Genomic DNA, 114,606 nt, shown 5'->3' on the forward strand with positions numbered 1-114,606 from the left:
TAAATTTCTTTTTTCTGTTTTTCTGTCAATTTCATAGAAAAAGTGAACCCTCCTGTTGAACTTCATTTTGTCCAACTTTCTGGGTTCACTACATTAGGCTACATGCCATTTTTTAGGATAGGTAATGATGATTGAAGGTAGCCTATGTAAGCAAGTCTATTAAAATACGAGGATGGGCTACAGTGGAACATCACGAATCCATGCTTGGTTCATTATCAATCTTTTATTTTTTTTCTTGACGGGGAGGGTACTGTTTGATAATGTATCAGTATCAAATACAAATACAAATACAAATGGAGAGGAAATGCAATGAATACAGAATTAATTAGAAAAAGAAAAAGTGTTAGAACATATAAAGCGGAACCCATTCCCATGGAACTTATGAATCAAGTGAAAACATATCTAAAAAAAGATAATGGATTGTTTGATGTGCCTGTTGATTTTACGATATTGCATGAAAAAAAGGATGGAATTGGCAGTCCCGTTATCGTTGGTGCAGATACGTATGTAGCTGGCAAAGTTCGGAAACAAAAAAATGCGGAATTATCTTTTGGTTATGCTTTTGAAAAATTTATTCTTTATGTTACTTCTTTAGGGCTTGGAAGCGTGTGGTTGGCTGGTACAATCGATCGTAAATCATTTGAGAAAGCCATTGATTTAAAAGACGATGAAATAATGCCAGCTGTTACACCTCTTGGTTATGCAGCGGAAAAACGTTCCATTCGGGAGAACTTGATGCGTAAAGGTATGAAGTCCGATAGTCGTCTACCATTTTCATCTTTGTTTTTTCAGGATACCTTTCAAACACCATTGAATGAAACCAATGCTGGAACGTGGCAGTTTCCTTTGGAAATGGTGCGGCTTGCCCCTTCAGCTACAAATAAGCAACCATGGCGAATGATTGTACAAAAAGATCGAGTTCATTTTTATGAAAAGAAAACAGCTGGATATGCGAAGGAATCTTTTGGCGATATTCAAAAAGTGGATTTAGGCATTGCTCTTTGTCATTTTGAAATTGCCGCACAAGAAAGAGGATTGTCAGGAAAGTGGATTCAATCGGATCCAAACATTGCAACATTAGAGAATACAGAATATATGGCTACCTATGAATTGGAGGTATAAACATGGATACAAAATTTTCATCTGCCATACATACATTGATTTTAATATCTGAATCAGAAACACCCATCAATTCGGATCAGCTGGCACAAAGTGTTGGCACAAATGCAAGTTATATTCGTAAATTGACAACCCGACTACGTAAAGCCGGTATCATCGAGGGCCGACGTGGTATCAGTGGATTTCGATTGCTTCGAAAACCAGATGAAATTTCCTTGTTTGACGTATACAAGGCCGTCATGGAAACCGATATGCTTCATCTATTTGATATTCATCAAAATCCGAATGATGCATGTATTGTTGGACATAATATTCGTCCTGTTCTTAGTAATATGTTTCGGGAAACAGAAGAAGAGGTAGAAAAAAAACTTGGAGACATTACTTTAGCGGATTGTATCCAAAACATGCGGATATATATAAAACAAAACCATAAAGAAGAGGAGACATCAAATGAAGGCAGCACTACTTACACAGTATGATAAAAAAGGTACAAAACTAGAAATACGTGACATTCCTATTCCGGTTCCAGCCGATGATGAAGTACTTGTTCAGGTCATGGCTGCTGCTGTGAATCCTTTGGATAATATGATCATTCGAAGTGAGGTAAAACTTATTGTGCCCTATAAAATGCCACTGGTCATGGGAAATGAATTGGCTGGTGTTGTGGTAAAAGTTGGCAAGAAAGCAATGCATTTTAAACCTGGGGACCGTGTATATGGTCGGCTACCATTAAAAAAGATTGGCGCTTTTGCAGAATATGCAGCCATTCAGGAATCGGCACTTGCACCGATACCCGACTATCTGTCTTATGAAGAAGCTGCAACCGTTCCTCTAACGGCGCTTACGGCAATGCAAGCTTTTGAAATGATGCACGCACAAGCGGGAGAATCCATCTTTATTTCGGGAGGTACCGGAAGTCTAGGCGCTATGGCCATTCCAATAGCGCGAAGTCTTGGATTGCATGTGTATACCAATGGCAGCAAAGAAAATGAAAAACGTGTATATGAGTTAGGTGCGGAGAAGTTCATTGACTACAAAAAAGAGAACTATGTGGATGTTTTGTCCAATGTGGACCATGTTCTCGATACACTGGGCGATCGTGAACTCCCTAATGAATTCAAAGTATTGAAGCCAGGTGGAAATTTAGTCTCTTTGCAAGGCTTACCAAACGGCCGATTTGCGAAACGAAGTGGTATGTCATGGGGCAAACGAATACTTTTTCAAGTGGCTGGAAGAAAATACGATAAAATGGCTGCTGCAAAAAATCAAACGTATGATTTCCTTTTTGTTCATGAAAATGGTAAACAATTGGAAAAAGTCAACGACTTATTTGATAAGGAACATCCTTTGCATACTTCGATTGACACTGTTTATTCTTTAGATCAAATCAATCAAGCTTTAGATAAGGTAAAACAGGGCAAATCAAGAGGAAAAACCATTATTAAAATGGAAAAAGCATAAAGAAAATGGGTATCCGATCTGAAACAGCATTCATGAAAAGGAAACTATCTTGTTCGTGTACAGAAATAGCATAGGGCTTTTTATTTTTTACAGTTCATGCCATAATAAATAACTGACATATAGTCAATGCTTTATTTAAAGTAAATTGGATAAGATAAGGGAGTTGAAATACATATGAATCTGATAACGAAAATTTTATCTGTATTGGTTGCAGCTGAGTTTCTTTATATTTTTTATCTAGAAACCATTGCGACAGCGTCTACAAAAACATCAAAAGTTTTTGGCATGACAAAAACGGAACTGCGTCAAAAAAATGTGAACATCTTATTTAAAAATCAAGGTGTTTATAATGGCTTGCTTGCAGTCATGATTTTATTGGCTGTCTTTGTTTTTGCGAGCAAGACAGCGGTTGTATGTTTGATGGGTTATATTGTAGCAGTGGCACTTTATGGCAGTTTGACAAGTAATCCAAAAATTATTCTCATGCAAGGTGGACTGGCAATTTTGACGTTATTGTTTTGTATTTTCTAAGAAATTTACCATTTATAGTGAATCCAAATCTTTTCTTGTTTGCAAGAAAAAACATACAGGAAGAGAATGGAAAAGGAAAAGGGTATGAAAGATAACAAAGACAAGACAACCGATATGTCTGAAAAAATCAAACCAAAGAAAATGAAGGATCGATTGAAACTAAATAGACAATATACCGAAATCTCACTCTATGTGATTGGTACTTGTGTGGTTTTATATGTCCTATATGGTATTCTATCTTATGCGGACAACTTCTTTACCGCTCTTGGCAGTTCGCTTGCATGGATCGTTAGTATTTTAAAACCGGTAGTGATAGGCTTCATTATTTCCTATTTGTTATATCCACTTTGTGAAAAGGTTGAAGCCCAATTTAAAAAACGACCTTTTTTTCAAAATCGACCAAAAACTGCTCATTATTTTGGGGTTGTGATTACGATTGGTGGCATAATTTTAGGAATCATTATTCTGATTAGTTTGTTGATCATTACGATCACACAACAATTTAATTCTCTTCATGATGCCAGTCTCTTTCAGATCATTCAAGCTTTTACGCAAAGTCTCAATCAAATGTATCAAGGTATCTTGACTTGGTTAGAAAAAATGAACGTCAAATCGGAACAAGCCCAACAAATTGTAGATGCAATCCGAAATGGGTTGACTTCAAATTTTGGAACAGGAGTACAGGGGATTGGTCATACGTTGAACAATATCAAATCAGTAGGATCCACAATCTTATTTTCAATCATTTTTTCAGTCTATTTTATGCTCGATTGGCCGAGTCTTCATACCTATTGGGAGAATGTGGCCGAAGTACTGTTTGGTGAAAAGACAGCGCCACATTTGAATCACATATGGAAAGATATTAGTACCGTATTTGCAGGGTATATTCGTGGTCAAATGACCGATGCCATTTTTATGATGATTGCGGTCAGTGTCACTTTTTCCATAGCGCACATTCCTTATGGCATAGTCATTGGTGTATTAACAGGCATTGGTAATATGGTCCCTTATCTCGGTCCAATCGTAGGTTATGGTCTAACGTTGGTATCGGGTATTCTATCGGGAAATATTCAAGTGATCATTGTTGGATTTATCATTCTTTTGGTCATTCAAGGGGTAGATGGTGCCATTGTGAATCCTCGCTTATTGAGTAAAAACGTACAAATTCATCCTATGTTGGTTTTATTGGGTGTAATTGCCGGCAATAAAACAGGTGGATTTGTTGGAATGTTAATTGCAGTCCCTATTACGGCATTATTGAAGACATGGTTTGAACGAGGTATCAACAAGATCAAGGCGCATCGTGAATCGATAAATTCGCAAACAGACAAACAGGCTTAATCATGAATGATTTAGCCTTTTTTCTTTTTAGCCGATTGATTATGATATAAGCAGATAAAGTGAGGTTTTTTATGAAAATTTTATTTATCGGTGATCGTGCCCGAGTTGAAAAATATAAACCCGATACAGAGTATGCGAAAAATACCGAATATCTCGTCATTCCTATAAATGCTTCTGCAGATGAAGTTATTGCCGCAGGAAAAGATGCAGAAGTCGTGGTCGTAGATGCCATTTGTCCATTCACACGATATGAGATTGAACATATACCAAAATTAAAATTAATTCATTCCGAGGGAGTTGCCTTCAATAAAATAGATATACAAGCAGCAAAAGAGAAGGGTATCTATGTTTGCAATCAAAAAGGAGCCAATGCCATTGCGGTAGCCGAGCAGACCATCTTATTGATGTTGGCTCTATTAAGACATCTTTTACACGGTTATGAAAATGTTAAGGCTGGCCATCAGATAGAAACAAAAACCTATCTAATGTCTCATGGGATATATGAACTGAATGAAATGAAAGTGGGATTGATTGGTTTTGGTGATATTGGTAAAGAAGTGGCTAGACTTCTTGTTCCCTTTGCTCCGGAAGTCCATTACTATCAGAGACATCGCCTTTCTAAACAGGAAGAAAAACAATATCACGCTACGTATTTAGCTTTGGATGACCTTCTAAAATCATGCAACATCATCAGTATGCATGTACCCGTTACATCAGAAACGGTTGGCATGTGTGATTCTGTCTTCTTTGAAAAGATGCAAGATCAAGCCTATTTTATCAATACAGCCCGGGGCGAGATCGTTGTCAATCCAGCATTAGTAGAAGCCCTTCAGTCGGGTAAATTGGCGGGTGTCGGCTTAGATACTTTGGCACCTGAACCCGTACAAAAAAATAATCCATTGTTGAATTTGCCTCTTGATCTTCAACAAAAAATTATCGTTTCGCCCCATATTAGCGGTTGTACCAGTGGCTTTTTCCATCGTGCCTATCAAACGATATGGGAGAATACCCAACGCATAGCTAAAGGAGAGAAACCTGTCCATGTTGTCAATGCTTTATAGAAGGATGGAACGATATGAAAGTCGTCTATGAACAAGTTCATGAAATGGAAGAGGAGTCTGCTTATATTCGGGCTGTGGAAAAAACATCAACGATTCAAAGTGCCATTGATCTTTTAAAAAGTGGCGATGGTGTCATTTGGTGTCGTCATCAAAACAAAATCATTCGTATTCCTATGCATCAAATCTACTATGTAGAATCGGTCGATAAACATACATATGTCTATTTGATGAATACATGGTATGAAACCAAGCATCGATTGTATGAGTTAGAAAATGTATTGGATCCTTTATTTGCCCGTTGTTCAAAAGCCATGATCATCAATTTAAGAAAGGTCAAACAAGTACAATATGAAATGGGTGGTCGTATGCGTGCGGAATTATTCAATGGAGAAGAAGTCATCATTTCGAGAAGTTATGTAAAAGAAATCAAGAGGAGGCTGGACCTATGATGGATAGACGTAAAGAAATTTTACTACAAGCCATTTCCATTTCTTTTGGGATCTTATGTCTTGTTGCTTTCCAAGGGGTGATTGAACATCTCCTTGGTGATTCATTTCAATTGTTGTGGTACCATCCTATTTCGTTTGTGCTTTGCGGCTTTTTATGCACCATCCCCTATTTCATTTTGGATATCCTGCAACTTCATCCGATTCTTGGTCTTATTCTTCATATTTTCAGCGTCTATGCGATCGTTATGTTGCTTGGTTCGATATGTGGTTGGTATGCAGACGGGCAAGGCGCTTTCCTTCTTTCCATTGGTTATTTTATGGTTTATATCTTCGTTTGGATTGTCACGATATGGATGGGGAAGAAGGATGCTAAACAAATCAATGAAGCCTTAAAAGAAATTCAAGACCATGAGGCATGATCATGCATCTTGGTCAAGGGTTTGTGTAACTTGGTTGCCAAACTCTTTTTTTGTGAGTATTGATATGTTATTTTCGAAGTAGAAAGAGAGCATACCAATGTCTATTATTGAAGTGAAACATTTAACGAAAAAATATGATCAGCATCTTGCCGTCAATGATATTTCTTTTTCGGTCGAAGAAGGGGAATTATTTGCATTGCTTGGTGAAAATGGCGCTGGTAAATCTACAACGATCCATATTTTATGTACGATCTTGAAAAAAAATCAAGGCGATGTTTGCATTTGTGGATACACCTTAGGAAAAGACGATGATGAAATTCGGAAAAATATTGGGATCGTTTTTCAAAATTCAGTTCTGGATCCTAAGTTGAGCGTCCAAGAAAATTTAATGACTCGAGGTTCTTTTTATGGTATGAAAAAAGTTGAAATCCAAAGACGATTGGCTGAATTTGAAACGTATTTTGAGATGCAATCCTTATGGAAAAAGCCTTATGGAACCTTATCCGGTGGTCAAAAACGACGTGTGGATATTTGTCGCAGCTTGATCCATGACCCTCGTATTTTATTTCTGGATGAACCAACGACAGGTCTGGATCCGAAAAATCGAAGATTAGTTTGGGAATATATCCATTTTTTACGAAAAGAAAAAAAGATGACCATTTTTTTAACGACCCATTATATGGAAGAAACCTCCCATGCGGATCATGTTGTCATTTTGGATCAAGGAAAGATCATGTGTCAGGATACGCCTTCTCGTTTAAAGGATCGTTTTGCCCCAGCTCATTTTCTTTGGTACACCCAACCAAGTCATGAAGCTGAAATAATTGTTTCCAAAATAGGGGATCCTCAATATGAACAAGATCATTATGTAGTAAACATTCAGGGCAATATTACTGCATTTTTATATGCATATCGACATCAAATTATCGATTATGAAATCATTAAAGGAAGCATGGACGATGTTTTCTTAAATTGTACAGGTCATAGTTTAGAATAGCGAGGTGCCGTATGAATGGATATATAGGACTTACAAAACGTAATTTACTTCTATATTTTAAAGATCGACAAGCCATCCTTTTTTCTTTGTTGACACCCATCATTGTATTTGGATTGTACATTTTGTTTTTAAAAGACAATTATGCAGATAGCATGCTTCAAATGGTGGAAGCCATGCATCTTTCGATTTCCACCCAATCCATCGATCAAATCGTATATACTCTATTGTTGAGTGGTATCATGGGATCATCTCTGATCACCATTCCCTATAGTTGTTTAAGTACCATTGTCAAAGATAAAGAAACCAAGGTCGATCAGGATATCGCAACAACCCCCATGAAACGCTATCAAATCGCCTTGGCCTATTATACAAGTGCAACGATTTCAGCTTTTCTGATGACAGCTTTGTTGTTTACAATAGGTTTGTTGTTTCTGCAAGGATTTGGCAATCTATACATGGATGGTCCCACCATTCTTCAACTATATAGCCTGATCTTGTTTGGTTCGATTTCCGCGACCGCATGTATCATGGTCCTCGTTTTGTTTTTTAAGTCTACATCTGCCAGTGATGCTTTTTATGGCTTATTGTCAGCGGGATGTGGTTTTGTGATTGGCGCCTATATACCCTTGTCACAATTTTCCGATTCGATACAAAACGTCTGCAATCTATTACCAGCCACACATAGTACGGTGATGATTCGTAATTTATTGTCAAAAGGGATATTGGATCATATAGAAAATTCCATCATCGGTGGCGATTTGTTTGTGAAAGAGATAAAAAATGTATTTTCTTATCATGCCACCATGTTTGGTCATGACCTTTCAATAATGCATTCTCTTTTATATATAGGAATCCTATTTGTGCTTTCTATTTTTGCGATCATTTTGATCTATGCCAAGACCTATCGAAGAAAGTAATAGAGAAAGAAAAAAGTACATCGACCCAATGTGTGTTATAGTTATGGTTGTATACAAAGGAAGTAAGACCATGATTTATCATACTGTTTTAGAAGCGGTGGGACATACACCAATGATTCGTTTACAACGAATGACCCATGAAGAAGATGCACAAGTATTCGTAAAATTGGAAGGTGTAAATATTGGTGGTTCAATCAAAACGCGAACCGCCCTCATGATGATCGAACAAGCCCAAAAACAAGGAAAAATCCATAAAGATACGATTCTTGTTGAACCCACTTCCGGTAATCAAGGGGTGGGTTTAGCTTTGGTTGGAGCTGTCAAAGGATATAAGACCATCATCATCATGCCAGATTCAGTCAGTGAAGAACGACGGAAAATAGTCAAACAATATGGAGCGGAAGTGATCTTGGTTCATGATGCAGGCAATATTGGTGATTGTATCCAAGCCTGTGTAGCTAAGGCTAAACAAATGGCAAAGGAAGATACACGTGTCTTTGTACCACAACAATTTGAAAATGAAAATAATATCAAGGCACATAAAGAATATACCGCTCAAGAAATTGTAGAACAAGTGAATGGACCTATTGATGGGTTTTGTTCAGGCATTGGGACAGGTGGCACCATTACGGGTGTTGGTCAAGTTCTCAAAGCCAAAAATCCTAAGATAGAGATTTGGGCCGTTGAACCAGAAAAAGCGGCGATCCTATCCGGCCGGCCGGTGGGTACGCATCTACAAATGGGAATTGGTGATGGCTTGATTCCACCCATATTAGATCAAGATATATATTCGCAAATTTGCATCATTTCCGATGAAGAAGCCATTTATACGGCCAAACAATTGGCCTGTCAAGAAGGACTTCTTTGTGGTATTTCCAGTGGCAGTAATGTTGCGGCTGCCCTAAAACTAGCTAAAAAATTAGGTAAAGGCAAAACGGTGGTGACCATACTTCCGGATACGGCTGAAAGATATTATTCAACGCCATTGTTTGATTCGGATTAGAGCGTATTTCGCTCTTTTTTTTATCAAAAAAGAACCTGCACAAAAAACATGTATAAAATTGTGCCCCCGGCTATGCTCAATAGCGTATTTCGCTTCCAAACATAGGATCCCACCACAACCAGTGTGGCCAGACATTCTGGTAGACCATGTGAAGCTTTCATCCATTGTGTATTGCGAAGACAATAAACCACCAACATCCCCATGATCGCATACGGTAAGATCGAAGCTAAATAGGTGATATAGGATGGCGTTTCTTTGTGATTGCTAAAAACAAGAAAAGGTAAAAAACGAAGAAGTATGGTGATTCCGGCAATCACCAGGATCAATAATAAAGTGTGTGTATCAGTCATGGCTTTCCTCGTTCTCTAATTGTTTTTTCAAGACAGTCAATAGGAGTGTGATCAAGATCATGGTCGGAATTAAGAAGCGATCAGGGCCAAATAACCAGAGACAAAGAATTGAACAAAACACGCCAATTAAAGCACTGCAGTGATTTTTGGTGTCTAACCATTGTTGGGTGAAAACAACTAGGAAAAGAGCGGTCATCGCAAAATCAATACCGGTGGTATTAAAGAGGATGATGCTTCCTAGAACAGAACCAAGTAGACTGCCTAAGATCCAATAGATTTGATCAAGTAGGGTTACGTAAAAATAATATTTATTTTGTTCAATGCCTGCAGGAACTTCTCCACTACAAACTAAGGAATAGGTTTCATCGGTCAAACCAAAGATCAGATAGGGTTTATAGGGTTGGGTATTGCGATAACGATCAATCATGGAAAGACCATAAAAAAGATGGCGAGCATTGACCATCAGTGTCATGATTGCTGTTGTTATAAGTGTGGCACCGGATGTAATCAAATCAATGGCTACATATTGCATGGAACCTGCATAAATAAAAAAACTCATCAAAAATGCCCATCCTGGACCATATCCTTTGGATGCAAGTAATACACCAAAACCAGTGCCAAGAACGATATAGCCAGCCATTACGGGCAATGATTGTTTAAATGCATATTTCAATGTCATGTACATTCCTCCCCAATCGCACATATGTGTTATTATACGACAGATAAGAACAAATTGGCGAATAGAAAGAAAATGAAGAATAGAGAAGGCTTTCCATGGTTTTTGGTTGTCTGGCTTGACATTCATACGAGCTAGGGGTATATTTAGCCCATGATTAGCACTTGGCAAACAACAGTGCTAAAAACGGAGGTGTTTATTATGATACTTTTACCGATTTATAACACATTGATTCTTCCCAATACAAGAGTCTATTTTCAAACGGAAGATTTTAAAGAAGTAACCAACCATGAACCGACACAAGGAAGTCGTGTTTTGTTTTTAATGGAAAAGGAAAAGACAGCACCCGAAGATTTGGATGAAAATAGTTTTTATCCAATCGGTGTACGTGGTGAAATTACGGAAGTCAACGATCAAGGATATGTGGCCATTCAAACCAACAATCGGGTACGTTTAAATGATATTTATAAAGTAGCAGATCAAACATTTGATTTTTCATTGACGCGATTGAATGATATCGATGATCTCGATAGTGCTACGGAAGCACAAAAAGTGGAAGGTATTAAAGAAGCTATATTAGAATTTAGTGAAAACACTCCTTGGGGTAGAGATGCAAAAAACTTTATTCAAGGTTTTGATTCTTTAGAACAAATGATTGTTACTGCTTCACCATGGTTAACTATTACCAATGAAGAACGATATCATTTATTGGAAATAGATAGTCGTGCAAAAAGAGCCGAAGCCATTGAAAAGATCATGTATGAATTTAGTGAGACGGCACAAGTTCAGAATGATGCAGCTCGAGCTCAGCAGGAAGATTATCGAAAATTGTATAAAGAACAAGCCATTAAAAAACAATTGGATTATCTGCAAAAAGAATTAGATGATATGCATCCGGAAAATGTAACGGATATTCGTCGTATGGAAATGCGGATAGAAGAATCAGGTATGAATGAAGATGCACGAAAAGAAGCGGAAAAAGCATTGAATCGCTTGAAACAAGAAGGCAACAACAGTCCTGAATATGGCATGCTTTATGACTATTTGGATTTTATGACTTCGCTGGCTTGGCGCAAGGAAGCACCCGAAAAGATTGATTTGAAAGAAGCAGAAGCCGTTTTGGATCGCGAACACTTTGGTTTGGAGAAAATCAAGCGAAGAATCATTCAACAGATTGCGGTCATGAATTTAAAGAAGCAACAATCGGGTTCCATTCTTTTGTTTGTCGGTGCACCAGGAACAGGAAAAACAAGTATTGGAAAAAGTATTGCGGATGCCTTGCATCGAAAATATGTGCGTGTCAGTTTAGGAGGTGTCCGTGATGAAGCGGATATTCGTGGTCATCGTCGAACCTATATTGGTGCGATGCCTGGACGAATCATGGATGGCATCAAAAAAAGTGGCGTATCCAATCCCGTCATGGTCTTAGATGAAGTGGATAAATTATCTTCTTCCTATAATGGTGATCCAGCCAGTGCTTTATTGGAAGTATTGGATCCTGAACAAAATTCTACCTTCACCGATCATTATATGAATGTACCTTATGATTTATCGGATGTCTTATTTGTATGTACGGCCAATACGATGGATACGATTCCTGAGCCATTATTGGATCGTATGGAAGTGATTCGTTTTTCTGGTTATACCGCATCAGATAAGTTACAAATTGCGAAACAACACTTATTGCCAAAAGCGATGGAATCCATGGGCATTACAAAGGATATGTTGGAAGTGCCAGATCCAACCATCGAAGAAATAATTTCTGGTTATACGATGGAAAGTGGCGTTCGTGGTTTAAAGAATCGCTTAGATACACTTTGTCGTTCCGTGGCTGTTCATGTAGAACAAGACGATGATAAAAAAGTTACGGTCTTACCAGAAGATCTATCTGAATTATTGGATATGCAACCGATTCGTCATGGTCGGAAATTAACAGAAACCAAGCCAGGTATCGTAACGGGTCTAGCGTGGACAAGTGCAGGTGGAGAAATCTTATTTATTGAGACATTATTCACCAAAGGCCAAGGCAAGACCATTATTACGGGCCAGTTGGGGGATGTCATGAAGGAATCCGCACAAATTGCGATTAGCATTGTGAAATCCATGTTCCCGGAAAAAGAAGAATTATTTGAGGAAAATGATCTACATATTCATGTCCCAGAAGGTGCTGTGCCAAAAGATGGACCTTCGGCTGGTATCACCCTGACGACTGCCTTAGTTTCCTTAGTCACGGGTAAGAAAGTAGATCCAACGGTTGGTATGACCGGTGAAGTGTCTTTACGGGGTGTTGTGACAGCTATCGGTGGTTTGCCAGAGAAGTTAATGGCAGCGGCACGAGCTGGCTTAAAGACGATTTATATTCCTGAAGAAAATATTCGTGATTTGAAAGATGTACCACAAGAAGTAAAAAATCAGTTACAAATTATTGGTGTCAAAGAAGTATCCGATGTATTAAAAGCCAACAATATCTTGGATGCATAAAGCGAAGAAGCTGTAGCGAAATCGTTACAGCTTTTTTCTAAAGTTTGTAGAAAAGTTTGATAATCATTTTCATTTTGGTTGGCATAGGCATCCGCAAATTGCGCCATCGATTGAATAAAACAATCATTTTTTCCTAAATAACCGGCAATCGCAAATCGATTTCCGGTTTTTGCGTGTGCATGAGCCAATGTCCTTGCACATAAAGTACAATATCCCACAAAATCATTGGCTTCTTTGATTTGTAAGATGAGTGTATCCTGATTGGAACCACCTTCTAGTAAAATGACCCAGCAACGAGTGCCTACACTACCAACACCTACCACTTTGAAAGCAATATCACGAATGGTATATTGATCAATGATAAAGCGACGCTCTTTGGGTATGCTGAGCCGATAGATTTTTATCATCAATTCCAGTTATTTGGATAGCTGTTGAGGAGTAATTGATAGTTTTTTGTTTCAGGATGGTACGCATGGGAAAGATTTCGGGTGGATCTTCTTTGAAACGATAATGATCATCCACACATCCAACGGACTCATCAACGTATATCGATGCATCGAATCTTGATACGTTTTCATAGCTAGTTCACTCATATCCGAAGCTATGATGATGTCGGCACCGCGAAAGAAAACAGATGCTTTTATTCGTTCATGGCAAAGGAAAATAACATCTTGTACATGATTTTTTTCTTGATCAAAGATCAATTGAAATTTATCGGTTCCATTGGTTCGGAACGTCCATTGTCCTTGATTGGGAGCGTGGTAAGGTCTTACGCAAGGATTTTCCATATTTTTTGCCTTGTTTTGAATTTCGCGAAAAAATGCCGTACGAATAGGATCGAGTAAAGGAAATATATTTTCATTATTCATAAATAGGTCCCCATTTTTATATATGGAAAAAATTTTGAATATAATTGACCAAAAAGTCAATAATAATTACAATAGCTTTGGTGATAGAATGCGAAAGGAAATAAAAACCCAAAGAACCAAGGAAAAAATCCTCAAAGCAGGTATTCAAGAATTTGGTCAGAATGGATATGCGGGTAGTTCGATCAATGCAATCTGTGCGACCGGTATCAATAAAGGACTGATTTATCATAATTATAAAGATAAAGATGATCTCTATTTGGCTTGTGTGAAAAGAAGTATGGAAGAGATGGCAACTGATATTGAAACACAAATGAGCAAAGGTGTGGCATACAACACAGCACGTATGCACTTTTTTTCTTCCCATGAAATGGAAGCACGACTTTTTTTGGAAATTATGGTAAATCCACCACAAAAATTAGAATCTAAAATCAAAATACTTCGTGCACCGATTGATGTGCTTAATCGCCAACAATTTGGTCAATTACTCGCAAAACATACCCTTCGAAAGAATGTGAGTGAAGAAATGGCTTATCAATGGATGGAATGGATGCAAACGTTTTATAACATGTGGTTTCAAAGGCAAGAAAACAAAAATGCGAGTTTTATGGATCGTATGGAACAACATGAAAAGGGGGTTGCTCAATGTATTGATTTGATGTTGTATGGCATTGCCCAAAAGAAGGAGGAATGAAAATGTTGATCATCCGATGGCTTTTGACTTTAGTCTGTGCTTTCCTTATTGGTCGTTTGATGACCAAGATCCATATGCCATCTATATTAGGATGGTTGATTGCTGGCATGGCTTTGGGACCTCATGCTTTGGCATGGATGCCACAAACCATATTAGATAGCAATTGGTATAACTGGATCCAAGATATTTTAAGTGTTGGGGTTGGCTTGATGTTAGGTACGGAACTGATTTGGAAAAAGTTAAAAAGGTATGGAAGTGCTTTATTGATCACGACCTTGACTCAATCTTTAGGTACTTTTTTGATTGTATCTTTTGTTTTTAGCATTGTCTTCTCTTTTCAAGGGGTTCCTATCTGGTTAGGGTTTGCGTTTGGTGGTATTGCTTTAGCAACTGCACCGGCACCGGCCTTGTCCATTACGCAGGAATATCATACCAAAGGCCCCGTTACGGATACATTATTGCCCATGGCTGTGTTGGATGATATTGTTGGGATCATTGTTTTCTTTAGTGTCAATGCAGCGATTGCCAAACAAGTCTCAGCAGGATCGATGCCTTGGTACATGGTCCCTGTCATGATCTTCTTGCCCATTCTCATTGGAATCCTTCCTGGGTATATCACAGGAAAATGGTTACAACGAAGGGAACAACCACGATCAATCTTGGCTATTATTTTAGCTATGATCGTTGTGACGACCCTTTTTGGTTGGGTTTGTCAAAGATATATAACACCAAGCATTAATTTGAACTATGTTTTGATTGGTGTTTCTTTTTCAACTGTATTTTCCAACATGGTATCGGATGAGAAGCTCCAAACCATAATTAAGATCTATAATCCATGTCTTTTGGTGGCGCTTCTTACTACCATTGTGAATTTAGGTGCTCCTTTGAACTATCATTTAGTGCTTGGTGCCGGTGGCTATACAGTTATATATATTGTCAGTCGTGCGTTTGGAAAATATTGTGGGGCTCGTTTTGGTGCACATCGCACCGAACTGCCAGAAACGGTACAAAAATATTTGGGGTTGACCTTATTACCGCATAGTGCAATGTCATTAAGTTAAGACAATTCTTAAATTTATGAGTCTTACCTATAAATAGGTAGGGCTCTTTTTTTGTGCAAGAAGTGTAAAAAACACTTGACAAGCCAAAAAGCGGAATTTTAAACATAATCCGAAGGAATTATAGAGGAGGATTTTTACCTATGATTCCNCTTTTTTTGTGCAAGAAGTGTAAAAAACACTTGACAAGCCAAAAAGCGGAATTTTAAACATAATCCGAAGGAATTATAGAGGAGGATTTTTACCTATGATTCCAGATAAGATTTTAAATGTTTTTAATCGTTCTATTAAAATGGTTTGCAGCAACATCGCTTGTTACTGCAATGACCCTGTTAGTGATTTTACTCGTAAGAGAAAACTGCCTGCTGAAACTCTGATACACTTTATTGTTCAGATGCAGTCTAAAAGTCTAAACTCCGAGTTGTGTGAATATTTTACAGACTTGGATTCTTTGCCTACTGCTTCGGCTCTTTGCCAGCAAAGAGACAAGCTTGATATCAGTGCTTTCCAAAGAATTATGCATCTGTTTGTGAATGCATTTGATGACTACAAGACTTGGAAAGGATACCATGTTCTAGCTTGCGATGGTTCGGATGTAAATATTGCCTATGATGAAAAGGATGAAGATACTAAAAGACAGAACGGCAATAATAAACCATTCAGTCAGCTTCATATCAACGGATTATATGACTGTATTAATCATGTTTTCTGGGATACAAGTATTGATACAGCTACTAAGACTAGAGAATGTGCTGCTTTAATGAAAATGATTATGAGACATGATTATCCTGTAAACTCGATTATTACGGCTGATAGAGGTTATGAAAAATACAATCTAATGGCATGTTGTATAGAAAATAATCAGAAATTTGTATTTCGTATTAAAGATATAAATGTATTTGGTTCAATTCTTTCAAATCTGAATTTGCCACATGAAGAATTTGATTTAGATGTTACTAAAATACTGACTCGTAAACAAACAAATGAAACGAAGAATAATAAAGATAAATTTACCATTATGAAAAAAGAATCGGATTTTGATTATTTTGATGATGATGGGTTTTATGAATTGAATCTAAGAGTAGTTCGTTTTAAGATTACAAAGGAAACCTATGAATGTCTGGTAACAAATTTAACGAGAGATGAATTCGATTTAAATGAACTAAAGAAGATGTATCACATGAGATGGAATATAGAAACTGCGTTTAAAATGTTGAAATACATCATCGGAATGATGTCATTTCATTCAAAAAAACGTAATTTCATACAACAGGAAATCTATGCAGCAATTCTATTACATTGTTTAACAAATATCATTACTGAGAGAATCGAAGTAGAACAATCTGACAAAAGGAAACATCATTACAAAGTGAATTTATCTACTGCCGTAACAAATATGAGGCTTTGGTTAAGAAAAATAATCTGTACAAAAGAAATGATAAAAAGAATAAAAAAATATCTGGCCCCGGTAAGACCAGATAGAAAATATCAGCGCAATATGAAACCTAAATCGGCTATACCATTTAATACAAAAGCATCATAGCGCTACACTGATTATATTTCATATATGAGTCACAGGCAAATTTTTTTGAAGTGCAAAAATTTGCCTTTTCGTCATACCTTAAATACCACATTTTTAACTGTAACGTAAGTAAAGACCTGGATATAGAATTGTATCCAGGCTTAACTTAATAAGAATTTATCACTGCCACTATCCCGTTAGCTTAACTTAATGACATTGCCGCATAGTGGCGTCTCTTTGATCTTTACCGGTATTATTTGTGCTACTTTATCCCAAGAACCAAACTTAGTACATATTGTACAGGGGACCATTGCGGCGGCTGCCATCATCAATGAATTTATTGCGGTCTTGGTTGCCAAGAAAGGATTTGAATTAGCAGGGGAAATGAATGCATAGGAAAAAGCGGACCATTTGAATTTTCATAAAAAATCATCCATTAGTATTGATTTTTACAATTTTTACCTATCTTGCTTATGTAGAATAAGGCTATAGATAAAGGCGTCTAGAATGAAAGATTCGTAGGCGCTTTTTCTTTTTTAGAGAGGATGAGTCAAATGGATGCAAGAATTGCAGTACATCCGATTTTAGGAAAACAAGAAAAAGGAAGATTGATCACATTCTATTTTGATGGCAAGCCCATGCAAGGGTATGAGGGTGAACCCATTGCGATGGCTTTAAAAGCGCAAGGTGTCATGGTGCATCGCTATACCAATAAACAACATAAACCTAGAGGTATCTTTTGTGCCATTGGTCGATGTACCGATTGTGTCATGGTCGTTGATGGTAAACCAAATATTCGTACTTGTGTCACTCCATTGAAAGCAGGGATGCAAGTACAAACACAATATGGAGTTCGTGCGATGAAAGAAGGTGACCAAAAATGAAACGATATGATCTTATTGTCGTCGGTGCTGGGCCTTCTGGATTATCCGCTGCGATCGAAGCCGCCAAAAAAGGCCTTCACGTTGTGGTATTTGATGAAAATGAAAAACCAGGCGGTCAGTTATTTAAACAAATTCATAAATTCTTTGGTTCCAAGGAACATAAAGCGAAGATTCGTGGATTTAAGATTGGTGAAAGTTTATTGGCAGAAGCCGATGAAGCGGGTGTGGAAGTTGTATTGAATGCCACTGTTTGTGGTTTGTATCAAGAAAAGGAATTGACCGTTCGTATCCATGATCAGATCCATCATTATAAAGGAGATGCCATCATCATTGCGACCGGGGCTAGTGAAAATATGGTCACATTTGATGGATGGACCCTTCCTGGCGTCATTGGTGCAGGAGCAGCGCAAACGATGATGAATCTGCATGGTGTCAAACCAGGAAACAAAGTATTGATGCTAGGTTCTGGAAATGTAGGTTTGGTTGTTAGTTTCCAATTGTTGCAGTGTGGTTGTGATGTGGTTGCTCTAGTGGATGCTGCACCCAGAATTGGTGGTTATGGTGTACATGCAGCCAAAGTGGCTCGAACCGGAGTTCCATTCTATTTATCCCATACCATTGTCAAAGCAGAAGGCGAAGATCATGTAACCGGGGTCACCATTGCGGAAGTGGATTCGCATTTCCAATTTATTCCCGGAACCGAAAAACATTTTGATGTCGATACCATTTGTTTAGCGGTTGGCTTATCGCCCATGTCGCAATTATTAAAGATGGCTGGATGTGAAATGGAAGACAATCCAAAACGAGGAGGACAAGTTCCTATTTGTGATGAACATGGCCAAACCTCGATTCCAGGTATATATGTAGCAGGGGATGTATCCGGTATTGAAGAGGCCAGCTCAGCCATGATCGAAGGTCGTATGGCCGGTCTTGCAGCCAGTGAATATCTTGGCTTTATCGACAAAATAGAACGAGATACTTCATTGAATGCTTTGGATTTGGCCTTGGATGCTTTACGTCAAGGTATGTTTGCTCCGAAAAATAAAGGAAAGAAAATTGAAAAGACGGATGAAGGTATCGAAATATCACAAAATCTTTTGAAACATGGCTATGTGACCGATGAAGAAATTGAACGATTCCCGGGTGTTACCCATCGTGTGGGTGTACATCCCGTCATGGAATGTACGCAAAATATTCCTTGTAATCCTTGTCAAGATGCGTGTCCTATGCATTGTATCAAAATTGGCGAACACATTACTTCCTTACCAGTGGTAGATGAAGAGAAGCAATGTATTGGTTGTGGTATGTGTGTCGCTTCTTGTTCTGGACAAGCTATCTTCTTGGTCAATGAAACGTATGAAGATGATTATGCATCCATTACCATGCCGTATGAATTTTTACCATTACCAAGTACAGGTGACAAAGGCATGGCTCTATCACGAAGTGGTGCACCAATTTGTGAGGCCGAAGTAATCGATGTGAAATCTTCACCAGCCTTTGATCAAACGCATTTATTAACGATCAAAGTACCAAAAGAATATGCCATGAAAGCAAGATTCTTTCAAGGAGGTTTGGAAAATGCATAGTGTCAATGATAGATCAAGAGATATTGGTGAATTTGTGCCACAACCCGATGATGATTTGATTATTTGTCGGTGTGAAGAAGTCACAAAAGGAGAAATCCGAAAAGCCGTTCATGAAGGGATGTTTACCATGACAGAAGTTCGTCGTTACTTACGTACAGGCATGGGTCTTTGTCAAGGACAGACTTGTGGTCGATTGGTAAAAAGTATCGTGGCTAGAGAATTAGGTGTATCTCCAGCTGAATTAGAACCAGCAACGTCTCGGGCACCGATGCGACCCACCGAAATGCATATTCTTGCGGATGAAGTGAAGGAGGATGCTTGATATGGAAAACAAAGCAGATGTCATCATTATTGGAGCGGGAATCATTGGTTCTTCCATTGCGTATTATCTTTCCAAACGCGGAAAAAGTGTTATTGTCTTAGAAGCGAGTGATCATATTGGTAATGGGGGTTCGAGTCGAAATGGTGGCGGTGTTCGTCAATCTGGCCGAGATCCTCGAGAATTGCCATTGGTAATGTTTGGAATCAAGCATTTATGGCCACATTTATCGGAGGAATTGGAAGTCGATTGTGAATATCATCAAGATGGAAATTTGCGTTTGGGCAAAACCCCAAAACATTTGGAAATCCTCCAAGGTCTAACCGATCGTGCGGTAGCGGTTGGCTTGGATGTTCGTATGATCGATGGCGATGAAGTACGGAAAATCAATCCATATTTATCCGATGAGGTCATTGGTGCGAGTTGGTGTCCAACCGATGGTCATGCCAATCCATTAACGACCACATTAGGCTTTTATAAAACAGCTCGTAAATTGGGTACTCGATTTATTACGGGTGAAAAGGTCGTGGAATTAAGAAAGGTTCGTGGTCGGCTAGCCCAAGTAATTACGGAAAATAATGTATATACAGGGGATACTGTTGTTTTAGCAGCGGGATTAGGTAGTCGTAAATTGGCGGCCAGTGTAGGAATTGATGTGCCGATGCAACCGATCATGTTGGAGGCTTTGGTAACCGAAGCCGAACCACCAATGTTTGATCAAATGTTAGGTACAGCTGAAGCGGATTTTTATGGTCATCAAACCAAGCATGGTTCGTTTGTATTTGGCGGATCTTCTGGATTGGAAGGTTTTACCAAAGATAATGGCATGCAGATGTGCAATAGTTTGACGGCTTCTTGTATTTGCCGAGGTATCATGAAGTATTTTCCGGATTTAGCCGATGCGAAAATTGTTCGTACCTGGGCTGGTTGGATGGATCATATGGTCGATGGTGTGCCGGTTCTTGGTAAAGTAGATGAAGTGCCTGGATTGATCATGGCTTGTGGCTTAAATGGTCATGGTTTTGGGATTGCACCAGCCATTGGTCATCAATTGGCACAATTGATCGATGAGGATCGTACAGAAATCGATATCAGTGCTTTACGATATGATCGTTTTAAAGCTAAAATTTAACTATGACTTGGCAAAAAGAACAGTTTCTAAGGCCGACCCAGCCATATTTTGTCTTAGAAGCTGACCATTTTCAACAAGAAGTGTATTGGACACAGGGCATTTCGCATTTTTATACATTTGGACTTCATGAAGCAAGGGCGTTTGATGTAGTACCCGATGCTTGTATTGATTTGGTGTTTCAATATACCAAACATGCAATGGATGCCTATGCGTGTGGACCGGTTTTATCTTGTCAAAGACAAAATTGGGATGGCAAGCAAGATGTGTTTGGGGTTCGTTTTATTCCAGGGTATCATCCAGCTGGTATTGATATTGAATGGAAGGATTTAATTGGTCATCGAATCCCTTTGAAACAATTGATGAAAGATACGATCTTGATCGATAAAATGGCTACGCAAATGGATTTTTATCAACGAATTCGTATCTTTTTGCAAGAATATGTCAAATTGGAGAAGCAACAAGATAAGCCATATGGCAAGCGTGCCTTGGTGATGGATATCACCAAAAGGGCTTATCTATCCGATGGTTTGATTCGTATTTCATCCATAGCGGAACAAACCGGATATAGTGAAAGTTATATCAATCGGGTATTTCGTGAACAGATTGGCTTTTCGCCCAAAACATTTTGTAAGATCATTCAATTTCAGCGGGCCTTGGAATTTTTAAATTATGGGCAACCAAATAAAATGACGGAGGCAGCCGTCAATTTGGGATATTATGATCAATCGCAATTTATTCGTGATTTCAAGAAATATGCAGGGATTACACCGAAGCAATATTTAAAGCGAATCGAGCAGGAACAGTATAAAAACCGAATTAAAGATACGAATTATTTATCGTTTTGATTTTTACAAGTATTTCGTGTTTTCACTGCATACAATAAATTTATATTTTATATGACAAAGACGTCTATTCTTTTGGGAATAGACGTTTTTGCGTATATAGAAGGAGAGGAATCTATATGAATTTTTCAAAAATTGAAGTGGTAACTTCACGAAGTGATTTGAGTGCTTTAAAGGAAGGATTAAGTAAACAAAAAGTCAGTGGTATGACGGTGTATCAAGTCATTGGATGTGGTGTTGAAAAAGGCACTCGTGAATATGAGCCAGAAATTCATGAAAAAATGGAACTACTTCCGAAACAGATGATCATGGTCATTGTCGAGGTTGACAAAGTGGATGATGTGATCGAATTGATCAAAAAAGAATTGTATACCGGTCATATCGGCGATGGAAAGATCTTTGTTTCACCGGTAAGTCGTGTCATTCGTGTCCGTACGGGTGAAGAAGGAACCGACGCGTTGAGGTAAGGCCTATGGCAGAACGAAAATTAGGATTACCAAGTGCGATAGCGACGGGCGTTGGTTTAATTGTTGCGACCAGTTGTTTGATGTCACTTGGTCAAGGAACAAGTGCTTTAGGAACAGGCTTTATCATTGCGATGATCTTAGCTTGTGCCATCAATATTCTAACCGCTTTATCTATGGCTGAATTAAATGCATTGATGCCAAACTTAACCGGTGGATTGGCCCAATATACATTAGCCGGTATGGGACCCTTTGTGACCATCTTGACCATGGTTGGTGGGTATCTGGTTTGTCAGATGATTGCTGGGTCAGTGGAGAGTGCAATGTTTGGCAATGCCATCATCTCCGTCTTTTCAACGAATATTCCAGCTAGTGCATTTTCGATTGGAATGTTGATCGTATTGATCATAACCAATTTACATGGTGTAGATATTTTTGCGAAAGTGCAAAATGTGGTGGCCTATGTATTGATTGGATCCTTAATGATCATGGGATTTATTGGTGCTTCTGGTTTATCGAGTCATCCCATGGTTTCGCAGCCTGCCAATTTAGCCACTTCATCATCAGATATTCTGGGTTACTTAGGATTGGCTTTCTTCTTATTTATTGGTTGTGAGTTCGTTATTCCTATTGCGAAAAATGTTAAAAACGAAAGAAGAAACGTACCGCTTGGGATGGTATTAAGTTTGGTCATCATCTTGGTGATGCAGATCCTGGTTGTTGTGGGCATGACAAAGTATGTGCCCTATGCCCAGTTAGGAAAAAGTGCTGCACCACATATCTTGTATGGCCATGCCTTATTGGGCATGTTGGGTTCTTATTGGATGATCTTAGTTTCGGCCTTGGCTGTTATTAGCACCGTCAATTCAGCCATCAATGCGTTTTCCTTTATGTGTGCAGGTATGGCCAAGATCAATTTGTTGCCCACCTTCTTTTTAAAAACCAATAAACATGGATCGTACTACATTGGGGTGTTGTTGATTGGAATCTTGGAAATATGTGCCAATTTGTTTGGCTTATCGGAAAGTTCTTCTTTGACATTCATGATTTCCGTTGCCATCGTTTTCTGGATGGTTTCTTATATCGTATCCGATATCAATGTCATCATTTTCCGATTTCGATTGCCCAAGGCACCACGTACGTTCAAAGTGCCAGGCGGTATTCTTCTACCCATCATTTCTGCGATTGGGACAACAATGATGATCTGGAATATTGATGGAAATCCAGCTACACGCAATCTAATTTTTGCGATTGATGGTTTGATCTTTGTACTGTTAGCTATTTATTCGGTGATTTGGTGCAAAGTACGTTTTAAAAGACCTTTATTCAAACCATTAGAAATATCTGAAGTCATGGCAATGGAGCATCCGTTGTATTTGGTTGCTCATCGACAAAAACAACAAAAGGAGGAAGAATGATCATGGCGTATCCGAAAATTGATTTCTTATATTTAAATGAAGAAGATATGGTGAAAGCGGGTGTTAAAGATATGGCATCTTGTGTGGAAACCATGGAAGAGATGTTTAAATTATTGAAGATAGGAAACTATCGAATGGGTGGTGCTAATGGAAATTCGCATGGCTGTATGGTCATGTTCCCGGAAAAATCAAAATTTCCTGAAATGCCGGTGGATGGACCGGATCGTCGATTCATGGCAATGCCAGCTTATTTAGGTGGCAAGTTTGATATGGCCGGAATGAAATGGTATGGATCCAATACGGAAAATAAGAAGAAGGGATTGCCTCGTTCCATCTTGACTTTGATCTTAAATGATAAAGATACCGGAGCGCCAAAGGCTTTCATGTCAGCCAATATTTTATCCGCCTATCGAACAGGGGCTGTACCTGGAGTTGGCTTTAAATATTTTGCGAAAGACGATGCCAAAGTGATCGGTATTGTCGGGCCAGGTGTCATGAGCAAGACGGCATTAGCAGCAGCGATGGCGGTGCGTCCAAGTATTCAAACCGTGAAAGTAAAAGGTCGTGGAAAAGCCTCTTTGAATCGATTTGTGCAACATGTCAAAGACACCTATCCAAATGTGGATGTATATCCTGTCGAAACGATCGAAGAAGCAGTTAAAGATGCGGATATTGTTTCGGTTTCCACTTCCACACCAACAACGGGAGATACATCGATTTATCCATATATTGCGGAAGAATGGATCAAACCAGGCGCGGTGATCGAATCCACTGCAGCGTTACGATTTGATGATGATTTTGTGATTCATCGTGCCCGAACGGTGACCGATAATATTAAATTATATGAAGCCTGGGAAGAAGAGATGAAGCCAGATGCCTATAAGACGGTACCGATTCCGGCCGTGCATGTGATGGATCTAATTGCTGAAGGCAAGATGTCACTGGATCAAGTCGATGATCTGGGTGATGTGATATTGGGAAATATTCCTGTACATCGAAAAGAAAGAGAAGTCATCATTTATTCCGTAGGTGGTATGCCCATTGAGGATATCGCTTGGGGAACGATGGTCTATCGAAATGCATTGAAAAAAGGCATTGGTCAAACTTTAAATCTTTGGGATGTACCACAAATGATCTAATGAAAAGCTCGTTCATTCGAGCTTTTTTTGGGCTTGATAAAACCGCTCACGAGCTTCTTTTATCTTGCGTATATGGCTTGTATCGGTTCGACAACATTCATCGATCGCACAAGCCCCAGCTTCCATCCATGTATAGGCAAGTTTGCCAAATGCACGTGATGGATTTCCGGCTTCTGACCATGTTTTCGTAAGCGGATCAAAGGTTTCACCACTATTAGGATAGACGGCAATGGGCAAGGAAGTGTGCTTTTTCATGCGCGTGATCAATTCTTGGATATAGAGAGGATTTGTACAATTGCCACCCATCATTTTTTAAGTGCGGATGGTCTTTTAAAAGAATTTCTACACAGGTTTCAATGGGGGTTCCTTCACAAGTATGGCTACCATCTTTACATGAAAAACTGATCAATAATCTGCCTTCATCGTTTCGGCAATTTCTGCTTCAATCAATGCCTCATGGAGGGAGGGTTCCGTTTCAAACAAAAGCAGGTCTGCATCGCTTTCCCATAATAATTGGGCTCGTTTGGTATGAAAATCGATTCACGTTTCATCGGAAACATCATAGTGACCACGATATTCACTGCCATCGGCCAAATAGGCTCCATACGGACCACAAGCACCTAAACAAAGAGGGACAACAGCGTGGGGATTGGTTTTGAGCCATTCTTGACGCGTTTCCATAAAGAGTTGTACGGCTTGTTGGATGATTCGCTCTGCTTCGGCCATGGAATATCCGGCTTTCATAAGACCAGGGATGGTGGCTTGATAACTGGCGGTGATACCACAATTGGCACCGGCATTCAAATAATCCAGATGAACCTGTTTGATTTTTTCGGGGTGCGTTGCTAAGAGATTGGCCGTCTAAAGTTTGTCGGAAAGATCATAACCCAAGTTTTCCAGGGCAGTGGCCATCGAGCCATCCATGATCAGGATGCCGCCTACAGCTTTTAACGCATCTTGGAGATCGATTCGTTGCATGTGTTTCCCCTTTTATATTTTGTGGATCTTTGATGCATCGACATCATCGATTGTATGTGGTGGTAGAATTTGTGCTGGCAGACCCAACGATAGAATACCTACAAGACGATATGTTTGGGGTGCACCCACTATTTCTTTAACAACTTCTTCGGCATCTTTTCCAAGTGCATTTGTTCGTTTGCGCATTTGGACCCAGCAAGAACCTACCTGTAATGCGGTAGCCATGAGTTGCATATAACTCATCGCAATGGAACAATCTTCGATCCAAACATCAGAAAGGGAGGCATCGGCCATCACGATGATGGCGGCATTGGCATCACCAATAAATGTGCCTGATGGTTTAATCGTACTCAGTTGTTTGAGGATGTCTTTATCTTGGATGACATAGAATTGACACGGTTTTTTATTTCGGCTCGAAGGTGCGAGTAAACCGGCTTGGAGGATTTTTTGTAGGGTGTCTGGATTCATATCTTCCTTTGTGTATTTGCGAATACTGCGACGTTGAAATAATAGTTCTTCAAAATTCATTTCTTTTCCTTTCGAATGGATGCGATGCCATTCATAAATAATTGATTGGTTAATTCGATGAGTGATTCTAAGGGAACCATTTTCTTATCGGCGACCCATCGACGATAAATATTGACCGATCCCAACGCTAAAAAGGTATTGATGATATTTTGTTCCGGTCGTGAATAGTCTTGATAGGGATTATACCGATTGCGATTATGGGAAAGGGTAGCGAGAAAGAGTTTGTCGGCAAAATCCCGATAACTTGGGTCACATACCATTTTTTCTACATACGGTTCCTGATGAGCCATAAAGGTAAAAAAGACACAATTCACTTCAGTAAAGGGAGCATCGGGAGCAATTTGATCAATGGCTTGATAATAGCTTTCAGAAACTTCTTTTAATACATCTTCATATAAGGCTTCCATGGTCGTGTAATGAAGATAAAAGGTTTTGCGATGAATTTGGGCTCGTTCGGATAATTCTTTGACGGTGATCTTGGATGCATCCATTTCCATGACCATTTCTTTGAAGGCATTTTTGATGGCTTTTTGGGTTTTGATGACGCGAAGATCGGGTTTTCTTTGGGGCATGAGACCTCTTTTCTATCCATATTTTTGAATGTGTGGCATAAACACCAGGATCAAAAATCTGGAGATTGTTTTCTTCTATCAAATAAATAATAATAACCTTGCAAGAAATAATCAACACATGGATAGAAACAGGAGGTGGCCATATGGCAAATAAAATTGTACAAACAGCAGGAAGAGATGCTTTGGGTGCATTTGCACCGGAATTTGCGCATTTTAATGATGATGTATTATTTGGTGAAAACTGGAACAATCCGGATATTGATGTGAAAACACGATGCATTATTACGGTGGTTGCGTTAATGGCTCAAGGAATTACGGATAGTTCTTTGAAATATCATATCAAGAATGCGAAAGATCATGGTGTATCACAAAAGGAAATGGCAGCAATCGTCACCCATGTGGCTTTCTATGCTGGTTGGCCAAAAGCATGGGCAGTATTCAATTTAGCGAAAGAAGTATATGGAGAATAATCGGATATCTATTCATATGGGCGATACGATATTATATGCTCGTTTAAATGATACATTGGCTGCAAAGGATTTTAAAAAGCGATTGCCCTTATGTCTGAGTGGAACAGATTCGGGCATGGATTATTGTTGTATGGCAGCCAATGGTATCTATGATCCTTTAGAAACCCAAGATGGTTGGCACAATGGCGATATTAGTCTTTGTGATGGATGGTTTGCGATATTGTATGGTGGACAAGAAATATCTTCTTCGTATCGAAATATGATGATCATTGGTCATTTAGAAGAAGATGCGTTAGAAAAGGTAAAAGCTTTACCGAATAAAGTGAGTTTAAAAATTCAAATGGAGAAAACAAAATGAAAACTTTAAACAAAGAAGAATTTGAAAAGATGAATATATTTGGAACGGGTGAACCTAATGATGGATTTGCACAATATTTTGTCGGAAATTCATTCTTGAATGTATTGGTGGATCCAAAGACATCGCCTTTATTTTTGGCAAATGTCACATTTGAACCCGGATGTCGAAATCATTGGCATATTCATCATGCTTCGAAAGGTGGTGGACAAATTTTAATTTGTACAGCTGGTGAAGGTTGGTACCAAGAAGAAGGCAAGCCTGCTCAATCATTAACACCAGGAACGGTTGTTGTGATTCCAGCGGAAACGAAACATTGGCATGGTGCAAAAAAAGATAGTTGGTTCTCTCATATTTCTTTGGAAGTACCGGGTGAAAATACTTCGAATGAATGGTTAGAACCTGTCGATGCCGATGCTTATGAAGCACTTTAGGAGGAAACATGGAAAACGAAAAATTGAAGTTAACTGAAGAATGGGATAAAACCTTTCCAAAAAGTGATAAAGTCGATCATAAAAAGATCACATTTCATAATCGATATGGCATTACTTTAGCTGCTGATATGTACATTCCTAAAGAAGGAAAGGAACCCTTTGCGGCATTAGCGGTTGCCGGTCCTTTTGGCGCTGTCAAAGAACAAGCTTCTGGTTTGTATGCCCAAATTATGGCCGAACGCGGTTTCTTAACGATTGCGTTTGATCCTTCTTATACGGGTGAAAGTGGTGGACAACCTCGTTATGTTGCTTCACCAGATATCAATACGGAAGATTTTAGTGCGGCTGTTGATTTCTTATCGGTACAAGATAATGTCGATCCAGAAAAGATTGGTATCATTGGTATTTGTGGTTGGGGCGGTATGGCCTTGAATGTCGCTGCTATGGATACACGTATCAAAGCAACCGTGACATCAACGATGTATGATATGAGTCGAGTGACGGCCAATGGTTATTTTGATGCGATGAGTGAAGATGATCGCTATGCCTTAAGAGAACAATTGAATGCGCAACGTACCATTGACTATAAGACAGGCACGTATGCATTGGTAGGTGGCTTACCGGAAGAAGCGGATGAAGATGCACCATTCTTTGTGAAAGATTATGTGGCATATTATAAACATCGTGCCTATCATCCTCGTTCTTTGAATTCCAATGGTGGATGGAATGTAACATCTTCTTTGTCTTTCTTGAATATGCCTATTCATTGTTATGCAAGTGAGATTCGCAATGCGGTCATGGTCATTCATGGAAAAAAAGCACATTCTTGTTACTTTTCACTAGATGCGTTTAAAAAATTGAAAGGCGACAATAAGGAATTGGTGATCATTCCCAATGCTGTACATACGGATTTGTATGACAATTTGGAAGTGATTCCCTTTGATAAAATGGAAGCTTTTTTCCATCAATATTTAAAATAGGCGGAGGGTAGAAGAATCTATCCTAAATCAGAGGAGCAAGAAAAAATATGAATCAAGTTTTGATTGTTTATTATTCATGGTCCAATTGCAATACGAAACGAATGCGACCTTAGCAACCATTGATACCATTCAACCCTACACAGAATCTTATCAAGATGTGGTAGATTAAGGAAAACGAGAAGTGAATCAAGGATATATGCCACCTATTCAAACGGTGGCAAGGCAAAATATTCATTCTGTTTATAACCCATGCAGGCTGTCCTGAACATGTAATCAAAGATATGAAGAAGGAGTGTAAACAAGCAATCAACTATCAATGGAAATTTACTTTGATGCCAATGGGGGGTGATCATTAGGAAACGGATATCGATGAAATCAATCAATGGATTGAAAAAATCATTGCATAAATATGTTGGCAAGATTTCTGAATAGAAATTTGCCGATTTTTTTTGTAAGCATGAAAAAGATACATTACACTGGAAATGACATAAATATATCAAATACATGAAGAAGTCGTTAAAAGCGATAAAACATAAAAGAAAGGTCATGAAATGGTACATAAAGTTATTAAAAATGCTTTGTGAACGAAACGTCTGATTGCACGCATAATTGAATGGAACATGGATGATTTGTATAATTATATGTATTTAAATGGAAAAGAGGAATGGAAGCATGGCAGATTGGAATGCGCAACAATATAAAAAATTTGAAAGAGAACGGACCCAGCCATCTATTGATTTGATTCATCGTATAGACGGTAAACCAAATTCTATTTTAGATATTGGATGTGGTCCAGGAAACAGTACATATCAATTAAAAAAGTATTTTCCAAAAGCGCATCTTCTGGGTATTGATCAATCGCAAGATATGTTAGCGAAGGCCAAGATGACGTATCCTGATCTTTCTTTTCAGGAAGCTAATATTCCAAATGATCTAGGATCATTGGATTCGTATGATTTGATTTTTTCGAATGCTTGGTTACATTGGATTCCGGATCATTCTACTTTATTGCCAAAATTGATCAATCAATTAAATGACCATGGTGTCTTAGCTGTACAAATGCCAATGGTACAAACAGCTATTTTTTATCGCTGTTTAAATGAAGTATTAACCAGAGAAAAATGGAATAGATTAAGGAATATACATAATTTTCATAATCTCTCACCGAATGAAACATTTGATATTTTAATGCCAATTTCAAATGTGACTATGTGGGAAACAACATATTATCATGTATTAGAAAATCATGACGCAATTATTGAATGGTATAAAGGAAGTGGATTGCGGCCTTATTTGAATTTATTATCAGAAACGAAAAAGGAAGAGTTTATTTCAGATGTAATGCGTATTCTTCAAAAAGAAATACCCATACAAAAAAATGGTTCAGTTTTATTAAAAATGCCAAGATTATTTTTTATTGCGAGAAAATAGCACAATCAATGGAATGAATGATTGCCTGTTGTAGGATATTGGTAATGTGATGCCCTGCAATGGGTTTTTTTGTATGGGCATAAAGTGATTGATAGATGGAATCTTACAATGTTCATTTTTTTCTTTTTTCCAATATCCTAATAAAATATAAGGAAAGACGGAGATAGCATAAAATGTTTTTGTAAACGTTAGAAGTTCCGTTTGCATAAAAAAAGGAAGTCAATCCTTGTAGAAATAATTGTGACCAAACAAATTCAAAAGGAGACTTCCCATGTCTAATTTTAACACAGAACTCTACAAAGCTTTATCCTCAGCTTCATCAATTGATGAAATTGTTCGTTCAGAAATTGAATCCTGTGTCAATTTTCTTCTGAAAACAGAACTAACCAGCTTTCTTGATTATGAACCTTATGACACGGCTGGATAAAATAAATGGCTACTATGCTCGTACGAATACGACCCGCTATGGCGATATCGAGGTTCAGGTACCAAGAGATCGTAACGGTGAATTCAAGCAGCAGACCATCCGACCTTATAAACGAAATACAGATGATCTGGAAACGACGATCCTACAAGCTTTATTCCAAAGGAATCACCACTTCGGAAATCAGTGATCTGATCGAGAAAATGTATGGGCATGCCTATACACCGGCAACGATTTCAAATATGACGAAAGCGGTATATCAATGTAAAACATCAGAAGAAGCTAATAAGGCATTGGCTGATTTTATTGAGACATACAAAGATAGATATCCAAATCGAAGGTTTGAACAAGCAATTGAAACGGAAGATCAAACAGAAAGAACAGTTTCCCAATGAAGCATCATTGGAACGTTTTGTATGAACCTACTTCATGGAATATAACCAACAATTTTCCAATCGTATACATCGTGGATTCAATAAAGTTCAAAAGGAACTGGTTGATATGTTTGGTCAACGATACAAATAACAGCACGCATTATTCTGCAGGGAGGACTGTTTACACAAAATTATTTGAACTATCAAGGCGGATTGCATTTTACAAAAATGGATATTAAAAAGAGATTAAATGAAAATAATAATTCACATCTTATTATATGATGCTAGAATTATAGTATCTAATAAGCCATAAAATTAGTTTTATCGATTGATGCTTATTTTAAGAGAGAAGGAGAGGACTATGAAATCAAAATGGCAGGATATTGCACGACGATTTGCGAGTTTTGTGATTTGTTTTGGTATGGTCTTTAGTAATCTGCAAGTTTCTGCGATTGCTCAAGATACAACACCTACCAATGTGGTTACGGAAGATGCAAATGGTGAAGCAACGAATGAACAGACACCAGTTACAACGGATCAAAACATTACGGAGAATGTATCGAGTGAAAACAGTACTGAAAATGTAACAGCAGAAAAAGATGCATCCGAAAAAACGGATGAAACTACTACGGAAACTGAAGATAAAGAAAAAGAAGATACAAAAACGACGTATGATTATGAAGATGGCTCGGTAAAGGTAACGGCCACATTATCGGATGTTTCTGCCATTCCCGATGATGCAGAGTTTGTTGTTACACCAGTAACAAAAGGTTCAGGCACTTATAATTATCAAGCGTATATGGATGCTTTGAATGCGAATACACAAGAAGACTATTCGGAGAAGAATACGTTATTATATGATATCGCATTCTATCATGTGGATGGAAACCAAAAAAGAGTGGAAGTACAGCCAGCAGATGGCTCGGTAACGATCAATGTATCGTTTAAGAATGCACAATTAGCCGATGACATCAAAGCAAAAGAGGATGCGGATGTCCAAGTAAAACATTTGCCATTAATTCCATCGATCAAGTCAAGTGTGGATTCAACAGCACAAGCAACTGCAATTGGTGCAGGTGATGTGCAAGTAGAAGATGTTGCCGCCAATGCTTCGGTTCGTAATGAAGCCTTAACTTTTAGTCTAAATAGCTTTAGTGTTGTTGCTGTAACAAAAACTGGAGAAACCTTAGATCCGGTTGCTGCCAATGGTTTTAATTTAGAAACCGTATTGGGGGAAGGAAACAATTATGGCGTGATTGCCAATACCTATTCTCAAGATGGTGATACGGAAACAAACCTAATGGTAGGAAGTTATGCATCAAATGCGTTTGATACAGGTGCATCTGCTAACTATGCCAATGCGGGTGGTGATGATTACATCGGTAGTATTGTTTCTGGAACACCATTGCGTTTCAAACTGCCACCAGATCATATTTATTTAGGAGATGATGCATGGGCAAGTTATGAAAAAAATAACGATATTTTTGCGAAAGATCATCTGGATCCAAAAACAGAAATCGTTCATCAGCCAATGGATGTAGGCGGTATCATTAATACCATAGGCAGTAATGTAAGTAGCACCTTACCATCCAATATTCCAACCATCAAGGAAACGGTTGGTAATGACGGTGTTGCCGTTGATATCACAAATAAAGGTCCTGGTACCTATGTACTTCAATTTGATGATTCTTCCTTTTCTAGAAATGGAAATCAAGGATTCAATATCAAAAAGAATGCAGATCAAAATATCATCATTTATTGTACAAGTACGTCTTTGGAAATAGACGATTATCAAATCAACGGGGTTCAAATGGTCAATTATGTTGCGGATACAAACCCTAGTGCAGATGGTATCATCAATTCAGTCATTTTCTATGGACCAAATGCAACATCTGTTAAAATTGGTAGTAGTAATAGTACAGCCGGTGTATTCATTTTTCCAAATGCAACCATAACAAAAGATAAAACTTGTGCAGGAATCTTGGTTGCCAATTCGTATAATTCCAAAGGCGGTGAATGGCATTATCATAATCACCATTTAGTGTCTCCAACCAATCGGCCGAAGACAAAAACAAGTGTATCTGTCAAGAAAGAATGGAACGATTCCAACAACAAAGATGGTAAACGCCCGGATAGCGTTACTGTCCATCTATTTGCGGATGGTGAAGATACAAACAAGACAGTTGAATTGAATGCAGACAATAATTGGAATGGATCCTTTACCGATCTTGATAGTAAAAAGAGTGGTAAAGCCATTACCTATACTGTACAAGAAGACAAGGTAGATGGATATGATACTTCAATCAGTGGTGATGCCAAATCTGGATTTGTATTGACGAATAGTCATAAGACGGAAACAGTAAATATCAGTGGTACGAAGACATGGGCTGACAATGACAACCAAGATGGTGCAAGACCAGACAGTATCACGATCCGATTGATGGCTGATGGCAAAGAAATCCAAAAACAAGAAGTCAAAGCAGATAAAGATGGCAACTGGACATATGCATTTAATGACTTGCCTAAATATGCGAATGGTCAAGAAATCACATATACTGTCAGTGAAGATGCAGTTAAGAATTACNCAATGACAACCAAGATGGTGCAAGACCAGACAGTATCACGATCCGATTGATGGCTGATGGCAAAGAAATCCAAAAACAAGAAGTCAAAGCAGATAAAGATGGCAACTGGACATATGCATTTAATGACTTGCCTAAATATGCGAATGGTCAAGAAATCACATATACTGTCAGTGAAGATGCAGTTAAGAATTACACGACCACCCAAAAGGGTAATGATTTCACAAATACGCATAAAGTTGGTAAGACCAGCGTAAGTGTCAAGAAGATCTGGAAAGATAATAATAACCAAGATGGTATCCGACCAGAAAAGATTACTGTAGAGTTATTAGCAAATGGTGAAAAGACCGACAAGACATTGACTCTGGATGAAAAGAACAACTGGAGTGGATCGTTTACGAATCTAGATGCCAAGAAGAAGGGCAAAGCCATTGCGTACAGTGTTGCGGAAGTATCTGTTCCAAAGGGATATACATCCGAAATCAGTGGCAATGCGACTGAAGGATATATCATCAACAATACGCATAAGACGGAAACGGTAGATATCAGCGGTACGAAGACCTGGAAAGATAACGACAACCAGGATGGCAAACGTCCAGATAAGATCACCGTTACTTTGATGGCTAACGGAGAAGATGTGCAATCCAAAGAAATAGCTGGGGACTGGACATATGCATTTAATAACTTGCCAAAATATGACAACGGCAAAGAAATAAAATATACCATTAAAGAAGATAAAGTAGCTGGATATACTTCAGAAGTCAAAGGCTATGATCTGATCAATACACATAAGATTGAGAAAACAAGTGTATCTGTCAAGAAAGAATGGGATGATACAAAGAACCAGGATGGTAAACGACCAACAGAAGTTACCGTACATCTTTATGCAGATGGTAAAGATACTGGCAAGACTGTTACATTAAGTGCAAAGAATGACTGGAAAGCAAGCTTCAATGATTTGGATGTCAATAAAGATGGCAAAGCCATTGAATACACAGTCAAAGAAGATGAAGTCAAAGATTATGAAACATCGACAAGTGGCGATGCCAAATCTGGATTTGTATTGACGAATAGTCATAAGACGGAAACAGTAAATATCAGTGGTACGAAGACATGGGCCGATAATGACAACCAAGATGGTGCAAGACCAGACAGTATCACGATCCGATTGATGGCTGATGGCAAAGAAATCCAAAAACAAGAAGTCAAAGCAGATAAAGATGGCAACTGGACATATGCATTTAATGACTTGCCTAAATATGCGAATGGTCAAGAAATCACATATACAGTCAGTGAAGATGCAGTTAAGGATTACACGACCACCCAAAAGGGTAATGATTTCACAAATACGCATAAAGTTGGTAAGACCAGCGTAAGTGTCAAGAAGATCTGGAAAGATAGTAATAACCAAGATGGTATCCGACCAGAAAAGATTACTGTAGAGTTATTAGCAAATGGTGAAAAGACCGACAAGACATTGACGCTGGATGAAAAGAACAACTGGAGTGGATCATTTACGGATCTAGATGCCAAGAAGAAGGGTAAAGATATCCAATACAGTATTGCCGAAGTATCGGTTCCAAAAGGATACAAATCTATCATTACAGGAGATGCAATCAAGGGTTATATCGTTACCAATACACATACGACTCATAGAACAACAACGGGTAAGAAAACAAATCATACGAGCGGTACAAATACAGGAATGGAAACCAATGTACGATTCTATTCATTATCAACTATTGTTTCCTTACTTGCGATTGCATTCTTTAGAAGAAGATTTGTGAAATAAAACTAGATCAAGACTGGGCAACTCCCAGTCTTTTTCGATATAATGAAAACGGAGGAGTGGCCTATGATTAAACCCATCGAAAGAAATATACTTGTTTTAAAACAAAAAGCGAAACCTGCTACAAAAGAAGATATTTCCATTGCGCGTGATTTAATTGATACTTTACAAGCGCATAGTGAGGAATGTGTAGGTATGGCAGCCAATATGATTGGTATTCCCAAAGCCATTATTGTTGTGAATGTGGGGCCTTTTCTTATGGCTATGTTCAATCCAAAAATTATTAAGAAAACATCTCCTTTTGAAGCAGAGGAAGGATGTTTATCTTTAGATGGGGTTCGTAAAACCACGCGCTATCAAACGATTGAAGTAGAGTATCAAGATTTTTCTTTTCATAAAAAGAGACAAGTATTTCATGGATGGACCGCTCAAATTATTCAGCATGAAATCGATCATTTGGATGGCATTTTGATTTGATTTCCATCTTCTCATTGAATATCCATGGCTTCCTTGGTAAAATAGTTTGGTAAAAGGTAAAGGTGAGTAAGTATGGCAATTGAAGCTGGAGATTTTAAAACAGGATTAACAGTTATGGTAGATGGCGATCCTTGGCAAGTATTAGATTTTATGCATGTAAAGCCAGGTAAAGGAGCTGCCATTTTAAAAACAAAGATGAAGAACTTAAAAACGGGTTCTACGCAAGAAAGAAATTTCAACGCGAATACAAAATTCGAAGCAGCAATCATTGAGAAAAAAGAAGCCCAATATTCTTATGAATCGGGTGGTGTTTATTATTTCATGGATAATGAAACATACGATATGTATGAATTGGATGAAGCACAAGTTGGTTTCAATAAGAACTTCCTAACAGAAGGAATGAATGTTGGTTTGGTTTTCTTTGAAGGGGAATGCTTAACAATTTCACTTCCTGGAAAAGTAGAAGTGACCATCGTGGAAACAACACCAGCCATCAAAGGGGCTCCATCTACACAATCAAAAGATGCTGTGACCGATACGGGATTAACGATTCGTGTTCCTCAATTTATTGCACAAGGCGAAAAAGTTTTGGTCAACACCGAAGATGGAAAGTATGCAGGAAGAGCTTAGTCATAAGCTCTTTTTTTCAATATGAATCAGGTTGTATTAATTACCGGATCAGCCAAAGGAATCGGAAAAGCCATTGCGTTTGAATTGGCTCAAGCTGGATATGCGATTGTGATTAATTATCGCTCTTCAAAACAAGAGGCTCTAGCTGTACAAAACCAAATACAAGATATGTATTCTGTACCATGTTTATGTATACAAGCCGATGTATCCAAAGAAGCAGAAGTTGATCAAATGGTTTCTTTGATTGATGAAAAACTAGGCGGAGTCGATATTCTTATTAATAATGCAGGGATTGATTTATCCAATCTCTTTCATTTAAAGACAGCCGATGAATTCCGTAAAACATTGGATGTCAATGTAGTGGGTGCATATAATTGTGCCAAACGCGTTTATCCACATATGTTAAAACAAGAATATGGACGAATCATTAATATTTCTTCTACCAATGGTATGAATACCTACTATCCAATGAGTTTTGATTATGATACATCCAAAGCCGCATTGAATGCACTAACCCATGATCTAGCCGTGCAATTTGCACCCTATGTACATGTGAATGCGATTGCACCTGGATTTATTGGTACAGAAAGCGAATTAGAAGGCTATGATGAAGACTTTCTGCGATCCGAATGTGAAAAGATCCTGGTGAAACGCTATGGAAAACCAGAAGAAGTAGCGCATCTTGTCAAGTTTCTAATCAGTGATCAAGCCGATTATATCAATAATTCCATTCTTCGTATCGATGGCGGACAAATGGGAAGCATATAAAAACCAGTGAATTATTTTTTTTCACTGGCTTTTTCAATATTGGTCAATGCGAGCAAGATCGATAATTTACCATATTCAAACGATAGACCACCTTGCATATATAAAGTATAAGGAGGAACAACAGGTGCATCGGCACTTAATTCAATGGTTGATCCATTGGTGAAACTACCGCTTGCCATGACCTCATCAAAGGGATATCCAGCCATCGGTGCTGGCATGATCCGTACATACGAATCGATTGGAGAAGCCGATTGGATGCCTTGCGTAAATTGTACTAGGTTATCCACACTACCTAATTCTACGGTTTGAATGATGTCGGTCCGCTTTTCTTTCCATGTTGGCGATACATTTTTATATCCTAATTTTTCTAACATATAGGCAGCAAAGACTTGGGTTTTTAACGCATTGCGAACAGCTGTTGGTGCCATGAAAATGCCTTTGAAGAATGCGTTGTTTTGATTGAAGTTGGCCCCTAGATTCTTACCAATACCAGGCGCTGTTAATCGATCGGCAACCATTTGAATCAAATCTTTTCTTCCCGCAATGTAGCCCCCACTTGAAGCTACACCACCACCAAGATTCTTCATTAAGGAACCTACGACAACATCTGCACCAACATGACCAGGCTCTAGGGTTTCCACTAATTCTCCATAGCAATTATCCACCATGATAATAACATCCGTATTCACTTTTCGAATGGCTTGGATTACATGCGCTATTTGATCAATAGATAAAGAAAGACGCGAAGAATAGCCACGAGAACGTTGGATTTCTACCAATTTCACATCTTGTTTCTGTAAACGTTTGACGATCTTTGCCTCATCGAATTGATTAGCCACTAAATCAATTTGTTCATATTTGACCCCATACGCCTTTAATGATTGAGTCGAATTTCCAATTAATCCAACCATCTCTTGTAACGAATCATATGGCTTTCCCGATAGGGAAATCATAGTATCTCCATGTTTTAATAAAGCCGAAAATGTTAAGTATAGGGCATTGGTACCACTCATGATCTGTGGACGAACTAAACTATCTTCACAACCTAATACGCTCGCAAAGATGCGTTCTAATTTATTTCTTCCTTCATCAAATTCGCCATATCCATTCATTTCCGCAAAATCTGTATAGGATACATTATTTTCAATAAATGCCGATAAGACGCGATCCGAATTCTTTAAACAGACTTCATCGATTTGTGCATATATATCTTTACAATCCATATCGGCTTGTTTCCCAAGTTCCAGTAATTTTGTCTCAATTTGATTAATAATCATAGATTTCTCCTTTTCGTGCTTATCTATTATGGACTAAACACCATAAAAATTCGAGCAGTTTTTAGAGAATGCTTTATAATACAAACAAAGGATGTGAAAAAATGGAAGAAAGACTACAAAAGCAATTGGCATTTGCGTTAGAAATTGATAAAGAAAAAAATATTTTTCGACAAACCCATTTAACCCATCATGGACGTCGTGAAAACGATGCTGAACATGCTTGGCACATGGCTATCATGGCCTATATCTTACAAGAATATGCGAATGAGCCTGTTGATATTGGCAAAGTCATGATCATGAGTTTGATTCATGACATTGTGGAAATTGATGCAGGTGATACCTATGCGTATGATCAAGCAGGAATAGCTACACAAAAAGCACGCGAAGACGCCGCTAAAGAACGTATTTATTCGTTATTGCCAGATGACCAAAAAAACGAAATGATAGCCTTATTTGATGAATTTGAAGCCAATGAAACGGCCGAAGCTCGATTTGCGCATGCGATGGATAATCTCCAACCTTTATTGTTGAATAATAGCAATGATGGTGGCGATTGGAAAGAACATCATGTGCATGCCAGTCAAGTCTATGGTAGACAAGTAAAAACCAAGATGGGATCGGAAACACTGTATGCGGTGGTTGATGACATTTTGCAGGAAAATATTAAAAAGGGAAATTTGATCAAGGATTAAAAAAATATGCATCTGCATATTTTTTTAGTTGGGATAGATCTTTTCGAATAGCCAGTGCGTAAACGGTGCCGCCGCAAACATGTTCCAGAAAAAAGCCATGGGAAAGTTTTTTAAAACCGTACCTACCCAAATAGCAGGTAAGTTATAGATGGCTTGATGGGCTAAGATCACATTGAATAGGATCGAAGCAACCATGCTCATGCTTGGACACATAATGGCTACGGTTCCAACTTGACGCATCAATCGACAAAAATAAGGATTATCCTTTTGTGGATCCACAACTTTTTGGGCAAAGTTGGCACCAAAGCGATTTCCCCATAAATTGGAAATGATAAAGACAAAGACGCCCATATAAAGGGCTTCCAATAATGCTTGTAGAAAAACATGATTTGTCATGGTACTAAAACCACCAAGACGTAAAGAAAATCCATCTTTGATGGCGGTATTGTAAACTTCCATACCATAAGCCATGGCATAGGACATGATCAAACCAAAAATGATTCCTTGTTTCTTTGTTTTTGGCATACGATTCTCCCTCCTTAAAATAAAAAAAGGCAACATGGAGATGTCTACCAACATCCATGCTACCCGCAGGATCAAACTATTTTTCTGTCCGAGTTGCATTTTATCAAAGATTAAAAGTTATTTCAAAGAAGAATTTGACAATCCGAATATATTGCATAAAATATAATAGCACAAAATATAAAAGGAGAACAAATATGACAAGTTTTTATGATTATAGCGTAACCAATCGTAATCATGAAGAAATTTCGATGAAAGACTATCAAGGGAAAGTTGTTTTAGTTGTTAATACCGCAACTGGTTGTGGTTTTACTCCACAATATAAAGATTTAGAATCCATGTATGAAGAATTTCATGATCAAGGATTAGAAATCATTGATATTCCATGTAACCAATTTGCAGGGCAAACACCAGGAACCGATGATGAAGTACATCAATTCTGTACATTGAAATACAATACACAATTTGACCAAATGACTAAAAGTGATGTGAATGGTGAAAATGAATTGCCATTGTATACATTCTTGAAGTCCCAACAAGGCTTTAAAGGATTTGGCAAAGGTCCGAAAGCATTGGCTATGTCCGCTATGTTGAAAAAGATCGATAAGGATTATAAAGACAATCCAAATATTAAATGGAATTTCACAAAATTCTTAATTGATCGAAAGGGAAATGTGGTGGCTCGTTTTGAACCAACAGAAAAGATGGAAACAGTGAAACAAGCTGTTCAGGAATTGATTTAAATGGATGCATTAAAATTAGAAAATCAATTGTGCTTTCCTTTATATGCGGCAGCCCGCAAAGTGGTAGGCTTATATACACCGTATCTAAAACCATTGGGTATTACGTATACGCAATATATTACTTTTATGGTTCTATGGGAACAAGACGGCATTCCGGTAGGCGATATTGGTAGTCGTTTATTCTTAGATAATGGGACATTGACACCATTGCTAAAGAAAATGGAAAAACAAGGATGGATCGAACGAAAACGCAATCCCCAAGATGAGCGACAAGTTTTGATCTATCTAACCGATAAAGGAAAAGCCATGAAAGAACAAGTCAAAGAAGTTCCTTTGAAAATTGGTTCTTGTATTCCATTAGAAAGAAAGCAAGCCAAAGAACTTTATGATTTATTATATACAATACTAGAAGGTGATCTTTATGAATCAAAGTAGACAAAAAAAGATTATTCAAACCAGTATCATTGGGATTATCACAAATATTGCGTTGGCCATTTTTAAAGCCATTGTTGGATTGATTTCCGGATCCATCGCTATCACATTGGATGCGGTCAATAACTTAAGTGATGCCTTGAGCAGTTTGATCACGATCATTGGCACAAAGTTAGCAGGTAAGGAACCGGATAAAAAACATCCCTTGGGATATGGACGCATTGAATACTTAAGTGCTTCGATTATCTCTGTTATCGTTTTATATGCTGGCATTACTTCTCTACAAGAATCCATCAAAAAAATTGTGCATCCGGAAACCGCGACCTATTCCATTGTGACTTTGCTCATTATTTTTGTGGCCATCATTGTAAAGATTGTTTTGGGATCGTATGTTAAAAAGGTTGGTCAAACCGTAGATTCCGATGCTTTGGTTGCTTCTGGTCAGGATGCTTTGAACGATTCCATCGTTTCTACTTCTACCTTGGTTGCAGCTATCCTATATCTTTTCTGCCATATCAGTATTGAAGCCTGGTTAGGTGTGATCATTGCGATCGTGATCATTAAGTCGGGCTTTGAAATGTTAAGAGATACGATCAGTGAAATCTTAGGAGAACGAATCGATGCAGATATTTCGCAAAAAGTAAAAGCCAGTATTGAGACATTTGATCGAGTGCAAGGTGCCTATGATTTGATCATTCATAATTATGGACCCGATCGTTTGATAGGTTCGGTACATATTGAAGTACCATCCAGTATGACGGCCAAAGAACTCGATACATTAGAGCGTCATATTGCCGAAAAAACATACAAAGATACAGGTGTCATCTTGACTGGTATCTCGATCTATTCGCAAAATGTCAATGATGAATCATCCGCGATCATTGAAGCGGATATCCGCCGTATGGTCATGAGTCATCCACATGTTCTGCAAATGCACGGTTTTTATTTGGATAATGGCAAACGACAAATTCGTTTTGATATCATTATTGATTTTGATGTCGAAGATCGTCATGCACTTTATCAAGAAATTGTGAATGAAGTAAAAAGAAAGTATCCGATTTACTCTTTCTATGTACAATTGGATGCCGATATTTCCGATTAAAGGAGGATTTAGATATGAATGCAGTTCGATATTATTCTCGTTCCGGTAATACGAAATTAGTGGCTGATGCCATAGCACAAGCGATTGGTACGACCGCCATTTCGGTTGATCAGGCCGATGCCAAAATCACCCAATCCATTGATACGTTATTTGTGGGTGGGGCATTATATGCCTATGGATTAGATAAACATTTAAAAATATATTTAAATGAGCTCGATGCAAAAAACGTGAAGAAAGCCGTTTTATTTTCAACTTCTTGGATCTCGAAACATAGCTTGGATCTGATGCGCAAACAACTAGAAGAAAAAGGAATTAAAGTGGTACCAGAGACGTTCTATGTTAAAAATAAAGCCAGCCAAGCTCAATTGGAACAAGCAAAGAAATTTGCGAAACAATGTCTATGAGCATTCGACAGGCAACCATGGCCAATCTAGATGCGATTGCATCAATAGAATCGGCTTGTTTTCCTCAAGCAGAAGCAGCAACCAAAGACGAATTTGCGAAACGAATTCAATATTATGGGAATCATTTCTGGTTGTTGATCGATGAAAATCAAATTGTGTCCTTTGTGGATGGATTTGTAACCAATCAAAAAGATCTAAGCGATGAAATGTATGAAAAAGCGAGCTTGCATGATGAAGCTGGACAATGGCAAATGATCTTTGGTGTGAATACGTTACCTTCTTATCGAAAAAAAGGTTATGCAGCCAAATTGTTGGAACGAATGATTGATGATGCTCAAAGCCAAAATCGAAAAGGAATTGTATTAACTTGTAAAGATGCATTGGTTCCGTATTATGCCAAATTTGGTTTTATCGATGAGGGCATCAGTGAGAAAAGTGTACATGGTGGTGTTCGTTGGCATCAAATGCGATTGACATTTTAATAGTTAGGCATATACTATTTATAGTTAGATATAACTAACTAGGAGATATGTATATGCAAACAATGAAATTAGTATTAGTACGTCATGGTGAAAGCGAATGGAATAGAGCCAATCTTTTTACGGGATGGACTGATGTCGATTTGAGTGAAAAAGGACATCAAGAAGCCATTCAAGCTGGCCAGACATTGAAACAAGAAGGTTATGATTTTGATGTATGTTATACATCGTATTTAAAACGAGCAATCCATACATTAAATCATATCTTGGATGAAATGGATCGTAATTGGTTACCCGTTCATAAAAGCTGGCATCTCAATGAACGGCATTATGGAGCACTGCAAGGCTTGAATAAAGCTGATACAGCTGCGAAATATGGCGAAGATCAAGTAAAGATTTGGCGTCGTTCTTTTGATGTAAAGCCACCCCTATTGGATGTAAACGATGAACGTAATCCTGCCAATCAAGCGATGTATCGCAATGTGGATGCCAAAGCATTGCCCTTGGCAGAAAGCTTAGAAACCACGATCGATCGTGTCATTCCTTATTATGAAGCCAACATAAAAAAAGATATGGAAGCCGGAAAACGCGTGTTGATTGCCGCCCATGGCAATTCGATTCGTGCTTTGGTAAAATATTTCGAGAATATGGATAAAGATACCATTGTGGGTGTCAATATTCCAACGGGTGTTCCTTTGGTTTATGAATTTGATGAAGACTTTCACGTACAGAAAAAGTATTATTTAGGCGATCCAGACGCTATCCAAGCGAAAATGAAAGCAGTTGCCAATCAAGGCAAAGCTAAGTAAAAAGGAAAGGAGTCGTTATGGAAGACATTCAAATCAAGGAGGGAACGTTCTATCAAACGACTCTCGCTAAAGTACATGCATTCATTATTGTGGATACTGGTAAGATCACAAAAGGAGCTGTGAAATGGGCCCATCGCAATCATTGTCATGCGTTTGTGGCAAAACCAGATGCGGACATTTCAGCTTTTGGACGTATCATTAGCTTTTTGCATTCGCAAGGCATTCGTAAGATTGGCATCTTAGAGCTAAGTGAACAATCACACATGGCTTTAGCCGTAGCAGCCACGCATCCACAAGTTACCTTGACCATAGTATCCAATCCGGATATTACGGATATAAACATTTCATCGATACGAGGATTCTTGATGTGTATTGGAACCACACAAGATCCGGTGTTTGCATCCCTCCAACAAGATTGTCGATGTGTGTGCATGCCATTTCAATACGATCAAAAGAAGAATCAACTTTTGCCTCGATCCATGTTGCCGATTGGCTATCATTTAGGCGTACATGGCAAAGCTCGTCAAGACATGGATGAACATATGCAAAATATTGTAAAGATTTGGGTAAATCAGCGATGATTTATCCTTTTTTTGATTATAATGAATATATGGAACTAAGAATTAAACATATCCCTAAGAAAGACAATTTATATCACTACACAAAATGCAGTAGTTTAAAAAGCATATTAGCCACTAAGATTTTATATGCGACCAAGAGTAGTTTTTTAAATGATACCAATGAAATGGATTATATTACCCATGTCACCAAAGAAGTAATTGAAGAGTTGGCAGATTCTGGTTTACAAGAACTGTTATTATCCGAAGTTGTCAATACCATTGAAGAATCCAAACGACACGATACATTTGTCTGTTCGTTTTCTACCGATAAAGACAGTATTACCCTTTGGTCCGAATTTGGAGATAATACGGGATATAATGTTGCCTTTCGTGCCGATGAATTATTGACACAAATTCGCAAGAAAAAAGAAATTTTTTATCATGGTCATGTGATTTATTCACGAGAAGTACAAAAACATTTGATCGAAGAATTGTTTGAAGATGTAAAAAAAGAAGATGACTTTACCTTATTGAAACGAAAATTAAATACGTATGCTCTCTTCTTTAAACAAGAAGAATTTGCCGCTGAAAAAGAATATCGCATTGTTTTTCGTAATCCCCATAAACAAAAAATATTATTTCGTGAAAAAGTAGGATTCTTATTGCCATATATTGAGATTCAGTTGGATACATTACCGATTGATTGTGTGACTGTAGCACCCAAGAATCATGTGGATCTAGCCAAAAAAGGAATGACACAATACTTAGAATCATTAGGTTATGATGTGGATGTCAATTTATCAAAATTAAAATTGAGGTATTGATATGGAAATATTGGAAAATAAACATATAGAAGATATTAAACCTACTTTTTCACAAGATGCCATTGGCTTTCATCAACAATTGCCAGGATATACCCCTACACCACTGATTGATTGGCCGGTTTATGCGAGTCAACATCATTTCAAAAATCTCTGTATTAAAGATGAATCGCAACGTTTTGGTTTAAAAGCCTTTAAAAGTTTGGGTGGTAGCTATGCGATGTTTCGTATCTTATGTAAAAGAAATTATTTGAATCCAAAAACAACCTCTTTTGACCAACTACGATCGATGGATCATCACGATGTGACTTTTGTGTGTGCAACCGATGGAAATCATGGCCACGGTGTTTCTTGGGCGGCTTCTTTATTTGGTTGTGCGGCCTATATTTTGATGCCAAAAGGATCCAGTGAAGCACGACGCAAACGGATGGAAAGAAAAAATGTTCAAGCCGTGATCACAGATCTTTCGTATGATCAAGCGGTCCAAAAGGCAAGCGATTTGGCACAAGAAAACCATTGGATCTTGATTCAAGATACCGCATGGGAAGGGTACACTCAAATTCCAACTTGGATCATCGAAGGATACCTAACCATGGCACAGGAAATCATTCATCAAATGACTACACCACCAACCCATATTTTTCTACAAGCAGGTGTAGGAGCTATGGCCGGTGGCATGATCGATGCATTTTCTCGCGTCTATCCAACAACGCAATTCATCATTGTTGAATCGGCGGGAGCTCCTTGTTTATATGCTTCGATGAACCAAGGAAAAAGAACATCCATAGCTTGTGAGCCAACGATCATGGCAGGACTGAATTGTGGCACGCCTTGTTTGATCACATGGCCAATTATTCAAAAACGTGCCAATTATTTTTGTGTTTGTGAAGATGATGCGGCCATTCGAGGAATGCACGTATTAAAAACAAATGATATGGTTGCGGGTGAATCGAGTGCAGTGACCATGGGATTATTGGATCGTATCGTTAAATCGGAAACATTGCGAAACCAATTTCAGATGCATGAAGATGCCTCTATTTTATTGATCAATACCGAAGGGGATACAGATCCTTTCTTCTACCAAAGTGTAGTAGGGGAAGATCGTTGTTTGATTATATAGTTTTATCTTGGATAGCTTTTAGATCTTCTACAAACATGGACCAGCCTTGGTATTTCACCAGATGGTGCATCAAATCGCTATTGGCAATGGTTTCATACCACATCTCAATGGTTGATTCATTTAAGTCCGGATCCACACCGTGGATTTTGGCCTTTTGTTTATCGATTTTTTTGGAGTAGTCATCGATCAATTGATCAATCTGATCTTTTTTTCCAATCTTTTTTAATCCTTTTAAACATAATTCTTGGGCTTCCATTTCATAGGTATTCCAAGAAATCAATGTAGCATAGAAAGGCAAATCTTTAAATTTTTCTTTTTCAATCAACTTATTCAATTTCTTTTGATAATCTTGAATCAATTTCCTTTTTTGTTTGATAGCCGACTTGTAGTAGGCAATATAGGTCTCGATCTCTCTCTGTTTTCATGGGTTTACTATATCATCAAATAAAATGAAATCAGGATTCTTTACAAAGATTTTAAATGTAATAAAAGCATTGACATGTTAAATGAAATAATTTATATTACAAATATAGAAATGAGGAAATACTATGAATGCACAAACTTGTCTACAAATATTAAGAGATATCAAAGATGTTTCGTTTGCGTCGGTTGACGAAAAGGGAATGCCCCATAATCGAATTATTGATGTGATGTTGGTGGAAGATCATAAATTATATTTTTGTACAGCACGTGGTAAGGATTTTTATAACCAAATTACCAAGAATCCGCACATTGCGATTACGGGACTGAATAGGGATTTTCAAATGGTTCGTTTGCATGGAACGGTTAAGCAATTAAAAGAGCAGAAAGTTTGGATCAATCGAATCTTTGCAGCCAATCCAGTGATGAATGATGTCTATCCAGGTGATTCTCGCTACATTTTGGAGCCATTTGTGGTAGATAATGGCCAAATCGAATTTTTTGACTTAAGTAAACATCCAATCCAACGACAAAGTTTCCGTTTGGATCAAGAAGTTCTACAAGAACATGGATTCTTTATTACCGATTCTTGCATCGGTTGTGGTACATGTCAGCGAAATTGTCCGCAACAATGTATCCAAGCCGGAACGCCTTTTGTGATTGAACAAGATCATTGTTTGCATTGTGGTTTGTGTTATGAAAATTGTCCTGTACAAGCCATTGTTCGAAGAGGTGAATAGTGTTTACTTTATTGATCAATCGATGGGATTTTTTTGCGGGATTATTAATTGAGCATATTGAAATTTCTTTGATTGCGATATTGATTGCGATTGTCTTTGGTGGATTGGTCGGTATTTTGATCAGTGAATTTCAAAAAAGTGCCAAATCGACACTGAATGTGATCAATTTCCTTTACACGATTCCTTCTATTTCGATGCTTGGTTTCTTAATTCCATTTTCTGGTATTGGCAATGCGACCGCCATCATTGCTTTAACGATTTATGCGTTATTGCCTATGGTTCGAAACACCCATACGGGTCTGACAACCATTGATCCAGCCATTGTCGAAGCAGCAACTGGTATGGGTTCGACACGATTTCAAACCCTTTGGAAAGTAAAGTTGCCCTTGGCCATGCCTGTGATTTTATCTGGTATTCGCAATATGGTGACCATGACCATTGCTCTGGGTGGTATTGCTTCTTTTATTGGGGCTGGTGGTTTAGGTGTTGCGATTTATCGTGGTATTACCACCAATAATACGTCCATGACTTTGGCGGGTAGTTTATTGATTGCCTTATTAGCACTTGTTGCCGATGGAATTCTATCCATCGTTGAAAAACGAATGAAACAACATAAGAAAAACAAACCCCTGTTGATTACTGTTTTGGTGATTTGTGCTATTTTTATCACGCATTTATTTTTCCCATATCAACAAGATACGATTCACATTGCGACCAAACCAATGACGGAAGAATATATTATGGGTGAAATGTTAAAAATATTGATTGAAGAGGACACCAACTTGAAAGTAGAAGTCACGACGGGTGTTGGTGGTGGAACTTCCAATATTCAACCCGGTATGGAAAAAGGCGAGTTTGATTTATATCCAGAATATACAGGTACAGCTTGGAATATGGTGTTGAAAAAGAAGGGAACCTATTCAGAAAAGTTATTTTCTAAATTAGAGAAAGACTATAGCAAAAAATATGATATGTCGTGGGTGGGCATGTATGGTTTTAATAACACCTATGGTCTGGTCGTCCGAAAAGATCTAGCGCAAAAATATGATTTACATACGTATTCCGATTTGGCGGCGGTATCCAATCAATTAACCTTTGGTGCTGAATATGATTTCTTTGAACGTGAAGATGGCTATGATGCACTTTGTAATGCTTATGGTTTCCATTTCGCTTCGACCAAAGATATGGATATTGGTTTAAAGTATCAAGCTATCAATAATAAACAAATCGATGTCATGAATATTTTTACGACGGATGGTCAACTTTCTCAAGCGGATGTGGTTGTTCTAAAAGATGATAAACAGTTTTATCCTTCGTATGAATGTGGCAATGTGGTGCGTAATGAAATGTTGCGAAAACATCCAGAACTACGAACTGTTCTAAAAAAACTGGACAATTCAATCAGTGAAGCCGAAATGGCAAAAATGAATTATCAAGTGGAAACCCAAAAGAAAGAACCAAAAGCAGTTGCCAAGGCTTTTCTAGAAAGGAAACATATCCAATGAATCCAGTCATTGAAATGAAGCATGTAAAAAAAGCATATGATCAAAATACGATCATTGAGGATTTGAATGTATCCATTGATCCAGGTGAATTTGTGACGATTGTTGGTTCGTCGGGTTGTGGTAAAACGACGTTCTTAAAAATGATCAATGGCTTGATTTTACCTACGGCGGGTGATATTTTTGTGAATGGAAAAAATCTAAAAGATGTGGATCTGATTCAATTGCGTCGGAATATTGGCTATGTGATTCAAGGAAGCGTATTGTTTCCACATATGACAGTTCGTGAAAATATTGCTTATGTACCTACGCTTTGGAACAAGAAAAATAAACAAGCGACCAAAGATGCTGTGCAAAAATGGATGGATATTGTTGGTTTGGATCCATCCATGATGGATCGTTATCCTCATGAATTGTCTGGTGGTCAACAACAGCGTGTTGGGATTGCTAGAGCACTGGCGGCTAGTCCGGACATCTTATTGATGGATGAACCTTTTGGAGCGGTGGATGCGATCACTCGTTCTCAACTTCAAAACGAAATCAAACGAATTCATCAACAAACGGGCATTACAATTTTATTTGTGACCCATGATATCGAAGAAGCTTTAGTATTAGGAACAAAAGTAATGGTTATGGATCATGGAGAAATCGTTCAATTTGATCGTCCACAAGAATTGATGGATCATCCAACCAATGATTTTGTAGTTTCTTTGGTGAATCATCATCCATATTAGTTAAAAAGGAGAATCAATATGCAGATTACAAGTAAGTTTACCATTGCGATACATATATTAGCCGCTATCGACACATTTCATGGTCATGTCAATGTAAATAGTAAACTTTTATCGCAGAGTATTGGAGCCAATCCGGTTATCGTACGCGGTGTGATGTCGGATCTAAAAAAAGCCGGTATTATTATGAGTCATCGAGGAAAAAATGATGTGACCATTGAAAAGCCATTGGATCAAGTAAGTTTTTATGATATTTACCAAGCTGTCAATGCCAATGACAAGGATTTGTTTCATTTTCATGAAAATCCCAATCCGCAATGTCCGGTTGGACGGAATATCCATAAGGTCTTGGATGGACAGTTACAACAAGTGCAACGGGATTTTGAAGATGAATTAAAATCGTATAAAGTGTCAGATGTGATCCATAATTTACATATTGTGTTAAATCACGAAAAACAGTCTTTACAAGCGTAGCCTTCTATGAAGGCTATTTTTTATTGAAATTGATAGAAAGAGATAGGTATAATGAAAATATGAATGTAGCAGAAATTTTTGAAAAAATGATCAACTATTCAGATCATAATTTACATGACATTGCCCATTTAACAAAGGTTTGGGCCTATGCCAAAACGATTGGTGAATTGGAACAGGTTGATGAAAATACCCAATTTATTTTGGAGGTAGCTGCCATTGTGCATGATATTGCCTGTCCTTTATGTCGGGAAAAATATGGCAATACAGCTGGTACCTATCAAGAAAAAGAAGGTATGCCATTAACATATGAATTTTTACAAGATACCGATTGTAGTGAACAACAAATCCAGCGTATCGCCTATTTAGTGGGCCATCATCATACATTTACGCATATTGATGGTTTGGATTATCAAATTCTTGTGGAAGCAGACTTTTTGGTGAATGCCGATGAGAGTCATTATGATGTCAAAACGCGAAATGCTTTTTATCAGAAGGTATTTCGAACAAAAGCGGGAAAACAATTGTTTAAGGACATGTATGAAAGTGAGAATCAATGATGTCAAATAATTCAGAAGATGCGATTCGTGCACTGAATGCATGGTTAGATCAACATGAAGATGAAGTGGCCGATGGAGATGTCGATGAAATTTTACAGCAGTTTCTAGCGGAATATAATGCTGTAGAAAGTCTAACGAACAATGAGCAGGCACATGCTTTATTCGAACAAGCGATGGAACAGGAAACGGCACCAGAAGCAGAAAAACTGTTAAAAGAAGCGGTTGAATTGGATCCTGATTTTCTCGATGCGAAAACGGAATTGGTCCATATTCAATACGATGATCCGATTGATCAGATTCATCAATGGTTGAATCTTTTGCATGAAGAAAAAGAAAAGCTGAAAGCCGATGGTTATTTTGATAAAGAAAATATTGGCGATTTTTGGCTGATTATTGAAACGCGTCCTTATATGCGTACGTTATATACGTTAGCTAAACAATATCTCGATATGGAATCGTATACGTTAGCGATTGACATTTTAGAAGATATGATCGAATTGGATACGGATGATCATCTGGGTGCTCGATTTGATTTAGCTGGATGTTATATGATGATGGAAGATGCGGAAAGTCTCAATCAGCTATTTGATCAATATGAAGGCTCCGGTAGTGTTTCGATGATCTTTTTCCAAGCCATAACAGCGTATCGCATTGGTGATTATGATTTAGCACGTGCCGACATTTTACGATTGAATGATACAATTCCAGAATTTAGTGTCTTTGTATCCGGTGATTTAAAGGATGAAGATCTGGATGAAAATGTTCAATATGGTATCTATGAACCAGGCACCATTGAAGAAATCATGTGTAATATGACACCCTTCTTTCTGGTTTTAGAAAACGAAGCATTGCTTATTTTTATGAATCAATGTTTAGATCAAATTGATAATTCACCCTTAAATTAGCTTGTAAAATTGTCAGATTTGTATATAATAGTAGACAAATATAAGCAAACCAAAGAGGGTATATGGAAAAACCATATACTCTCTTTTTGCGTTCAAGGAGGATTCTATTTTATGTTAAAAGATGCATTACCAGAAATCAAAACAAGGACATTGCCCGGTCCTAAAGCCCAAGTCATTCTTGATCGTCGCCACAAAGTCGTTCCAGATGCGATTGGATGTCCATATCCATGTGTCATTTCTCGTGGAGAAGGAGCCATGATCGAAGATGTAGATGGCAACCTGTTCTTAGACTGGGTTGGTGGTGTTGGTGTTCTAAATATTGGATATTCTCAACCAGAAGTCGTCGAAGCCGTTAAAAATCAAGCGGATAAATATTTCCATTCGATGATGAATGTTACAACGCATGAAGGCTATATTTCTTTAGCTGAAAAATTATGTGAGATTGCTCCTGTCAAAGGCGAAGAAAAGAAAGCCTATTTTGCGAATTCCGGTGCTGAAGCTGATGAAAATGCTGTAAAGATTGCGAAAGCATTTACGAAACGTCCCAATGTGATTGTCTTCTCTGGTGCTTTCCATGGTCGTACATTAATGACTATGGCGATGACTTCAAAGAAAGCCTATGCCGTGGATATGGGACCTTTCCCAGATGGTGTCTATCGTGCGAAATTCCCTTATTATTATCGTCGTCCAGAAGGTATGCCGGATGAAGCTTTGGTCGATTACTACATGGATTCAATCAAAGATGTATTTGAACAGTGTGGTGCTGCCAATACGATTGCTGCTATGGTCGTAGAACCACTCCAAGGTGAAGGTGGTTTTATTCCGGCACCATTGGAATGGGTCAAAGCCGTCCGTCAGATTTGTGATGAAAATGGCATCTTGTTGGTGGCTGATGAAGTACAATCTGGTTTCTGCCGTACGGGAAAAATGTTTGCGAGTGAATATTGGCAAGAAGTAGGGGTACAGCCAGATATCATTGCGACAGCGAAATCCATTGCGGGTGGGGTACCACTTTCAGCCATCGTTGCCCGTAAAGAAATTATGGATGCACCAGCACCAGGCACAATTGGTGGTACTTTCTGTGGAAATGCGTTGGCTTGCGCAGCTGCTTTAAAAGTCATTGAAGTCATGGAACGGGATCATTTAGCGGATCGTTCAATGGAAATTGGTCAAAAAGTAATGGACCGTTATCATAAAATGCAAGAAAAATATCCTTGTATTGGCGATGTCCGTGGTTTAGGCGGAATGGTCGGTATCGAATTTGTGAAGGATGGAAAAGAGCCAGATCCAGACTTAACAAAAACAATCATTTCATATTGTGCAAATCATGGCTTGTTAGTGGAAGGAGCGGGCACATATAGTAATGTCATTCGTTTCTTAGCGCCATTGGTCATGACCGATGCCCAATTGGAAGCAGGACTTGACATTATGGAGCAAGCCATTGCCTATGGATTACATCAGTCATAATATATCGACCAATTTAAAACGAATCCGACAAGCACGCAATTTGAGCCTCGACGTGATCGCGGAACAAACGGGCGTAAGCAAGAGCATGCTTTCTCAGATTGAGAGGGGAAGTGCTAATCCTTCCATTGGTGTCTTAGCGAAGATTACTAGTGGGATGCGAATTGAATTTGAAGATTTGATTCGTCCGCCAGCTTATGATACATGTATCGTGCATGTGAAAGATACGGTGCCAACCAAGGATGTAGAAGGACAATACAAAGTTTGGACGTGTTTTCCATTTCAGGATAATCATCAGATAGAAATATATCGAATCGAAATTTTACCAGGGAATTGTTATGAAGCCGGTAGTCATGGCACACATACTAGAGAATATATTACAATGTTGGAAGGAAATCTGGAAATAAAGGTAGGTGGAAACGCCTATCAAATGGGCAAGGGTGACGTATTCCGGTTTGAATCGGATCAGTCTCATGTTTATACGAACATCGGTAAAGAGACATGTGTGTTTATGTCGTTCTTTGCAGACTATTCATAAATTAAATCCTTTCGTTTGCCATAGGCGGAAACCCACTACCTTCAGATGGTGGGGAAGCCTTGTTATGGTATAAAGATATTGAGCCATCTTTAAGAGAAAACCGTTAGTTCCGGCTCAGAACGAGGCACTCTTTGTCCTTTGGAAAGCATATATGAGATTTAATGTGTTTGTACTGTATGGTAAGTTTTAGTACCTGACACAAACAATAACTACGAAATCGTAGTTGCAGCAGAGTAAACTTTGCTGCAAAGGGTGCTGTCAGCCACCCCATGATGTAACGCCACTTTAGATAGTAATATCTATTGGGTCAAAGGTCGGAGACGCAAGTCGTTAGTACGACTGGGCAGTTACAAGCCCATGACCTTTAGGTCATGGGTAGTTGACAAGCAGGGAATATCATATTTCCTGTTTTTTTTTAGCTTTATCTTGAAACACAATATATGTCTATTTTCATGTACAATATATTGTTTGAAAAAGAATGAAAAAATGTAAAAAAATACTGAAAATGGGTATTGAAAATGAAAAAAGCTTATGGTACAGTATGGATGTACAAAATAAAAGACAAAGCAAAGGCGCTATTCAAAAGATTGAATAGCGCCTTTTTGCTATTTAGGAGGAGCGAACAATGAAACTAAAAGACACAGGACTGACATTTGAAGACATTAAGGCAAAAGTCAACAAGTACATGATTGAAACATATGAACGTTTTGATTTCTTGGCTGAAACTGCCAAAGATCAGTACATGTATGATGAAAATGGTACACCATACTTAGACTTCTATGCAGGTATTGCTGTTAACTCAGCAGGTAACTGTAACGAAAAAGTTGTAGCTGCTATCATAGATCAATGTCAAGATATCATGCAAACATTCAACTATCCTTACACGATTCCTCAAGCTTTATTGGCTGAAAAAGTTTGTGAAACCATTGGTATGGATAAGATCTTCTTCCAAAACTCAGGTACAGAAGCAAACGAAGCCATGATCAAGATGGCTCGTAAATATGGTATCGAACATTATGGACCTAACCGTTATCATATCGTAACTGCAAAGAATGGTTTCCATGGTCGTACATTTGGTGCCATGTCAGCAACTGGACAGCCAGGTAATGCATGTCAAGTTGGATTTGGACCTATGACTTATGGATTCTCTTATGCGCCATATAATGATTTGGAAGCATTCAAAGATGCATGTAACGAAAATACAATTGCCATCATGGTTGAACCTGTGCAAGGTGAAGGTGGTGTGCATCCCGCAACAAAAGAATTCTTAACCGGATTAAGAGAGTTCTGTGATGAAAAAGGCATGTTGTTGTTGATCGATGAAGTACAAACAGGATGGTGCCGTACCGGAGCCGTTATGTCTTATATGAATTATGGTGTGAAACCAGATATCGTATCTATGGCAAAAGCCTTAGGAGGTGGAATGCCAATTGGTGCTATCTGTGCTACCGAAGAAGTTTCAAAAGCATTTGATATGGGATCACACGGAACAACATTTGGTGGTCACCCAGTATGTTGTGCAGCTGCCTTAGCGGAAGTCAATGAATTGTTAGATTGTGACTTAGCTGGCAATGCTAAGAAGATGGGTGATTACATCTGTGCAAAATTAGAAAAATTACCTCACGTTGTAGAAGTAAGACATCAAGGATTATTAATTGGTGTTGAATTTGATGAAACAATTGGTAGTACGGATTTAAAGCATGAATGCTTACATCGTCATTTATTGACAACGGCCATTGGCCAACATATTCTTCGATTGATTCCACCACTAATCATCGATGAAAAAGATTGCAACAAAGCTGTCGAAATTATTGAAGAAAGCGTAATCGCTTTAGGCAAAGGAGCCGCTGATTAATTTCAGCGCTCCTTTGCGTCTTTTTTTTAAGAAAGGTGGAATTCTATGGCAAAAAATATCATTATCACCGTTGGATGTGAGTATGGTTCCGGCGGACCGGAAATCGGTGAGAAAATCAGTAAAGATTTTGGAATCGCTTATTATGATCGTTCCATCATCGATAAGATCATTGAAGAAACCGGTATGTCAACGACATTGGTGGAAGCAGCCGAAACCGGTCAAGATATCAAAGGACGAAGTCGTGAATTAGAAAAAAAAGCGAGTCCTACCAAATATCAAGTTTTGACCGATCGTGTGGTATATATTCAAACACAAATTATTAAGAAACTAGCCGATCGTGGACCTTGTGTATTCGTTGGTCGGTGTGCTGACTATGTATTAAAAGATCGTGACAATGTCTTAAATGTGTTTGTGTATGCACCATATGAAGTACGTTTGAAAAAAGTAATCGATACACTGAATATCTCCAAAGAAGCAGCGGAGTATCGTGTAAAAACACAAGGTGAACAATTGCATGCACGTTATAAACAAATGACGGGTACCTATCGTGGTGATCGTCACAATCGACATTTATTGATTGACAGTTCGGTACTTGGTATTGAGGATACCGCATTATTTATTGAAGACTTTGCGAATCGCGTGCTAGAAAAGAGGGATTAATATGGCGAACCAGAAAACATCGGATTTTGATAAAGTATTAGGTGCTTGGGACATATTAGTTATCGCCTTTGGTGCCATGATTGGTTGGGGCTGGGTTGTCTCAACCGGTGATTGGATTAATACTGGCGGTGTCATTGGTACCGCTCTTGGCTTTGTTATTGGCGGCATCATGATCTTCTTTGTTGGTTTGACCTATGCCGAATTAACAGCAGCTATGCCACAATGTGGTGGTGAACATGTCTTTAGTCATAAAGCGATGGGTCCAATTGGATCTTTCATTTGTACCTGGGCCATTGTCTTAGGATATGTCAGTGTTGCTTGTTTCGAAGCTTGTGCCTTACCAACCATTATCACGTATATTTATCCTCCTTTTTTACAAGGTTATCTATATACAGTGGCTGGTTTTGATGTCTATGCTTCTTGGTTGATTGTTGCCGTTGTTGTTGCGTTATTGATCATGTGGATCAATATTCGCGGTGTCAAAGCAGCTGCGAATCTACAAACAATCTTAACTGTTATTATTGGTGTTTGTGGTATTTTGTTGATTGTTGCTTCTGTATTTACTGGTGATTCATCCAATCTACAAGGACATTTATTTAATAATGATATTGGTGTTGTGCAATCGGTATTCCAAGTTGCCCTTGTTACTCCATTCTTCTTTATTGGATTTGATGTTATTCCACAAGCAGCCGAAGAAATTAATGTAGATTTGAAGAAAATTGGTAAGATCTTGATCTTATCCATTGTCTTGGCTGTTTGTTTCTATGGCTTAGTTGTCTTAGCTGTAGGTTATGAATTAAATCATAGTGAAATCTTAAAAGCGATGGTAGGTAATGGTTTGGTTACCGCCGATGCGATGGCCAAAGCTTTCCATAGTACCATCATGGCAAAAGTATTGATCGTTGGTGGAATGTGTGGAATCGTTACCAGTTGGAACTCTTTCTTAATGGGTGGTTCTCGTGCAATGTATTCCATGGCTGAATCGTATATGATTCCTAAGACATTCGCAAAATTGCATCCAAAATATAAAACACCTGTCAATTCTTTATATTTAATTGGATTATTAACGGTATTAGCACCATTTGCAGGACGTCAAATGTTAGTATGGATCGTCAATGCAGGTAACTTTGGATGTTGTTTAGCATACTGCATGGTTTCGGCTTCCTTCTTGATCTTACGTAAAACAAAACCGGATATGCCTCGTCCATACAAAGTAAAACATTATAAATTTATAGGTATCATGGCTTGTATCATGTCTGGTTTCATGGTTGCTTGTTATTTGATCCCAGGTACAGGTGCAACGTTGGGCTTGCAAGAATGGTTGATGGCCGGTGGCTGGGTAGCCTTAGGCGTTGTCTTCTTCATTCAATCAAAAGCAAAATATGGTGAAAAATTTGATTCTTTAATTGAAATCATTTCTGATGAAGATGCAGCAGCATTACAAGAACCTACAGAAGAATTAGATGAAAAATTAGATCTTGCGATTGAATCAGCTATCGCAAGTGTATTAAATGATAAGGTGGTGAAACTATAATTATGAATTTTGATTTTTACGAACCAGTACATATTGTGTTTGGGGCAGGAAAAGTAGATACAATTGGTGATTATGCGAAAAAGTATGGTAAGAAGGCGTTGATCGTAACGGGTCGAAGCTCAGCAAAAAAATCTGGTCTTTATGATCGTGTAAAAGACGCATTAAAGGCAGAAGGTATTGATTCTGTACTCTTTGATGAAGTACGACAAAATCCTTTGACCACAACAGCACAAAAAGGAGCCGATATGGCGAAAGCCGAAGGCTGTGAATTGGTTGTAGCTTTGGGTGGTGGATCTATCATGGATTGTGCCAAATCCATCGCGTTCTTAGCTGTCAATGATGGTGATATCAACGATTATATTTTTGGTCGAAAAGTAAGTGATGAAGCATTACCAATGATCTTGGTTCCAACAACTTGTGGAACAGGAAGTGAAGGAAATGGATTTGCCGTATTAACCAATCCCGATACAGGCGATAAGAAAAGTTTACGAACTTCTGCCATCATTGCGAAAGTATCCATTGTGGATCCACAGTGCATGATGACGATGCCAAAGCATGTCCTAGCTTCCGTTGGTTTTGATGCTTTATGTCATTGTATGGAAGCCTATACCGCAAACAATGCCCAACCATTTACGGATGCTCTTTCTTTAATGGGTATTCGCTATATTGTGGAAAGCTTAGTTCCGTTGTATGAAGGATCCCAAGATGAAGATTTATGGGATAAGATGACATTGGCTGCCACAATTGGTGGTATGGTCATTGGCCAAGCCGGTGTTACGTTAGCGCATGGTATGGAACACCCGGCTAGTGGTTTAAAAGATATCGTCCATGGACAAGGATTGGCTTGTTTGACTCCATCAGTTATTGAAGCAACGATGTGTCCAAAATATGAAGATATTGCAAAAATCTTTGGTACCGATGATTTGGTACAAGCTATCAAAGACTTGATTGCGAAGTTGGAATTGCCAACGAAATTATCTGATTTAGGATTGGAAGAAAAAGATATCGATTGGATGAGTGAGAACTGTATGAAAGTTTCCGCTGGAAACTTAGTCAATACACCTGTAAAAGTGGACATTGATTTGGTTCGTAAGTTATATCAAAAAGCAATGTAGTAAAAATAAAAGAGACCGATGGTCATGAGCATCGGTCTTTCTTTTATGATGAGATCTTATCTTTTAGTCCATCTTGTTGAAGCATGGATTCTAAGACGGATATATCGGCATGAATGTCCATGGAAGCATCTTGACACATATCCTGATAAATATTTAATAGACCTTCATTGAGTTGGTTCAAGGCACGTTCAATGTCTTGGATGGTTGTATCATTTGTGCCCAAATGGATATGCCCGGCTTCGAGTTCTTGATAATTGCCTAGTAGTTTGATAGCTGTTGGTAAATAATATTTCATCATCCGATTGGTTTTGGGTAAAACATCAAAATGGTTGGTGACATAGGTTTCCATATTGGTCAAGATGATGACCATTTTTTTGCATTCCTGATCAATATCTGTATCCTTAATTTGATTGGATAAAGAAAGAATATGATTTCGATATGCATTCATTTGCTCCATGAAATCTTGGATTTCTTTGGGATATGCATTTTCAGCATTTTCCTCTTTTGGAGTTGGAGGCAAGCTTGATTTCTGATAGGCACTATAATTTTTATATACAACGTGATGGGATGCATCAAAGTAAACTTGTTCAAACAGCCCGTGACTGATCATCGAACGAATATCTGTTTCGGTACTTTCTTTGTTTTGAGCAGCCAATTGCGCAAGTTGTTCAATGGTAAGGAATTCGTTATTTTTGAGGGCATTGGCATACAAATAGAAACGATCGATGCGATTTAATTTTTGTTTCTGGTTCCACCATGTCCAACCACCAATGAGCAAAAAGGCAATGCCAACCATCAACTCTTCGAGATCACCGATATCACCTAAGGCAAGGATCACTCCAATCGCAGTGATAAAGATGCCAAAATTTCGGATATTGGTTGCTTCCTTTTTGATTTTTTTGATTTTTTTTGGTGAATACACCGGATGAGGAGGTTCTGGCGCCAATGCTTTGGAAATCGAATTGGATACGGATTGGATCGTATCGGTTGTTGCTTTTTTGACCGACTGCATGGTATCACTCTGCAAAAAATTATTGAGTTGATTCATTGTTGATTTAATATTTTGTTTAATTTGTTCTTCTGTACTCATACTGAAATTATAGCATAGACATATCGAAAAAAACATTTTGTGTTCGATACAAACGCTAGTATAATTTATCCTATACATCTAGGGAGGAAACCAATGGAAAAGTTAAAACAACGGATTCTTAAAGATGGTCAAGTACGCAATGGTGAAGTTTTAAAAGTAGATAGTTTTTTAAATCACCAAATGGATATTGATTTATTGGATGAAATTGGTGCAGAATTTCAACGCTTATTTCAGGATGAAAATATCACCAAAATCTTAACGATTGAGGCAAGTGGAATTGCGATTGCTTGTATGACAGCACGACATTTTCATGTACCAGTTGTGTTTGCGAAAAAAGCGAAAAGTTTAAATCTCGATGGAGAACTATACACATCTAAGGTTCATTCCTTTACGTATGATCGAGATTATGATATAACGGTTTCAAAAAAATTCATCCAATCCGATGATCGAATCTTGATCATAGATGATTTCATGGCCAATGGAAAAGCCATGGATGGTCTCATTGATATTTGTCACCAAGCCCATGCACAAGTTGCAGGTATTGGTATATGTATCGAAAAAGGTTTTCAAGGTGGTGGTGATCGTTTACGCAAGGAAGGATATCGATTGGAAAGCCTTGCTATTGTTGAATCTATGGAACCAGGACATATCGTTTTTCGCTAGAATGAGGTTGCAACCCATGGAATAATATGTTAAAACATATAAAACAGATAGGAAAAGTTGCGTTATGAAAGAACGTATTATTCAAAAATATATTGAACCCTTAAAACGTAAGAAAACAGGTAACGTTGGCATTGAATTGGAATTACCCATTGTTCATTTAAAACAACAACCTGTTGATTTTTCCATTGTGCATGCGATTACGAATCAATTTGTACAAACGTTTCATCCAATTCTTGTACATACAGATGATAATGGAGATATCGCCAATGTAGAAATGAAAAATGGGGATATTATTTCGTTTGATTGTAGTTATAATACTTTAGAGTTTTCGTTTGCACCGGAAAGCAATATGTATACGATCAAAAAGCGGTTTGAAACATATTATACCTGGTTCCAAGATCAATTCAAAAAACAAGATCATGCCCTGACCGGGATGGGAATCAATCCACATCGTGCATTGAATCATAATGTTCCCATTCCGACCGAAAGATATCGTATGCTTTATGCCTATTTACAAGAAAACAATTTTCCGTACCCAAACTATGGTTTCTTTGCATGTGCTGCTCAAGTTCAATTGGATGCCCATATCGATGATTTTTTGATCACTCTTCAGACTTTTCATAAAATTGAGCCCTATTTAAGTGTATTGTTTGCGAATTCGATATTGGATGAGTATGTATTGGCTCGAGATTGGTTTTGGGAAGAAAGTATGCATGGCATCAATCCCAAAAATGTAGGTGATTTTGATGTGGTTCCCGCAACCATGGATGAGATGGTTGATTATATTGCTTCCCAAAGCCTGTATTGTGTGATGAGAGATGGCATATATTTACATTTTGATCCCATTCCTTTTCGAGAGTATGTCCAGCAAAAACAAATCAAGACGTGTGATTCGAAGGGAAAAGAAGTTATCATTCAACCAACCTTAGATGATATTGCCTATCTTCGTACGTTCAAATTGGATGATCTGACTTATCGAGGGACGATTGAACATCGGAGTTTATGTATGCAACCCATTTCTGAAGTCTTTGGTGCTTTGGCATTTTTAGTCGGTATGGAAACCAATAAAGAAGCACTGATGGATTGGCAGCCTTCCTTGTCTTTTTCCAGAGCGCAAGTCAATAAAAAAGGTGGTGTACGATCATTGAATCAAGACTTGTTGATCAAAGATTGTAAACACCTCTATCATGTTGCTTATGAAGGTTTATGTAAACGAGGATACCAAGAAGAAAAATTATTAGAGCGCATTGCTTTTCGATTTGATACAGCAACAAGCCCTGCCTTGGATATCTTAGAAAGTTCGAAATCCATGGAAGATTTTATTTCCATCTATCAATGATCACTTCAAAACGAAGTGATTTTTTTTATAATCTAACACATTGGCTTTTTTTAACTTGCTCAATTCAGCCGACAAGGCACTGCGATCGACACCCAGATAATCCGCTAATTCTTGGCGATTAAAAGGAATATCAAATTGATTGGAACGATGATAGTTAGCACGCGAATGCAAATATGTCATTAGCTTTTCTTTGGTCGAACGCTTGGACATGATCGTCAGTTTATTATTCAAAACAAGATTTTTAGATGCCAAAGAATTCAATAGATTGGATATCAATTGGGTATCGGTTTGATTGGCCAAGATTTCTTTGGGTTGGATAAACATGATATCGACTTCACTCACCGCTTCCACCGAGACGGGGTAGGCTCGAATATTGGCACATGCAAAGGTTTCACCAAACATTTGTGGTGGTCCCATTTGATCTACGATGGTTCGATTGCCATAAATATCATTACGAATGATACGAACACGTCCTTGCAGGATGATGCCCATTTTATTTGCATCATCACCTTCCATCACAATGGTTTCTCCTTTTTCATAGTGTTTCTTAAAAGCATGCACTTCATGCAACGTTTTTTCAATATTGGCTATATCGTGAAAGATATAGCATTGTTTCAATACAGCTACATCACTCATATGTCTTATTATAAGAAAAAACTGGATAGGTATCCAGTTTTAGTCTTCCAAATTATGGCTTTTTAAATTGTTCGAAAGATTGTAGTGTTTACCACCCCAATATGGACGTTTATTGACTTCTGCTTTTGGATTCAAGGTAACATCTTTCATGATCCATTTATAGAATTCATCAAATCCGGTTCGGTCGACGATATATCCATAATGTTCTTTGCCTTCAACTGCATTTGGATCGATATATTCTTCCACATAGGCATAGGCATTTTTGATCATCTTTAATAAAGATTCTTCATCACACCATTTGATAAAATCTTCCGCTAAACGTGGATTCTTCTTTCCGGTACGTCCTAATAAAACAACACGGAAATAGTGTTCTTTACTACGTGTCCACGCACGAGTTGGACAATAATGAACACAAACACCACAACCAATGCATTTGTCTGGATCACGGACCACTTTACCGTTTACCATTTTCAAAGCACCAACCGAACGTTTTTCACAATATTTGATACATTGTTTACAAGAAACACAACGATCTTTATTGTATTGAGGTTCCGTTTGTCCCATGATGCCCCAGTCATTTAAGCGCACATGCGCACAATCATTGGAACAACCGGTAAAGGCAATCTTTGTATGCAGATCATTTGGGAAAATCATGCGATCTACTTTTTGTGCCAAACCTTTGGTGTCATAACATCCAAAAGGACAGAGACGTGCACCAGGACAAGCTACGATATTACGCGTACCGGATGCATCGTATCCAGCTCCTCTTTGGGTTTGATTGACTTTGGTGTTATCGATGATCAATTGTAGTTCTTTATTGACTTTTTCCATATCACGCATAGAAATGGCAGGAATTTCAATACCTTGTCGATTGGTAAAGTTGATGGTGCCATTGCCATACGTATTCGCAATTTCAATGACGCGATTTAAGGATTCGGTATCTAACATACCACCAGGACAACGAACACGACAAGCTGCTTCACCACGTACTTTTGAGACACGATAATTGTTCTTTTTTAATTTTTTTACATTAATATCAAGGGTTGTCATGGTACCTCCTAATCAATCATATTCTTGCTTTCCGTATAATTAAATACGGGACCATCCAAACAAACATAGGTACTACCAATGCGACAATGACCGCATTTTCCTAGACCACAGCACATCTTTCGTTCATTGGATACCCAAATATTTTCTTCTTTAAAGCCTTTTTCTAAGAATCCCATGATGGAAAAGCGCATCATTGGAGGTGGACCAACGACGATGGCTTTAGCCGTAGATACATCTTTTAAAGGAACTTCCGGAATGAATTTAGTAACTAGACCAATATTGCCAGTATATCCTTCTGGTGCACCATCAACTGTTAAACAAAGATCCAATTTTTCATCCCATCTTTTCAGATCGTCTCGAAATAACATGTCGTCAGGACTTTTAAAACCAACGATCACATGTTTATCTTTTGCATCTGCACTATTGGCAAGAGCATCAATGACACCACGTACTGGAGATACACCGGTACCACCCGCAACAACCAGGGTTTCGCCTTGACTAAATAGGTTTACATCAAAACCATTACCATATGGGCCACGCATAAAGAAATGATCACCAACATAGCGTTCAAATATTTCATTGGTAACACGTCCTACTTTACGAATGGTCAAATCTACATAGTTTGGTCCGATACCAGAAACGGAAATCGGTGCTTCACCGTATTTAGGAACCGAAACTTCAAAGAATTGGCCAGGTTTTACATCGCCTGTAAATGCCATGCGAAATGTATATTCTTTTTCTGTATGTTTGATAACAGTTAAGATTTCCGAAGGAAATGGTAAATAAGGATTATTCATTTTTTAGTTCCTCCACTGTCTTATTGAGTTTATTGATGGCGGCTGCCATAGAAATATATTCTGGACACACATTGGTGCATCGACCACAACCGACACACATATCATAGCCAAATCGTTGACGATGATCATAGACTTTATGTAAGACTTTAAAGCGCATACGCTCACCCTGATCTCTACGATATTGTCCACCACCAGCAACATTTGTGTAACCGTCAACCATACAGCTTGCACATACACGACGACGTTCACCTACTTTACCATTATCGGTATAGTAAATATCTTGCATGGTATAACATGTACATGTTGGACATACAAAATTACATCGACCACAACCAATGCAACGTGTCTTGTATTCATCCCACATATCGGATTTGTATATCGATAGTGGAATTTCATTTGGGATTGTCACATGTACATCATTTTCCGTTACATATTGTGGCGTGACATCTTTTTCTTGACCGGCATATTTTTTAAATACATTGTTAAATGTTTCATCTTTGACATCCGAATGAATATTTCCATCTATTATATCAAATGAGAAAACGTATCCATCTTTTGTTTGGTTGGATCCCATATCTACACAGAAACATTCTTGATAACTATGGGAACAACCCATCAATACAAAATGGACATGCTGACGCATCTGATCATAAAAATAGTCGCGTTCTTTTCCATTGTGTAGATAGATATCATCTTGACGTTTTAATGCATGCATATCGCAACTACGCAAGAAAACCAGTACATCTTTGACATCGCGATTGGCTTCTTTCACTTCATCTTCTGTAAAGAAAAATAATGTTTGTGAAAGTGGCGTTAGAATTTCTTTGAAGGCATAATCGGATTTTTTCTCCCATTCGATTTCTTTCACCCAAGATACAAAATCGTAACGTACGACATCGGTATCGGTATGGCGGCCTTCACCTACCTTGTTGACAGGTGCCCAGATTCGATAGGTCGATGATAATTCATCGAGCATCGCATCAAAGCTTTCCTGACTCATAATATAGCCCATGTTCACCCTCCATGACCTTTTTCAGTCTTTTCTATCTTCATTTTAATGGACAAAATAGAAATTGAGTGTTGCCATTGCAACGTTTATGTTAGTTTGATAAAATTTTCGCAAGAGGTGACAATCATGCATATCGAACCCTATATGGAACAGATCCGTCGATGTCATTTGTTTGATCATATTGCGACAGAAGATCTGATGCGAATGCTTTCTTGTATTGGCTGTAAAGTCATAACATATGCACCAAAGACATATATTTTAGATGAAGAAGACACCATTGAAGATGTAGGCGTTTTATTAAGTGGTCATATCAATATGGTTAGTGAAGATATCTATGGACATCGGACAACTTTAGTACGCATGGGACCCAATGAACTGTTTGGTGAAAGTTTTGCCTTATCTGGCTCCAAACGATCGACTGTTTCCTTTATGACCAATGAACCATGTATCGTTCTTTATATTCCGTTACAAAAAGTCTTACATATATGTTCAAATTCTTGTCCATTTCATCATCAATTGATTGAAAATATGTTCTATACATTATCTATGAAAAATCAACAATTGATAGAAAAATCAGCCATTATATCAAAACCAACCTTACAAGATAAAATCTGGACGTATTTAAATTTAGAAGCCGAACGCCAACAAAAGATATATTTTGAAATCCCTTTGAATCGCAATGAATTAGCGGATTATTTATGTGCCAATCAATCGGCACTAACACGGGAATTGAAACATATGAAAGAAAAAGGTTTGATTGATTTTGATAAGAATACTTTTCATTTATTTAAAGAGAGAAAACAATGAAGATTACCAATGCATTAACGATACCCAATCATTTGGGTATTTTAGTCTATGATGTAGATGTAAAAGAAAGTTCAAAAAGATTGCAAGAAGCCATGCATGCAGTCATGGCAAAATATGCGAATATGCAAACAAGTGATGTAGCTAAGATGCCTGCTATAGCGGCTACACGAAAAGCGTATTCGACATTAGGAAAGAGTCCTTCTCGTTATCGTAATGCTGCCGAGGCCATGATTCGTCGCATCGTAAAAAAACAAGGTTTGTATCAAATCAATAATGTCGTGGATCTGAACAACCTCATGTCGATTGATTCTGGTATTTCGATTGGATCGTATATTTTGGATTCGATTGAAGGTGATATTATCTATAAACAAGCGGATACCGATGCATACTATGCAGGCATTGGCAAAGACCAAATTCATATTGGTTCTTTACCTTGTCTCCATGATAGGAATGGTCCGTTTGGTAATCCGACCAGTGATAGTCAAAAAGCTATGGTTACAGAAGGACATCATCGAATCTTAACGGTCTTATATGGTTTTGGAGATACGATTTTACCACTTGATTCTTATGTAGATGCGTTACATACATATTGTGGAGCAACGAGGATTGAAACAAAGGAGCTAGTTGCATGTGCGGATGTTACTATTTAAGTAAAGAAGGCAAGGCCAATCTAGAACGACGATTTTCGTTTATTAGCTTGCATACCAAAACGGGTGACATTTTTCCTGGACAAGATGCATTAATAATCAAACCACAAGGAAAACAATTGATTTGTGTACCATGGCATTGGGGAAAGGATCGTATCATCAATGCCCGTATGGAAACAATTTTTACCAAGCCTACGTTTAAAGAAGCCATTTTAAAAAATCGATGTGTGATACCAGCTGATGCTTTTTATGAATGGGATGCTTTGAAACAAAAAGTGAAATTTGATAGTGATAAGATGTTGTATCTTGCTGGTATTTGTATACAAGATGATTTTGTGATCATTACCCAAGATGCCAATGAAGTGGTTTCACCCATTCATGATCGGATGCCAGTTTTGGTAGAGGATCTATCTGTATGGTTTTCCGATGATTTTCGAACGATTTTTTCAAGCCAATCAGTTGCATTAGAATCACATCAGGCGTATTATCAAGAACGATTATTTTAGGAGGGATTTCTATGTTGATGCCAGAAGGTTTTGAATCTTTACCGGTTGCTTTGATTACGGGATATCTAGGTGCTGGAAAAACAACGTTATTGAATCATATTCTTGAAGATCCGAAAGGACATAAAGTAGCCGTTATCGTCAATGATATTGGGGAAGTTAATATTGATGCGGGATTAATTGAAAAAGGCGGAACGGTTCAACAAGTGGATGACAGTTTAGTTCCACTATCTAATGGATGTATTTGTTGTACATTAAAAAATGATTTGATTGATCAATTGGTCAATTTAGCGAAGATGGATCGTTTTGACTACATTATTATTGAGGCTAGTGGTATTTGTGAACCAATTCCTATTGCGCAAACGATCACGATGATGGAAGAAACGGCAGCAACTCGCGGTATTCCTGAAGTTTGTCATTTGGATAATTTGATTTCGGTTGTCGATGCCAATCGTTTAGCGTATGAATTTGATTGTGGATTGGATTTTGTTGAAAATAAAGACCAATATGAAGAAGAAGAGGATATTCGTTCTTTATTGATCCAACAAATGGAATTTGCGAATATCATTGTTTTAAATAAGGTGGAATTGGTCAATGAAGAGCAAAAAGCACAAATCAAAGCAATGATTCTTGCGTTAAATCCAGGTGCGAAGATCATTGAGGCTTCGTATGGAAAAGTTGATGTGAATGAAATGTTGGATACACATAACTTCAATTTTGAAGATGCCTATTATAACGAAGGCTGGGTCAAAGCGATGCAAGATGAAGATGATGACGACGAACATGAACATCATCACCACGATGAAGGTGAGCTTTTGGAGTATGGCATTGAGACATTTGTCTATACTAGTCGAAAACCATTTATGATGGATGCGTTGGAACGCTACACCCAAGAATGGCCAGATTCGATCATTCGTGCCAAAGGGTATCTATGGTACAATGTAGATCCAAATTATTTGTATGTCTTTGAGCAAGCCGGAAATCAAGTTTCTACGGGACGAGATTCCATGTGGATCGCGGCTTGTGAACCAGAAATTCAGCAACGTGAATTTGAACGAGATCCAAGCCTGAAAGATATTTGGGATGAAAAATATGGCGATCGTGAAAATAAGATTGTGTTTATTGGTAAAGATATGGATAAACAAGCTATCATCGATGCGATGAATGCATGTCTAACAGATGAATTTGATGAACAACAATAACAAGGCGCAATGATATGACCCCTGTCAAGTAGACAGTGGAAATATCCAAAATAACTACCAAGCAGGGTCAATTGAATTTGGCCTTGCTTTTATTGTTGTGCTCGTTCCTGTTGTTTTGCTTTGTTCTTCTCAATCTTTTCCCAGAATCGTTCTATTCTTCTATTTGGTGCAACGGGATATTGTTCCGGTGTATCGGCAGCCAGTGCTTCCTGTCTTACCTGATACGCAATCTTCCCATGAAAACGTTTCTGTGGGTATTTGTAGATATAGTATTCATATGTCCTGTAAATGATTTCTGCAGCTTCTTCATACGTATGTGCCTTGCCAAACAAAACTTTGGCCATATCTTTGATGAATCCCTGAAAAGATTCTACTGGTCCGTTATCGATACAGTGACCAACTCATGACATGGATTGTGTTAGCCCGTCATCTTCAAGCATCTGGGAAAATACTTTGCGTGTGTATTGAAATCCTCTGTCGCTGTGTAAAAGCGGAGTGGCACCTTGATTCAAAATAATGACCATGAAGTATGTATCATTGACCAATTGAATATCATTTCTTTTGTTTCCTGTGATGTTGATTTCTTGTATGTAGAATGACGTTGGTCAATACGAAAATGAGATTCTATGCCATTGACTGCCATCGATTATACTTCGTATCACTATTATTATTGAGTGCATAGGTCATGTTTTGATAACCAAATAAACTGTTGTTTTCATCGGCAATGGCCTGTATACGTGGAAGGATCTCTGCATCTTCGATATCCACCCTGGATGATTTGCGATGGATCCATTTATAATAGGATGTCCTGGATATACCAGCTAATTGGCACAGATACTCTATGGAACATCGTTCATCATTGCTCGTTTCTTGAATCGATTCATAAATCTGTATCTTCATCTTACGCCGCAATGATGGCTGAGCAATCTTCGGCGCATTCTCTATCGCCCCCTCCCTGATTCGTTGAGTTTTTTTAAGAACTTGACCTCTATTTCTTTTCGTTTCAGTTCTTCTTTCGTTGTTTTCTTTCTGCCATATAGACCTCCGGATGGGGATCATAATCCCTCTGTTCCATATGGTTATTATACCGTTTGATCCATTGAATGATGACTGATCTACTGGAAATGTTGTACTTTGCTGCTAGTTCTTTATGTGATAATCCATTCTGTATATAGTCCTGAACTACTTGTTCCTTAAATTTTTTTGAATACGATGAATGTTTTTCTTTCGGATTGAGAGCTTCTGGCCCATTCGCTTTATAGAGATTCGTCCATTCACGTATTCTATCGTCACCACGTTTCCCCATATCTAATTCAAGTGCAATATCAGCTGCTGATTTCTTTCCGGATTGATAATCCAATACAGCTTGCCGCTTTTGTTCAAATGTATATTTTGCTTTTCGTCTCATAATAAAAGTCCCTAAGGTAAGGCAGTACATTTTGTGTATTTGTACTGTCTACTTTTAGGGGATCATATCAATATGCCTGGCTTTTTTGATGGCACAAAAAAAGCCCTAAACAGAATTTAGGGCCAAACATTATTGAATGGATGCCAGTGCTTGATTGAGGTCATCGATGATATCATCGACATTTTCAATACCACAACTTAAACGAATCAAATCCGGTGTAACACCACAAGCAATCAATTCTTCATCACTTAATTGACGATGAGTAGAACTAGCAGGATGTAAAACACATGTATGTGCATCAGCAACATGGGTAGCAATCATTGCTACTTTTAAGTGTTTCATAAATTCTTCCGCTGCTTTGCGGCCACCTTTTACACCAAAACTAATGACTCCACAAGAACCATTTGGCATATATTTTTTGGCTCGTTCATAATATTTGTTCGATTTTAATCCAGGATAATTGACCCAAGTAACCATTGGATGGTTTTCTAAGAATTCGGCAACTGTTTGGGCGTTTTGGCAATGACGTGGCATACGTACGGCTAAGGATTCCAATCCCATATTTAAATAGAAGGCATTTTGTGGGGATTGAATAGGTCCTAGATCGCGCATCAATTGAGCGGTTGCTTTAGTGATGTATGCACCACCTTGACCAAATTGTTCGGCATAGGTAATGCCATGATAGCTTTCATCCGGTGTCGTTAAGCCAGGGAATTTATCGACATGTGCCATCCAGTCAAAATGACCGGAATCTACGATACAGCCACCAACAGCGACATCATGACCATCCATATATTTGGTTGTGGAATGAGTTACGATGTCTGCACCCCATTCAAAAGGTCGGCAGTTGATAGGAGTCGCAAAGGTATTATCAATGATCAATGGAACTCCATGGGCATGAGCTGCTTTCGCAAAACGTTCAATGTCGAAAACAACCAAAGATGGATTGGCGATCGTTTCACCAAATACACATTTGGTGTTTGGCTTAAAAGCGGCTTCTAATTCTTCATCGGAGCAATCGGGTTCCACAAAAGTAAAATCAATACCCATTTTTCGCATGGTTACATTGAATAAGTTGAAAGATCCACCATAGATGGCTGAACTAGCGATGACATGATCACCGGCGGTCGCAATGTTGAATACAGCAAGGAAGGTGGCGGCTTGACCGGATGATGTTAACATGGCAGCGGATCCGCCTTCTAGATCACAAATCTTTGCGGCGACCATATCATTGGTTGGATTTTGTAGACGGGTATAGAAATATCCTTCGGCTTGTAAATCAAATAATTTTCCCATGTCTTCACTGGTATCGTATTTAAAAGTGGTGCTTTGAATGATAGGAATCATTCGGGATTCACCATTTTTTGGTTGATAACCAGATTGAATGCATTTTGTTTCTTGTTTCATGTTGAAAATCTCCCTTTTGAAAATAATTGTAGCACATTCCAAAGCAGTGTGTATTATTCAATCGTAGACCCAGCGACAAAACCCGTTGTCCAGGCAATTTGCAGATTGTAGCCACCGGTTTGACCATCTACATCAATGATTTCGCCCGCAAATTTTAAGTGTTTGATTTTTTTACTGGACATGGTTTTTCCATCGATGGTTTTTGTAGAAATGCCACCTTGGGTGATCATTGCTTGCGTGATGGGCCGTGATTGGATAAGCGTGAAAGGGAAAGCTTGTAGCTTTTCGACAAGACGATGCCGTTCTTTTTTCGTCAAATCATGCATCTTTTTTTTCGTATCGATCCCTGCTTGCATACAAACGACTTTCCATAAACGTTTAGGCAACAAGTCCATAGCCGACAAGACATCTTTATTGGGCGCCACATTCATCAAAAGTTTGTCGGTATCCACGGAAGGTAATAGATGCATTGTTAGTGTGGCAGGAAGTTCAATATAACTAGAGGCATTGATGATGGCGGGGCCACTTAAGCCAAAATGGGTAAAAAGGATCTCTCCTGTGTTTTTATAGTTTTTCTTCTTTTGTGCAATCGAAAATGCAACGGGAAGGGATATCCCTTGTAAATCATAGTGCTCTTTGGTTTCCAAACTAACGAGTCCACCACGAACAGGGGTTGTTGGAATACCGATTTCTTGTGCCATGGTAAATCCATCGCCACATGATCCTGTTTGAGGAAATGTCATACCTCCGGTTGCAAGGATGATGTTGTCACCATAGTAAGTTTGTTTTTTTGTTTTTATGCCAATGCATGTGTCGTCTTCCAAAAGCAGGTGTTGGACTGGTTCATTATAATGAATGGAAGTCGTATCCAACAAAGAGGATAGGGTATCAAGGATTGTTTGTGCTTTTTGACTTTTGGGAAACATTCGTCCACGATCTTCTTCAATCAAAGGACAATGGTGTTTTTCTAAAAAATGAATCATATCTTGATTGGAAAAGGTATGAAAGGCACTGTATAAAAACTTCGGGTTGGAAACAATATGAGAAAGAAAATCAGTAGAACGATTGGTTACGTTGCATCGTCCATGTCCTGTCAGTAATAGTTTTTTACCAAGTTGTGCATTTTTTTCGAAAATATGTACGTTATGATGATTTTTTTGGGCAGCGTAGGCAGCCATCATACCGGCTGGCCCACCACCAATGATCAGTACTGTAGCCATAATTTTAGTGTACTGATTTTTGGAATGTAGTACAATATGAAAAATAGAAATGAGGGAAGGGCAATGAAGAAAAGGACGATATGGACCGTAGTGGGCTTGGTTTTTTTATCCGCTGTGATCTATGGTATTCAGATTTTTGTTTTTAAAGATATCAAAACAACGGAATTCTATATCTTACAAGATCTTGCATTTGTACCTATTAGTTTTGCGATTACGACCATTGTTGTCGGGCAAATTATGGATGATCGACAAAAGGCAGAATCTGAACATAAGACTCGCATGTTGACGAGTACTTTTTTTACAGGTCTGGGTTCTCAATTATTTGAGGAAATCAGCAAAATAGCAACAATGGATATTTCACCCAATGATTTGTTGTGTGAAGATGAAAAAAAGATTCCGGAACAATTACGAAGAATTGAAGAAGAAAACATCCAGATTCAAATCAATAAGGAAGGGTTTGAAAATATCGAACAGTTGATTCAATCAGCAAAAATGGAATTAATGGAATTGGCAAGCAATCCTTTATTATTGGAACAAGAGTGTTTTACTCAGTTATTATGGGGCTTATTTCATTTATTGGATGAATTTCGATTGCGTGGTGTATATGATCAATTGAGTGAAGCCGATATTGCCCATTATAATTCCGACATTGAAAAAATGTTTCGTTTGTTGTTGAAAAATTGGGTAAAGAATTCTTATTTTGTACATTCAACCTATCCAAATTTCTATGGAGCAGTAAAAGAACGCATCACAAAGGGGGATTTCAATGAAACTAACTGAGTTATCCATTGGACAAATGGCCACCATTACGAGTGTTGGTGGAGAAGGTGCTTTACGGCAACATTTTCTTGATATGGGATTGATTCCTGGGGTGGATGTGTCATTGGTGAAATTTGCTCCGATGGGAGATCCGATGGAATTGCGCATTTCCACCTATACGTTAACGATTCGTTTAGCCGATGCAGAAAAGATTGAAATCAAAGATCCTCGACCTGCTAAAACAAGTGTGTATCGCCAACAAAAAGCGGAAAAGGATATTCCTCATCCTCGTTTGGGTGAACAATATGGTACGCATGATTATAAGGTGGAACATAAAGGGCATGAAGTCAATAAAGGAAAATTGACATTTGCGTTAGTGGGAAATCAAAACTGTGGAAAAACAACATTATTTAATCAATTAACAGGTTCGAATCAACATGTGGGTAATTTCCCAGGTGTTACGGTAGAAAGAAAGGTTGGATCCATCAAAGGACATCCACAAACCGAAGTGGTGGATCTTCCTGGTATTTATTCGTTATCACCGTACACCAATGAAGAAATTGTTTCCCGAAAATTTGTCTTGGAACAAAAGCCAACGGCTATTATCAATATCGTGGATGCAACCAATATCGAAAGAAACTTATATTTGACGATGCAGTTGTTGGAATTGGATGTGCCTGTAATCTTAGCTCTAAACATGATGGATGAAATGACAGGAAATGGTGGTTCGATTCGTATCAATGAAATGGAGCGTTGGTTACAAATTCCAGTCGTACCGATTTCAGCCGCTAAAAATCAAGGTATTGAAGAATTGATTGAACATGCCATACATATTGCTCGATACGATGAAAAACCGGCTCGGAAAGATTTTTGTGATCCCAATGATCACAATGGAGCAGTGCATCGTGCGATTCATGGCATCATGTCTTTGATTGAAGATCATGCCGAGTATGCCGGTATTCCTGTTCGATTTGCGGCCAGTAAGTTGATTGAGAATGATAAACTGGTGGAAGAAGCTCTAAATTTGACCGAAAATGAAAAAGAAATTGTTGAAAAGATCATTGTACAAATGGAAAGAGAGCGTGGCATGGATCGAGAAGCTGCCATGGCTGATATGCGTTTTTCGTTTATCGATAAACTCTGTCAGGCAACGGTTGTAACGCCGAGTGAAAGCAAGGAGCATAAGCGTTCTACTTCTTTGGATCGATTCTTTACAGGTAAATGGACAGCAATTCCTGCTTTTATTGGGGTCATGGGATTGGTGTTTTGGCTGACTTTTAATGTGATTGGTTTATTTTTTCAAAATCTTTTTGCTTCTGGTATTGATCATTTGACCCAAGGAATCGACTATTGGTTGACCGTGAATCATGTTTCGGCACCGGTTCATTCACTAATCGTGGATGCCATCTGTAATGGTGTTGGTACGGTTATAAGTTTTATACCCATTATCGTTGTTTTGTATTTCTTCTTGTCTTTGTTGGAAGATAGTGGCTATATGGCACGTGTTGCTTTTGTGATGGATAAGATCTTACGTAATTTTGGTCTATCTGGACGAAGCATCGTTCCGATGTTGATTGGTTTTGGATGTAGTGTACCAGCGATTCTTTCGGTACGTACCTTACCATCCGATCGAGATCGTAAAATTACCCAAATGTTGATTCCTTTTATGTCTTGCTCCGCAAAGATGCCCATTTACGCATTGTTTGTGCATTTGTTCTTTCCAACATATGGAGCACTAGTTATGATTGGCTTGTATGTATTGGGAATTGTCATTGCGATATTGATTGCCTTTTTTACCAAAAATCATGTTTTCCAAGGCGAGGCAGTTCCCTTTGTGATGGAGTTGCCAAACTATCGGATGCCTGGGGCAAAAAGTGTCTTGATGTTGATGTGGGATAAGGCGAAGGATTTCTTACAAAGAGCGTTTACCGTTATCTTTGTGGGTACGATCATTGTCTGGTTCTTACAGAATTTTAGTTTTTCTTTGCATATGGTCAATGATTCGAGTCAAAGTATTTTAGCGGCCGTTGCGGGTTTGATTGCGCCTTTATTTGCACCTCTCGGTTTTGGCAATTGGCGTATGGTTACGGCTTTGATTTCTGGTTTCTTAGCCAAAGAAAGTGTTGTATCGATGTTGACCGTTTTGTATGGCTCTACTCAGTTGATCCAACAATCGATTACGGGAGTAGCTGCTTTATCTTTCTTGGTGTTCTGCTTATTGTATACACCATGTATTGCAGCCATCGCCACGGTTAAAAATGAATCTGGAACGAAGAGTGCAGTAGGTATGGTGGCTTTTCAATGTGGTGTTGCCTGGATCGTAGCTTGGATTGTTTATCATATTTGTTTATTATTGATCTAAAAAAGAGAGTTTAATCAAAACTCTCTTTTTGCTTGATGATTGCAACAAATCCTAACAAAGCTATAACAGATAAAAACAAATAAGGTACAGAGGATTGGGAAGTACCGGTTTGTACACCATATGTAGATTGCTCATATGTATCTTTTGGTTGTATTGTATGCGATACCGTTGGGGAAGTTGGAACATTTGGTGTAACCGGTGTGATTTTTTGTTTATCTGTCATCGTAATCGTTAATGGTACATACCGCACAAAACCAATGAGGTTCTGATAGTATGAATCATCGGTACGATAGAATTTCAACTGGATGCTGTTAGGTACGGCAAGATCACTGTCTACTAATACATGGTAGATCATATAACTGCCATGGGAACCAGGTGTATCTGGAATATTGGTTATTTGACCATCGGTGTAATACCATACGGCCACTTGGGTGACTCTTCGGAAGGCAAGATTTGACATGTTATATGTCTTTTGGAGTCCTAAAGCATCCGAGCCATACCCATAATACAAAACGCGTTTCAAGTTTTCTTGAAATGCCTGCATATTGGTGATGTTGGTCGCAATATATTGTGTAAAAAGTTCACTCGTTGCATCGAGTTCCGTATACGTATTATCGTGTGGATAAGTGCGATGTTCATTCAAACAGTAAACAATTTTTCCATCGGCAAGATCTTGATTGGTGGTACGAACACGGTAGGACCAATCTCCATGAACAACTGAATATTGATAGCCAATCAAACCGGTTCGATTTTCAAGCTGGGGAGCTGTGACAGTAAAGGTAATATCGTCACTTGTTTCATAGCCGGTTGGTGCTTGTTGTTCGTGTAGTGTATAAGTACCCGGTTCTAAACTTGTTTCATGGGTAGTTCCATCGATTGTCCAAGCTTCTTTGACTTGGTTGTTTTGGTCAATGATTTGTAGATCAGCACCCGAAACTGGCTGATTGTTTTCATCTTGTTTTTGAATATTGACAGCACTGGTTTCGGTGTATGAATCAGGGCCAGTTTCTTCCGCATGGATCGTATATGCATATCTTTTACATAGAACAATGCTACAAACCAGAAACAGACCAATTTTCCATTTTTTACTTATTTTCATCTTCTCTCCTTTCTATTACACAATGTGTACATTTTTAGTGTAGTGTTTTCAAAATAAGTTAAATGCTTTCGATAACTTACGTTTTATTTCGTTTAAATAATTATTCACATGAAATATTAAGATTTATTAGTCATGAATACAGGGAAAATCAAATCCTCTTGTGCACAAATGTTAGGGAATATGATAGAATAATGGCGAAATAAAAAAGGAGATATACTATGAAAATTTCACCACTTCAAATGGAACGATTGAAGTATCAACCTAAATTACCAGGTATGCTTCGTAATGGAATTGCTGAGATTTCAGTGAAAGAAGGAGAACCTACACAAAGTGTAGCGGATCAAGATAAGATTTCAGCTTTATTCCCTAACACGTATGGTAAAAAAGAAATCACTTTTGAAAAGGGTACAAATACAGCACCTGCTAAGAAGCAAGTCGTAGGTGTTATCCTGTCTGGTGGTCAAGCACCTGGTGGACATAATGTTGTTTGTGGTTTATATGATGCCTTAAAAGCTACAAATAAAGAAAATGTATTGTATGGATTCAAGGGTGGTCCTAGTGGATTGACAGATGACAAATATATCGTATTTGATGATGAATACATCGATCAATTCCGTAATACAGGTGGATTTGATATCATTGGTTCTGGTCGTACAAAATTAGAAACGGAAGAACAATTTGCGCAAGCTGCTGAAGTTTGTAAGAAACACGGTATCAATGCGATTGTCATGATTGGTGGCGATGACTCCAATACCAATGCGGCTGTTTTAGCTGAATATTTTGCTGCACATAATACAGGTGTTCAAGTTGTTGGTTGCCCTAAGACCATTGATGGTGACTTGAAAAATGAAGATATTGAATGTTCTTTTGGATTTGATACAGCTACAAAGACATATAGTGAATTAATTGGAAACATCGAACGTGATGCGAATTCAGCCAAGAAATATTGGCACTTCATCAAAGTCATGGGTCGTTCGGCTTCTCATGTTGCATTGGAATGTGCATTGGAAACACAACCAAACATTTGTTTGATTGGTGAAGAAGTGGCTGCTAAGAAGATGTCACTTTCTCAAATTGCTGATCAGATTGCCGATTCAGTAGCTGCTCGTGCTGCCAATGGTGATAACTTCGGTGTAGCGATTATTCCAGAAGGTATCGTTGAATTTGTTCCTGAATTCTCTGTATTGATTGCTGAAATCAATGAATTATTAGCTGGTGAAAAAGCTGACAAGTTTAATGCATTAGAAACTTGGACTGAAAAATATGAATTTATCAAGAATGGTTTGACAGCTGAATCATTTGCCGTATTTGATATTCTTCCAGAAGGTATTCAAAAACAATTATTCTTGGAACGTGATCCTCATGGTAACGTACAAGTTTCTTTGATTGAATCCGAACAATTGTTTGCTGAATTAGTCAAAGACAAATTGGAAGAAAGAAGAAAAGCGGGAACATATAATGGTAGCTTTAAGACACAACATCATTTCTTCGGATACGAAGGTCGTTGTGCATTCCCATCTAACTTTGATGCCGACTACTGCTACTCTTTGGGATACAATGCTTGCATGTTGATCCAATATGGATACAATGGTTATTTATCAAAGATTTCCAATTTATCAAAACCAGCTGAAGAATGGGTTGCTGGTGGTATGCCAATTACGAAGATGATGAATATGGAACGTCGTAATGGTAAAGATAAACCAGTTATCCGCAAGGCTTTAGTTGAATTGGATGGTAAGCCATTCACTTACTTTGCTTCTCATCGTGATGCATGGGCTGTTGAAACTGCATATACATATCCAGGTGCTATTCAGTATTATGGACCAAGTGATGTTTGTGATTTAACAACTCGTACATTAGCTTTGGAAAAAGGTGAATAAGAATACAAAGGGCATCCTCGATGCCCTTTTTTTAAGGAGAGAATATGGAAAAAATCGCAAGTTTTACGGTAAATCATTTAAAGTTATTACCCGGTATTTATGTATCGAGAAAAGATCGTGTAGGAAAGGAAATCGTTACAACTTTTGATATTCGCATGACGGCTCCCAATCGAGAACCCGTGATCAATACGGCTGAGATCCATACGATTGAACATTTAGGCGCTACTTTCTTACGTAATCATCCTGCATGGAAAGATAAAGTGATTTATTTTGGTCCGATGGGATGCCGTACGGGTTTCTATATGATTTTGGCCGGTGATTTGGAATCCAAAGATGTTGTAGATCTAGTAACGGAAATGTTCACTTTCATTTCTGAATATGAAGGAGAAGTTCCAGGTGCAGCTCCTAGAGATTGTGGAAACTATTTGGATATGAATTTGCCATTGGCGAAAATTGTGGCGAAACGATTCTTAGAAAATACCTTGAAAGACATAGATGAAACACATTTGATCTATCCAGAATAGAAAAAAGTTTCACCTTCATGAAAAATATTAAAATTTATTTAAAAAAATGAAAATATTGCAATTTTGTGATATCATAATCACAGATGATACAACATGGCTCTGTGGAGGATGGCAGGGCCAAATGATTTAGAAGGTGAGATTTATGTTTCGAGACTTGTTTTTTGATGGATTGAAACAAAATAGTGCCTGGGTATTGGAAGACGATAATGGAAATGAATATACGGTGTTTAAAGACCTAACGGTTGTTGCACCGGATAAGACGTACAAATGTAATTCCATCGATGAAGTTATGGCCATTCCGACAACATCCTCCGACCAAACAGTTGGCGACTTGATCGATCATTTACGTAGTTTGGATTTCAACCATGTATCGCAGAATACCCATCCTACTAGTCGATCCATCCAGGGATAATACCCAAATAATGATAAAAGACGGCATGCCGTCTTTTTTTTTATTGCCATGGCTTTAAGGTTTTATTCTGGGCTACATCAAAGGTGCGAATATAATAGTCGGTATTGATTTGTTCATAAAAATTTGTAAATAAAGAAGCACAAGCTTTGGCATCACTTAACGCATTGTGATGATTCAAAGGAATACCTAAAGCATCACACATCGTATTGAGACGATGATTTTCGAGTTCTGGATAACAGGCTTTGCCAATACGTACCGTGTCGGCATAATCAATATAGGATTTCCATGGAATATGATAGGTTTTTAAACAGAACAGTAAAACATGAATATCAAAAGTGGCATTATGAGCAAGAAGAATTCCTTGATCCAGATACGTTTCTAATGTAGGCCATGCTTGTTTGAAAGTAGGGGCATGCTTAACTGTTTGTGGACCAATATGCGTTAATTCCATATGGAAGGCATTGAAGTATGTTTCCGGATTGATCAAAGTATAAAAGGTATCTGCAATTTGATTTTTTTTGATGACGGCAATCCCAATCGCACTCATTCGGTCATTGCGCGTATTGGGTGTTTCTACGTCAAACGCAACATATGTATCTATCATACTTCTCAGTATAAAACAATTTTTAAAGAAATGAAATTTGCGTTATCTTTATTAGAATGATTTAATAGGTGTGCTAAGCGATGGCGATCATCGCTTTTTTGAGGTGAACTATGATCAAGGGAATATTATTTGATTTTGACGATACGATTGGCAATCGCTGTTTATATACGTATCAAACATTTGAAGAATTGTTGGATACCTATTGTACTTTTGCGGATCCCTATCAGAGAGAAACGGTCCTACAGGATTTGATGTTGTGGGATATGAAAGGCAATTATCGGAAGAATTTTATTTTGGAGAATTTGAAGAAAAAGTATCATTTACCTTTACCTATTGCCGATTTCAATGAATGGTGGAATAACCATCAAAGTAAACATACAATTGCTTTTGACGGCATTGAAGAAGATCTTGCTGCCTTGCATCAAAAATACAAATTGGCACTTTGTACCAATGGAACCAATGAAGCCCAACGAGATAAGGTGCAAAGAGCCCATTTGGGTGACTACTTTGATGCCATTGTAACAAGTGGGGAATTGGGACACAAAAAGCCAGCACCTGATGTGTATGTGGAAGCTTGTAAACAGTTGGGATTAGAAACCAATGAAGTGATCTTTGTGGGTGATACCTTTTCTACGGATATCCTTGGTGCACATCGTTTGGGAATACCGGCCATTTGGGTCATTCGTAAGGATTGGCCTTGTTCGTTGGATATTCCACGGATTGAATCGGTACATGAATTATTAGACATTTTATAGGAGATCATATGGGATATACAAATACAGAATTACTACAAGGATGTTTTACCCAAGAAATGGTGGATTTGTTTCTGGATATGCATGGATATACCCAAGAAACTTTCAATCAGGAAAAGCCTTCGATTGTTAGTCAATTGATCCTATCCATCGTGATGGATGAAAATGCGGATATGGAACAACAACAAGCATTAATGGATATCAAAATGGGCTTATTACGTATGATCGAGGATCATATTGAAAAACAAGGAGATGAACCCAATCCACGTTATGAATAAACAAGAATTGCGAAAAAGCATCCAGGCGAAACGAAAAGTATTAAGTGATTCGTATCAAAAGGATGCGAGTCAAAAGATCCTATCGTATATTCTTCAATCGGATGCATATAAAAAGGCACAAACCCTTTTTATTTTTGTGAGCATGAAGGGTGAAGTCAACACGCACCCTTTGATTGAGAAAGCATGGAAAGATGGTAAAACCGTTGTGGTTCCTCGATGCGAATCCAAGGGCATTATGCATGCGTATCAAATTCAAAGCTGGAAGGATGTCCAACCAAGAACATGGGGTATCTTAGAACCAATAGATACAACCACGTATATACCTGTTCATCAAATTGATTTAGCTATTGTGCCTTGTTGTACATGTAATGAAAAAGGGCAACGATTGGGATTTGGCGGTGGCTTCTATGATCGTTATTTAGAACATCAATCAATGATAAAAATGATGGTCTGTTTCCATGAATTGATGTGTGAAGAAATTCCTGTGGATGATCATGATATTGTTATGGATATGATTGTGTCTGAAATTGGAATAAATAATAAAAAACAATAAAAATCTATTGCATAACGAGAACAAAGTGATATTATATCTATGTCAGATGGAGGATATACACATGAAACTATTTATTGATGATGCACATTTAGATGAAATTAAACGTTTATATGAATACTATCCAGTGGATGGAGTTACAACTAACCCTTCCATTCTTTCTAAAGTAGACCAAGATCCACGAAAAACTTTAAAAGAGATTCGTGAATTTATTGGGGAAGATGATATCATTTTCGCACAAGCTGTTGCTTTGGATGCCGATGGAATTGTAGCCGATGCACACATGATCGTTGATTTGTTAGGAAAAAATACAGTTGTCAAAGTTCCTTCCGTTCCAGAAGGTTTTAAAGCCATCAAACAATTAACCAAAGAAGGTATTCCAACTTGTGGAACCGTTGTTTATACACCAATGCAAGCGTATTTAGCTGCCAAAGCAGGTGCAAGTTATGTCGCACCGTATGTAAACCGTATTGATAATATGGGATATGATGGTGTAGAAGTTGTGAAAGAAATCCAAGATATTTTAGATAATAGTGATTTTGATTGTGAAGTATTAGCTGCTTCATTCAAAAATTCACAACAAGTCATGGAATTGGCTCAGTATGGTGTCGGAAGTGCTACGGCTGCCCCAAGTGTGATTGATGGTTTTGTAAAGAACATGGCCATTGATGGTGCGGTTCAAGATTTCGTGAATGATTTTGAAAAATTGACTGGCAAGAAAGCCATGACCGATTTAGACTAATCCAAAATAAAAGTCAGAGATTTTGATGTCTCTGACTTCTTTTTTATTAAATTTCTTCTAAACCAATAAGGGCTGCCCCAATGGCACCACATAATTGGGCACTATCATCCACATAAATCTTCGCATTCAAAGCTTGTTCTAAGCATTGAACAACACCCGCATTTTGGGCAACACCACCCGTCATGATGAATTCTGGTTCCCCTTTGATTCGATGAACCAATGCTCATGTACGGTAAGGAAGCAAGCAACCGAAAACAAGAGATAGACCGCCAGCACTACACTATTCCGAACCAAAGACCAAAAGATAAGCATTGTGGGAAAATCTAAACTTTTGGATTTTCCTACAATGCCAACTACGGCGGAATCCCTCCCACTCCTTATATCTTTCTGTATACATTGAATTTGTATTTAGTAAAATGCAGACAACACCACGGATCGGCTTTTGGTTGGACAATTCCAACCAAACACCACAGCAGACAGCAGAAAACATTCTGAACGCTAGGAAGCCGGTATGATTGTTACATATAAGGGGAAGAAAAATTTCTTTTAGGTACTTGCTTTCCTAAAACTGATGTGATACAATGGATTTAATCCAGAAAAGGAGTAAAAAATATGCGGCAAGGTATTCTTAAATAAAACTATAATCAAATAGTGGGAACAAAGGATTATGATAGCTCCTTTTGTAGGGGCTTAGTTTTTTGTACCCAATTTAAGAATACTTTTGCCTTATCAATTTTGACATATCCCCAAAAACAGCAATCACAAACAGGTGTATGCTGTATATGTGTATGTCCGCAACTTATAATCCCCAGTGGTAAAAGTATTTTACTGCTGGGGATTTTTATGCCCTTTGGGGCTGTAAAGGGAGGACAATCACATGAAAATAATCAATATTGGAATTCTTGCCCATGTAGACGCTGGAAAGACGACCTTGACGGAGAGCCTGCTATATGCCAGCGGAGCCATTTCAGAACCGGGGAGCGTCGAAAAAGGGACAACGAGGACGGACACCATGTTTTTGGAGCGGCAGCGTGGGATTACCATTCAAGCGGCAGTCACTTCCTTCCAGTGGCACAGATGTAAAGTTAACATTGTGGATACGCCCGGCCACATGGATTTTTTGGCGGAGGTGTACCGCTCTTTGGCTGTTTTAGATGGGGCCATCTTGGTGATCTCCGCTAAAGATGGCGTGCAGGCCCAGACCCGTATTCTGTTCCATGCCCTGCGGAAAATGAACATTCCCACCGTTATCTTTATCAACAAGATCGACCAGGCTGGCGTTGATTTGCAGAGCGTGGTTCAGTCTGTTCGGGATAAGCTCTCCGCCGATATTATCATCAAGCAGACGGTGTCGCTGTCCCCGGAAATAGTCCTGGAGGAAAATACCGACATAGAAGCATGGGATGCGGTCATCGAAAATAACGATGAATTATTGGAAAAGTATATCGCAGGAGAACCAATCAGCCGGGAAAAACTTGTGCGGGAGGAACAGCGGCGGGTTCAAGACGCCTCCCTGTTCCCGGTCTATTATGGCAGCGCCAAAAAGGGCCTTGGCATTCAACCGTTGATGGATGCGGTGACAGGGCTGTTCCAACCGATTGGGGAACAGGGGAGCGCCGCCCTATGCGGCAGCGTTTTCAAGGTGGAGTATACAGATTGCGGCCAGCGGCGTGTCTATCTACGGCTATACAGCGGAACGCTGCGCCTGCGGGATACGGTGGCCCTGGCCGGGAGAGAAAAGCTGAAAATCACAGAGATGCGTATTCCATCCAAAGGGGAAATTGTTCGGACAGACACCGCTTATCCGGGTGAAATTGTTATCCTTCCCAGCGACAGCGTGAGGTTAAACGATGTATTAGGGGACCCAACCCGGCTCCCTCGTAAAAGGTGGCGTGAGGACCCCCTCCCCATGCTGCGGACGTCGATTGCGCCGAAAACGGCAGCGCAAAGAGAACGGCTGCTGGACGCTCTTACGCAACTTGCGGATACTGACCCGCTTTTGCGCTGCGAGGTGGATTCCATCACCCATGAGATCATTCTTTCTTTTTTGGGCCGGGTGCAGTTGGAGGTTGTTTCCGCTTTGCTGTCGGAAAAATACAAGCTTGAAACAGTGGTAAAGGAACCCACCGTCATTTATATGGAGCGGCCGCTCAAAGCAGCCAGCCACACCATCCATATCGAGGTGCCGCCCAACCCGTTTTGGGCATCCATCGGACTGTCTGTTACACCACTCCCGCTTGGCTCCGGTGTACAATACGAGAGCCGGGTTTCGCTGGGATACTTGAACCAGAGTTTTCAAAACGCTGTCAGGGATGGTATCCGTTACGGGCTGGAGCAGGGCTTGTTCGGCTGGAACGTAACGGACTGTAAGATTTGCTTTGAATACGGGCTTTATTACAGTCCGGTCAGCACGCCGGCGGACTTCCGCTCATTGGCCCCGATTGTATTGGAACAGGCATTGAAGGAATCAGGGACGCAACTGCTGGAACCTTATCTCTCCTTCACCCTCTATGCGCCCCAGGAATACCTTTCCAGGGCTTATCATGATGCACCGAAATACTGTGCCACCATCGAAACGGCCCAGGTAAAAAAGGATGAAGTTGTCTTTACTGGCGAGATTCCCGCCCGCTGTATACAGGCATACCGTACTGATCTGGCCTTTTACACCAACGGGCGGAGCGTATGCCTTACAGAGCTGAAAGGATATCAGGCCGCTGTCGGTCAGCCGGTCATCCAGCCCCGCCGTCCAAACAGCCGCCTGGACAAGGTGCGCCATATGTTTCAGAAGGTAATGTAAAGATACATAATCGTCAAGACGGCAACAATCAGAAGTTATGGAGGGTAACAATGGAATATAGTAAGGAAGATTTAATGGAAGCAAAAAAGCAAATTTGGGGAGTGGGAGAGAACATGGGAACAGAGGAAAGTAAAAAAATCTGGGAGGAGAACGCACAATTTTGGGATAATGCAATGGGTGACGAATCTAATGAATTTCACAGAGAGGTAGTGCGTCCCAAAGTAACGGAACTTCTATCTCCTAATCCTGCGGATTACATTTTGGATATTGCGTGTGGCAATGGAAATTATTCTTCGTATCTTGCACAAAGAGGCGCTTCGGTTGTCGCTTTTGATTACAGCAAAAAAATGATAGAATTGGCTAAAAGACGGCAATCACAATATGCAAAACAAATTGAATTTTGTGTGGCGGATGCGACCGATAGAAAAAGTATATTAGAATTAAAAAGAAATCGAGCCTTTACGAAAGCAGTTTCTAATATGGCAATTATGGATATTACGGATATTGAACCACTTCTTATGGCTGTTTATGAACTGTTGCAGGAAAGCGGAATTTTTGTCTTTGCAACGCAACACCCTTGTTTTGTCACGTTGACTGAAAAATATATGACACCGCACAGTTACTATGATATAGCGATTGAAGGGCAACCGAAAGAGCAGATTTATTATCATCGTTCCATACAAGATATTTTTAACCTTTGTTTTAGAGCTGGATTTGTCATTGATGGATTTTATGAAGAATGTTTTAAAACCAACAAAGAAATTCCTATGGTAATGATAGTAAGGCTTAAGAAGGTAAAACGTGATAGCTTAAAATAAATTCAAGTTTGTCGGGTAAATAGCAAACCCAGCCGAGCCAGTCAACGGTCAAGATGAACGGCGCATATGCGCAGCCGTTGACAGCCCCGCCCGCCTTTGCTGGTAGGCAATCAAGGGGCGACAGCAAGAAGTGCCACCGCCCCGCACTATTATTCAGAAAGGGGAATTTCCATGACCGACCAGATAGCCTATCAAGAATATATCCAGCGCAGGTACAACGCCTTTTGCAAGACTGTTATCCGCTGTGCCGCCTTGGACAAGATTTTGAAGCTTAAACGGCAATGGGAACGGCAAGTTTCCCTTGACTATCTGATGAACGAGAAGTTTGTCCAGTTTGCCGCGTCGGAGCCGGACGAGGAATACCCATTTACCGTCTGCGGTCAGACCGTCCTGCTCTGCAACGCCGCCCTTGCCGACGCGATCTCTGTTTTGCCGGAGCAGACGCGGGAAGAAATCCTGCGCTATTACTTTCTGCGCCAGCCGCAGCGCGTGATCGGCGCGTGTATTGGCCGGTCACGCAGCACAGCGGGGCGGCATATCCAGCTTGCCTTGCAGCGGCTACGCGAAGAAATGGGGGTGAGCTGGTATGAGTAGACTTCTCCCCTATGAAACAATCCTCAAAGCCCGTGAGGGCGACCCAGAAGCCGTGAACGCTGTCCTGCTCCACTACGCCGGATATATCCGCTATTTCTCAAAAGTGAACGGGCAGGTCAACGCCGAGGTGGAGGACTATGTAAAGCAGCGGTTAATTGACTGTCAATTCAAGTTCCGGCTTGACGAACCACCGGACAAGTCATAAAAACTGAATACCAGCCGCCACCGACGCGGCCAGCGAAAGCAGTAAGTCTTGAAAAAGATTTACTGCTTTTTTTGTTGTCCGGCTCCGCTCCCGGCCATTTTGCCCCCTGCCGGTTGTAGTAGTAAGCGAGGAGGGAATTTTTCTGCCCTGGTGTTTGGCATTTGGAGCATTTACCCGTAGTAGAGGGCAAAGAGAAAGGATTTCTCCAACACCGGGTAGAAACCACTGCGTCCGGTGTCATTTTAGCGAAAGCGGGCAGGAATGCCCTTTACAGGATTAGTAGTAGCAGAAAAAGAGAAACAAACTTTTGTGGTTGCAGTTTTCCAAAAAAGTGGCGGACGGAAGTGAGAGAAAGTTTGCAGTCACGGAGAGCAAGTTTCTACCACGGTGCCAAAATCCGCAATTCTGCAGTTTTGCCCCTCGCGGGAAACTTGTTGGGGAGTGCCTTCCCCAAACCCTGCTCATGCGCCCTTACGGGCGAGAAAGGAGGTCACACCATGCGAAAGAAATACAACACGCCCCACCGCAGCCGCGTTGTGAAAACCCGGCTGTCCGAAGATGAGTATGCCGACTTCACAGCGCGGCTTGCGCCCTATGGTATCAGCCAGTCCGAATTTCTCCGGCAGGCGATACGGCGGGCGACCATACGCCCGGTTGTCCATGTGTCGTCGGTCAATGACGAGTTGCTTTCCGCTGTCGGGAAGCTGACAGCCGAGTACGGCAGGATCGGCGGCAACCTCAATCAGATTGCCCGGTATCTGAACGAATACGGCGTACCCTACAACACCCTTTCCGGCGAGGTACGCGCCGCCATATCCGACCTTGCCGTCCTCAAGTATGAAGTCCTCAAGAAAGTAGGTGACGCGGTTGGCAACACTCAAGCATATCAACTCTAAAAACGCCGACTACGGAGCCGCCGAGCAATATCTTCTCTTTGAGCATGACGAGTTTACCATGAAGCCCGTCCTTGATGAAACCGGCAGGCTTATCCCCCGCGAGGACTACCGGCTGTCCACGCTGAACTGCGACGGGGAGGATTTTGCCGTTGCGTGTATGCGGGCCAATCTCCGCTATCAGAAAAACCAGCGGCGGGAAGATGTGAAAAGCCACCACTACATCATCAGCTTTGACCCGCGGGACGGGCCGGACAACGGCCTGACCGTAGACCGGGCGCAGGCGTTGGGGGAACAATTCTGTAAAGAGCATTTTCCCGGCCACCAGGCCCTTGTCTGCACCCACCCGGACGGGCATAACCACAGCGGCAACATTCATGTGCATATCGTCATAAACAGCCTGCGGATTGAGGAAGTGCCGTTCCTGCCCTACATGGACAGGCCGGCCGATACGAAAGTCGGCTGCAAGCACCGATGTACCGACGCTGCCCTGCGCTACTTCAAATCCGAAGTCATGGAGATGTGCCACCGGGAGGGGCTTTATCAAATCGACCTCTTGAACGGCAGCAAGAACCGCGTCACCGACCGGGAGTATTGGGCGCAGAAAAAGGGACAGGCCGCGCTGGACAAGCAGAACGCCCCCATGATTGCCGATAGTATCGCGCCCCGGCAGACCAAGTTTGAAACGAACAAGGAGAAGCTGCGGCAGACCCTACGGAAAGCCCTTGCCACCGCCGCCAGCTTTGACGAGTTTTCCTCTCTGTTGCTGCAGGAGGGTGTGACCGTCAAGGAGAGCCGGGGGCGGCTTTCCTACCTCACGCCGGACAGGACAAAGCCAATTACCGCCCGGAAGCTGGGCGACGATTTTGACCGCGCCGCTGTCTTTGCCGTTTTAGAGCAAAACGCCGCCAGAGCAGCCGAAGCGCCAGCCAGATCCCCCGATCCCCCACGCACCATAAAAGACCGCTTGCAGGTTGCCAGAGCCGAGATAGCCGCCCCGAAACAGGACGGAGTGCAGCGGCTTGTGGACATTGAGCAGAAAATGGCCGAGGGCAAAGGCCGGGGCTATGAACGCTGGGCGAAGATACACAATCTGAAGCAGGCCGCCAAAACGCTGTCCGTCTACCAGCAATACGGCTTTACTTCCCCGGAGCAGTTAGAAGCCGCCGTTGACACCGCCTATCAGAAAATGCGCCAGACCAGCGGCGAACTGAAAGCACTGGAAACGAAGCTGCAAGGGAAAAAGAAGTTGCAGCGGCAGGTGTTGGCCTACGCCCAGACCAAGGCCGCCCGCGACGGGCTGCGGGCACAGAAATCCGAGAAAGCCCGCGCCGCATACCGGCAGGCCCATGAGAGCGATTTTATCATAGCCGACGCAGCAGCCCGGTATTTCAAGGCGCATGGCATTACCAAGCTGCCCGCCCGGAAAGCGTTGCAGGCCGAGATCGAGCAGCTTATCTCCGAGAAAGACGGCCTGTATAACACCTATCACGAACAGAAACAGCGGTTCAAGGAGTTGCAGACCGTCAAGCGGAACATCGACCAGATTTTGCGCCGGGACGAGCCGCACCGCAGAAAGGAGCAGAGCCATGAGCGATAACCTGCCCCACATGGACTACCGCCAGCACCGGCGGGCGCGGCGGCTGGTACATGAGTGCTGTAACTACGATGAGGGGAACTGCCTGCTATTGGACGACGGGGAGCCTTGCGTGTGCGTCCAGAGCATTTCCTTTTCCCTCATGTGCCACTGGTTCCGTGTGGCTGTCCTGCCCCTTGACGGGGAGCTGGCCGCAGCCCTCTTGTGCCGGGGAAGCCGGAAACGGTGTGCCGTCTGCGGGGCGGCCTTTGTCCCCAAATCCAACCGGGGAAAATACTGCCCCGACTGCGCCGGGCGCATGAAGAAAATCAAAGCCGCCGAGAGAAAGCGGAAACAAAGGCAGAGATGTCACGCTTTAGAGCCTTTCAAACCCGCATAAATCAAGGCTTTTTTCGTGGGTGTCAAAGGGTACGCGATACATTTATCCTTTTCCCCCGGAAACGGCGTTTTAATGCGTGACAATACGCCAAAATCAACCCGAACACAGGGAGGTGATCCTATCGCTGATTATATCAGGGCAGACACGCGGCTGCCCGCCTATCTGCCGTATCCCCGTTTCCTGCTGAAAATGGAGATTTCACAGACCGCCAAGCTGCTGTATTCGCTGCTGTTAGACCGTTCCACCCTCTCCCAGAAAAACAAGTGGCTGGACGACGAGGGCAGGATTTATATTATCTATCCCATCGCGGAGATAGCAGAAATACTGGATAAAGGCAGCACCACCATCAAGGGGGCGCTTAATGAACTGGACACGGCGGGGCTGTTGGAACGGGAACGGGGCGGCTTCTCCGCACCGAACCGGCTTTATGTCAAAGTACCGCCAGTGCCACAGGTACAGTTTTCAGACCAACTGATGGCCGGAAGTCCGCCCCTCATAGAGCCGGAAAACCGTCCTACTGATGGTCAGAAAACCGACCTTATGATGGTCGGAAAACCGTCCCCTAACCAAACTACTATAAACAACCTTACAGAGAGCCAAACAAAGGGAGTGAGTGGGGGGCCGTCCGCGCCCTATGGCCGATATGGAAATATTTTTCTGTCACAGACCGAATACGACGAGTTGCAGGCAGAGTACCCTGACAGGCTGGAACGGTTCATCGAGGAAATGAGCCGCTACCTTGCCGCCAACGGGAAAAGCTACCAGAACTATGCCGCCGCCCTGCGGATATGGGCGGGGAACGACAAAAAGGAAGCCCCTAAAAAGGGCATACCAGACTACTCATGCAAGGAGGGCGAGAGTTTATGAAGAATGAAATCAACGCGGTTTTGGAGAATATGACGACCACCATCCCGGAGCCGGAGGACTACACCGGCGAGGACGGTTTACTGTACTGCGGCAAGTGCCGCAAGCCGAAAGAAGCCTATTTTGCGCCGGATAAGGCCGCTATCTTCGGGCGCGACCGCCACCCGGCAGAGTGCGACTGCCAGAGAACCGCCCGCGAGGAACGGGAAGCCGCCGAAAAGCGGCGCAGACACCTTGACACCGTGGAAGAACTGAAACGCCGGGGCTTTACCGACCCCACCATGCGGGACTGGACTTTCGAGAACGACAACGGCAGGAACCCGCAGACCGGGCTTGCCCGCCGGTATGTGGAGCATTGGGAAGATATGCGGACAGACAATATCGGCTGCCTGTTCTGGGGCGGCGTAGGCACCGGCAAAAGCTACCTTGCAGGCTGTATCGCAAACGCCCTCATGGAGAAAGAAATCCCCGTCCGCATGACGAACTTTGCTCTTATCCTCAATGACCTTGCCGCCAGCTTTGAGGGGCGCAACGAGTACATTTCCCGCCTTTGTCGTTATCCGCTGCTGATCCTTGACGACTTCGGCATGGAACGCGGGACGGAATACGGGCTGGAACAGGTGTTCAATGTGATTGACAGCCGTTACCGCAGCGGCAAGCCGCTGATCGTCACGACCAACCTTACGCTGGACGACCTGCACAACCCGGAGGACACCGCCCATTCCCGGATTTATGACCGCCTGCTTTCCATGTGCGTCCCGGTACGCTTTACCGGCGACAACTTCCGGCAGGAAACCGCCAAGCGGAAAATGGAGAGCATGAAGAAACTGATTACCGACTGAAAGGAGTATTGCCTATGGCAGATAACAAGCAGCACGACACCCGCACCACCCGCCGCCCTGACTGTGTGACGGAAATCCGCATGGGCAATTCCGTCCTTGTCGTGTCCGGCTATTTCAAGAAAGACACCACAACCACAGCCGCCGACAAAATGGCGCGGGTACTGGAAGCGGAAGCCGCTGCTACACAGGAGCCGACTTATCCGGCGTGAACCGGGGCATGGAAAAGCGGCCATGCCAGGGAGCATGACCGCTGGAACGAAAATCGGAAGTGCTTTAGCAATTCTTAATCTCATTCTCTATAAAATAATTTGCAATTTCAAAGGCTTTTATTCTTCTCTTTGCCAATGTGATTTGTGATTTATAACGCTCGGAATTATCCTTTGATTCAAATGTTTTTACTGTTTCTCTTAGCTTGTGCAGAGTTGAATCAATTTGCCTTTTGGCCGCGGTTAATTCATCTATTGTATACTTCATGTTTTCTCCTTTAACTTCTGATTTTTTTGTTAAATCAGAGTATACCACGGAGTTATGAACTTTTCTACTGCAAATATGGGACGACAACCCATACCATAAAAATCGGAAAATTGAAAAGCTGTAAAGAAGCAAATTTAACGCTTTTGCCGCTGTACAGCCCCCGCCGTTCCGTGGTACAATGAAACCACGGAATAGTGGGGCTGGCTGTCGGAAACGGAGGATTTTATGTTAAGACAAGCCACCCAAAACCTCATTACCGCCCTTTATCCGAGATTGTCCCACGAGGATGAATTGCAAGGCGAGAGTAATTCCATATCGAACCAAAAAAGGATACTCGAAACCTACGCAAAACAGAACGGCTTTACCAATCTGCGCTGGTACACCGACGACGGTTTTTCCGGCGCGAACTTCCAGCGGCCCGGATTTCAAGCCATGCTTGCGGACATTGAAGCCGGGAAAGTGGGTACGGTCATCGTCAAGGACATGAGCCGGTTAGGGCGAAACTACTTGCAGGTAGGGTTTTACACGGAAATGCTGTTCCCTCAAAAGGGTGTGCGTTTTATCGCTGTCAACGATAATGTGGACAGTGCCAGCGAGGGCATGGACAACGATTTTACCCCGCTGCGAAATCTGTTCAATGAATGGCTGGTGAGAGATACGAGCAAGAAAATCAAGGCAGTGAAAAAGTCAAAAGGCATGAGCGGCAAGCCTGTTACCAGCAAGCCGGTTTACGGCTATGTGATGGACGAGGACGAGAATTTTATTATAGACGAGGAAGCCGCCCCGGTGGTGCAGCAGATTTACCAGCTTTGCCTTGCCGGGAACGGCCCGACCAAGATTGCCCGTATGCTGACGGAGCAGCAAATCCCCACGCCGGGGACGCTGGAATATCAGCGGACAGGCAGCACCCGCCGTTATCACCCAGGCTATGAGTGCAAATGGGCGACCAACACCGTCGTTCATATCCTCGAAAACCGAGAGTACACCGGATGTCTGGTGAACTTCAAAACGGAAAAGCCTTCTTATAAGGTCAAGCACAGCATAGAGAACCCCGTCGAGAAGCAGGCCATTTTCGAGAACCACCATGAGCCGATCATCGACAAGGAAACATGGGAACGGGTGCAGGAGTTACGCAAACAGCGCAAACGCCCGAACCGCTACGATGAAGTGGGGCTGTTCTCCGGGATTTTGTTCTGCGCCGACTGCGGCCATGTGCTGTATCAGCAGCGGTATCAGAACAAAGACCGCAAACAGGACTGCTACATCTGCGGCAGCTACAAGAAGCGCACCCGCAACTGTACGGCGCACTTTATCCGCACCGATCTGTTGACCGCTGGTGTCCTGGCAAATCTCCGGCAAGTGACCGAATACGCAGCCAAGCATGAGAGCCGGTTTGTGAAACTACTTGTCCAGCAGAACGAGATCGGCGGCAAGCGAAAGACCGCCGCAGCCATCAAGCAGCTTGAACAGGCGCAGGAACGCATTTCTGAAATCAGCCGCATTATCAAGCGGCTGTATGAGGACAATGTAAACGGCAAAATCAGCGATGAGCGTTTCATGGAACTGTCGGCTGACTACGAAGCCGAGCAAGCGGAGCTGAAAAAGAGAGCCGCCGCCCTGCAAGCCGAACTGGACAAGTCACAGGCAGCTACCGTCAACGCCGAGAAATTTATGGGCATTGTCCGCAAGCACCTTGCCTTTGAAGAACTGACCCCCACTCTCTTGCGGGAAATGATCGAGAAAATTGTGGTGCATGAGTGCAGCTATGATGAGAACGGCACCCGCAGGCAGGACATTGAGATTTATTACAGCTTTGTCGGCAAGATTGACTTGCCCGAATAACCGCCCGACCTATCCGACACAATGGCCAAGTGTCGGATAGGAACGGCAAAATTTTTTGCACTTCTATTGCTTCTTTATCACACATAAGCAAACGAGGCTGTTTTTGAAGCAACCGATTTATTTAAACCATGGATGATATCACTGATGGCAACATTATCGGCCACTAAGGAAATGACTTCACTTTCAGCAAACATGGTACACATACTGGAAATGGTAATATCATTTTTCCAGTTTAATCCGGTTTTCGATAATTCTTCCAGTGACATATTTAAAGCGCGGGCTTGAGCATCTAAGAAACGACCGGTTCCGGCAGCACATTTATCATTCATGACAAAGTTCTCTACATTGCCTTGTTCATCAATTCGAATGACTTTTGAATCTTGACCACCAATATCGATGATTGTTTTGGTTTCTGGATGTAAATAATGCGCACCTTTGGCATGACAAGTAATTTCCGTAACCGAATCCGTATTCTTACCAATATTTTCTCGACCATATCCGGTTGTGACCACATTGGTTAATTGATCTTTGGAAAGATGGGCATCTTCCAATGCGATTTGTAAGGCTTTATCCGCACTTTGCGTAGCTCCAATACCGGTTGCTACAATGGATCGACCAATGATATTTGCGTTTTCATCAATGATAATGGCATCCGTACTTGTGGATCCGGAATCGATTCCCGCAATGTAAATAGGCTGATCTGTATTTACTTTGCGGGTTTGTTGTTTTTAACACCTAATGTTTCAGCAAATGCATCTAAACGAGTTTTTAATTGTCCGCTACTTTGTGGCGTGGCATCGGTTTCAATTTTTAATAAGGGCATATTCACATCTTCTTTCATATTCATATATTCAAATCCATAATAATCGCAGAATTTCATCGTATGATAAATCGTTCCAACCGGATGTTCATCTTTATTTCGATCTTTAGTATGAAGCATTCGCATACAAGGTTTTCTTTGATTGAGGATATGGTTGGCATACACGTGTAAAAAGTTTTCCGCATTGACTTCTTCTTTTTCGACATATCTATTGCCACTACAAGTATCATCAATGACTTGAACGGTAGGGAAAGTGTCTTTGATTTTTTCTAGCAACAAACTACCACCATGTGCACCGGTTAATCGAGTATAAGGATCTTCTCTTTCTGGTTGTTCTGGTTGTGCCAGATAGGCTTGTATCGCTTTATTGATATCAAATGTTTTATGACTATATGCTTGATAAGCTTGAATAAAATCTTTGATTCGTTGTTCATATAAATCGACTTCTAATTTGCCACCTTTATGAGGTAGTGGTAAGAAATAGACAAAATCAAGATCTTCAAATGTCAATAAAACATCATAAATACGTCGCATGACGTCACAACAATCGGTCAAAATGACTTCTTTAATGTTTTGTGTATGAATAGTTTCAATAATAGCTTTCCCAAATCCACAAAGATTAGGATGGGTACAGCCATTGGCACAATCAACCGTATCTGGATGTGGATCTAATCGCTGTGTTTCAACATCAAATCCAGCTAAAATTTCTAGGGGTGTGTATTTACAAGTATAGTACATCATGCTGCATGGTCCTCCAACATTTCTAAAAAGGCTTCGACTCGAGTTTGAATTTGACCATCCGATGAATTGGCTGGGTCAACACCATCACCATTTAAGATCAGGGTTGGAATACCTTGTGCTTCCAGATTATTTTTGATCATCGCACTCGCACCACAAGTTTCTTTACAACCCCAATGACAGAAACAAATGACGCCATCGGCATCCAATTTTTTGACCATATCGGCAGTAGCTTGAATACGATCTTGGGCATGGCCATTATAGGTGTTATATACCATACGTCGTGCTAACGATTCCAATGGTTTTTCGGGGCCAATTTCAATATCTAAGGTTGCAAAACACATATCAGTGGCGATGACTTGCCAATCTTGGGAATAATTGAAGATATCTTTTAAAGGTTGTTGCCATTGGGGATTGGTGTGCATCCAAACGATTTTTCGTGCATGCGATTTGGGTGCTTGTTTGTATTCTTCCAACAACATTTGTGCAAACTTTAGCGCACCAGGCGTACCTAAAGCCGTATTGATGGCCAATGCTTGGAATAATTCACTGGTTAGGTCATTGGGAACATAACGATTTTTTCGATATGTATAGGTTTCTTTTATCGTATCAATGGTTTCTTTGGAACGGACCAAATTCTGTTTAAGAACGTTCCAATCCAATTTACAACCCGTTTTTTCTTCTAACCAAGGAATCAAATCTTCTAATTGTTTGGTTACATATTGAACGGATGTTTCGGATTTTTCAAAGGGAACATCCACATAATAGTGAGGGACGTTTTCATCTTGTGCTACTTGTCGGAACGTTAAGTTATTCGCATCACAAATGATGGATGTATTGACAATACAAGTTGGTTTTGGCAACACACCAACTAGAGAAGCACCCATAAGTATTTTATGGTAAGAACAATAGGTTTCGGCAATGCCGGCACCTTCGGCAATTTCACGGAAAGCTCGTGTGGCTTTGGCTCCATTGATATAGGCAGAAAATTGTTCCGCACATAGGGGATCTAAACCAAAGGCATGAATTAATTCGCTTGGAAAGAAAATACTGGTTAGTACAGAGTTTTCTGGATGAGAAAAAGGTTTAACGATGGCATCCATCGTTACATTCGCTAAATATTGATTCGCTTTGGATAAATTTTTATTGGGAAAGACTTTTGATTTGAGACCAAAAGCTTCATAAGCTAGACATAAAATTTTTTGTGCACGTTTCGGATTGTGAAACGTTTCTTTATACATGTAATCACCAAACATCTCATAGATATTGGACATAGTATCCTCTCTTTAATTGTTAGATAGAATTAAAATAACACAAGACATCATAGTTGAAAAATAAGTTTAGACAAATGTCTAAAATTGAACAAAAAAAAGAGTTTCTGTAAAGAAACCCTAATTTTCAATGGTGCCGATACGCGGAATTGAACCACGAGTTGATCCTTACCATGGATCCGTATTGCCATTATACTATATCGGCATGCTTCTATTTTGACAGATAAAATGGTGGTTTGTCAACTACTATAAAAATTTAACTGACATCCACCTACAAGGTAGAATCATTTTTTGATATAATAAGTAAGATTATAGGGGGAACAGTAGTGACTTATTATCAAATATTGAAACAACGTAGATTAGCTTTACAGCTTTCTATTCAAGATATATCTTCGCAAACGCGATTAGCACCACAATACATTGAAGCAATTGAAGAAAATCATTTAGAAGTATTTAATGATGATTATTCCTTTATTCGTTATTTTATTCAATCATATTGTGAAGCCATCGGTGTCAATTGGCAAGCTATACAACCACAAGTGGAAGCAAACTTATCAGCTTATGAACAAGCTCGCAAGCAACAAATGGCAATGCAAAAACCGAAACCAAAACCACAGGCAAAGAAACCAAGTTCGGCGCCAAAGAAACAAACGCAACAACGTAAGAAAGCAAAGAAACAGAAGAAAAATAAAAAGAAAGACGATGGTTTTTTCACTCGAATTCGCAATTGGAATAAACGTATGAATGCATCAAAGTATGCACGAACATATCATATTGTGATCATTGCGATCGTTGTCGTTTTGGTTTTGTCTTTATTTAATATGGGAGTTAGCTATGCGAATAATCGTCGTTTAGCGGCCGAAGAAGCACAACGACAAGCCGAAATTAAACAAAAAGAAAAGCAAACGGAACAATTAGCCAAACAAAAAACAATCCAAGAAGAAACGAACAATGAGATCACATTAACAGCAACGGATAAAGACAATAATGCCTATGAAGTATCCAATGTGGTAGAAGGTTCACAAAAATTACAGTTGACCATTACGTTACCTAGCGATAGTACAGTGGCTGTTTACAAAGATGATGAATTGGTCAATTCGTCAGCAGATAAAGAATATTCCGGTACATTTAAACAAACCATCAGTGTGGATTCGGCTTGTTTGATTCAAGTGGAAATTGGTACGTATGACAACAACAAGATTCGTTTGAATGGTAAATCGGTGTCTTTCTCAAAAACGAATTGGGACAAAGGAACACCAGCTGTTTTATATTTTGAAGTAACGACATCCAATAGTACCGATTCGACGGATAGTTCGACGACGGATAGTACGGCTACAGATAGTACAACTTCCACCGATACGACAACAACAGATCAAACAACAAGTGAATAGGAGATGTTACGATGAATTTACCAAATAAGTTAACAATGGCTCGTATTATCATGGTGCCAATCGTGGTTATAGTCTATTTATGCATACCAACGACCATTGGTGTCATAGATCCAAAGAGTGGTTTAGCCGTACGTGATATTTTGACGTTTTTGATTTTTGCGGCGGCATCAATCACCGATTTATTGGATGGTCGTATTGCACGTAAAAATAATTTAATTACATCCTTTGGTAAGTTTGCCGATCCTATTGCCGATAAATTATTGGTCAATACCTTATTGATCATGATGGCTGCAACGGGACAAGCAAATTTAATTGCAGTCCTATTGATGACGGCTCGTGATTTGATCGTGGATGGTTTACGTATGGTAGCCGCTCAACACGGTCGCGTTGTCAGTGCCGGTATTTATGGTAAATGCAAGACGGTCTTACAAATGATCGCGTTATGTGTACTTTTGTTACGCAATTGGCCATTTGCTTTGATTGGTATTCCAATGGGTACCATATTATTATGGTTAGCCACTTTGATGTCTTTATATAGTGGTTATATCTATTTTGTGAAATTAAAAAAATATGTCTTGGAGAGCATGTAATGAAACCAGTGGAAGAATTGGTGCAATTATGTAGCGAACAAGGTTTTACCATAGCCAGTTGTGAAAGTTTAACAGCTGGTTTATTTAGCGCAACGGTTGCGTGCGTTCCAGGTGCAAGTCGGGTTTTAAAAGGTGGCTTTGTGACATATTGGACGGAAATAAAAGAAAAATTGGTCCATGTCGAACATTCTATCGTAGAAGAGTATGGGGTCGTTTCGAGTCCATGTGCGAAATCGATGGCGGAACATACCCAACAATTGATGGATGTTGATTTTGCGGTATCCTTTACAGGAAATGCCGGTCCTTCTACGATGGAAGGAAAACCGGCTGGATGTGTCTATTGTGCCATTGCAACACGAGCAAATACATATCCCTTTCATTTCCAATGTGATAGGATGGATAGGAATGAAGTTCGCACTTATGTAGTGGAACAAATGATTGAAAACTTGTTAGCACAAGTGAAAAAGGAGTGTGAATAAATGGCAACAAAAAAAGCCGAAACAACCGATAATAAAGATAAATTGTTAGAGGATGTCGTCAAACAAATCGAACGTGAATATGGAAAAGGTTCGGTCATGAAGTTGGGTGATCGACCAGCCGTCAATGTAGAACCCATTCATTCGGGTAGTTTACTGTTGGATCGTGCCTTAGGTATTGGCGGGTATCCAAAAGGACGTATCATTGAAATTTATGGTCCCGAATCAAGTGGTAAAACGACATTGGCTTTGCATGCGATTGCTGAAGTCCAAAAAGCCGGTGGACGAGCTGCTTTCATCGATGCTGAAAATGCGATTGATCCTGTGTATGCACGAAATCTAGGCGTTGATATTGAAGAATTGATCTTATCGCAACCGGATTCTGGTGAACAAGGATTGAACATCATGAATATGTTGGTGGCCAGCGGGGCTGTGGATCTTGTTGTAATCGATAGTGTGGCGGCTCTGGTTCCGCAATCCGAATTAGATGGTGAAATGGGTGATCTACAAGTAGGTGCTCAAGCGCGTATGATGTCAAAGGCCATGCGTAAATTAGCAGGTATCATGAATCATAATGAGTGTACGGCAATTTTTATCAATCAGCTTCGTGAAAAAGTGGGCGTTATCTATGGAAATCCAGAAACGACACCTGGCGGACGTGCATTAAAGTTTTATGCATCGGTTCGTTTAGATATTCGTCGTTCGGAAGTGATTAAAAATGGTTCCGAAATGATTGGAAATAAAGTGAAGGTGCGTGTAGTGAAGAACAAGGTGGCACCCCCATTCAAAACAGCCACATTGGAAATCATTTATGGAGAAGGAATTTCCTATATTTCTGAATTGATTGATCTTTGTATAGAGGCAGATATCATTCATAAGAGTGGTTCTTGGTTCAGTTATAAAGGGGATAAAATTGGCCAGGGACGAGATTCTGTCAAACAATATATCAAAGAGCATCCTGAATTTAAGGAACAAATTGAACAAGAATTAAAGGCGTATGAAGCCGAACAAAAAGATGTGGCTTAGTCACATCTTTTTTAGAAGGAGTAGGTATGGCGCGGTTAGAGAAAAATGAATATGCATCGATGCAAGCTAGTCAACTAAAAGATCCCATTATTTTTGTGGTTGATATGGTCAATGGTTTTGTGAATGAAGGCGCTTTGCATGATGAAGGCATTGATGGAATCAGTCCATCCATCGAACGTATATTAAAAGGATTGGATTGCCGGAATATGTTTGTGTGTGATAATCACCCACCACATACAAGGGAATTTCAAGCGTTTCCAGCACATTGTGTCATTGGTACAAGTGAAGCCAAAGTGATTGATTCTTTACAACCATATATTAAGCGAACCATTGCCAAAAATAGTACCAATACCTTTATGGCTCCGGAATTTCAAGAATTTTTACAAGATGAATTATCTTGGTACAAAGATATTATCATTACAGGTTGTTGTACGGATTTATGTATCTTACAGTTTGTTTTGAGTTTTCAAAGCTGGTTAAATGAACACAATAAGGAAGAACATCGCTTGATTGTTCCGGTTGATTGTGTAGATACATACGATAATAAAATGCATCCCGCTACGATGTGGAATGCATATAGTCTAACCAATATGGCTATGAATGGTATTGATGTGGTTTCTACCATTACATCAACCGATTGGTAATCATCAATTCAATGATAGGGTAAATGGTTTCTTGGATCGTATTGTCATACAACATGCGATGTTTTCCATCTTCAAAACAAATCAAACGATGTTTCCCTTTGATTTTTTGATAGGCGTTTCGACTGCTGGAAAGCGGAATGACTTCATCTTTTAAGCCATGGAGAAGCAAGACAGGACAATCCACAGAAGCAATCGATTCCCGATAGGTATTCACAATTTCAGTAAAAGCCGTTGTTTGTTTCGAACTCGGCTTTTCTTCTTTTGGCGGTTGATTTTGATAGATGTTTTTGACAGCTTTTACACCATATTCAAGTACCGTATGCGCACTGATATATTCAAATGCGGGAGCAACTAAGATCAGTTGGTCAACCGTAAAGATGGATGCCAGATACGAAGCAATGACACCGCCCATGGAAAAACCAATTAAAACGATGTGTTTATACTGTTTCGTAATTTCTAATAGCTTTTTCTCACATCGTTCGATCCATTGTTTGGGATCTGCATCATCTGGATTGTTGATATCATAAATATCAAATTGTATGACAGCATAGTGACGTTGTTCAAAATAGGTAGCTAATGGATCAAATTCTGTATGAAGACGTTTACCAAATCCGTGAATAGTCACGATAACGGGTTTTTCGGTATGATGAAAGAAAAACATATTTGTATACCTCCGATTTGGACTTATTATAGTCAAAGCGAAAAATAGAATCAATAGAAGAAAAGCAAGAACAAATAGTTTATAATGGTCGTATGAAAGCTACGTTGATCATAAAAAATATTGAAAATTTATATACATGTGATGCGCATTTTACCATATTGCATCAAGCGTTTTTAGCCATTCATCATGATCAAATCATCGATTTTGGAACGCATAGTTTTAAAAAATGGTTAGATCCGGCAACCGTTGTGATTGATTCTTGTGGGGAATGTGTCTTACCTGCTTTTATTGATTGCAACTATGAAGGATTTCACCATGTTCGATTGGGCGATCAGTTACGCCAAGATGGTTCTGCTTTGTTTGCAATGAAAATGAATGGCATTTTAACTTTATTAACCAATCAAAAATCGCTGTTGCGGCATGAGTTGACACAAGATGTTTTTTTGAAAAAAAATACATCGGATGTGCCTATTATTGAATCGCGAAAAATGTTTGAAAAAACATATAAAAAATTTTGTTTATCTTGTGGCTTTGGTCGTCCCAATAGCTATGTGTATAGTTTTCAGCCATTGGCCTATCAATTGTTTAATAGTTTGAATGTACCGAGTCGTCCTGTTCTTGAATCGATGACATCCGTTCCTGCCAAGGAATACCATTTGGATGATCGTGGTTCGATTGAAATTGGTAAAAGAGCAGATATTCTTGTCTTGCAGGTGCCGACAATTGAACATTATTTTCAGACGTTGGGTCGTCCTTTGATTCATCGGATGATCAAGAATGGTATTCAGTTTTATCCAGATTGGCGAGTTTGCTAAAGCCTATTAATCATGTATGAATATAGTAATTATATTGACAAACGATGAATTCTCGATATAATGAAACAAGGACGTTGAAGAGAAGAGTAGGCATATAAATTTGAATAGAGAGTCTGTGGATGGTGGAAACAGATCAAAAATATATGTTGAAGATGGCCTTGGAGTTGTATAGCTGATAGGTAAGTTATGCCGGGTGTGTTCGTTAAAGCACAAGAGTGAAGTACTCGATAAGGTGAAACAAGCGATTGTTTCATGAATATTAGGTGGTAACACGAAGCCTTTCGTCCTAATGGATGGGGCTTTTTTTATGAAGAGGAGAATAGAAAATATGATTCGATTGGAACATGTATCCAAAACGTTCCAAACCAAAGATGGGGAAGTGCAAGCGGTTAAAAATGTCAGCTTACACATTCAAGAAGGGGAAATCTTCGGCATCATTGGTTTTTCAGGAGCTGGAAAAAGTACCTTAGTTCGTTGTATCAATTTACTAGAACGTCCCGATAGTGGAAACGTTTATTTGGAAGATAAAGACTTGTTAAAATTAACACCGAAAGAATTGCGTGTGGAACGACAAAAAATGGGAATGATCTTCCAACATTTTAATTTGATGAAATCTCGCACGGTTTATGACAATATTGCGATGCCATTGGAACATATTGGATGGGATAAAAACCGGATCAAACAAAGAGTAAGTGAATTATTGGAACTGATCGATCTGGAAGAAAGGAAAGATTCTTATCCGAGTCAATTATCTGGTGGTCAAAAACAGCGTGTCGCCATTGCTCGTGCTTTAGCCAATAATCCTAAAGTATTGTTATGTGATGAAGCAACCAGTGCATTGGATCCACAAACGACACAAACGATTTTGGATCTAATCAAAAAGATCAATCGTGAAATGCACATTACAGTTGTTATCATTACCCATGAAATGGCTGTTGTCAAAGAAGTATGTGATCATATCGCCGTCATGGAAAATGGCCGTGTCGTTGAAAATGGGGATATTGTTTCCGTATTTAGTGATCCACAACAAGAGGTCACCAAAAACTTTATCAATACAACGAATAATACGCGAAAGATCGATGCGTTTATTGAAGAAGAGAATCCATTGATTGCCTTAAAAGAAAATCAAGTTTTAGTTCATTTGCAGTATCAAAGTGCCAATACGGCTGAACCAATCATATCCACGGTATCGCGTGAATTTAATGTGAATATCAATTTATTATTTGCCAATGTAGAGATTGTACATGACAGTCCAATTGGTCAAATTGAAGCCATCTTTACAGGAGATAGTGAAGATATTAAAAAAGGATTTGAATATTTTAAGAAAAGTGGCGTAAAAGTGGAGGTGAAAAAATATGGAAGCATGGTTTTCTAATGTCATTACATATGCGGATGAATTTCCGAGTGCCATTGCAGATACCTTATATATGTTGATCATCAGTGGTGTCATTTCAACCATTCTAGGCTTGTTTCTGGGTGTTATTGTTGTTGTGACACGAAAGGGCGGTATTCTCGAAAACAAAGTTGTTTTTTGGATCTTAGATAAGATCATTAACTTATTTCGTTCCATTCCATTTATCATTTTAGTTCCAACCGTTGCTGTCGTAACTCGTTTTATTTGTGGTACGACCATTGGTATGCAAGCTGCTTTGGTACCTCTGGTGATTGGAACCGCACCATTTATTGCTCGACAGATGGAAACATCCATGATGGAAATTGACCCCGGTATCATCGAGGCCAGTCAAGCAATGGGGCTGAGCCCAAAAGAAATCATTTTTAAAGTCTTATTACGCGAAAACATTCCAGGCATGATTCGTGGAATCACGATTTCCATGATTGCGTTGGTTGGCCAAATTGCAATCGTTGGTACCATCGGCGCTGGTGGATTAGGTGATATGGCCATTCGTTATGGTTTGTATCGATCGATGGGAGATATCACCTTTGTGATCATCGTTTTGATCTTATTGATTATTTCTGTTATTCAAATCATCGGCGATCGACTGGTTGATAAATTTACGCGATAAAAAATATTTATAGCCAATATTAAAATTGACTAGTATTCAAATAATAAGGGTTATGATACTCTATGAGTACTTAAATAAAACAAAGGGAGAGAGAACAATGAAACTAAGTAAAATTATTAAAGCCGTGGCTGCTTCCACTTTGGCATTATCTTTAGTTGTTGCCAATGCACCGGATGTATCCGCTAAACAAACAAAAACATTAACTGTCGGAGCGACAACATCGCCACATGCCATCATTTTGAAGCATGTAAAAAAAGAATTTGAAGCAAAAGGATATAAACTAAAAATCAAAGAATTTTCGGATTATCCTGAAATTGATCCTTCGACTTCGGATGGTTCCTTGGATGCCAACTATTTCCAGCATCAACCATATCTAACATCTTATAATAAAGATAAAGGATACAAAAAAGGCGATGATGGATATCTAGTATCAGCTGGAAAGATCCATTTTGAACCAATGGGTATTTATTCTGGTAAGAGTGATGATTTGGATAATATTGCCGATGGTGCCCAAATTGCGATTCCAAATGATGAATCCAATGAAGCACGTGCTCTATTGTTGTTGCAAGATCAAGGTTTAATCACATTGAAGAAGAGCGTAACACCAACAACCACAAAAATCACATTAAAAGCAGTTACTTCCAATCCACATAAATTAGATTTAGTCGAAATGGATGGTGCGCAAATTGCTTCTAAATTGGGTGATGTTGATTTTGGTATTATCAATGGTAACTATGCATTGGATGCGAAAGTTACGGATAAGTTGTTAGCTAGTGAATCCAGTTCTGGTGAAGTTGCCAAAACATATGGAAATGTCATTGCCGTAAAAGAAACAAATAAAAATAGTAAAGCTGTAAAAGCTTTGGTTAAGATCTTAAAATCCGATGAAACGAAAAAATGGATCAAAGATGAATTCAAAGGAACCGTATTACCGGTTGAATAAATAATTGTCCAATTGGAGCCAGTTAGAAGCGTATGGGTCTTGCTTCTGCTGGTTTTTTTTTCATGCAAAAATCGAGTGAGGCATTTCACCTCACTCAATTCTGTTATTTATTGAAGTAGAATCCATCAAAGTCATATTTATATACACGATAGATCATATATTTATTCATTTTCATCTTGAATTGTTTTAACAAAGTTCCATCTTGTGTATATTCACCAAAGATACCTTGGCCTCCAGAATCAACGACAATGGTATCTCCAATTTCTTGGACACTGGAAATAAAGGATGAATAGGGAACCGCAAAGGATTTGACTAATTCATAGGTACCAGCATTTTCATCAACTAAATACTTATAGTAATACGACGATGCATTCGCAATTTCTCAGTCGTCATTTGCGACATACTTGTTGTATAAATACCGTCGATTTGTGTCCAGTCGTAATCCTGTGTTGCGGATACACCATAGTTGTTATTGAACATGTATAGATAATATTGACCATCTGGCAAGCTATCATCGTATTCAATGGTTACACTGTGTTGACCACCTGTATTCGGGAATGTACCAACTTGCGTCAATACCTTATCGCCATATGTCGCATCCCAGAAATTCTGTTGACCAATGATATAATCAATATTTGGACTATCACCAAACAAATTACTAATCTTCAAAATCGATGAAGTTTCACGACTCGATAGAATCACGGTATTGTTTCCTAGCCATTGAATCGCATTGATATGCATCCAGTCCAGACCTAGAACACCTTCTTGGTTGGTTGTAGAACCTTTATGTGTCGTTGCTTTATAGTCGCCTAAAATTTCACCTAAATCAATGACTTGTAGGATCTTATCTTTATCAGGATCGATTCGCAAGATGAGATCTTCACTATTTGAATCACTATACGAATCGCCTTCTTTACTTCCTAAAACAAGTAAATTGCCATCATCATCGAAACAATAATCATGATGCAACTCATAATTACCTGTATGAATGATTTTCTTGACTTGTACTAAGGAATTGACGGCGGCTATTTTTGTTTCGGAAATACTATAGTACATCAAACCATTGCGGAACAATAAACGATGGGCACGATACCCAACAATTGGGGTTTCACCACGAAGTGTTCCATTGTTGTCATAATAATAAACAAAATCTTGATCATCACTATCATTTCCTAAAATGGCATATAAACCATTTGATAAAGATTGGGTTTCATTATTAGCAGTTACTTGCAAATTGGTTTCTTCCACACCCAATTTTTTACGCATCTTGTATTTCACCATCTTTGTGGTCTTTTTACCAATGGCATCTGTTAATGTAAAGGTAATCGTATTGGTCGTATTTGGAATCAAACCAATCACTGTAAACTCATGGGTTTTCTTCGTACTTTTCTCAACGGTTTCATTAAAATCGGACGTATCGTTTGCCTGAATCGTATAAGATACTTGAACGGCTTTATCCGTTTTGAAATAAACGTATAAAGACAAATTGTTGATACCATATGAATCATGGATGATCAACATATCATCTTCGGTATAATCCTTTTTATTCTTTAGATTATCAATATTTTCTTTGACTGCATTGGAATAGTCAGTTGAATACACAGTTTCGACTATTGAGGCCACCTTTTTTTTCGTGCGACTTTCCAAAGAATCAAAGTTCGTATTTTTCAATACGGCATCACCATTGTCTGTGATTTGTGCGGTGCTGGTTGTCGAGCAAGCACTTAGCATCATCGCAAATGCGAAGAGACAAACGACAAGCTTTCGATGTATTTTCATACATTTCTCCTGAATGAGTTAATTTTAGCAAATGAAAAATGAGTTATACCTTAAAAAAATCTAAAAATAATCGAAATTTTATTCCAAATGCGCAATGGATTATACTATATGTAAACAAAAGGGAGGTTACCATGAAAATATTTCATTTATCCGATTTACATATTGGCATGAACTTAATGAATTATGATTTGGTCCAGGATCAAAAATATGTTTTTGACCAAATCATTGCGTATGCCCAAAAAGAAAATCCCGATGTTATCGTTATTGCCGGTGACATTTATGATAAAGCTGTACCCAGTGCACAAGCCGTTGAACTATTTGATGCATTTATTTCTACTTTATCGATGACCTTGCCATCCTGTGTATTTATGATGATTTCTGGAAACCACGATAGTGCACCACGCATTGATTGTTTTCGTCATATCTTATCGAAACAAAAAATCTATATGATTGGTCAACCGCCACAAAATAAAGAGGAACACATCTTTACGGTTGATTTGAAAGATGCATATGGACCTGTTCGTTTCTATTTATTACCATTTATCAAACCTTCTATGGTACGTCCCATCTTTGAAGAAGAAGGATTATCATACGATGCTTCAATGCGAAAATTGCTGCAAAGAGAAGATATCGATACATCGATTCGCAATGTCTTGGTATCGCATCAGTTTTTTGTGCCCAAAGGCAGTGATTCATCCTCCATCGAACGTATGGATTCGGAAGTTTGTACGGTAGGCAATATCGATCAGATATATACGGATATACTGGCTGACTTTGACTATGTTGCGTTAGGCCATATTCACAAGCCCATGAAAGTTGGTTCGGAAACCATTCAATATTGTGGTACGCCCATGCCGTATTCACTTAGTGAAGCCGAACAAGAAAAACATATTGTGATGATTGATCTACAAGCCAAAGGAAACACCCATATTCAATATTTGCCCTTATCACCATTACATCCGATTCGTAAACTTTCCGGTACGCTGGAAGAATTGTTGGCTCAAGCTAATGAAGATTATGTCTCTTTAACACTCACCGATGACACGAATATATATGTTGCCGATATTCAAAAAAGATTACGTATAGCCTTTCCGCATGTATTAGAAATGAAACGAGAATATGGATATCAATCCACCTATCAAACGATTTCTTCAAAAGAACAAGTAGCCGATCCATGGACCCTTTGTTCGCAATTTTTGGGTGCGATGAATGATGAAGAAGAACAAGCGTTAAAAGACATCATTAATATCGTATTGGAGGTGGAAGCATGAAACCCAATCGATTGACTTTATGTGCTTTTGGATCCTATGCACAACCAACCACCATCGATTTTGATAAACCCAATCAGAATCTGTTCTTGATTACTGGCAATACTGGATCCGGCAAGACAACCATCTTTGATGCTCTTGTATTTGCGTTATATGGACAAGCCAGTTCCAACAACAATAAAAAAATGGGTTCCATCTTGCAAAGTCAATTTAGTTCATATGAAACAACGCCATATGTTGAATTAACTTTTACGGATCATGGACAAACATATACGATTCATCGTGTACCTGCGCATTATCAGGTGTATAAACGAGGGCCTAAAAAAGGACAACGTAAAGAAAAAGCGGAAAATGGTTCGGTTTCATTGACCATGCCGGATGGACGAATCTATCCGCCAAAAGAAACCAATGCGAGAATTGAACAAATTATGGGGTTATCCAAAGAACAATTTATGCAGGTAGCAATGATTGCACAAGGCGAGTTCATGGATGTTTTGCGTTCAAATTCCGATGATAAAAAAGCTATTTTTCGTAAACTATTTCATACCGATATTTATCAGAAGATCATTGATCAAGCCAATGAGCGAAAGAAAAAAGGAGAAAACGATTTATCTCAATTTAAGACACGATTGATTTCGGAATTGGAACATCTAGAATTAGAAGATCCGGTCTTGATGGCGATGCGACAAACAATCGTTCAAAATCAAAACAATGACTGGGATGGATATATTCAACAGTTAGAAATTGCTTTGGAAACAGAAAAGCAAGAAAAAGAGATCTGGATCGAAAAGGAGAAGAAAGCCCAACAAGAAAGAGATCACTATTATTCCTTACATCAACAAGCCATCCAATTGGAAGAGGCCTATCAATCTTTATCTGTAGCGAATGCAAAAAAAGCCGAACTTGATGCCCAAAAGCCAAGCATGGAAAAGAAACAAACTTTGATCAAGAAAACCGAGCAAGCATGGGAATTATCCCATTTGTATCAACAATATACCCAAGCATTGACTTTCTATAAAGAAGTGATGGATTCTTTATCACAAGCCCAGAAGCAAGAACCAATCTTACATAAAAATATGGAAGATCTGCATCAAAAAGTAGTCCGTGAAAAAACACAATATGATGCATGGATGAAAGAATATCATACATTTGAAGAACAAATACAAAGAGCACGCAACATATTTGATGAAATCGATCATTGCGATACAGTAGGAAAACAAGTCAATGAACAAATAAAACAGAATGAGCTGAATTTGGAAGAATTGTCAAAAAAACAAACAACATTAAAAGAAGATTTTGATGCACATCAAACCATTGTGGATGCGATGAAAGATCTCGATGTCCGAAAACTACAACTGGAAAACCAAAAACAAGAATTGGATGTATGGGATAAAGATTTGGATGAAATTGATGCATTAGAAGCCAAAATAAAAATGCAACAAGGCGCTTATACCAATACATCTTTTGAACATGATCAAGCTTTAATTAGTTATCTACAATTGTCCAATCAGTTTTATGATGCACAAGCCGGTTTATTGGCAGCCAAGTTAGAACCAGGCAAACCTTGTCCAGTTTGTGGTTCTTGTCAACATCCGCATCCAGCTACACAACAAGAAGATACGATCACAAAAGAAGATATCAATGAACAACAGGCCTTGGTACAAAGTTTAGATACCGAAAGAGAAAAGATTGCCTATGATATTGATGCGATGACAAAGAAACGACAAGAATTGATAGATGCCCATGCGGGTGATTTTTCAAGCGCCTATCAAATGTTTGAAAAACAATGGAAACAATGGCAAGATGATCAAAAACAGTACCAGAACAGTACCAAACAAATGGAAATGATTTCTTCCCAATTAACGGATTTAGAAACCAATCTCTTAACTTGTCAAAATCGTCAACAAGATTTGTCCATACAAAAGGAAAAATATCGTGTGCAAAAGGAAACTCTGAAAAAAGAAACACCTTTTGAATCGTTATTTTTGGCAGAACAACAATGGAAAATCAAAGAGGCAGAAAAGTCTAAAAAGGAGCAGTCTTACCAAAAAATTCAGTCTGCGTATGAGAAGGCCGTGGCCGAATGGCATCAAATCACGACGTTAATGAATAAATATGAGCAAGAACAACCACAACGAAAACAATTGGTAGAAAATACGCAATTCACTTTTGAAAATAAACAAAAAGAAGAACCATTGGAAGATTGGCAAACCTATGTCAAACAATACACAAAAGAAGATGTGGAAACATGGAAACAAGAGATGGATGCATATAAACAATCGATGACAACGATCCGAACGCAAATACAAGATGCGAAACAATTGATCAAGGGTCAACCAAGACCAGACCTAACAAGCATGGAAGAAAAATTAAAAGCAGCAGAACAAATGCTCAGTGAAATTTCTCAACAAGCTATGCGACGATCGCAGCGATTTGAAAATAATCAAAAAACCATTCAAACGATTCAAGTACAATGGCAACACCATCAAAAAGCGCTACAGACATATGCGATGTATGATCGTTTGTATCGACAGTTATCTGGAAATGTTTCTGGATCTCGCATGGATATCGAAACCTATGTGCAACGAACATATCTAGCTCGTATTCTGGATGCCGCAAATGCTCGCTTCTTGGAAATGTCTTCTGGCATGTTTGAATTGCGTATGAAAGAATTAGAAAGTGCCGGAGAAGGTAAAAACCGAGGTCTTGATTTTATGGTGTATTCTCATGTGACCGGACAAACAAGGGAAGTTCGTACGTTGTCTGGCGGTGAATCTTTTATGGCCGCTTTGTCTTTGGCTTTAGGAATGGCCGATGAAATTCAAGCCCATGCATCAGGTATTCAATTGGATATATTATTTATTGATGAAGGTTTTGGGACTTTGGATGATCATGCACGCAAACAAGCAATTCGCGTTTTACAACGTATGTCGACGGGTACTAAAATGATTGGCTTGATTAGTCATGTGGATGAATTAAAACAAGCCATAGAAGATCAATTGATTGTTACCAAAGATAATAAGGGATCACATATTCGTTGGCAAATAAGCTAATTTGTTGGAAATCGAACGAAAAAAGAAATTGTTTCCTGGTATAGTAATAACAATACAAAACGGGAGGAAATGCATGTTAAGAGATATTATTACGATCGATGAATCAAAATGTAATGGATGTGGTGCTTGTGCGCACGCTTGTCATGAAGGCGCCATTGAAATGATCAGTGGGAAAGCTCATTTGATTCGTGAAGATTATTGTGATGGGTTTGGAGATTGTTTACCAGAATGTCCAACAGGTGCGATTCAGATTCAAAAGAAAGAAGCTGCGGCTTATGATGAGATTGCGGTACAGCGTCATAAACAAATGAGTGGTTGTCCAGGTCATCAAGTACAAATGTTTGATCGAAAAGAACCGGAAGAAGTTTCCGTTGTACAAACCAGCCAATTACGTCAATGGCCGGTACAAATTCAATTATTGCCTATTGAAGCTCCTTTTTATGATAATGCGAAATTATTGATTGCGGCGGATTGTACGGCCTATGCCTATGCGAATTTTCATCAAGATTTTATCCAAGGACATATTGTTTGTGTAGGTTGTCCAAAGTTGGATCCAGTCGACTATAGTGAAAAATTAACAGCGATTCTTTCTCGTAATACGATCAAAAGCGTGAAGATCGTACGAATGGAAGTGCCTTGTTGCGGTGGCTTGGAAATGGCCGCAAAAAAAGCTTTGCAAGCAAGTGGTAAATTTATTCCATGGCAAGTCGTAACGATTTCTCGAGATGGGAGGATTTTAGATGAGTAAATACGAAGTCAATGATCAATGCATCGGTTGTGGTATGTGTGTGGGCCTTTGTCCAGATGTGTTTGAAATGGGTGAGGATAGTTATCAAGCCCATGCGAAAGATGTGGATACGGAAGATCCAGCAGCTGAAGAAGCACAAAGAAGCTGTCCAGTTGGTGCCATCCAAAAAAAATAATATATCCCTGCAAGCTGTCTTTTACGAAGGCAGCTTTTTTTGATGGAAATGAAAAAAACGCAGAAAATTCTGCGCAAATAATGTTATGGAATCCAACGGCCAAAAATACCACAAGGTAAGACGCTATGATTGTGAGTGACTGGCAATAGGTTTTCACCGGTTTCAATGGAACCACCATGTTCTTTTTGAACACTTCTTTTTAATGTTTCTTGTAGCGTTTGACAAGAAAAACCCGTTGTATAACAATTCACGATGAGAAATAATGGATCGTCACTTAATAACTTTTGGGTTTCATTGACCAATTCATAGAGATTATCTTCCAATTTCCAAAGTTCTTTTTTAGGACCCCGACCATAGCTTGGAGGATCCATGATGATACCATCATACGTTCGATTACGACGTTGTTCTCGTTTCACAAACTTTAAACAATCATCGACAATAAAACGAATTTTATGATCTTCCAGATGATTGATCTGCATATTTTCTTTGGCCCATTGGATCATGCCTTTGGCAGCATCGACATGTACGACTTCACTCGCACCGGCTTTGGCAGCTGCCATGGTAGCTCCACCCGTATACGCAAATAAATTCAAAATGCGAATATCACTTCGAGAAGAGTCACGAATAGATTTCATGATAAAATCCCAATTCGCTGCTTGTTCGGGGAATAAACCCGTGTGTTTGAATCCGGTGGGACTAATTTTAAAGCGTAATTCTTTATAACCAATGGTCCAGAATTCTTTGGTTGGTTTCTTGGTTTCCCAGTAACCACCACCTTTGTGAGAGCGATGATAGATGGCATCGGCCTGTTTCCATGGTGTGGAATCTTCGATGGGCCAGATACAAACCGGATCGGGTCGACGTAAAATAATGTGATTCCAACGTTCTAATTTTTCTTTATTTCCTGTATCAATGACTTCATAGTCTTTCCAGTCTTTTGCGATTTGATTCATATGGATATTATATAGTAACTTCGTGATATAATAAACCCATGGATAATTTGATTTTTAGTTTAGAAGCGACGATTCCTGTTTTTTTATTGATCGTCTTGGGTTATTTTTTTGAAAAAGTGCATATCTTAGATAAAGATTTGGCCAATAAGATGAATCGATTTGCGTTTCAGATTGCGTTACCGGTTTTGGTGTTTCAAGATTTAGCGCAACAAGACTTTTCGAAAGCTTGGAATGGAAAATATGTCTTATTTTGTTTTGTGGTCACTTTGACATCCATTGGTATTGCATTTATTTTATCACTACCGATTCATGATAAAGCCGAGCGTGGTGAATTTATTCAAGCGACGTATCGAAGTAGTGCGGCCATTTTGGGATTGGCGTTTATCTTAAATATTTATGGTACATCGGGCATGGCACCATTGATGATCATTGGTACGGTTCCTTTATATAATGTAGCAGCCGTAGTCATATTGACGCTAACAAGTTCTGAAAAAAAGGAAGGTGCCATTAAACAAAGCTTGATTGGTATTTTGACCAATCCAATCCTGATTGGGATCGTGGTTGGGTTATTTTGGTCGGTATGCCACTTGCCATATCCCATTATTTTTGGAAAAGTCGTCCAATCGGTGGCAAATTTAGCTACTCCATTATCTTTAATTGCGATGGGTGCGGCATTTGAATTTCATAGTATGGGAAGAGTATGGAAACAAACCATTGTCGCAACCTTTATGAAATTAGTTGGCTTTGTTGCGTTATTTATGCCATTGGCGATTCGAATGGGATTTCGCAATAGTTATTTAGTTGCGCTTTTGGTGATGATGGGTTCTGCCACTACGGTTTCCAGTTATGTGATGGCCATCAATATGCATCACAAAGGTGAACTGAGTGCAGCCGTTGTTTCTTTGACTACATTAGTGTCTGCCTTTACTTTAACGATGTGGCTCTTTATAATGAAGTCTCATGGATGGATTTAGGAGGTCAAAAGTATGTTTGTACGGATGATTTGTAAGGATCGAAACGAAAAAGAAAAAAATGAATTGTATCAAGTGATGGGTGCTCTCTGTAAACGAGAACATATGCAGATCGAAGAACAAGGTGATCGTGTCGTGATCTATGCTTGTGTGCAAGGCAATATTGTGATCACGGAAGAAGATAATAATGTGATCATTGAAGCCAATACGCGACATGGTGGAGCTGGCTTTCATGCGT

General features: G+C 39.4%; 125 protein-coding genes, 1 tRNA gene, 5 pseudogenes and 1 other annotated feature (1 of these 132 only partly in view). Of the genes and pseudogenes, 99 read left to right on the forward strand and 32 right to left on the reverse strand.

The genetic code is table 11. From position 1 onward, the window contains the following. Window positions 1-309 precede the first annotated feature (309 nt). The 11 genes from EDX97_RS07970 to cysK all read left to right on the forward strand — a co-directional run bounded on the left by EDX97_RS07970 (window position 310) and on the right by cysK (window position 9,298). Complete coding sequence (locus EDX97_RS07970) at window positions 310-1,122, forward strand: nitroreductase family protein (protein WP_128520654.1); 813 nt, start codon at window positions 310-312, stop codon at window positions 1,120-1,122. A gap of 2 nt (window positions 1,123-1,124) precedes the next feature. After that, complete coding sequence (locus tag EDX97_RS07975; RefSeq protein WP_128520655.1) at window positions 1,125-1,598, forward strand: Rrf2 family transcriptional regulator; 474 nt, start codon at window positions 1,125-1,127, stop codon at window positions 1,596-1,598. Beyond that, a complete protein-coding gene (locus tag EDX97_RS07980) occupies window positions 1,570-2,580 on the forward strand; it encodes an NADP-dependent oxidoreductase (RefSeq protein ID WP_128520656.1) in 1,011 nt (336 codons plus the stop codon). Before EDX97_RS07975 ends, EDX97_RS07980 begins: the two co-directional genes overlap by 29 nt. A 174-nt stretch (window positions 2,581-2,754) precedes the next feature. Continuing rightward, window positions 2,755-3,111: a DUF1304 domain-containing protein gene (locus EDX97_RS07985; RefSeq protein WP_128520657.1), complete on the forward strand. Its 357-nt coding sequence runs from the start codon at window positions 2,755-2,757 to the stop codon at window positions 3,109-3,111. An 84-nt stretch (window positions 3,112-3,195) separates the two neighbouring features. After that, entirely contained in the window at window positions 3,196-4,452 is a 1,257-nt protein-coding gene (locus tag EDX97_RS07990) for an AI-2E family transporter (RefSeq protein ID WP_183164317.1), read from the forward strand. A 71-nt stretch (window positions 4,453-4,523) separates the two neighbouring features. After that, entirely contained in the window at window positions 4,524-5,513 is a 990-nt protein-coding gene (locus EDX97_RS07995) for an NAD(P)-dependent oxidoreductase (RefSeq protein ID WP_128520659.1), read from the forward strand. A gap of 14 nt (window positions 5,514-5,527) precedes the next feature. After that, window positions 5,528-5,962: a LytTR family DNA-binding domain-containing protein gene (locus EDX97_RS08000; protein WP_128520660.1), complete on the forward strand. Its 435-nt coding sequence runs from the start codon at window positions 5,528-5,530 to the stop codon at window positions 5,960-5,962. After that, entirely contained in the window at window positions 5,959-6,381 is a 423-nt protein-coding gene (locus EDX97_RS08005) for a DUF3021 family protein (RefSeq protein WP_128520661.1), read from the forward strand. Before EDX97_RS08000 ends, EDX97_RS08005 begins: the two co-directional genes overlap by 4 nt. 97 nt (window positions 6,382-6,478) lie before the next feature. Then, window positions 6,479-7,378: an ABC transporter ATP-binding protein gene (locus EDX97_RS08010; RefSeq protein WP_128520662.1), complete on the forward strand. Its 900-nt coding sequence runs from the start codon at window positions 6,479-6,481 to the stop codon at window positions 7,376-7,378. An 11-nt stretch (window positions 7,379-7,389) separates the two neighbouring features. Next, window positions 7,390-8,295, forward strand: coding sequence for an ABC transporter permease (locus EDX97_RS08015; RefSeq protein ID WP_128520663.1), 906 nt, complete (start codon window positions 7,390-7,392; stop codon window positions 8,293-8,295). 70 nt (window positions 8,296-8,365) lie between these two features. After that, complete coding sequence (cysK, locus tag EDX97_RS08020; protein ID WP_128520664.1) at window positions 8,366-9,298, forward strand: cysteine synthase A; 933 nt, start codon at window positions 8,366-8,368, stop codon at window positions 9,296-9,298. A 23-nt stretch (window positions 9,299-9,321) separates the two neighbouring features. Here the strand turns inward: cysK and EDX97_RS08025 are convergent, their stop codons facing one another. Together EDX97_RS08025 and EDX97_RS08030 are read right to left on the reverse strand one after the other, a co-directional pair. Further along, entirely contained in the window at window positions 9,322-9,648 is a 327-nt protein-coding gene (locus EDX97_RS08025; protein WP_128520665.1) for a branched-chain amino acid transporter permease, read from the reverse strand. After that, the gene (locus EDX97_RS08030; protein ID WP_128520666.1) at window positions 9,641-10,327 is read right to left on the reverse strand and encodes an AzlC family ABC transporter permease; all 687 of its coding nucleotides are present in this window, start codon (window positions 10,325-10,327) and stop codon (window positions 9,641-9,643) included. The genes EDX97_RS08025 and EDX97_RS08030 overlap by 8 nt, the downstream gene beginning before the upstream one ends. A 198-nt stretch (window positions 10,328-10,525) precedes the next feature. On the opposite strand from EDX97_RS08030, the gene lon reads away from it, so the two are divergent. Then, window positions 10,526-12,805, forward strand: coding sequence for an endopeptidase La (lon, locus tag EDX97_RS08035; protein ID WP_128520667.1), 2,280 nt, complete (start codon window positions 10,526-10,528; stop codon window positions 12,803-12,805). Here lon and EDX97_RS08040 read toward each other — a convergent pair. After that, window positions 12,736-13,212 (reverse strand): DUF2252 family protein, encoded by a 477-nt coding sequence (locus EDX97_RS08040; protein ID WP_128520668.1) that lies wholly within the window; start codon window positions 13,210-13,212, stop codon window positions 12,736-12,738. The genes lon and EDX97_RS08040 overlap by 70 nt on opposite strands. Window positions 13,213-13,263: 51 nt before the next feature. Then, window positions 13,264-13,674, reverse strand: coding sequence for a hypothetical protein (locus EDX97_RS08045; protein WP_128520669.1), 411 nt, complete (start codon window positions 13,672-13,674; stop codon window positions 13,264-13,266). Between the two features lie 88 nt (window positions 13,675-13,762). Between EDX97_RS08045 and EDX97_RS08050 the strand changes: the two genes are divergently transcribed. The 12 genes from EDX97_RS08050 to EDX97_RS08105 all read left to right on the forward strand — a co-directional run bounded on the left by EDX97_RS08050 (window position 13,763) and on the right by EDX97_RS08105 (window position 24,729). Next, window positions 13,763-14,365, forward strand: coding sequence for a TetR/AcrR family transcriptional regulator (locus tag EDX97_RS08050; RefSeq protein ID WP_183164318.1), 603 nt, complete (start codon window positions 13,763-13,765; stop codon window positions 14,363-14,365). A 2-nt stretch (window positions 14,366-14,367) separates the two neighbouring features. Then, window positions 14,368-15,426, forward strand: coding sequence for a cation:proton antiporter (locus EDX97_RS08055; RefSeq protein ID WP_221175920.1), 1,059 nt, complete (start codon window positions 14,368-14,370; stop codon window positions 15,424-15,426). A 244-nt stretch (window positions 15,427-15,670) separates the two neighbouring features. Next, window positions 15,671-16,966 (forward strand): IS4 family transposase, encoded by a 1,296-nt coding sequence (locus EDX97_RS08060; RefSeq protein WP_128519752.1) that lies wholly within the window; start codon window positions 15,671-15,673, stop codon window positions 16,964-16,966. A 189-nt stretch (window positions 16,967-17,155) separates the two neighbouring features. After that, window positions 17,156-17,341 carry a hypothetical protein gene (locus EDX97_RS08065; RefSeq protein WP_221175921.1) on the forward strand — a complete coding sequence of 62 codons (186 nt, stop codon included), beginning with the start codon at window positions 17,156-17,158 and terminating at the stop codon, window positions 17,339-17,341. 158 nt (window positions 17,342-17,499) lie between these two features. Next, window positions 17,500-17,829 (forward strand): (2Fe-2S)-binding protein, encoded by a 330-nt coding sequence (locus EDX97_RS08070; RefSeq protein WP_128520672.1) that lies wholly within the window; start codon window positions 17,500-17,502, stop codon window positions 17,827-17,829. Beyond that, entirely contained in the window at window positions 17,826-19,415 is a 1,590-nt protein-coding gene (locus EDX97_RS08075; protein WP_128520673.1) for an FAD-dependent oxidoreductase, read from the forward strand. The genes EDX97_RS08070 and EDX97_RS08075 overlap by 4 nt, the downstream gene beginning before the upstream one ends. Then, window positions 19,408-19,737 (forward strand): (2Fe-2S)-binding protein, encoded by a 330-nt coding sequence (locus EDX97_RS08080; RefSeq protein WP_128520674.1) that lies wholly within the window; start codon window positions 19,408-19,410, stop codon window positions 19,735-19,737. Before EDX97_RS08075 ends, EDX97_RS08080 begins: the two co-directional genes overlap by 8 nt. 1 nt (window position 19,738) lies before the next feature. Then, window positions 19,739-20,866 (forward strand): NAD(P)/FAD-dependent oxidoreductase, encoded by a 1,128-nt coding sequence (locus EDX97_RS08085; protein ID WP_128520675.1) that lies wholly within the window; start codon window positions 19,739-19,741, stop codon window positions 20,864-20,866. A gap of 2 nt (window positions 20,867-20,868) precedes the next feature. Next, the gene (locus tag EDX97_RS08090) at window positions 20,869-21,711 is read left to right on the forward strand and encodes an AraC family transcriptional regulator (RefSeq protein WP_128520676.1); all 843 of its coding nucleotides are present in this window, start codon (window positions 20,869-20,871) and stop codon (window positions 21,709-21,711) included. 116 nt (window positions 21,712-21,827) lie between these two features. Then, the gene (locus EDX97_RS08095; RefSeq protein ID WP_128520677.1) at window positions 21,828-22,175 is read left to right on the forward strand and encodes a P-II family nitrogen regulator; all 348 of its coding nucleotides are present in this window, start codon (window positions 21,828-21,830) and stop codon (window positions 22,173-22,175) included. Between the two features lie 5 nt (window positions 22,176-22,180). Then, a complete protein-coding gene (locus tag EDX97_RS08100; RefSeq protein ID WP_128520678.1) occupies window positions 22,181-23,590 on the forward strand; it encodes an APC family permease in 1,410 nt (469 codons plus the stop codon). Window positions 23,591-23,592: 2 nt separating this feature from the next. Beyond that, window positions 23,593-24,729: a tyramine oxidase subunit B gene (locus EDX97_RS08105; protein WP_128520679.1), complete on the forward strand. Its 1,137-nt coding sequence runs from the start codon at window positions 23,593-23,595 to the stop codon at window positions 24,727-24,729. 12 nt (window positions 24,730-24,741) lie between these two features. Here EDX97_RS08105 and mmuM read toward each other — a convergent pair. The 3 genes and pseudogenes from mmuM to EDX97_RS08120 all read right to left on the reverse strand — a co-directional run. After that, window positions 24,742-25,572, reverse strand: a pseudogene (gene mmuM, locus EDX97_RS12160) (homocysteine S-methyltransferase); the annotation flags it as partial. A gap of 147 nt (window positions 25,573-25,719) precedes the next feature. Beyond that, window positions 25,720-26,235, reverse strand: a complete 516-nt coding sequence (locus EDX97_RS08115; RefSeq protein WP_128520680.1) for a nitroreductase family protein — start codon at window positions 26,233-26,235, stop codon at window positions 25,720-25,722. Next, entirely contained in the window at window positions 26,232-26,807 is a 576-nt protein-coding gene (locus EDX97_RS08120; protein WP_128520681.1) for a TetR/AcrR family transcriptional regulator, read from the reverse strand. Before EDX97_RS08120 ends, EDX97_RS08115 begins: the two co-directional genes overlap by 4 nt. 143 nt (window positions 26,808-26,950) lie before the next feature. On the opposite strand from EDX97_RS08120, the pseudogene EDX97_RS08125 reads away from it, so the two are divergent. The 12 genes and pseudogenes from EDX97_RS08125 to EDX97_RS08175 all read left to right on the forward strand — a co-directional run. After that, window positions 26,951-27,268: pseudogene (locus EDX97_RS08125) on the forward strand (carboxymuconolactone decarboxylase family protein); the annotation flags it as partial. A 25-nt stretch (window positions 27,269-27,293) separates the two neighbouring features. Further along, window positions 27,294-27,635, forward strand: coding sequence for a cyclophilin-like fold protein (locus EDX97_RS08130; protein ID WP_277633521.1), 342 nt, complete (start codon window positions 27,294-27,296; stop codon window positions 27,633-27,635). A 26-nt stretch (window positions 27,636-27,661) separates the two neighbouring features. Next, a pseudogene (locus EDX97_RS08135) lies at window positions 27,662-28,066 on the forward strand (cupin domain-containing protein); the annotation flags it as partial. A gap of 8 nt (window positions 28,067-28,074) precedes the next feature. Continuing rightward, window positions 28,075-29,046, forward strand: coding sequence for an alpha/beta hydrolase (locus EDX97_RS08140; protein WP_128520685.1), 972 nt, complete (start codon window positions 28,075-28,077; stop codon window positions 29,044-29,046). Between the two features lie 672 nt (window positions 29,047-29,718). After that, entirely contained in the window at window positions 29,719-30,477 is a 759-nt protein-coding gene (locus tag EDX97_RS08145; RefSeq protein ID WP_128520686.1) for a methyltransferase domain-containing protein, read from the forward strand. Window positions 30,478-30,748: 271 nt separating this feature from the next. After that, window positions 30,749-31,426, forward strand: a pseudogene (locus EDX97_RS08150) (transposase). Between the two features lie 210 nt (window positions 31,427-31,636). Next, window positions 31,637-33,859: Cna B-type domain-containing protein (locus EDX97_RS08155; protein WP_221175923.1), on the forward strand; the 2,223-nt coding region annotated here is incomplete at its 3' end. 14 nt (window positions 33,860-33,873) lie between these two features. Then, window positions 33,874-34,368 (forward strand): annotated as a pseudogene (locus EDX97_RS12295) (Cna B-type domain-containing protein); the annotation flags it as partial. A gap of 33 nt (window positions 34,369-34,401) precedes the next feature. Beyond that, window positions 34,402-35,649, forward strand: coding sequence for a Cna B-type domain-containing protein (locus EDX97_RS12265; RefSeq protein ID WP_478209482.1), 1,248 nt, complete (start codon window positions 34,402-34,404; stop codon window positions 35,647-35,649). Window positions 35,650-35,712: 63 nt separating this feature from the next. Further along, window positions 35,713-36,123, forward strand: coding sequence for a peptide deformylase (locus EDX97_RS08165; protein WP_128520689.1), 411 nt, complete (start codon window positions 35,713-35,715; stop codon window positions 36,121-36,123). A gap of 72 nt (window positions 36,124-36,195) precedes the next feature. Next, on the forward strand, window positions 36,196-36,753 hold the full coding sequence (gene efp, locus EDX97_RS08170) for an elongation factor P (protein WP_128520690.1): 558 nt from the start codon (window positions 36,196-36,198) through the stop codon (window positions 36,751-36,753). Between the two features lie 21 nt (window positions 36,754-36,774). After that, on the forward strand, window positions 36,775-37,521 hold the full coding sequence (locus EDX97_RS08175) for an SDR family NAD(P)-dependent oxidoreductase (protein ID WP_128520691.1): 747 nt from the start codon (window positions 36,775-36,777) through the stop codon (window positions 37,519-37,521). Between the two features lie 11 nt (window positions 37,522-37,532). Here EDX97_RS08175 and EDX97_RS08180 read toward each other — a convergent pair whose 3' ends face one another. Then, window positions 37,533-38,798, reverse strand: a complete 1,266-nt coding sequence (locus EDX97_RS08180; protein ID WP_128520692.1) for a methionine gamma-lyase family protein — start codon at window positions 38,796-38,798, stop codon at window positions 37,533-37,535. A 101-nt stretch (window positions 38,799-38,899) separates the two neighbouring features. Between EDX97_RS08180 and EDX97_RS08185 the strand changes: the two genes are divergently transcribed. Continuing rightward, the gene (locus tag EDX97_RS08185) at window positions 38,900-39,490 is read left to right on the forward strand and encodes an HD domain-containing protein (RefSeq protein ID WP_128520693.1); all 591 of its coding nucleotides are present in this window, start codon (window positions 38,900-38,902) and stop codon (window positions 39,488-39,490) included. Window positions 39,491-39,514: 24 nt separating this feature from the next. On the opposite strand, the gene EDX97_RS08190 is transcribed toward EDX97_RS08185, so the two are convergent. Then, complete coding sequence (locus tag EDX97_RS08190; RefSeq protein ID WP_128520694.1) at window positions 39,515-40,015, reverse strand: DUF2798 domain-containing protein; 501 nt, start codon at window positions 40,013-40,015, stop codon at window positions 39,515-39,517. A 194-nt stretch (window positions 40,016-40,209) separates the two neighbouring features. Between EDX97_RS08190 and EDX97_RS08195 the strand changes: the two genes are divergently transcribed. The 9 genes from EDX97_RS08195 to EDX97_RS08235 all read left to right on the forward strand — a co-directional run bounded on the left by EDX97_RS08195 (window position 40,210) and on the right by EDX97_RS08235 (window position 46,482). Next, window positions 40,210-40,755 (forward strand): glutathione peroxidase, encoded by a 546-nt coding sequence (locus EDX97_RS08195; RefSeq protein WP_128520695.1) that lies wholly within the window; start codon window positions 40,210-40,212, stop codon window positions 40,753-40,755. Beyond that, window positions 40,756-41,190 (forward strand): MarR family winged helix-turn-helix transcriptional regulator, encoded by a 435-nt coding sequence (locus EDX97_RS08200; RefSeq protein ID WP_128520696.1) that lies wholly within the window; start codon window positions 40,756-40,758, stop codon window positions 41,188-41,190. It abuts the gene before it with no gap. Continuing rightward, window positions 41,177-42,289, forward strand: a complete 1,113-nt coding sequence (locus EDX97_RS08205) for a cation diffusion facilitator family transporter (RefSeq protein WP_128520697.1) — start codon at window positions 41,177-41,179, stop codon at window positions 42,287-42,289. Before EDX97_RS08200 ends, EDX97_RS08205 begins: the two co-directional genes overlap by 14 nt. A 14-nt stretch (window positions 42,290-42,303) precedes the next feature. Then, the gene (locus EDX97_RS08210; RefSeq protein WP_128520698.1) at window positions 42,304-42,693 is read left to right on the forward strand and encodes a flavodoxin family protein; all 390 of its coding nucleotides are present in this window, start codon (window positions 42,304-42,306) and stop codon (window positions 42,691-42,693) included. Next, window positions 42,690-43,175: a GNAT family N-acetyltransferase gene (locus EDX97_RS08215; RefSeq protein ID WP_128520699.1), complete on the forward strand. Its 486-nt coding sequence runs from the start codon at window positions 42,690-42,692 to the stop codon at window positions 43,173-43,175. The genes EDX97_RS08210 and EDX97_RS08215 overlap by 4 nt, the downstream gene beginning before the upstream one ends. Before the next feature lie 62 nt (window positions 43,176-43,237). After that, window positions 43,238-43,981, forward strand: a complete 744-nt coding sequence (gpmA, locus tag EDX97_RS08220; protein WP_128520941.1) for a 2,3-diphosphoglycerate-dependent phosphoglycerate mutase — start codon at window positions 43,238-43,240, stop codon at window positions 43,979-43,981. A 17-nt stretch (window positions 43,982-43,998) separates the two neighbouring features. Next, the gene (locus EDX97_RS08225) at window positions 43,999-44,562 is read left to right on the forward strand and encodes a hypothetical protein (protein WP_128520700.1); all 564 of its coding nucleotides are present in this window, start codon (window positions 43,999-44,001) and stop codon (window positions 44,560-44,562) included. Window positions 44,563-44,591: 29 nt separating this feature from the next. Further along, window positions 44,592-45,365 (forward strand): DUF2971 domain-containing protein, encoded by a 774-nt coding sequence (locus EDX97_RS08230; RefSeq protein ID WP_183164320.1) that lies wholly within the window; start codon window positions 44,592-44,594, stop codon window positions 45,363-45,365. A gap of 1 nt (window position 45,366) precedes the next feature. Beyond that, the gene (locus EDX97_RS08235) at window positions 45,367-46,482 is read left to right on the forward strand and encodes a diaminopropionate ammonia-lyase (protein WP_128520702.1); all 1,116 of its coding nucleotides are present in this window, start codon (window positions 45,367-45,369) and stop codon (window positions 46,480-46,482) included. Here the strand turns inward: EDX97_RS08235 and EDX97_RS08240 are convergent. Beyond that, entirely contained in the window at window positions 46,475-46,840 is a 366-nt protein-coding gene (locus EDX97_RS08240) for a hypothetical protein (RefSeq protein WP_128520703.1), read from the reverse strand. The two genes, EDX97_RS08235 and EDX97_RS08240, sit on opposite strands and share 8 nt — an antisense overlap. 190 nt (window positions 46,841-47,030) lie before the next feature. Between EDX97_RS08240 and EDX97_RS08245 the strand changes: the two genes are divergently transcribed. From EDX97_RS08245 to EDX97_RS08300, 12 genes are all read left to right on the forward strand, one after another. Next, a complete protein-coding gene (locus tag EDX97_RS08245) occupies window positions 47,031-47,642 on the forward strand; it encodes a 4Fe-4S binding protein (protein ID WP_128520704.1) in 612 nt (203 codons plus the stop codon). Continuing rightward, a complete protein-coding gene (locus tag EDX97_RS08250) occupies window positions 47,642-49,147 on the forward strand; it encodes an ABC transporter permease/substrate-binding protein (RefSeq protein WP_245978040.1) in 1,506 nt (501 codons plus the stop codon). The genes EDX97_RS08245 and EDX97_RS08250 overlap by 1 nt, the downstream gene beginning before the upstream one ends. Next, window positions 49,144-49,878 carry an ABC transporter ATP-binding protein gene (locus EDX97_RS08255; RefSeq protein ID WP_128520706.1) on the forward strand — a complete coding sequence of 245 codons (735 nt, stop codon included), beginning with the start codon at window positions 49,144-49,146 and terminating at the stop codon, window positions 49,876-49,878. Before EDX97_RS08250 ends, EDX97_RS08255 begins: the two co-directional genes overlap by 4 nt. Before the next feature lie 18 nt (window positions 49,879-49,896). Further along, complete coding sequence (locus EDX97_RS08260; RefSeq protein WP_128520707.1) at window positions 49,897-50,349, forward strand: Rrf2 family transcriptional regulator; 453 nt, start codon at window positions 49,897-49,899, stop codon at window positions 50,347-50,349. A gap of 59 nt (window positions 50,350-50,408) precedes the next feature. After that, on the forward strand, window positions 50,409-50,906 hold the full coding sequence (locus EDX97_RS08265) for an HD domain-containing protein (protein ID WP_128520708.1): 498 nt from the start codon (window positions 50,409-50,411) through the stop codon (window positions 50,904-50,906). Further along, window positions 50,906-51,811 carry a tetratricopeptide repeat protein gene (locus EDX97_RS08270; RefSeq protein WP_128520709.1) on the forward strand — a complete coding sequence of 302 codons (906 nt, stop codon included), beginning with the start codon at window positions 50,906-50,908 and terminating at the stop codon, window positions 51,809-51,811. Before EDX97_RS08265 ends, EDX97_RS08270 begins: the two co-directional genes overlap by 1 nt. A gap of 111 nt (window positions 51,812-51,922) precedes the next feature. Beyond that, window positions 51,923-53,278 carry a 4-aminobutyrate--2-oxoglutarate transaminase gene (gabT, locus tag EDX97_RS08275; RefSeq protein WP_128520710.1) on the forward strand — a complete coding sequence of 452 codons (1,356 nt, stop codon included), beginning with the start codon at window positions 51,923-51,925 and terminating at the stop codon, window positions 53,276-53,278. Next, window positions 53,259-53,813, forward strand: a complete 555-nt coding sequence (locus EDX97_RS08280) for a helix-turn-helix domain-containing protein (protein WP_128520711.1) — start codon at window positions 53,259-53,261, stop codon at window positions 53,811-53,813. The genes gabT and EDX97_RS08280 overlap by 20 nt, the downstream gene beginning before the upstream one ends. A 625-nt stretch (window positions 53,814-54,438) precedes the next feature. Then, window positions 54,439-55,668: an aspartate aminotransferase family protein gene (locus EDX97_RS08285; protein WP_128520712.1), complete on the forward strand. Its 1,230-nt coding sequence runs from the start codon at window positions 54,439-54,441 to the stop codon at window positions 55,666-55,668. Between the two features lie 45 nt (window positions 55,669-55,713). Then, a complete protein-coding gene (locus EDX97_RS08290) occupies window positions 55,714-56,328 on the forward strand; it encodes a cytidylate kinase-like family protein (protein WP_128520713.1) in 615 nt (204 codons plus the stop codon). A gap of 1 nt (window position 56,329) precedes the next feature. Next, entirely contained in the window at window positions 56,330-57,862 is a 1,533-nt protein-coding gene (locus tag EDX97_RS08295) for an APC family permease (RefSeq protein WP_128520714.1), read from the forward strand. 2 nt (window positions 57,863-57,864) lie between these two features. Next, window positions 57,865-58,977, forward strand: a complete 1,113-nt coding sequence (locus tag EDX97_RS08300) for an iron-containing alcohol dehydrogenase (RefSeq protein ID WP_128520715.1) — start codon at window positions 57,865-57,867, stop codon at window positions 58,975-58,977. 43 nt (window positions 58,978-59,020) lie between these two features. On the opposite strand, the gene EDX97_RS08305 is transcribed toward EDX97_RS08300, so the two are convergent. Continuing rightward, the gene (locus tag EDX97_RS08305; protein WP_183164321.1) at window positions 59,021-60,067 is read right to left on the reverse strand and encodes a 5-bromo-4-chloroindolyl phosphate hydrolysis family protein; all 1,047 of its coding nucleotides are present in this window, start codon (window positions 60,065-60,067) and stop codon (window positions 59,021-59,023) included. A gap of 93 nt (window positions 60,068-60,160) precedes the next feature. Here EDX97_RS08305 and EDX97_RS08310 point away from each other — a divergent pair, with 93 nt between their 5' ends. Continuing rightward, window positions 60,161-60,730 carry a xanthine phosphoribosyltransferase gene (locus EDX97_RS08310; RefSeq protein ID WP_128520717.1) on the forward strand — a complete coding sequence of 190 codons (570 nt, stop codon included), beginning with the start codon at window positions 60,161-60,163 and terminating at the stop codon, window positions 60,728-60,730. A 64-nt stretch (window positions 60,731-60,794) separates the two neighbouring features. Then, window positions 60,795-62,069, forward strand: a complete 1,275-nt coding sequence (locus EDX97_RS08315) for a glutamate--cysteine ligase family protein (RefSeq protein ID WP_128520718.1) — start codon at window positions 60,795-60,797, stop codon at window positions 62,067-62,069. Here EDX97_RS08315 and EDX97_RS08320 read toward each other — a convergent pair whose 3' ends face one another. From EDX97_RS08320 to asrA, 4 genes are read right to left on the reverse strand one after another with little or no spacing between them, the layout of a single operon-like run. After that, a complete protein-coding gene (locus tag EDX97_RS08320; RefSeq protein WP_128520719.1) occupies window positions 62,070-62,705 on the reverse strand; it encodes a Crp/Fnr family transcriptional regulator in 636 nt (211 codons plus the stop codon). A gap of 39 nt (window positions 62,706-62,744) precedes the next feature. Then, on the reverse strand, window positions 62,745-63,755 hold the full coding sequence (gene asrC, locus EDX97_RS08325) for a sulfite reductase subunit C (protein ID WP_128520720.1): 1,011 nt from the start codon (window positions 63,753-63,755) through the stop codon (window positions 62,745-62,747). 8 nt (window positions 63,756-63,763) lie between these two features. Then, on the reverse strand, window positions 63,764-64,552 hold the full coding sequence (gene asrB, locus EDX97_RS08330; RefSeq protein WP_128520721.1) for an anaerobic sulfite reductase subunit AsrB: 789 nt from the start codon (window positions 64,550-64,552) through the stop codon (window positions 63,764-63,766). Next, window positions 64,545-65,564: an anaerobic sulfite reductase subunit AsrA gene (gene asrA, locus EDX97_RS08335; RefSeq protein WP_128520722.1), complete on the reverse strand. Its 1,020-nt coding sequence runs from the start codon at window positions 65,562-65,564 to the stop codon at window positions 64,545-64,547. The genes asrB and asrA overlap by 8 nt, the downstream gene beginning before the upstream one ends. A 123-nt stretch (window positions 65,565-65,687) precedes the next feature. On the opposite strand from asrA, the gene EDX97_RS08340 reads away from it, so the two are divergent. The 4 genes from EDX97_RS08340 to EDX97_RS08355 are packed head-to-tail and all read left to right on the forward strand — an operon-like array spanning window position 65,688 to window position 68,720. Further along, a complete protein-coding gene (locus EDX97_RS08340) occupies window positions 65,688-66,368 on the forward strand; it encodes a Crp/Fnr family transcriptional regulator (RefSeq protein ID WP_183164322.1) in 681 nt (226 codons plus the stop codon). Continuing rightward, window positions 66,365-67,018: a B3/B4 domain-containing protein gene (locus EDX97_RS08345; RefSeq protein WP_128520724.1), complete on the forward strand. Its 654-nt coding sequence runs from the start codon at window positions 66,365-66,367 to the stop codon at window positions 67,016-67,018. The genes EDX97_RS08340 and EDX97_RS08345 overlap by 4 nt, the downstream gene beginning before the upstream one ends. Further along, entirely contained in the window at window positions 66,997-67,521 is a 525-nt protein-coding gene (locus tag EDX97_RS08350; protein WP_128520725.1) for an SOS response-associated peptidase, read from the forward strand. Before EDX97_RS08345 ends, EDX97_RS08350 begins: the two co-directional genes overlap by 22 nt. A gap of 11 nt (window positions 67,522-67,532) precedes the next feature. Continuing rightward, window positions 67,533-68,720: a CobW family GTP-binding protein gene (locus tag EDX97_RS08355; RefSeq protein WP_221175924.1), complete on the forward strand. Its 1,188-nt coding sequence runs from the start codon at window positions 67,533-67,535 to the stop codon at window positions 68,718-68,720. 89 nt (window positions 68,721-68,809) lie between these two features. Here EDX97_RS08355 and EDX97_RS08360 read toward each other — a convergent pair whose 3' ends face one another. From EDX97_RS08360 to EDX97_RS08380, 5 genes are all read right to left on the reverse strand, one after another. Next, the gene (locus tag EDX97_RS08360) at window positions 68,810-69,064 is read right to left on the reverse strand and encodes a hypothetical protein (RefSeq protein ID WP_128520726.1); all 255 of its coding nucleotides are present in this window, start codon (window positions 69,062-69,064) and stop codon (window positions 68,810-68,812) included. Between the two features lie 280 nt (window positions 69,065-69,344). Further along, window positions 69,345-69,620 (reverse strand): hypothetical protein, encoded by a 276-nt coding sequence (locus tag EDX97_RS08365; protein WP_128520727.1) that lies wholly within the window; start codon window positions 69,618-69,620, stop codon window positions 69,345-69,347. A 103-nt stretch (window positions 69,621-69,723) separates the two neighbouring features. Then, a complete protein-coding gene (locus EDX97_RS08370) occupies window positions 69,724-70,128 on the reverse strand; it encodes a helix-turn-helix domain-containing protein (RefSeq protein ID WP_183164323.1) in 405 nt (134 codons plus the stop codon). A 129-nt stretch (window positions 70,129-70,257) separates the two neighbouring features. Then, window positions 70,258-71,535 carry an O-acetylhomoserine aminocarboxypropyltransferase/cysteine synthase family protein gene (locus EDX97_RS08375; protein WP_128520729.1) on the reverse strand — a complete coding sequence of 426 codons (1,278 nt, stop codon included), beginning with the start codon at window positions 71,533-71,535 and terminating at the stop codon, window positions 70,258-70,260. Between the two features lie 53 nt (window positions 71,536-71,588). Continuing rightward, window positions 71,589-72,755 carry a BaiN/RdsA family NAD(P)/FAD-dependent oxidoreductase gene (locus EDX97_RS08380; protein WP_128520730.1) on the reverse strand — a complete coding sequence of 389 codons (1,167 nt, stop codon included), beginning with the start codon at window positions 72,753-72,755 and terminating at the stop codon, window positions 71,589-71,591. A gap of 63 nt (window positions 72,756-72,818) precedes the next feature. Between EDX97_RS08380 and EDX97_RS08385 the strand changes: the two genes are divergently transcribed. Together EDX97_RS08385 and feoB are read left to right on the forward strand one after the other, a co-directional pair. Next, a complete protein-coding gene (locus EDX97_RS08385) occupies window positions 72,819-73,535 on the forward strand; it encodes a hypothetical protein (protein ID WP_128520731.1) in 717 nt (238 codons plus the stop codon). Continuing rightward, entirely contained in the window at window positions 73,522-75,876 is a 2,355-nt protein-coding gene (gene feoB / locus EDX97_RS08390) for a ferrous iron transport protein B (RefSeq protein WP_128520732.1), read from the forward strand. Before EDX97_RS08385 ends, feoB begins: the two co-directional genes overlap by 14 nt. Window positions 75,877-75,886: 10 nt before the next feature. Here feoB and EDX97_RS08395 read toward each other — a convergent pair whose 3' ends face one another. Then, window positions 75,887-76,975, reverse strand: a complete 1,089-nt coding sequence (locus EDX97_RS08395; RefSeq protein WP_128520733.1) for a thioester-forming surface-anchored protein — start codon at window positions 76,973-76,975, stop codon at window positions 75,887-75,889. A 218-nt stretch (window positions 76,976-77,193) separates the two neighbouring features. On the opposite strand from EDX97_RS08395, the gene EDX97_RS08400 reads away from it, so the two are divergent. The 3 genes from EDX97_RS08400 to EDX97_RS08410 all read left to right on the forward strand — a co-directional run bounded on the left by EDX97_RS08400 (window position 77,194) and on the right by EDX97_RS08410 (window position 79,791). Continuing rightward, complete coding sequence (locus tag EDX97_RS08400; protein ID WP_128520734.1) at window positions 77,194-78,855, forward strand: diphosphate--fructose-6-phosphate 1-phosphotransferase; 1,662 nt, start codon at window positions 77,194-77,196, stop codon at window positions 78,853-78,855. 44 nt (window positions 78,856-78,899) lie between these two features. Next, window positions 78,900-79,379, forward strand: coding sequence for an S-ribosylhomocysteine lyase (locus tag EDX97_RS08405; protein ID WP_128520735.1), 480 nt, complete (start codon window positions 78,900-78,902; stop codon window positions 79,377-79,379). A gap of 142 nt (window positions 79,380-79,521) precedes the next feature. Continuing rightward, complete coding sequence (locus EDX97_RS08410) at window positions 79,522-79,791, forward strand: hypothetical protein (protein WP_128520736.1); 270 nt, start codon at window positions 79,522-79,524, stop codon at window positions 79,789-79,791. 40 nt (window positions 79,792-79,831) lie between these two features. Here the strand turns inward: EDX97_RS08410 and EDX97_RS08415 are convergent, their stop codons facing one another. Beyond that, window positions 79,832-80,395, reverse strand: a complete 564-nt coding sequence (locus tag EDX97_RS08415; RefSeq protein WP_128520737.1) for a 3'-5' exonuclease — start codon at window positions 80,393-80,395, stop codon at window positions 79,832-79,834. 110 nt (window positions 80,396-80,505) lie between these two features. On the opposite strand from EDX97_RS08415, the gene EDX97_RS08420 reads away from it, so the two are divergent. The 4 genes from EDX97_RS08420 (at window position 80,506) to EDX97_RS08435 (ending at window position 82,717) form a co-directional block, all read left to right on the forward strand. Further along, window positions 80,506-81,150, forward strand: a complete 645-nt coding sequence (locus EDX97_RS08420) for an HAD family hydrolase (RefSeq protein WP_128520738.1) — start codon at window positions 80,506-80,508, stop codon at window positions 81,148-81,150. 8 nt (window positions 81,151-81,158) lie between these two features. Beyond that, window positions 81,159-81,425, forward strand: a complete 267-nt coding sequence (locus EDX97_RS08425; RefSeq protein WP_128520739.1) for a hypothetical protein — start codon at window positions 81,159-81,161, stop codon at window positions 81,423-81,425. Beyond that, window positions 81,418-81,978 (forward strand): 5-formyltetrahydrofolate cyclo-ligase, encoded by a 561-nt coding sequence (locus EDX97_RS08430; RefSeq protein ID WP_183164324.1) that lies wholly within the window; start codon window positions 81,418-81,420, stop codon window positions 81,976-81,978. Before EDX97_RS08425 ends, EDX97_RS08430 begins: the two co-directional genes overlap by 8 nt. A gap of 61 nt (window positions 81,979-82,039) precedes the next feature. Next, entirely contained in the window at window positions 82,040-82,717 is a 678-nt protein-coding gene (locus tag EDX97_RS08435) for a transaldolase family protein (RefSeq protein WP_128520741.1), read from the forward strand. Window positions 82,718-82,763: 46 nt separating this feature from the next. Here EDX97_RS08435 and EDX97_RS08440 read toward each other — a convergent pair whose 3' ends face one another. After that, window positions 82,764-82,937 carry a BadF/BadG/BcrA/BcrD ATPase family protein gene (locus EDX97_RS08440; protein WP_221175925.1) on the reverse strand — a complete coding sequence of 58 codons (174 nt, stop codon included), beginning with the start codon at window positions 82,935-82,937 and terminating at the stop codon, window positions 82,764-82,766. 657 nt (window positions 82,938-83,594) lie between these two features. Here EDX97_RS08440 and tet(W) point away from each other — a divergent pair. From tet(W) to EDX97_RS08505, 10 genes are all read left to right on the forward strand, one after another. Continuing rightward, a complete protein-coding gene (tet(W), locus tag EDX97_RS08450) occupies window positions 83,595-85,514 on the forward strand; it encodes a tetracycline resistance ribosomal protection protein Tet(W) (protein ID WP_128520742.1) in 1,920 nt (639 codons plus the stop codon). A 50-nt stretch (window positions 85,515-85,564) separates the two neighbouring features. Next, complete coding sequence (locus EDX97_RS08455) at window positions 85,565-86,332, forward strand: class I SAM-dependent methyltransferase (protein WP_002586626.1); 768 nt, start codon at window positions 85,565-85,567, stop codon at window positions 86,330-86,332. A 171-nt stretch (window positions 86,333-86,503) separates the two neighbouring features. Beyond that, complete coding sequence (locus tag EDX97_RS08465) at window positions 86,504-86,926, forward strand: sigma-70 RNA polymerase sigma factor region 4 domain-containing protein (RefSeq protein WP_128520743.1); 423 nt, start codon at window positions 86,504-86,506, stop codon at window positions 86,924-86,926. Continuing rightward, window positions 86,919-87,131 carry a helix-turn-helix domain-containing protein gene (locus EDX97_RS08470; RefSeq protein WP_002586615.1) on the forward strand — a complete coding sequence of 71 codons (213 nt, stop codon included), beginning with the start codon at window positions 86,919-86,921 and terminating at the stop codon, window positions 87,129-87,131. The genes EDX97_RS08465 and EDX97_RS08470 overlap by 8 nt, the downstream gene beginning before the upstream one ends. 497 nt (window positions 87,132-87,628) lie before the next feature. Then, the gene (locus tag EDX97_RS08480; protein ID WP_002596229.1) at window positions 87,629-88,027 is read left to right on the forward strand and encodes a plasmid mobilization protein; all 399 of its coding nucleotides are present in this window, start codon (window positions 87,629-87,631) and stop codon (window positions 88,025-88,027) included. Beyond that, window positions 87,999-89,624 carry a relaxase/mobilization nuclease domain-containing protein gene (locus EDX97_RS08485; protein ID WP_128520744.1) on the forward strand — a complete coding sequence of 542 codons (1,626 nt, stop codon included), beginning with the start codon at window positions 87,999-88,001 and terminating at the stop codon, window positions 89,622-89,624. Before EDX97_RS08480 ends, EDX97_RS08485 begins: the two co-directional genes overlap by 29 nt. 10 nt (window positions 89,625-89,634) lie before the next feature. After that, window positions 89,635-90,000: a cysteine-rich VLP domain-containing protein gene (locus EDX97_RS08490; RefSeq protein WP_425386754.1), complete on the forward strand. Its 366-nt coding sequence runs from the start codon at window positions 89,635-89,637 to the stop codon at window positions 89,998-90,000. Between the two features lie 72 nt (window positions 90,001-90,072). Next, the gene (locus EDX97_RS08495) at window positions 90,073-90,867 is read left to right on the forward strand and encodes a replication initiator protein A (RefSeq protein WP_006356266.1); all 795 of its coding nucleotides are present in this window, start codon (window positions 90,073-90,075) and stop codon (window positions 90,865-90,867) included. After that, the gene (locus EDX97_RS08500; RefSeq protein ID WP_002596233.1) at window positions 90,864-91,706 is read left to right on the forward strand and encodes an ATP-binding protein; all 843 of its coding nucleotides are present in this window, start codon (window positions 90,864-90,866) and stop codon (window positions 91,704-91,706) included. The genes EDX97_RS08495 and EDX97_RS08500 overlap by 4 nt, the downstream gene beginning before the upstream one ends. A 14-nt stretch (window positions 91,707-91,720) precedes the next feature. Continuing rightward, on the forward strand, window positions 91,721-91,915 hold the full coding sequence (locus EDX97_RS08505; protein WP_002596234.1) for a transposon-encoded TnpW family protein: 195 nt from the start codon (window positions 91,721-91,723) through the stop codon (window positions 91,913-91,915). 64 nt (window positions 91,916-91,979) lie between these two features. Here EDX97_RS08505 and EDX97_RS08510 read toward each other — a convergent pair whose 3' ends face one another. After that, window positions 91,980-92,180 (reverse strand): hypothetical protein, encoded by a 201-nt coding sequence (locus EDX97_RS08510; RefSeq protein WP_002596235.1) that lies wholly within the window; start codon window positions 92,178-92,180, stop codon window positions 91,980-91,982. 225 nt (window positions 92,181-92,405) lie between these two features. Between EDX97_RS08510 and EDX97_RS08515 the strand changes: the two genes are divergently transcribed. Continuing rightward, window positions 92,406-94,022, forward strand: coding sequence for a recombinase family protein (locus EDX97_RS08515; RefSeq protein WP_002596236.1), 1,617 nt, complete (start codon window positions 92,406-92,408; stop codon window positions 94,020-94,022). 77 nt (window positions 94,023-94,099) lie between these two features. Here the strand turns inward: EDX97_RS08515 and EDX97_RS08520 are convergent, their stop codons facing one another. From EDX97_RS08520 to EDX97_RS08535, 4 genes are all read right to left on the reverse strand, one after another. Next, window positions 94,100-94,714 carry an acyl-CoA dehydratase activase gene (locus EDX97_RS08520; protein WP_128520745.1) on the reverse strand — a complete coding sequence of 205 codons (615 nt, stop codon included), beginning with the start codon at window positions 94,712-94,714 and terminating at the stop codon, window positions 94,100-94,102. 14 nt (window positions 94,715-94,728) lie between these two features. Continuing rightward, window positions 94,729-95,583: a 2-hydroxyacyl-CoA dehydratase family protein gene (locus tag EDX97_RS08525; protein WP_128520746.1), complete on the reverse strand. Its 855-nt coding sequence runs from the start codon at window positions 95,581-95,583 to the stop codon at window positions 94,729-94,731. After that, the gene (locus tag EDX97_RS08530; RefSeq protein WP_128520747.1) at window positions 95,580-96,854 is read right to left on the reverse strand and encodes a 2-hydroxyacyl-CoA dehydratase subunit D; all 1,275 of its coding nucleotides are present in this window, start codon (window positions 96,852-96,854) and stop codon (window positions 95,580-95,582) included. The genes EDX97_RS08525 and EDX97_RS08530 overlap by 4 nt, the downstream gene beginning before the upstream one ends. Before the next feature lie 128 nt (window positions 96,855-96,982). After that, window positions 96,983-97,056 (reverse strand) — tRNA-Thr (locus tag EDX97_RS08535). Window positions 97,057-97,177: 121 nt separating this feature from the next. Between EDX97_RS08535 and EDX97_RS08540 the strand changes: the two genes are divergently transcribed. From EDX97_RS08540 to EDX97_RS08560, 5 genes are read left to right on the forward strand one after another with little or no spacing between them, the layout of a single operon-like run. Continuing rightward, window positions 97,178-98,242 carry a helix-turn-helix domain-containing protein gene (locus EDX97_RS08540; RefSeq protein ID WP_183164325.1) on the forward strand — a complete coding sequence of 355 codons (1,065 nt, stop codon included), beginning with the start codon at window positions 97,178-97,180 and terminating at the stop codon, window positions 98,240-98,242. An 11-nt stretch (window positions 98,243-98,253) separates the two neighbouring features. Next, window positions 98,254-98,832 carry a CDP-diacylglycerol--glycerol-3-phosphate 3-phosphatidyltransferase gene (pgsA, locus tag EDX97_RS08545; RefSeq protein WP_128520749.1) on the forward strand — a complete coding sequence of 193 codons (579 nt, stop codon included), beginning with the start codon at window positions 98,254-98,256 and terminating at the stop codon, window positions 98,830-98,832. Continuing rightward, window positions 98,832-99,311, forward strand: a complete 480-nt coding sequence (locus EDX97_RS08550; protein ID WP_128520750.1) for a CinA family protein — start codon at window positions 98,832-98,834, stop codon at window positions 99,309-99,311. Before pgsA ends, EDX97_RS08550 begins: the two co-directional genes overlap by 1 nt. Next, complete coding sequence (recA, locus tag EDX97_RS08555) at window positions 99,312-100,334, forward strand: recombinase RecA (RefSeq protein ID WP_128520751.1); 1,023 nt, start codon at window positions 99,312-99,314, stop codon at window positions 100,332-100,334. Between the two features lie 26 nt (window positions 100,335-100,360). Beyond that, the gene (locus tag EDX97_RS08560; protein ID WP_128520752.1) at window positions 100,361-100,978 is read left to right on the forward strand and encodes a cysteine hydrolase family protein; all 618 of its coding nucleotides are present in this window, start codon (window positions 100,361-100,363) and stop codon (window positions 100,976-100,978) included. On the opposite strand, the gene EDX97_RS08565 is transcribed toward EDX97_RS08560, so the two are convergent. Continuing rightward, window positions 100,959-101,639: an alpha/beta hydrolase gene (locus tag EDX97_RS08565; protein WP_128520753.1), complete on the reverse strand. Its 681-nt coding sequence runs from the start codon at window positions 101,637-101,639 to the stop codon at window positions 100,959-100,961. The two genes, EDX97_RS08560 and EDX97_RS08565, sit on opposite strands and share 20 nt — an antisense overlap. Before the next feature lie 92 nt (window positions 101,640-101,731). Between EDX97_RS08565 and EDX97_RS08570 the strand changes: the two genes are divergently transcribed. From EDX97_RS08570 to EDX97_RS08585, 4 genes are all read left to right on the forward strand, one after another. Then, the gene (locus EDX97_RS08570) at window positions 101,732-102,454 is read left to right on the forward strand and encodes an amidohydrolase family protein (protein WP_128520754.1); all 723 of its coding nucleotides are present in this window, start codon (window positions 101,732-101,734) and stop codon (window positions 102,452-102,454) included. Between the two features lie 65 nt (window positions 102,455-102,519). Next, window positions 102,520-102,746: a binding site (T-box leader), on the forward strand. A gap of 36 nt (window positions 102,747-102,782) precedes the next feature. Then, window positions 102,783-103,829: a methionine ABC transporter ATP-binding protein gene (locus EDX97_RS08575; protein WP_128520755.1), complete on the forward strand. Its 1,047-nt coding sequence runs from the start codon at window positions 102,783-102,785 to the stop codon at window positions 103,827-103,829. Continuing rightward, complete coding sequence (locus tag EDX97_RS08580) at window positions 103,810-104,478, forward strand: methionine ABC transporter permease (protein ID WP_128520756.1); 669 nt, start codon at window positions 103,810-103,812, stop codon at window positions 104,476-104,478. The genes EDX97_RS08575 and EDX97_RS08580 overlap by 20 nt, the downstream gene beginning before the upstream one ends. Window positions 104,479-104,575: 97 nt before the next feature. Then, the gene (locus EDX97_RS08585) at window positions 104,576-105,421 is read left to right on the forward strand and encodes a MetQ/NlpA family ABC transporter substrate-binding protein (protein ID WP_128520757.1); all 846 of its coding nucleotides are present in this window, start codon (window positions 104,576-104,578) and stop codon (window positions 105,419-105,421) included. A gap of 103 nt (window positions 105,422-105,524) precedes the next feature. On the opposite strand, the gene EDX97_RS12270 is transcribed toward EDX97_RS08585, so the two are convergent. Together EDX97_RS12270 and EDX97_RS08595 are read right to left on the reverse strand one after the other, a co-directional pair. After that, window positions 105,525-105,800, reverse strand: a complete 276-nt coding sequence (locus EDX97_RS12270) for an aryl-sulfate sulfotransferase (protein WP_128520944.1) — start codon at window positions 105,798-105,800, stop codon at window positions 105,525-105,527. Further along, window positions 105,764-107,200, reverse strand: coding sequence for an aryl-sulfate sulfotransferase (locus EDX97_RS08595; protein WP_128520758.1), 1,437 nt, complete (start codon window positions 107,198-107,200; stop codon window positions 105,764-105,766). The genes EDX97_RS12270 and EDX97_RS08595 overlap by 37 nt, the downstream gene beginning before the upstream one ends. Before the next feature lie 131 nt (window positions 107,201-107,331). Between EDX97_RS08595 and EDX97_RS08600 the strand changes: the two genes are divergently transcribed. The 4 genes from EDX97_RS08600 to EDX97_RS08615 all read left to right on the forward strand — a co-directional run bounded on the left by EDX97_RS08600 (window position 107,332) and on the right by EDX97_RS08615 (window position 112,444). Continuing rightward, window positions 107,332-108,471 carry an exonuclease SbcCD subunit D gene (locus EDX97_RS08600; protein WP_128520759.1) on the forward strand — a complete coding sequence of 380 codons (1,140 nt, stop codon included), beginning with the start codon at window positions 107,332-107,334 and terminating at the stop codon, window positions 108,469-108,471. Then, complete coding sequence (locus EDX97_RS08605) at window positions 108,468-111,521, forward strand: AAA family ATPase (protein ID WP_128520760.1); 3,054 nt, start codon at window positions 108,468-108,470, stop codon at window positions 111,519-111,521. Before EDX97_RS08600 ends, EDX97_RS08605 begins: the two co-directional genes overlap by 4 nt. Window positions 111,522-111,594: 73 nt before the next feature. After that, window positions 111,595-112,269 carry an ATP-binding protein gene (locus EDX97_RS08610; protein ID WP_128520761.1) on the forward strand — a complete coding sequence of 225 codons (675 nt, stop codon included), beginning with the start codon at window positions 111,595-111,597 and terminating at the stop codon, window positions 112,267-112,269. Beyond that, window positions 112,262-112,444: a ferredoxin gene (locus tag EDX97_RS08615; RefSeq protein WP_128520762.1), complete on the forward strand. Its 183-nt coding sequence runs from the start codon at window positions 112,262-112,264 to the stop codon at window positions 112,442-112,444. Before EDX97_RS08610 ends, EDX97_RS08615 begins: the two co-directional genes overlap by 8 nt. An 83-nt stretch (window positions 112,445-112,527) precedes the next feature. On the opposite strand, the gene EDX97_RS08620 is transcribed toward EDX97_RS08615, so the two are convergent. Then, window positions 112,528-113,397, reverse strand: coding sequence for a class I SAM-dependent methyltransferase (locus tag EDX97_RS08620; protein WP_128520763.1), 870 nt, complete (start codon window positions 113,395-113,397; stop codon window positions 112,528-112,530). Between the two features lie 38 nt (window positions 113,398-113,435). On the opposite strand from EDX97_RS08620, the gene EDX97_RS08625 reads away from it, so the two are divergent. After that, a complete protein-coding gene (locus EDX97_RS08625) occupies window positions 113,436-114,371 on the forward strand; it encodes an AEC family transporter (RefSeq protein WP_128520764.1) in 936 nt (311 codons plus the stop codon). 12 nt (window positions 114,372-114,383) lie between these two features. Continuing rightward, window positions 114,384-114,606, forward strand: partial view of a hypothetical protein gene (locus tag EDX97_RS08630; RefSeq protein WP_128520765.1) — the 5' portion only. Its footprint extends 953 nt past the window's final position; 223 of the gene's 1,176 nt are visible here — the first part of the coding sequence; the start codon lies at window positions 114,384-114,386; its stop codon lies off the right edge, out of view.

The organism is Absicoccus porci (assembly GCF_003725415.1).
Classification (GTDB): Bacteria; Bacillota_I; Bacilli_A; order Erysipelotrichales; family Erysipelotrichaceae; genus Absicoccus; species Absicoccus porci.

Excerpts from the sequence above, each read along its gene's own strand:
- EDX97_RS07970 (WP_128520654.1), top strand. The coding sequence starts at position 310 with ATGAATACAGAATTAATTAGAAAAAGAAAAAGTGTTAGAACATATAAA.
- EDX97_RS07975 (WP_128520655.1), top strand. The coding sequence starts at position 1,125 with ATGGATACAAAATTTTCATCTGCCATACATACATTGATTTTAATATCT.
- EDX97_RS07980 (WP_128520656.1), top strand. The coding sequence starts at position 1,570 with ATGAAGGCAGCACTACTTACACAGTATGATAAAAAAGGTACAAAACTA.
- EDX97_RS07985 (WP_128520657.1), top strand. The coding sequence starts at position 2,755 with ATGAATCTGATAACGAAAATTTTATCTGTATTGGTTGCAGCTGAGTTT.
- EDX97_RS07990 (WP_183164317.1), top strand. The coding sequence starts at position 3,196 with ATGAAAGATAACAAAGACAAGACAACCGATATGTCTGAAAAAATCAAA.
- EDX97_RS07995 (WP_128520659.1), top strand. The coding sequence starts at position 4,524 with ATGAAAATTTTATTTATCGGTGATCGTGCCCGAGTTGAAAAATATAAA.
- EDX97_RS08000 (WP_128520660.1), top strand. The coding sequence starts at position 5,528 with ATGAAAGTCGTCTATGAACAAGTTCATGAAATGGAAGAGGAGTCTGCT.
- EDX97_RS08005 (WP_128520661.1), top strand. The coding sequence starts at position 5,959 with ATGATGGATAGACGTAAAGAAATTTTACTACAAGCCATTTCCATTTCT.
- EDX97_RS08010 (WP_128520662.1), top strand. The coding sequence starts at position 6,479 with ATGTCTATTATTGAAGTGAAACATTTAACGAAAAAATATGATCAGCAT.
- EDX97_RS08015 (WP_128520663.1), top strand. The coding sequence starts at position 7,390 with ATGAATGGATATATAGGACTTACAAAACGTAATTTACTTCTATATTTT.
- cysK (WP_128520664.1), top strand. The coding sequence starts at position 8,366 with ATGATTTATCATACTGTTTTAGAAGCGGTGGGACATACACCAATGATT.
- EDX97_RS08025 (WP_128520665.1), bottom strand. The coding sequence starts at position 9,648 with ATGACTGATACACACACTTTATTATTGATCCTGGTGATTGCCGGAATC.
- EDX97_RS08030 (WP_128520666.1), bottom strand. The coding sequence starts at position 10,327 with ATGACATTGAAATATGCATTTAAACAATCATTGCCCGTAATGGCTGGC.
- lon (WP_128520667.1), top strand. The coding sequence starts at position 10,526 with ATGATACTTTTACCGATTTATAACACATTGATTCTTCCCAATACAAGA.
- EDX97_RS08040 (WP_128520668.1), bottom strand. The coding sequence starts at position 13,212 with ATGATAAAAATCTATCGGCTCAGCATACCCAAAGAGCGTCGCTTTATC.
- EDX97_RS08045 (WP_128520669.1), bottom strand. The coding sequence starts at position 13,674 with ATGAATAATGAAAATATATTTCCTTTACTCGATCCTATTCGTACGGCA.
- EDX97_RS08050 (WP_183164318.1), top strand. The coding sequence starts at position 13,763 with ATGCGAAAGGAAATAAAAACCCAAAGAACCAAGGAAAAAATCCTCAAA.
- EDX97_RS08055 (WP_221175920.1), top strand. The coding sequence starts at position 14,368 with ATGTTGATCATCCGATGGCTTTTGACTTTAGTCTGTGCTTTCCTTATT.
- EDX97_RS08060 (WP_128519752.1), top strand. The coding sequence starts at position 15,671 with ATGATTCCAGATAAGATTTTAAATGTTTTTAATCGTTCTATTAAAATG.
- EDX97_RS08065 (WP_221175921.1), top strand. The coding sequence starts at position 17,156 with ATGACATTGCCGCATAGTGGCGTCTCTTTGATCTTTACCGGTATTATT.
- EDX97_RS08070 (WP_128520672.1), top strand. The coding sequence starts at position 17,500 with ATGGATGCAAGAATTGCAGTACATCCGATTTTAGGAAAACAAGAAAAA.
- EDX97_RS08075 (WP_128520673.1), top strand. The coding sequence starts at position 17,826 with ATGAAACGATATGATCTTATTGTCGTCGGTGCTGGGCCTTCTGGATTA.
- EDX97_RS08080 (WP_128520674.1), top strand. The coding sequence starts at position 19,408 with ATGCATAGTGTCAATGATAGATCAAGAGATATTGGTGAATTTGTGCCA.
- EDX97_RS08085 (WP_128520675.1), top strand. The coding sequence starts at position 19,739 with ATGGAAAACAAAGCAGATGTCATCATTATTGGAGCGGGAATCATTGGT.
- EDX97_RS08090 (WP_128520676.1), top strand. The coding sequence starts at position 20,869 with ATGACTTGGCAAAAAGAACAGTTTCTAAGGCCGACCCAGCCATATTTT.
- EDX97_RS08095 (WP_128520677.1), top strand. The coding sequence starts at position 21,828 with ATGAATTTTTCAAAAATTGAAGTGGTAACTTCACGAAGTGATTTGAGT.
- EDX97_RS08100 (WP_128520678.1), top strand. The coding sequence starts at position 22,181 with ATGGCAGAACGAAAATTAGGATTACCAAGTGCGATAGCGACGGGCGTT.
- EDX97_RS08105 (WP_128520679.1), top strand. The coding sequence starts at position 23,593 with ATGGCGTATCCGAAAATTGATTTCTTATATTTAAATGAAGAAGATATG.
- EDX97_RS08115 (WP_128520680.1), bottom strand. The coding sequence starts at position 26,235 with ATGAATTTTGAAGAACTATTATTTCAACGTCGCAGTATTCGCAAATAC.
- EDX97_RS08120 (WP_128520681.1), bottom strand. The coding sequence starts at position 26,807 with ATGCCCCAAAGAAAACCCGATCTTCGCGTCATCAAAACCCAAAAAGCC.
- EDX97_RS08130 (WP_277633521.1), top strand. The coding sequence starts at position 27,294 with ATGGGCGATACGATATTATATGCTCGTTTAAATGATACATTGGCTGCA.
- EDX97_RS08140 (WP_128520685.1), top strand. The coding sequence starts at position 28,075 with ATGGAAAACGAAAAATTGAAGTTAACTGAAGAATGGGATAAAACCTTT.
- EDX97_RS08145 (WP_128520686.1), top strand. The coding sequence starts at position 29,719 with ATGGCAGATTGGAATGCGCAACAATATAAAAAATTTGAAAGAGAACGG.
- EDX97_RS08165 (WP_128520689.1), top strand. The coding sequence starts at position 35,713 with ATGATTAAACCCATCGAAAGAAATATACTTGTTTTAAAACAAAAAGCG.
- efp (WP_128520690.1), top strand. The coding sequence starts at position 36,196 with ATGGCAATTGAAGCTGGAGATTTTAAAACAGGATTAACAGTTATGGTA.
- EDX97_RS08175 (WP_128520691.1), top strand. The coding sequence starts at position 36,775 with ATGAATCAGGTTGTATTAATTACCGGATCAGCCAAAGGAATCGGAAAA.
- EDX97_RS08180 (WP_128520692.1), bottom strand. The coding sequence starts at position 38,798 with ATGATTATTAATCAAATTGAGACAAAATTACTGGAACTTGGGAAACAA.
- EDX97_RS08185 (WP_128520693.1), top strand. The coding sequence starts at position 38,900 with ATGGAAGAAAGACTACAAAAGCAATTGGCATTTGCGTTAGAAATTGAT.
- EDX97_RS08190 (WP_128520694.1), bottom strand. The coding sequence starts at position 40,015 with ATGCCAAAAACAAAGAAACAAGGAATCATTTTTGGTTTGATCATGTCC.
- EDX97_RS08195 (WP_128520695.1), top strand. The coding sequence starts at position 40,210 with ATGACAAGTTTTTATGATTATAGCGTAACCAATCGTAATCATGAAGAA.
- EDX97_RS08200 (WP_128520696.1), top strand. The coding sequence starts at position 40,756 with ATGGATGCATTAAAATTAGAAAATCAATTGTGCTTTCCTTTATATGCG.
- EDX97_RS08205 (WP_128520697.1), top strand. The coding sequence starts at position 41,177 with ATGAATCAAAGTAGACAAAAAAAGATTATTCAAACCAGTATCATTGGG.
- EDX97_RS08210 (WP_128520698.1), top strand. The coding sequence starts at position 42,304 with ATGAATGCAGTTCGATATTATTCTCGTTCCGGTAATACGAAATTAGTG.
- EDX97_RS08215 (WP_128520699.1), top strand. The coding sequence starts at position 42,690 with ATGAGCATTCGACAGGCAACCATGGCCAATCTAGATGCGATTGCATCA.
- gpmA (WP_128520941.1), top strand. The coding sequence starts at position 43,238 with ATGAAATTAGTATTAGTACGTCATGGTGAAAGCGAATGGAATAGAGCC.
- EDX97_RS08225 (WP_128520700.1), top strand. The coding sequence starts at position 43,999 with ATGGAAGACATTCAAATCAAGGAGGGAACGTTCTATCAAACGACTCTC.
- EDX97_RS08230 (WP_183164320.1), top strand. The coding sequence starts at position 44,592 with ATGGAACTAAGAATTAAACATATCCCTAAGAAAGACAATTTATATCAC.
- EDX97_RS08235 (WP_128520702.1), top strand. The coding sequence starts at position 45,367 with ATGGAAATATTGGAAAATAAACATATAGAAGATATTAAACCTACTTTT.
- EDX97_RS08245 (WP_128520704.1), top strand. The coding sequence starts at position 47,031 with ATGAATGCACAAACTTGTCTACAAATATTAAGAGATATCAAAGATGTT.
- EDX97_RS08255 (WP_128520706.1), top strand. The coding sequence starts at position 49,144 with ATGAATCCAGTCATTGAAATGAAGCATGTAAAAAAAGCATATGATCAA.
- EDX97_RS08260 (WP_128520707.1), top strand. The coding sequence starts at position 49,897 with ATGCAGATTACAAGTAAGTTTACCATTGCGATACATATATTAGCCGCT.
- EDX97_RS08265 (WP_128520708.1), top strand. The coding sequence starts at position 50,409 with ATGAATGTAGCAGAAATTTTTGAAAAAATGATCAACTATTCAGATCAT.
- EDX97_RS08270 (WP_128520709.1), top strand. The coding sequence starts at position 50,906 with ATGTCAAATAATTCAGAAGATGCGATTCGTGCACTGAATGCATGGTTA.
- gabT (WP_128520710.1), top strand. The coding sequence starts at position 51,923 with ATGTTAAAAGATGCATTACCAGAAATCAAAACAAGGACATTGCCCGGT.
- EDX97_RS08280 (WP_128520711.1), top strand. The coding sequence starts at position 53,259 with ATGGATTACATCAGTCATAATATATCGACCAATTTAAAACGAATCCGA.
- EDX97_RS08285 (WP_128520712.1), top strand. The coding sequence starts at position 54,439 with ATGAAACTAAAAGACACAGGACTGACATTTGAAGACATTAAGGCAAAA.
- EDX97_RS08290 (WP_128520713.1), top strand. The coding sequence starts at position 55,714 with ATGGCAAAAAATATCATTATCACCGTTGGATGTGAGTATGGTTCCGGC.
- EDX97_RS08295 (WP_128520714.1), top strand. The coding sequence starts at position 56,330 with ATGGCGAACCAGAAAACATCGGATTTTGATAAAGTATTAGGTGCTTGG.
- EDX97_RS08300 (WP_128520715.1), top strand. The coding sequence starts at position 57,865 with ATGAATTTTGATTTTTACGAACCAGTACATATTGTGTTTGGGGCAGGA.
- EDX97_RS08305 (WP_183164321.1), bottom strand. The coding sequence starts at position 60,067 with ATGAGTACAGAAGAACAAATTAAACAAAATATTAAATCAACAATGAAT.
- EDX97_RS08310 (WP_128520717.1), top strand. The coding sequence starts at position 60,161 with ATGGAAAAGTTAAAACAACGGATTCTTAAAGATGGTCAAGTACGCAAT.
- EDX97_RS08315 (WP_128520718.1), top strand. The coding sequence starts at position 60,795 with ATGAAAGAACGTATTATTCAAAAATATATTGAACCCTTAAAACGTAAG.
- EDX97_RS08320 (WP_128520719.1), bottom strand. The coding sequence starts at position 62,705 with ATGAGTGATGTAGCTGTATTGAAACAATGCTATATCTTTCACGATATA.
- asrC (WP_128520720.1), bottom strand. The coding sequence starts at position 63,755 with ATGACAACCCTTGATATTAATGTAAAAAAATTAAAAAAGAACAATTAT.
- asrB (WP_128520721.1), bottom strand. The coding sequence starts at position 64,552 with ATGAATAATCCTTATTTACCATTTCCTTCGGAAATCTTAACTGTTATC.
- asrA (WP_128520722.1), bottom strand. The coding sequence starts at position 65,564 with ATGGGCTATATTATGAGTCAGGAAAGCTTTGATGCGATGCTCGATGAA.
- EDX97_RS08340 (WP_183164322.1), top strand. The coding sequence starts at position 65,688 with ATGCATATCGAACCCTATATGGAACAGATCCGTCGATGTCATTTGTTT.
- EDX97_RS08345 (WP_128520724.1), top strand. The coding sequence starts at position 66,365 with ATGAAGATTACCAATGCATTAACGATACCCAATCATTTGGGTATTTTA.
- EDX97_RS08350 (WP_128520725.1), top strand. The coding sequence starts at position 66,997 with ATGTGCGGATGTTACTATTTAAGTAAAGAAGGCAAGGCCAATCTAGAA.
- EDX97_RS08355 (WP_221175924.1), top strand. The coding sequence starts at position 67,533 with ATGTTGATGCCAGAAGGTTTTGAATCTTTACCGGTTGCTTTGATTACG.
- EDX97_RS08360 (WP_128520726.1), bottom strand. The coding sequence starts at position 69,064 with ATGGCCAAAGTTTTGTTTGGCAAGGCACATACGTATGAAGAAGCTGCA.
- EDX97_RS08365 (WP_128520727.1), bottom strand. The coding sequence starts at position 69,620 with ATGAAGATACAGATTTATGAATCGATTCAAGAAACGAGCAATGATGAA.
- EDX97_RS08370 (WP_183164323.1), bottom strand. The coding sequence starts at position 70,128 with ATGAGACGAAAAGCAAAATATACATTTGAACAAAAGCGGCAAGCTGTA.
- EDX97_RS08375 (WP_128520729.1), bottom strand. The coding sequence starts at position 71,535 with ATGAAACAAGAAACAAAATGCATTCAATCTGGTTATCAACCAAAAAAT.
- EDX97_RS08380 (WP_128520730.1), bottom strand. The coding sequence starts at position 72,755 with ATGGCTACAGTACTGATCATTGGTGGTGGGCCAGCCGGTATGATGGCT.
- EDX97_RS08385 (WP_128520731.1), top strand. The coding sequence starts at position 72,819 with ATGAAGAAAAGGACGATATGGACCGTAGTGGGCTTGGTTTTTTTATCC.
- feoB (WP_128520732.1), top strand. The coding sequence starts at position 73,522 with ATGAAACTAACTGAGTTATCCATTGGACAAATGGCCACCATTACGAGT.
- EDX97_RS08395 (WP_128520733.1), bottom strand. The coding sequence starts at position 76,975 with ATGAAAATAAGTAAAAAATGGAAAATTGGTCTGTTTCTGGTTTGTAGC.
- EDX97_RS08400 (WP_128520734.1), top strand. The coding sequence starts at position 77,194 with ATGAAAATTTCACCACTTCAAATGGAACGATTGAAGTATCAACCTAAA.
- EDX97_RS08405 (WP_128520735.1), top strand. The coding sequence starts at position 78,900 with ATGGAAAAAATCGCAAGTTTTACGGTAAATCATTTAAAGTTATTACCC.
- EDX97_RS08410 (WP_128520736.1), top strand. The coding sequence starts at position 79,522 with ATGTTTCGAGACTTGTTTTTTGATGGATTGAAACAAAATAGTGCCTGG.
- EDX97_RS08415 (WP_128520737.1), bottom strand. The coding sequence starts at position 80,395 with ATGATAGATACATATGTTGCGTTTGACGTAGAAACACCCAATACGCGC.
- EDX97_RS08420 (WP_128520738.1), top strand. The coding sequence starts at position 80,506 with ATGATCAAGGGAATATTATTTGATTTTGACGATACGATTGGCAATCGC.
- EDX97_RS08425 (WP_128520739.1), top strand. The coding sequence starts at position 81,159 with ATGGGATATACAAATACAGAATTACTACAAGGATGTTTTACCCAAGAA.
- EDX97_RS08430 (WP_183164324.1), top strand. The coding sequence starts at position 81,418 with ATGAATAAACAAGAATTGCGAAAAAGCATCCAGGCGAAACGAAAAGTA.
- EDX97_RS08435 (WP_128520741.1), top strand. The coding sequence starts at position 82,040 with ATGAAACTATTTATTGATGATGCACATTTAGATGAAATTAAACGTTTA.
- EDX97_RS08455 (WP_002586626.1), top strand. The coding sequence starts at position 85,565 with ATGGAATATAGTAAGGAAGATTTAATGGAAGCAAAAAAGCAAATTTGG.
- EDX97_RS08465 (WP_128520743.1), top strand. The coding sequence starts at position 86,504 with ATGACCGACCAGATAGCCTATCAAGAATATATCCAGCGCAGGTACAAC.
- EDX97_RS08470 (WP_002586615.1), top strand. The coding sequence starts at position 86,919 with ATGAGTAGACTTCTCCCCTATGAAACAATCCTCAAAGCCCGTGAGGGC.
- EDX97_RS08480 (WP_002596229.1), top strand. The coding sequence starts at position 87,629 with ATGCGAAAGAAATACAACACGCCCCACCGCAGCCGCGTTGTGAAAACC.
- EDX97_RS08490 (WP_425386754.1), top strand. The coding sequence starts at position 89,635 with ATGGACTACCGCCAGCACCGGCGGGCGCGGCGGCTGGTACATGAGTGC.
- EDX97_RS08495 (WP_006356266.1), top strand. The coding sequence starts at position 90,073 with ATGCGTGACAATACGCCAAAATCAACCCGAACACAGGGAGGTGATCCT.
- EDX97_RS08500 (WP_002596233.1), top strand. The coding sequence starts at position 90,864 with ATGAAGAATGAAATCAACGCGGTTTTGGAGAATATGACGACCACCATC.
- EDX97_RS08505 (WP_002596234.1), top strand. The coding sequence starts at position 91,721 with ATGGCAGATAACAAGCAGCACGACACCCGCACCACCCGCCGCCCTGAC.
- EDX97_RS08510 (WP_002596235.1), bottom strand. The coding sequence starts at position 92,180 with ATGAAGTATACAATAGATGAATTAACCGCGGCCAAAAGGCAAATTGAT.
- EDX97_RS08515 (WP_002596236.1), top strand. The coding sequence starts at position 92,406 with ATGTTAAGACAAGCCACCCAAAACCTCATTACCGCCCTTTATCCGAGA.
- EDX97_RS08525 (WP_128520746.1), bottom strand. The coding sequence starts at position 95,583 with ATGATGTACTATACTTGTAAATACACACCCCTAGAAATTTTAGCTGGA.
- EDX97_RS08530 (WP_128520747.1), bottom strand. The coding sequence starts at position 96,854 with ATGTCCAATATCTATGAGATGTTTGGTGATTACATGTATAAAGAAACG.
- pgsA (WP_128520749.1), top strand. The coding sequence starts at position 98,254 with ATGAATTTACCAAATAAGTTAACAATGGCTCGTATTATCATGGTGCCA.
- EDX97_RS08550 (WP_128520750.1), top strand. The coding sequence starts at position 98,832 with ATGAAACCAGTGGAAGAATTGGTGCAATTATGTAGCGAACAAGGTTTT.
- recA (WP_128520751.1), top strand. The coding sequence starts at position 99,312 with ATGGCAACAAAAAAAGCCGAAACAACCGATAATAAAGATAAATTGTTA.
- EDX97_RS08560 (WP_128520752.1), top strand. The coding sequence starts at position 100,361 with ATGGCGCGGTTAGAGAAAAATGAATATGCATCGATGCAAGCTAGTCAA.
- EDX97_RS08565 (WP_128520753.1), bottom strand. The coding sequence starts at position 101,639 with ATGTTTTTCTTTCATCATACCGAAAAACCCGTTATCGTGACTATTCAC.
- EDX97_RS08570 (WP_128520754.1), top strand. The coding sequence starts at position 101,732 with ATGAAAGCTACGTTGATCATAAAAAATATTGAAAATTTATATACATGT.
- EDX97_RS08575 (WP_128520755.1), top strand. The coding sequence starts at position 102,783 with ATGATTCGATTGGAACATGTATCCAAAACGTTCCAAACCAAAGATGGG.
- EDX97_RS08580 (WP_128520756.1), top strand. The coding sequence starts at position 103,810 with ATGGAAGCATGGTTTTCTAATGTCATTACATATGCGGATGAATTTCCG.
- EDX97_RS08585 (WP_128520757.1), top strand. The coding sequence starts at position 104,576 with ATGAAACTAAGTAAAATTATTAAAGCCGTGGCTGCTTCCACTTTGGCA.
- EDX97_RS08595 (WP_128520758.1), bottom strand. The coding sequence starts at position 107,200 with ATGAAAATACATCGAAAGCTTGTCGTTTGTCTCTTCGCATTTGCGATG.
- EDX97_RS08600 (WP_128520759.1), top strand. The coding sequence starts at position 107,332 with ATGAAAATATTTCATTTATCCGATTTACATATTGGCATGAACTTAATG.
- EDX97_RS08605 (WP_128520760.1), top strand. The coding sequence starts at position 108,468 with ATGAAACCCAATCGATTGACTTTATGTGCTTTTGGATCCTATGCACAA.
- EDX97_RS08610 (WP_128520761.1), top strand. The coding sequence starts at position 111,595 with ATGTTAAGAGATATTATTACGATCGATGAATCAAAATGTAATGGATGT.
- EDX97_RS08615 (WP_128520762.1), top strand. The coding sequence starts at position 112,262 with ATGAGTAAATACGAAGTCAATGATCAATGCATCGGTTGTGGTATGTGT.
- EDX97_RS08620 (WP_128520763.1), bottom strand. The coding sequence starts at position 113,397 with ATGAATCAAATCGCAAAAGACTGGAAAGACTATGAAGTCATTGATACA.
- EDX97_RS08625 (WP_128520764.1), top strand. The coding sequence starts at position 113,436 with ATGGATAATTTGATTTTTAGTTTAGAAGCGACGATTCCTGTTTTTTTA.